Source organism: Micromonospora sp. WMMA1923, assembly GCF_049179195.1.
GTDB lineage: Bacteria > Actinomycetota > Actinomycetes > Mycobacteriales > Micromonosporaceae > Micromonospora > Micromonospora yangpuensis.
Map to the genome: position 1 here is coordinate 1 of NZ_JBMHLZ010000001.1, position 115,343 is coordinate 115,343.

104 protein-coding genes, 1 tRNA gene and 4 pseudogenes (1 of these 109 running past the window's edge) are annotated in these 115,343 nt (G+C 69.2%); 65 read left to right on the forward strand and 44 right to left on the reverse strand.

What is annotated here, in order from left to right; genetic code table 11:
* The 3 genes from ACN28G_RS00005 to ACN28G_RS00015 all read left to right on the forward strand — a co-directional run.
* The coding region (locus ACN28G_RS00005) for a lantibiotic dehydratase (RefSeq protein WP_421478031.1) at positions 1-669 on the forward strand (669 nt) is incomplete at its 5' end.
* The gene (locus tag ACN28G_RS00010) at positions 666-1,724 is read left to right on the forward strand and encodes a thiopeptide-type bacteriocin biosynthesis protein (protein WP_421478032.1); all 1,059 of its coding nucleotides are present in this window, start codon (positions 666-668) and stop codon (positions 1,722-1,724) included. The genes ACN28G_RS00005 and ACN28G_RS00010, both read left to right, overlap by 4 nt.
* Positions 1,721-2,818 carry a thiopeptide maturation pyridine synthase gene (locus ACN28G_RS00015; protein WP_421478033.1) on the forward strand — a complete coding sequence of 366 codons (1,098 nt, stop codon included), beginning with the start codon at positions 1,721-1,723 and terminating at the stop codon, positions 2,816-2,818. Before ACN28G_RS00010 ends, ACN28G_RS00015 begins: the two co-directional genes overlap by 4 nt.
* A 21-nt stretch (positions 2,819-2,839) precedes the next feature.
* Here ACN28G_RS00015 and ACN28G_RS00020 read toward each other — a convergent pair whose 3' ends face one another.
* Positions 2,840-3,262, reverse strand: coding sequence for a winged helix-turn-helix transcriptional regulator (locus tag ACN28G_RS00020; protein WP_091433996.1), 423 nt, complete (start codon positions 3,260-3,262; stop codon positions 2,840-2,842).
* Between the two features lie 115 nt (positions 3,263-3,377).
* Here ACN28G_RS00020 and ACN28G_RS00025 point away from each other — a divergent pair, with 115 nt between their 5' ends.
* A complete protein-coding gene (locus tag ACN28G_RS00025) occupies positions 3,378-4,292 on the forward strand; it encodes an aldo/keto reductase family oxidoreductase (RefSeq protein WP_421478034.1) in 915 nt (304 codons plus the stop codon).
* Here the strand turns inward: ACN28G_RS00025 and ACN28G_RS00030 are convergent.
* Positions 4,261-4,764 carry a protein-tyrosine phosphatase family protein gene (locus tag ACN28G_RS00030; protein ID WP_421478035.1) on the reverse strand — a complete coding sequence of 168 codons (504 nt, stop codon included), beginning with the start codon at positions 4,762-4,764 and terminating at the stop codon, positions 4,261-4,263. The genes ACN28G_RS00025 and ACN28G_RS00030 overlap by 32 nt on opposite strands.
* A 1,355-nt stretch (positions 4,765-6,119) precedes the next feature.
* Here ACN28G_RS00030 and ACN28G_RS00035 point away from each other — a divergent pair.
* Positions 6,120-7,013, forward strand: coding sequence for a hypothetical protein (locus tag ACN28G_RS00035; RefSeq protein ID WP_421478036.1), 894 nt, complete (start codon positions 6,120-6,122; stop codon positions 7,011-7,013).
* A 295-nt stretch (positions 7,014-7,308) separates the two neighbouring features.
* Here the strand turns inward: ACN28G_RS00035 and ACN28G_RS00040 are convergent, their stop codons facing one another.
* Both ACN28G_RS00040 and ACN28G_RS00045 read right to left on the reverse strand, forming a co-directional pair.
* Complete coding sequence (locus ACN28G_RS00040) at positions 7,309-7,971, reverse strand: YdcF family protein (RefSeq protein ID WP_421478037.1); 663 nt, start codon at positions 7,969-7,971, stop codon at positions 7,309-7,311.
* Positions 7,972-7,981: 10 nt separating this feature from the next.
* A complete protein-coding gene (locus tag ACN28G_RS00045) occupies positions 7,982-8,746 on the reverse strand; it encodes a GntR family transcriptional regulator (RefSeq protein ID WP_421478038.1) in 765 nt (254 codons plus the stop codon).
* A gap of 354 nt (positions 8,747-9,100) precedes the next feature.
* On the opposite strand from ACN28G_RS00045, the gene ACN28G_RS00050 reads away from it, so the two are divergent.
* Genes ACN28G_RS00050 through ACN28G_RS00060 form a run of 3 tightly spaced genes read left to right on the forward strand, consistent with a single transcriptional unit; the run spans position 9,101 to position 9,856 of the window.
* Positions 9,101-9,376, forward strand: a complete 276-nt coding sequence (locus ACN28G_RS00050; protein WP_421478039.1) for a hypothetical protein — start codon at positions 9,101-9,103, stop codon at positions 9,374-9,376.
* Positions 9,369-9,611, forward strand: coding sequence for a hypothetical protein (locus ACN28G_RS00055; RefSeq protein WP_421478040.1), 243 nt, complete (start codon positions 9,369-9,371; stop codon positions 9,609-9,611). Before ACN28G_RS00050 ends, ACN28G_RS00055 begins: the two co-directional genes overlap by 8 nt.
* Complete coding sequence (locus ACN28G_RS00060; protein WP_421478041.1) at positions 9,608-9,856, forward strand: hypothetical protein; 249 nt, start codon at positions 9,608-9,610, stop codon at positions 9,854-9,856. The genes ACN28G_RS00055 and ACN28G_RS00060 overlap by 4 nt, the downstream gene beginning before the upstream one ends.
* A 146-nt stretch (positions 9,857-10,002) precedes the next feature.
* On the opposite strand, the gene ACN28G_RS00065 is transcribed toward ACN28G_RS00060, so the two are convergent.
* The 11 genes from ACN28G_RS00065 to ACN28G_RS00115 form a co-directional block, all read right to left on the reverse strand.
* Positions 10,003-10,075, reverse strand: a tRNA-Arg gene (locus ACN28G_RS00065).
* 301 nt (positions 10,076-10,376) lie between these two features.
* The gene (locus ACN28G_RS00070; RefSeq protein WP_421478042.1) at positions 10,377-11,021 is read right to left on the reverse strand and encodes an RNA polymerase sigma factor; all 645 of its coding nucleotides are present in this window, start codon (positions 11,019-11,021) and stop codon (positions 10,377-10,379) included.
* Positions 11,018-11,197: a hypothetical protein gene (locus ACN28G_RS00075; RefSeq protein WP_421478043.1), complete on the reverse strand. Its 180-nt coding sequence runs from the start codon at positions 11,195-11,197 to the stop codon at positions 11,018-11,020. Before ACN28G_RS00075 ends, ACN28G_RS00070 begins: the two co-directional genes overlap by 4 nt.
* Positions 11,194-12,291: a CPBP family intramembrane glutamic endopeptidase gene (locus ACN28G_RS00080; RefSeq protein ID WP_421478044.1), complete on the reverse strand. Its 1,098-nt coding sequence runs from the start codon at positions 12,289-12,291 to the stop codon at positions 11,194-11,196. The genes ACN28G_RS00075 and ACN28G_RS00080 overlap by 4 nt, the downstream gene beginning before the upstream one ends.
* Positions 12,292-12,372: 81 nt before the next feature.
* Complete coding sequence (locus ACN28G_RS00085; protein WP_421478045.1) at positions 12,373-12,972, reverse strand: GNAT family N-acetyltransferase; 600 nt, start codon at positions 12,970-12,972, stop codon at positions 12,373-12,375.
* Positions 12,969-13,643 (reverse strand): GNAT family N-acetyltransferase, encoded by a 675-nt coding sequence (locus ACN28G_RS00090; protein WP_421478046.1) that lies wholly within the window; start codon positions 13,641-13,643, stop codon positions 12,969-12,971. Before ACN28G_RS00090 ends, ACN28G_RS00085 begins: the two co-directional genes overlap by 4 nt.
* A gap of 12 nt (positions 13,644-13,655) precedes the next feature.
* Entirely contained in the window at positions 13,656-15,149 is a 1,494-nt protein-coding gene (locus ACN28G_RS00095) for an APC family permease (RefSeq protein WP_421478047.1), read from the reverse strand.
* 56 nt (positions 15,150-15,205) lie between these two features.
* Positions 15,206-15,823, reverse strand: a complete 618-nt coding sequence (locus tag ACN28G_RS00100; protein ID WP_421478048.1) for a GOLPH3/VPS74 family protein — start codon at positions 15,821-15,823, stop codon at positions 15,206-15,208.
* A gap of 77 nt (positions 15,824-15,900) precedes the next feature.
* Entirely contained in the window at positions 15,901-16,140 is a 240-nt protein-coding gene (locus tag ACN28G_RS00105; protein ID WP_421478049.1) for a hypothetical protein, read from the reverse strand.
* Entirely contained in the window at positions 16,137-17,090 is a 954-nt protein-coding gene (locus ACN28G_RS00110; RefSeq protein ID WP_421478050.1) for a hypothetical protein, read from the reverse strand. Before ACN28G_RS00110 ends, ACN28G_RS00105 begins: the two co-directional genes overlap by 4 nt.
* A 2,102-nt stretch (positions 17,091-19,192) precedes the next feature.
* Positions 19,193-19,906: an HAD family hydrolase gene (locus tag ACN28G_RS00115; RefSeq protein WP_421478051.1), complete on the reverse strand. Its 714-nt coding sequence runs from the start codon at positions 19,904-19,906 to the stop codon at positions 19,193-19,195.
* A gap of 505 nt (positions 19,907-20,411) precedes the next feature.
* Between ACN28G_RS00115 and fxlM the strand changes: the two genes are divergently transcribed.
* The 7 genes from fxlM (at position 20,412) to ACN28G_RS00150 (ending at position 28,288) form a co-directional block, all read left to right on the forward strand.
* Entirely contained in the window at positions 20,412-21,635 is a 1,224-nt protein-coding gene (gene fxlM, locus ACN28G_RS00120) for a methyltransferase, FxLD system (protein ID WP_421478052.1), read from the forward strand.
* 61 nt (positions 21,636-21,696) lie between these two features.
* Positions 21,697-21,855: an FxLD family lanthipeptide gene (locus ACN28G_RS00125; RefSeq protein ID WP_421478053.1), complete on the forward strand. Its 159-nt coding sequence runs from the start codon at positions 21,697-21,699 to the stop codon at positions 21,853-21,855.
* 80 nt (positions 21,856-21,935) lie between these two features.
* Positions 21,936-25,013, forward strand: a complete 3,078-nt coding sequence (locus ACN28G_RS00130; RefSeq protein WP_421478054.1) for a lantibiotic dehydratase — start codon at positions 21,936-21,938, stop codon at positions 25,011-25,013.
* Positions 25,010-26,224 (forward strand): lanthionine synthetase C family protein, encoded by a 1,215-nt coding sequence (locus ACN28G_RS00135; protein WP_421478055.1) that lies wholly within the window; start codon positions 25,010-25,012, stop codon positions 26,222-26,224. Before ACN28G_RS00130 ends, ACN28G_RS00135 begins: the two co-directional genes overlap by 4 nt.
* Before the next feature lie 19 nt (positions 26,225-26,243).
* Complete coding sequence (locus ACN28G_RS00140) at positions 26,244-27,200, forward strand: thiopeptide-type bacteriocin biosynthesis protein (RefSeq protein ID WP_421478056.1); 957 nt, start codon at positions 26,244-26,246, stop codon at positions 27,198-27,200.
* 10 nt (positions 27,201-27,210) lie between these two features.
* On the forward strand, positions 27,211-27,816 hold the full coding sequence (locus ACN28G_RS00145; protein WP_421478057.1) for an AAA family ATPase: 606 nt from the start codon (positions 27,211-27,213) through the stop codon (positions 27,814-27,816).
* Between the two features lie 94 nt (positions 27,817-27,910).
* The gene (locus ACN28G_RS00150; RefSeq protein ID WP_421478058.1) at positions 27,911-28,288 is read left to right on the forward strand and encodes a hypothetical protein; all 378 of its coding nucleotides are present in this window, start codon (positions 27,911-27,913) and stop codon (positions 28,286-28,288) included.
* A gap of 57 nt (positions 28,289-28,345) precedes the next feature.
* Here the strand turns inward: ACN28G_RS00150 and ACN28G_RS00155 are convergent, their stop codons facing one another.
* The gene (locus ACN28G_RS00155) at positions 28,346-28,828 is read right to left on the reverse strand and encodes an NUDIX domain-containing protein (RefSeq protein WP_421478059.1); all 483 of its coding nucleotides are present in this window, start codon (positions 28,826-28,828) and stop codon (positions 28,346-28,348) included.
* Between the two features lie 143 nt (positions 28,829-28,971).
* Positions 28,972-29,562 (reverse strand): class IV adenylate cyclase, encoded by a 591-nt coding sequence (cyaB, locus tag ACN28G_RS00160; RefSeq protein WP_421478060.1) that lies wholly within the window; start codon positions 29,560-29,562, stop codon positions 28,972-28,974.
* Positions 29,563-29,718: 156 nt separating this feature from the next.
* Here cyaB and ACN28G_RS00165 point away from each other — a divergent pair.
* Positions 29,719-29,916: pseudogene (locus ACN28G_RS00165) on the forward strand (DUF4291 family protein); the annotation flags it as partial.
* On the opposite strand, the gene ACN28G_RS00170 reads toward ACN28G_RS00165, so the two are convergent.
* Positions 29,909-30,823 (reverse strand): IS5 family transposase, encoded by a 915-nt coding sequence (locus ACN28G_RS00170; RefSeq protein WP_421478061.1) that lies wholly within the window; start codon positions 30,821-30,823, stop codon positions 29,909-29,911. The pseudogene ACN28G_RS00165 and the gene ACN28G_RS00170 sit on opposite strands and share 8 nt — an antisense overlap.
* Before the next feature lie 110 nt (positions 30,824-30,933).
* Here ACN28G_RS00170 and ACN28G_RS00175 point away from each other — a divergent pair.
* A pseudogene (locus tag ACN28G_RS00175) lies at positions 30,934-31,341 on the forward strand (DUF4291 family protein); the annotation flags it as partial.
* Between the two features lie 243 nt (positions 31,342-31,584).
* Here ACN28G_RS00175 and ACN28G_RS00180 read toward each other — a convergent pair.
* The 6 genes from ACN28G_RS00180 to ACN28G_RS00205 form a co-directional block, all read right to left on the reverse strand.
* Complete coding sequence (locus tag ACN28G_RS00180; RefSeq protein ID WP_421478062.1) at positions 31,585-33,045, reverse strand: tyrosine-type recombinase/integrase; 1,461 nt, start codon at positions 33,043-33,045, stop codon at positions 31,585-31,587.
* Positions 33,046-33,121: 76 nt separating this feature from the next.
* A complete protein-coding gene (locus ACN28G_RS00185; protein WP_421478063.1) occupies positions 33,122-33,430 on the reverse strand; it encodes a helix-turn-helix domain-containing protein in 309 nt (102 codons plus the stop codon).
* Positions 33,431-33,531: 101 nt separating this feature from the next.
* On the reverse strand, positions 33,532-34,032 hold the full coding sequence (locus ACN28G_RS00190) for a hypothetical protein (RefSeq protein ID WP_421478064.1): 501 nt from the start codon (positions 34,030-34,032) through the stop codon (positions 33,532-33,534).
* A 202-nt stretch (positions 34,033-34,234) separates the two neighbouring features.
* Positions 34,235-34,783 carry a DNA cytosine methyltransferase gene (locus ACN28G_RS00195; RefSeq protein ID WP_421478065.1) on the reverse strand — a complete coding sequence of 183 codons (549 nt, stop codon included), beginning with the start codon at positions 34,781-34,783 and terminating at the stop codon, positions 34,235-34,237.
* A complete protein-coding gene (locus ACN28G_RS00200; RefSeq protein WP_421478066.1) occupies positions 34,780-35,754 on the reverse strand; it encodes a TRM11 family SAM-dependent methyltransferase in 975 nt (324 codons plus the stop codon). The genes ACN28G_RS00195 and ACN28G_RS00200 overlap by 4 nt, the downstream gene beginning before the upstream one ends.
* Positions 35,705-36,553, reverse strand: a complete 849-nt coding sequence (locus ACN28G_RS00205) for a hypothetical protein (protein ID WP_421478067.1) — start codon at positions 36,551-36,553, stop codon at positions 35,705-35,707. Before ACN28G_RS00205 ends, ACN28G_RS00200 begins: the two co-directional genes overlap by 50 nt.
* A gap of 658 nt (positions 36,554-37,211) precedes the next feature.
* On the opposite strand from ACN28G_RS00205, the gene ACN28G_RS00210 reads away from it, so the two are divergent.
* From ACN28G_RS00210 to ACN28G_RS00235, 6 genes are all read left to right on the forward strand, one after another.
* Positions 37,212-38,093, forward strand: a complete 882-nt coding sequence (locus tag ACN28G_RS00210) for a hypothetical protein (protein WP_421478068.1) — start codon at positions 37,212-37,214, stop codon at positions 38,091-38,093.
* Between the two features lie 252 nt (positions 38,094-38,345).
* Positions 38,346-39,815 carry a serine/threonine protein kinase gene (locus ACN28G_RS00215; RefSeq protein WP_421478069.1) on the forward strand — a complete coding sequence of 490 codons (1,470 nt, stop codon included), beginning with the start codon at positions 38,346-38,348 and terminating at the stop codon, positions 39,813-39,815.
* A 661-nt stretch (positions 39,816-40,476) separates the two neighbouring features.
* Positions 40,477-40,857 carry a pilin gene (locus tag ACN28G_RS00220; RefSeq protein WP_421478070.1) on the forward strand — a complete coding sequence of 127 codons (381 nt, stop codon included), beginning with the start codon at positions 40,477-40,479 and terminating at the stop codon, positions 40,855-40,857.
* A complete protein-coding gene (locus ACN28G_RS00225; RefSeq protein WP_421478071.1) occupies positions 40,854-41,777 on the forward strand; it encodes a hypothetical protein in 924 nt (307 codons plus the stop codon). The genes ACN28G_RS00220 and ACN28G_RS00225 overlap by 4 nt, the downstream gene beginning before the upstream one ends.
* Positions 41,777-42,724 carry a PrgI family protein gene (locus ACN28G_RS00230; protein ID WP_421480834.1) on the forward strand — a complete coding sequence of 316 codons (948 nt, stop codon included), beginning with the start codon at positions 41,777-41,779 and terminating at the stop codon, positions 42,722-42,724. Before ACN28G_RS00225 ends, ACN28G_RS00230 begins: the two co-directional genes overlap by 1 nt.
* 10 nt (positions 42,725-42,734) lie before the next feature.
* Entirely contained in the window at positions 42,735-44,516 is a 1,782-nt protein-coding gene (locus ACN28G_RS00235) for a VirB4 family type IV secretion system protein (RefSeq protein ID WP_421478072.1), read from the forward strand.
* A gap of 171 nt (positions 44,517-44,687) precedes the next feature.
* Here the strand turns inward: ACN28G_RS00235 and ACN28G_RS00240 are convergent, their stop codons facing one another.
* The 3 genes from ACN28G_RS00240 to ACN28G_RS00250 all read right to left on the reverse strand — a co-directional run bounded on the left by ACN28G_RS00240 (position 44,688) and on the right by ACN28G_RS00250 (position 46,447).
* Positions 44,688-45,392, reverse strand: a complete 705-nt coding sequence (locus ACN28G_RS00240) for a cation transporter (protein WP_421478073.1) — start codon at positions 45,390-45,392, stop codon at positions 44,688-44,690.
* The gene (locus ACN28G_RS00245; RefSeq protein WP_421478074.1) at positions 45,392-45,721 is read right to left on the reverse strand and encodes an ArsR/SmtB family transcription factor; all 330 of its coding nucleotides are present in this window, start codon (positions 45,719-45,721) and stop codon (positions 45,392-45,394) included. Before ACN28G_RS00245 ends, ACN28G_RS00240 begins: the two co-directional genes overlap by 1 nt.
* A gap of 135 nt (positions 45,722-45,856) precedes the next feature.
* Complete coding sequence (locus ACN28G_RS00250) at positions 45,857-46,447, reverse strand: hypothetical protein (RefSeq protein ID WP_421478075.1); 591 nt, start codon at positions 46,445-46,447, stop codon at positions 45,857-45,859.
* A 214-nt stretch (positions 46,448-46,661) separates the two neighbouring features.
* Between ACN28G_RS00250 and ACN28G_RS00255 the strand changes: the two genes are divergently transcribed.
* The 28 genes and pseudogenes from ACN28G_RS00255 to ACN28G_RS00390 all read left to right on the forward strand — a co-directional run bounded on the left by ACN28G_RS00255 (position 46,662) and on the right by ACN28G_RS00390 (position 71,860).
* Complete coding sequence (locus ACN28G_RS00255) at positions 46,662-49,142, forward strand: type IV secretory system conjugative DNA transfer family protein (RefSeq protein ID WP_421478076.1); 2,481 nt, start codon at positions 46,662-46,664, stop codon at positions 49,140-49,142.
* A gap of 78 nt (positions 49,143-49,220) precedes the next feature.
* Complete coding sequence (locus ACN28G_RS00260) at positions 49,221-49,820, forward strand: DUF4839 domain-containing protein (protein ID WP_421478077.1); 600 nt, start codon at positions 49,221-49,223, stop codon at positions 49,818-49,820.
* Between the two features lie 67 nt (positions 49,821-49,887).
* Positions 49,888-50,748: a hypothetical protein gene (locus ACN28G_RS00265; protein ID WP_421478078.1), complete on the forward strand. Its 861-nt coding sequence runs from the start codon at positions 49,888-49,890 to the stop codon at positions 50,746-50,748.
* A 367-nt stretch (positions 50,749-51,115) separates the two neighbouring features.
* Entirely contained in the window at positions 51,116-52,030 is a 915-nt protein-coding gene (locus ACN28G_RS00270) for a replication-relaxation family protein (protein WP_421478079.1), read from the forward strand.
* Between the two features lie 399 nt (positions 52,031-52,429).
* Positions 52,430-53,164, forward strand: a complete 735-nt coding sequence (locus tag ACN28G_RS00275; RefSeq protein ID WP_421478080.1) for a hypothetical protein — start codon at positions 52,430-52,432, stop codon at positions 53,162-53,164.
* A gap of 117 nt (positions 53,165-53,281) precedes the next feature.
* Complete coding sequence (locus tag ACN28G_RS00280) at positions 53,282-53,788, forward strand: hypothetical protein (protein WP_421478081.1); 507 nt, start codon at positions 53,282-53,284, stop codon at positions 53,786-53,788.
* Between the two features lie 243 nt (positions 53,789-54,031).
* Entirely contained in the window at positions 54,032-55,183 is a 1,152-nt protein-coding gene (locus ACN28G_RS00285; RefSeq protein ID WP_421478082.1) for an FAD-dependent monooxygenase, read from the forward strand.
* Positions 55,184-55,320: 137 nt separating this feature from the next.
* Complete coding sequence (locus ACN28G_RS00290) at positions 55,321-55,656, forward strand: histone-like nucleoid-structuring protein Lsr2 (RefSeq protein WP_421478083.1); 336 nt, start codon at positions 55,321-55,323, stop codon at positions 55,654-55,656.
* Between the two features lie 108 nt (positions 55,657-55,764).
* Entirely contained in the window at positions 55,765-56,679 is a 915-nt protein-coding gene (locus ACN28G_RS00295) for an IS5 family transposase (RefSeq protein WP_421478084.1), read from the forward strand.
* A 173-nt stretch (positions 56,680-56,852) separates the two neighbouring features.
* Positions 56,853-57,941 (forward strand): MarR family transcriptional regulator, encoded by a 1,089-nt coding sequence (locus ACN28G_RS00300; RefSeq protein ID WP_421478085.1) that lies wholly within the window; start codon positions 56,853-56,855, stop codon positions 57,939-57,941.
* A 103-nt stretch (positions 57,942-58,044) separates the two neighbouring features.
* Positions 58,045-58,782: a GGDEF domain-containing protein gene (locus ACN28G_RS00305; RefSeq protein WP_421478086.1), complete on the forward strand. Its 738-nt coding sequence runs from the start codon at positions 58,045-58,047 to the stop codon at positions 58,780-58,782.
* Positions 58,783-58,818: 36 nt separating this feature from the next.
* A complete protein-coding gene (locus ACN28G_RS00310) occupies positions 58,819-59,226 on the forward strand; it encodes a hypothetical protein (protein ID WP_421478087.1) in 408 nt (135 codons plus the stop codon).
* Positions 59,223-60,302 (forward strand): M23 family metallopeptidase, encoded by a 1,080-nt coding sequence (locus ACN28G_RS00315; protein WP_421478088.1) that lies wholly within the window; start codon positions 59,223-59,225, stop codon positions 60,300-60,302. Before ACN28G_RS00310 ends, ACN28G_RS00315 begins: the two co-directional genes overlap by 4 nt.
* Positions 60,303-60,380: 78 nt before the next feature.
* Entirely contained in the window at positions 60,381-61,199 is an 819-nt protein-coding gene (locus ACN28G_RS00320; RefSeq protein WP_421478089.1) for a hypothetical protein, read from the forward strand.
* Positions 61,200-61,363: 164 nt separating this feature from the next.
* A complete protein-coding gene (locus ACN28G_RS00325; protein WP_421478090.1) occupies positions 61,364-61,753 on the forward strand; it encodes a hypothetical protein in 390 nt (129 codons plus the stop codon).
* A 229-nt stretch (positions 61,754-61,982) separates the two neighbouring features.
* Positions 61,983-62,351: a hypothetical protein gene (locus ACN28G_RS00330; RefSeq protein ID WP_421478091.1), complete on the forward strand. Its 369-nt coding sequence runs from the start codon at positions 61,983-61,985 to the stop codon at positions 62,349-62,351.
* A 33-nt stretch (positions 62,352-62,384) separates the two neighbouring features.
* The gene (locus ACN28G_RS00335) at positions 62,385-62,840 is read left to right on the forward strand and encodes a DUF4262 domain-containing protein (protein WP_421478092.1); all 456 of its coding nucleotides are present in this window, start codon (positions 62,385-62,387) and stop codon (positions 62,838-62,840) included.
* Positions 62,841-62,846: 6 nt separating this feature from the next.
* A complete protein-coding gene (locus tag ACN28G_RS00340; protein WP_421478093.1) occupies positions 62,847-63,200 on the forward strand; it encodes a hypothetical protein in 354 nt (117 codons plus the stop codon).
* A gap of 23 nt (positions 63,201-63,223) precedes the next feature.
* Positions 63,224-63,940 carry a hypothetical protein gene (locus ACN28G_RS00345; RefSeq protein ID WP_421478094.1) on the forward strand — a complete coding sequence of 239 codons (717 nt, stop codon included), beginning with the start codon at positions 63,224-63,226 and terminating at the stop codon, positions 63,938-63,940.
* Positions 63,937-64,356, forward strand: a complete 420-nt coding sequence (locus ACN28G_RS00350) for a hypothetical protein (protein WP_421478095.1) — start codon at positions 63,937-63,939, stop codon at positions 64,354-64,356. The genes ACN28G_RS00345 and ACN28G_RS00350 overlap by 4 nt, the downstream gene beginning before the upstream one ends.
* Positions 64,357-64,480: 124 nt before the next feature.
* Positions 64,481-64,957: a hypothetical protein gene (locus ACN28G_RS00355; protein ID WP_421478096.1), complete on the forward strand. Its 477-nt coding sequence runs from the start codon at positions 64,481-64,483 to the stop codon at positions 64,955-64,957.
* 400 nt (positions 64,958-65,357) lie between these two features.
* Positions 65,358-66,635, forward strand: a complete 1,278-nt coding sequence (locus ACN28G_RS00360; RefSeq protein WP_421478097.1) for an AAA family ATPase — start codon at positions 65,358-65,360, stop codon at positions 66,633-66,635.
* 21 nt (positions 66,636-66,656) lie between these two features.
* Positions 66,657-68,426: a hypothetical protein gene (locus tag ACN28G_RS00365; RefSeq protein ID WP_421478098.1), complete on the forward strand. Its 1,770-nt coding sequence runs from the start codon at positions 66,657-66,659 to the stop codon at positions 68,424-68,426.
* Between the two features lie 102 nt (positions 68,427-68,528).
* The gene (locus tag ACN28G_RS00370; protein WP_421478099.1) at positions 68,529-69,056 is read left to right on the forward strand and encodes a DUF6244 family protein; all 528 of its coding nucleotides are present in this window, start codon (positions 68,529-68,531) and stop codon (positions 69,054-69,056) included.
* Positions 69,057-69,211: 155 nt separating this feature from the next.
* Positions 69,212-69,648 (forward strand): annotated as a pseudogene (locus tag ACN28G_RS00375) (hypothetical protein).
* A complete protein-coding gene (locus ACN28G_RS00380; protein ID WP_421478100.1) occupies positions 69,648-70,100 on the forward strand; it encodes a SitI3 family protein in 453 nt (150 codons plus the stop codon). The pseudogene ACN28G_RS00375 and the gene ACN28G_RS00380 overlap by 1 nt, the downstream one beginning before the upstream one ends.
* An 83-nt stretch (positions 70,101-70,183) precedes the next feature.
* Positions 70,184-70,633 (forward strand): SitI3 family protein, encoded by a 450-nt coding sequence (locus ACN28G_RS00385; protein ID WP_421478101.1) that lies wholly within the window; start codon positions 70,184-70,186, stop codon positions 70,631-70,633.
* Between the two features lie 660 nt (positions 70,634-71,293).
* The gene (locus ACN28G_RS00390) at positions 71,294-71,860 is read left to right on the forward strand and encodes a hypothetical protein (protein ID WP_421478102.1); all 567 of its coding nucleotides are present in this window, start codon (positions 71,294-71,296) and stop codon (positions 71,858-71,860) included.
* A 35-nt stretch (positions 71,861-71,895) separates the two neighbouring features.
* Here ACN28G_RS00390 and ACN28G_RS00395 read toward each other — a convergent pair whose 3' ends face one another.
* Positions 71,896-73,278: a hypothetical protein gene (locus tag ACN28G_RS00395; RefSeq protein WP_421478103.1), complete on the reverse strand. Its 1,383-nt coding sequence runs from the start codon at positions 73,276-73,278 to the stop codon at positions 71,896-71,898.
* Complete coding sequence (locus ACN28G_RS00400) at positions 73,275-75,578, reverse strand: BTAD domain-containing putative transcriptional regulator (protein WP_421478104.1); 2,304 nt, start codon at positions 75,576-75,578, stop codon at positions 73,275-73,277. Before ACN28G_RS00400 ends, ACN28G_RS00395 begins: the two co-directional genes overlap by 4 nt.
* 803 nt (positions 75,579-76,381) lie before the next feature.
* Here ACN28G_RS00400 and ACN28G_RS00405 point away from each other — a divergent pair.
* Positions 76,382-76,777 (forward strand): hypothetical protein, encoded by a 396-nt coding sequence (locus tag ACN28G_RS00405; RefSeq protein ID WP_421478105.1) that lies wholly within the window; start codon positions 76,382-76,384, stop codon positions 76,775-76,777.
* 30 nt (positions 76,778-76,807) lie between these two features.
* Here the strand turns inward: ACN28G_RS00405 and ACN28G_RS00410 are convergent, their stop codons facing one another.
* A complete protein-coding gene (locus ACN28G_RS00410) occupies positions 76,808-77,107 on the reverse strand; it encodes a hypothetical protein (RefSeq protein ID WP_421478106.1) in 300 nt (99 codons plus the stop codon).
* Positions 77,108-77,212: 105 nt separating this feature from the next.
* On the opposite strand from ACN28G_RS00410, the gene ACN28G_RS00415 reads away from it, so the two are divergent.
* Complete coding sequence (locus tag ACN28G_RS00415) at positions 77,213-79,057, forward strand: Hsp70 family protein (RefSeq protein WP_421478107.1); 1,845 nt, start codon at positions 77,213-77,215, stop codon at positions 79,055-79,057.
* Between the two features lie 30 nt (positions 79,058-79,087).
* Entirely contained in the window at positions 79,088-80,983 is a 1,896-nt protein-coding gene (locus tag ACN28G_RS00420) for an AfsR/SARP family transcriptional regulator (RefSeq protein ID WP_421478108.1), read from the forward strand.
* Positions 80,984-82,183: 1,200 nt separating this feature from the next.
* Here the strand turns inward: ACN28G_RS00420 and lexA are convergent.
* Positions 82,184-82,834 carry a transcriptional repressor LexA gene (lexA, locus tag ACN28G_RS00425; RefSeq protein ID WP_421478109.1) on the reverse strand — a complete coding sequence of 217 codons (651 nt, stop codon included), beginning with the start codon at positions 82,832-82,834 and terminating at the stop codon, positions 82,184-82,186.
* A 194-nt stretch (positions 82,835-83,028) separates the two neighbouring features.
* Between lexA and ACN28G_RS00430 the strand changes: the two genes are divergently transcribed.
* On the forward strand, positions 83,029-83,544 hold the full coding sequence (locus ACN28G_RS00430; protein WP_421478110.1) for a PIN-like domain-containing protein: 516 nt from the start codon (positions 83,029-83,031) through the stop codon (positions 83,542-83,544).
* 73 nt (positions 83,545-83,617) lie between these two features.
* On the opposite strand, the gene istB is transcribed toward ACN28G_RS00430, so the two are convergent.
* Together istB and istA are read right to left on the reverse strand one after the other, a co-directional pair.
* Positions 83,618-84,409, reverse strand: coding sequence for an IS21-like element helper ATPase IstB (gene istB, locus ACN28G_RS00435; protein ID WP_421478111.1), 792 nt, complete (start codon positions 84,407-84,409; stop codon positions 83,618-83,620).
* On the reverse strand, positions 84,406-85,905 hold the full coding sequence (gene istA / locus ACN28G_RS00440) for an IS21 family transposase (protein ID WP_421478112.1): 1,500 nt from the start codon (positions 85,903-85,905) through the stop codon (positions 84,406-84,408). Before istA ends, istB begins: the two co-directional genes overlap by 4 nt.
* 141 nt (positions 85,906-86,046) lie before the next feature.
* Here istA and ACN28G_RS00445 point away from each other — a divergent pair, with 141 nt between their 5' ends.
* Positions 86,047-86,853 carry a PIN-like domain-containing protein gene (locus ACN28G_RS00445; RefSeq protein ID WP_421478113.1) on the forward strand — a complete coding sequence of 269 codons (807 nt, stop codon included), beginning with the start codon at positions 86,047-86,049 and terminating at the stop codon, positions 86,851-86,853.
* A gap of 80 nt (positions 86,854-86,933) precedes the next feature.
* On the opposite strand, the gene ACN28G_RS00450 is transcribed toward ACN28G_RS00445, so the two are convergent.
* From ACN28G_RS00450 to ACN28G_RS00465, 4 genes are read right to left on the reverse strand one after another with little or no spacing between them, the layout of a single operon-like run.
* Entirely contained in the window at positions 86,934-88,694 is a 1,761-nt protein-coding gene (locus ACN28G_RS00450; protein WP_421478114.1) for an AIPR family protein, read from the reverse strand.
* Positions 88,691-89,689, reverse strand: coding sequence for a PD-(D/E)XK motif protein (locus ACN28G_RS00455; protein ID WP_421478115.1), 999 nt, complete (start codon positions 89,687-89,689; stop codon positions 88,691-88,693). Before ACN28G_RS00455 ends, ACN28G_RS00450 begins: the two co-directional genes overlap by 4 nt.
* On the reverse strand, positions 89,686-92,481 hold the full coding sequence (locus tag ACN28G_RS00460) for a Z1 domain-containing protein (RefSeq protein WP_421478116.1): 2,796 nt from the start codon (positions 92,479-92,481) through the stop codon (positions 89,686-89,688). The genes ACN28G_RS00455 and ACN28G_RS00460 overlap by 4 nt, the downstream gene beginning before the upstream one ends.
* Positions 92,478-93,956, reverse strand: coding sequence for an ATP-binding protein (locus ACN28G_RS00465; protein WP_421478117.1), 1,479 nt, complete (start codon positions 93,954-93,956; stop codon positions 92,478-92,480). Before ACN28G_RS00465 ends, ACN28G_RS00460 begins: the two co-directional genes overlap by 4 nt.
* A gap of 293 nt (positions 93,957-94,249) precedes the next feature.
* On the opposite strand from ACN28G_RS00465, the gene ACN28G_RS00470 reads away from it, so the two are divergent.
* Positions 94,250-96,148 (forward strand): DNA cytosine methyltransferase, encoded by a 1,899-nt coding sequence (locus ACN28G_RS00470; RefSeq protein WP_421478118.1) that lies wholly within the window; start codon positions 94,250-94,252, stop codon positions 96,146-96,148.
* 17 nt (positions 96,149-96,165) lie between these two features.
* Here ACN28G_RS00470 and ACN28G_RS00475 read toward each other — a convergent pair.
* From ACN28G_RS00475 to ACN28G_RS00490, 4 genes and pseudogenes are all read right to left on the reverse strand, one after another.
* Positions 96,166-96,516: pseudogene (locus tag ACN28G_RS00475) on the reverse strand (very short patch repair endonuclease); the annotation flags it as partial.
* Positions 96,513-97,325, reverse strand: a complete 813-nt coding sequence (locus ACN28G_RS00480; protein WP_421478119.1) for a hypothetical protein — start codon at positions 97,323-97,325, stop codon at positions 96,513-96,515. The pseudogene ACN28G_RS00475 and the gene ACN28G_RS00480, both read right to left, overlap by 4 nt.
* Before the next feature lie 173 nt (positions 97,326-97,498).
* Positions 97,499-98,749, reverse strand: coding sequence for an XRE family transcriptional regulator (locus tag ACN28G_RS00485; RefSeq protein WP_421478120.1), 1,251 nt, complete (start codon positions 98,747-98,749; stop codon positions 97,499-97,501).
* Positions 98,736-99,524: a hypothetical protein gene (locus ACN28G_RS00490; RefSeq protein ID WP_421478121.1), complete on the reverse strand. Its 789-nt coding sequence runs from the start codon at positions 99,522-99,524 to the stop codon at positions 98,736-98,738. The genes ACN28G_RS00485 and ACN28G_RS00490 overlap by 14 nt, the downstream gene beginning before the upstream one ends.
* A gap of 90 nt (positions 99,525-99,614) precedes the next feature.
* Between ACN28G_RS00490 and ACN28G_RS00495 the strand changes: the two genes are divergently transcribed.
* Positions 99,615-100,934, forward strand: coding sequence for a hypothetical protein (locus ACN28G_RS00495; protein ID WP_421478122.1), 1,320 nt, complete (start codon positions 99,615-99,617; stop codon positions 100,932-100,934).
* Positions 100,931-102,655, forward strand: a complete 1,725-nt coding sequence (locus tag ACN28G_RS00500) for a hypothetical protein (protein ID WP_421478123.1) — start codon at positions 100,931-100,933, stop codon at positions 102,653-102,655. Before ACN28G_RS00495 ends, ACN28G_RS00500 begins: the two co-directional genes overlap by 4 nt.
* Before the next feature lie 25 nt (positions 102,656-102,680).
* Here the strand turns inward: ACN28G_RS00500 and ACN28G_RS00505 are convergent, their stop codons facing one another.
* Positions 102,681-102,962 carry a hypothetical protein gene (locus ACN28G_RS00505; RefSeq protein ID WP_421478124.1) on the reverse strand — a complete coding sequence of 94 codons (282 nt, stop codon included), beginning with the start codon at positions 102,960-102,962 and terminating at the stop codon, positions 102,681-102,683.
* Positions 102,963-103,034: 72 nt separating this feature from the next.
* On the opposite strand from ACN28G_RS00505, the gene ACN28G_RS00510 reads away from it, so the two are divergent.
* From ACN28G_RS00510 to ACN28G_RS00525, 4 genes are all read left to right on the forward strand, one after another.
* The gene (locus tag ACN28G_RS00510; RefSeq protein ID WP_421478125.1) at positions 103,035-104,306 is read left to right on the forward strand and encodes a hypothetical protein; all 1,272 of its coding nucleotides are present in this window, start codon (positions 103,035-103,037) and stop codon (positions 104,304-104,306) included.
* The gene (locus ACN28G_RS00515; protein ID WP_421478126.1) at positions 104,306-106,714 is read left to right on the forward strand and encodes an RNaseH domain-containing protein; all 2,409 of its coding nucleotides are present in this window, start codon (positions 104,306-104,308) and stop codon (positions 106,712-106,714) included. Before ACN28G_RS00510 ends, ACN28G_RS00515 begins: the two co-directional genes overlap by 1 nt.
* A gap of 435 nt (positions 106,715-107,149) precedes the next feature.
* On the forward strand, positions 107,150-107,422 hold the full coding sequence (locus ACN28G_RS00520) for a GIY-YIG nuclease family protein (protein WP_421478127.1): 273 nt from the start codon (positions 107,150-107,152) through the stop codon (positions 107,420-107,422).
* 560 nt (positions 107,423-107,982) lie between these two features.
* The gene (locus ACN28G_RS00525) at positions 107,983-108,963 is read left to right on the forward strand and encodes a hypothetical protein (RefSeq protein ID WP_421478128.1); all 981 of its coding nucleotides are present in this window, start codon (positions 107,983-107,985) and stop codon (positions 108,961-108,963) included.
* A gap of 126 nt (positions 108,964-109,089) precedes the next feature.
* Here ACN28G_RS00525 and ACN28G_RS00530 read toward each other — a convergent pair whose 3' ends face one another.
* Positions 109,090-109,362, reverse strand: coding sequence for a hypothetical protein (locus ACN28G_RS00530; RefSeq protein WP_421478129.1), 273 nt, complete (start codon positions 109,360-109,362; stop codon positions 109,090-109,092).
* Between the two features lie 113 nt (positions 109,363-109,475).
* Positions 109,476-109,976, reverse strand: a complete 501-nt coding sequence (locus ACN28G_RS00535) for a hypothetical protein (protein ID WP_421478130.1) — start codon at positions 109,974-109,976, stop codon at positions 109,476-109,478.
* A gap of 1,344 nt (positions 109,977-111,320) precedes the next feature.
* Here ACN28G_RS00535 and ACN28G_RS00540 point away from each other — a divergent pair.
* Entirely contained in the window at positions 111,321-112,004 is a 684-nt protein-coding gene (locus ACN28G_RS00540) for a hypothetical protein (protein ID WP_421478131.1), read from the forward strand.
* 430 nt (positions 112,005-112,434) lie between these two features.
* On the forward strand, positions 112,435-115,343 hold the 5' portion of the coding sequence (locus ACN28G_RS00545) for a DEAD/DEAH box helicase (protein WP_421478132.1). The gene runs 376 nt beyond the window's last position; only the first 2,909 of its 3,285 coding nucleotides appear in the window; its start codon is at positions 112,435-112,437; its stop codon lies beyond the right edge, outside the window.

The following is a 115,343-nucleotide window of genomic DNA, read 5'->3' on the forward strand; positions in this document are numbered from 1 at the left end:
TCCCCGGCGGTGGGCTTCGAGATCTGCCACCCCGGGATGGTCAGCGCCCGCCCGCCGCAGCAACGGATCCCCCTCGACGACCTGGTCGTGACGCCCGACGCGGCGACCCCGGGTCTGCGCCTGCGGCGGCGCAGCGACGACGGTGCGGTCCGCATCGCGTGCACCGGCATGATGGCCGGGGCCCGGCTGCCCCGACTCGCCCGTTTCCTGGTCCACCTCTTCGGCGACGTGCCCAACGCCGCCGCCCCGACCGCCCAGATCTTCACCGGGACCCCGGAACACCCGACCGGCACGGTACGGCGACGACCCCGGCTGTCGATCGGCCGGGTCACCGTGTCCCGGGCCTCCTGGCGGGTCCGCGCCGATCTCGTGCCGGGCCGTGCCAAGGGCGTCGACGACGCCGGCTACCTGCTGACCCTGGCCACCTGGTTCGCCGAACACCGGATCCCCCAGCGCTCGTACGTCACGGCGAGCCGACCGGCCCCGGTCAAGCCGGTCTACCTCGACCTGGCAAACGTGCCGCTCGTACGCCTCTTCGAACGCCTGCTGCGCGACCCGGGCGCGGTGCTCACCTTCCAGGAGGCCCTGCCGCAGCTCGCCGACGCCCCGAGCTACGGCACCGAGGGCCGGCACGTGACCGAGTACGTCGTCGAGATCGGCCCCTCGTGACCCCGCCGCCCTGGCTGTCGCTGCACGCCTTCCACCGCGGCGACCACGACCGGCTGCTCACCGGGGCGGTCGCCCCACTGGTCGCCTCGTTGCGGGCCACCGGCGTACTCGACCAGTTCTTCTTCATCAGGTACTGGGAGGGCGGGCCGCACCTCCGGCTCCGCCTGCTGCCGACCCGGCCCGACCTCGCCGCCGACGTCGCGGCCTGCACCCGGTCCACCCTGGAGGCGCACCTGGCCCGGTTCCCCTCCCCGCCCCCGGGGCCCGCCGAGCGGTACGCGGCCCTCGCCGAGCGGTACGCCCGCCTGGAGGGCCGGGCCGACCACGACCGACGGATCCGCCCGCCCGACGTGGTGGAGGTCCAGCCCTACCAGCCCGAGTACCCGATCTACGGTGGCCGGGCGGCGACCCGGGCCGTTGAAGGCCACTTCACCGACTCCAGTTGGCTGGCCCTGTCGACGTTGGCCCGCCCGGCGGCTGCGGATCACCGCTCGCGGCTGGCGGTGCTCGCGTTGGCCTCGGCGCTCGCCGCCTGGCAACCCGACCGGCACCGCCTGGCCCACCTGCTTACCCGGTCCCGGTCCCACTGGGATCCGGCCGACGGCCACCGGGCACGGTGGGAGAGCTACCTGCGGCAGCGCACCGCACTGCGGCGGCTGGTGTCCAGCTGCTGGACGGCGGCGCAGTCGACGCGACCAGGGGCTGATCCGGACCCCTTCGTCGCCGCCTGGTCCGCCTCCATCCACCGGCTCCGAGCCGAGCTGACCGACCTGCACCGGGTCGGGGACTTCCACCCCGACCTGCGGTCGGTGCCGACCCGCTTCACCGCCGACGCCGGCCCGTCCCGCTTCACCGAGGCCGGCCCGACCCGCCTCGCCGACGCCGGGCCGACCCGTGCGGAGCAGGCGTTGCTCGTCGTCCTGCTGCGCTGTGTGCACCTGCTCTGCAACCGGCTGGGTCTCGGTGTCGACCAGGAGACCCAGCTGCACTACCTGGTCTGCGCCGCCTGCGTCGACCTCGGAGAACCCGCGCGCGAACAGGAGGACTTCCGATGACGCCCACCCCGCCGCCGGAGGAACCCGGCTGGTACAGCATCCAGGTCCGGTACCACGCCCAGGAGAAGGACGACCTGATCCTGGACGGCGTACGCCCCCTGCTGACCGCGCTCGCCGACGTCGTCGACCAACCACATCTCATCCGCCACTGGCGCCGTGGCCCCCACCTGCGGATCAACCTGCGGACCACCCCGCAACTCTGGGCCGCGACGGTACGCCCCACCGCGCGGCGCAGCCTCTCCGACTACCTGCGCGACCACCCCTCGACGGCCGCCCTGCGCGAGGCCGACCACCTGGCGGCACACCGGCGGCTCGCCGTCCGCGAGGCAGACCCCGGCCCGCTCACCCCCTGGTACCCCGACAACACCGTCCAGTTCGAACCGTACGAGGACCGCCGGCACGTCCTGGGCAGCCCGCAACTGGCGAACCTGCTGGCCGGGGCGTACGCCCGCAGCACCGCCCTGACCTTCGACACCCTGGCCGCGATCCGCAGCGGTGCGGTGGACCGGATCGGACACGCCCTGGACCTGCTGTTCGCCTTCGGTCACCTCAGCGTCCCACCGATCTCCCGGGGCTACCTGTCGTTCCGGTCGCACGTCGAGTCCTTCCTGGCGTACACCGCCGACCCCGACGCCGTCCGCGCCACGTTCGACGAGCGGTACCGGCGGCACCGCCCGGCGCTGCGCGATCGGCTCCACGCCACCCTGGCCACGGTGCGGGGCGGTCGCCCGGATCCGCTGGTCGAGACCTGGCTGGGGATCGTCCGGGACCAGAAGGCGCGGGCCGAGCCGCTGTTCACCAGCGGCGAGATCGACCTCGACCACCTCGACCAGCAGGGCATGGAGCTACGACACCCGATCGCCTTCCACGACATCCTCAGCGAGACACCGGCCCACCGGAGCGAGGTGCTGTCGCAGGTCTGGTTCCGCTGTCACCGGCTGGCCATCAACCAGCTCTACTCCCACCTGGGCCGACTCGGCATCGTGCCGACCCAGCGCTACCTGCTCTGTCACCTGGTGGCCCGCACGGTCGAGGAGGAGTACGACATCTCACCGGCCGCCCTGGCCCGACAGTTCGTGGACGCCCTGCGGTGAACCGCCGGGCCGCAGGCCCGGTCAGGAGGCGTCGTGGGCGTCGCGGTGGGCGAGGACCTCACCCATGTGGTCCTGCGCCCAGTACCTGATCTCCCGGGTCATCCGGTGCAGCGACAGACCGAGGTCGGTCAGCTCGTAGCAGACGGTGACCGGGACGGTCGGCGTCACCGTCCGGGTGAGCAGACCGTCGCGTTCCAGTGAACGCAGGGTCTGGGTGAGCATCTTCTGACTGACCCCGGCCAGCAGCCGGGCCAGCTCGGAGTAGCGCAGCGCCCTCGGCGCGTCCGGTCGCGGGCCGGCGTCACCGCCCAACGCGCACAGCACCAGCACCACCCACTTGTCGGAGATCCGGTCGAGCAGCTGACGGCTGGGGCAGACCGCGAGGAACGCGTCGTAGTCCGCCTTGGCCCGGGCCCGCTGCTGCGCTGCTCTCGTTGTGGCCACCGGGCTCCCCTCTCCCTGCTGGGTGGTTACGCACTTTCAAGTGCCTACTTCCCGATGGAGAGTAAAGCTCCCATGCTGGAACGCGCCACCCTCTCCCGACAACGAAAGTGACCCGATGAGCACCTCTCCCACCGCCCTGCCCGGCGGCACCTGGACGCTCGGCGACCACACCGTCACCCGCTTCGGCTACGGCGCCATGCAACTCGCCGGACCGTGGGTGCTGGGGCCACCCGCCGACCGCGACGGCGCGCTGGCCGTTCTGCGCGAAGCGGTCGACCGGGGCATCACCCACATCGACACCAGCGACGCCTACGGGCCGCGGATCACCAACGAACTGATCCGCGAAGCGCTGCACCCGTACCCGGAATCGTTGTTGATCGCCACCAAGGTGGGGGCGAACCGCGACGCGCAGGGCGGTTGGCCGACCGCCCGCCGCCCCGCGGACCTGCGCCAGCAGGTCCACGACAACCTGCGGTCCCTCGGGGTCGACACCCTCGACCTGGTCAACATGCGGATGGGTGACGCCCAGGGGCCTCAGCCCGGCCCGATCACCGAGGCGTTCGAGACCCTCGTCGAACTCCACCGCGACGGCCTGATCCGCCACCTGGGGGTCAGCAACGTCACCGCCGAGCAGGTCGCCGAGGCCCGCACCGTCGCCCCCGTCGTGTGCGTGCAGAACATGTACAACCTCGCCCACCGCCACGACGACCAGCTCATCGAGCAACTGGCCGTCGACGGCGTCGCCTACGTGCCGTACTTTCCGCTCGGTGGTTTCTCACCGGTGCGCTCCGCGGCGCTCTCGGCCGTCGCCGCCCGGACGGGGGCGACGCCGAAGTCCGTCGCCCTCGCCTGGCTCCTGCGGCGCTCGCCGAACGTCCTGCTGATTCCCGGTACGTCGAAGGTGGCCCACCTGCGCGAGAACATCGTCGGCGCCGGCCTCGCCCTGTCCGACCAGGACCTCGCCGAGCTGGACCGCGAGGACCGGGCCCCGGTCGTCGCTAACGATCCGTCGGATCCACTGCGGCACTGAAGGCGTGGCGCAGGAACCTGCGCTGCCAGCGGACCTCGACGGCGCGCCTGTGGTAGTGCCGGCGCACCCAGTTGACGGCCTCGTCGGGGGCCATGCCCTCGAAGACGCACAAGGTCGCCAGGCCGGTGCCGGTACGCCCGATACCACCCCCGCAGGCGATCTCCACCCGGTCGGATTCGGCTCGATCGTAGGCCTGCCGGAGCGCTCGCAGCGCTTCGTCGGGGTCGGCCGGCAACCAGAAGTCCCGCCACCGCACCCAGACCCGTTCCCACTGGGGTTCCGCGGTCGGCTTGTCCGTCAGATGGACCGCGAACGTCGGCGTCGGGCCGTCCGGCGAGTCGTATCTGAGGCCCCGCCCCCGGAAGCGGCGCCCGGACGGCAGCTCGATCACACCCGGAGCATCGACACTCCACTGTTCCGTCATGGAGACTCCCAACTCGTCTTCGGTACGGAGATCGTGTTTCTCGACCATCGCTGCCACTCCTGTGGGAATCTGCGGGACGATCTGTTGGCGTGGAAAACGAGTGCGAGGGCAAGTCCCTCAACGGGGCCGAGCGTGCCGGTGGCGTCGCCTCGAAGATACCAACCTGGGCCGGTTCGGACTGACCTCGGCGAGCGCGGGTGGCCGAGGGCGAGACGGGTTCGAGCGGGGCGCGTCGGGTAGCCGGCGACGCAACCGGGGCCCGAGGTGGAGCGGTCGGGGGACGGAGAGTTTCAGCAGGCCAGGATGGCGTTCAGGTTGATCTTCGAGGTGCCCCCGGCAGGATTCGAACCTGCGACACACGGTTTAGGAAGGCGACAGCGGCATAGTGGCCACTGTGCTCGTGACCTGGGCGGGCTGGCCACTCAGCGGTTCCGCAAGCCAAAAGATCATTGCCCGTACTCTGCATGGGGCGCTGAGGCCGCCCGCAGGGCGGGCCGCGAGCCCGTGCCTCCCGTCTTGCAAGATCAAGACTATTGCCAGCTGTCATCGGTGGCCTGCTCGCCGTGTCGTCCACTCCAGCCCAGGACCGCACCCATCGGCCATCTTGACTGCGCATGCGGCTGTACAGTCATGCCGTTGGCGGGGATTCGAACCCTTACACCCACCGCGGGGACCGAACGTCATCAAATCAACCGGATTGACGCTCCAGCCAGGGCGGAACCTGCCGACGCTTGCCGCCCCTGGCCGCACTCAAGTGTCGTAAATCTGACCGAATGATCTTCGAGCCCGCCCTCGACGACGCATAGCGGCCACGGTGGTCAATTTATGCGCCTTTACAGTCCGGCCACCGACCTTGGACGCCACCACAAAGCCTTCCGTTGGCTGCAAGCCATTCATCGGCTACTGTGCGTGTATGGGCGTTCAGGAAGCCGCCGGGTGGGGGCTGGCCGGCGGCTTGGTCGCCAGCCTTCTTGGCCTGTCGGCCTCGGTCGTGGCGGCCGGCTACCGGTGGCCTTGGCGATACTCCCAAGACGGTATCTGGCCACATCTTTTTGTCGCCCTCGCTAGCCTTGCGGTCGGCGGCATGGTAGCGGCGGCGGCTCACGCTCAGATGACCGGAGCATGGCCAGCATTGATCATGGGAGCGTGCGCGCCTTCCGTAGTTCGTGGCGTCCTGAGTAGAGTTGAAATCACCGAGCAGAAGCCGAATTCAGCCAGTTTGCCACCTACAGATGCCTTGGAAGGCAGTGAGGTCGTGGCGGATGGTACGCGCTGATACCCTACTGGGCCGGATCGCTCGTGTATCTCGGCCTGACGAGCCCTGGTTGCGCATCACGACGTCGCCTTGGTGGGCCAGCGTCCTTGTCGCCGCCGGGGCGAGGCGGTCTTCCATGCCCGACAGGATGAGCGCCGTTCACAACCGCAGTGAAAGCGTTCAGGATCAAGCGCCAGCGGAGCGCAGCGCCGTATTCAGACGGTTGGAATCGGCATCGCCAGAAGTTCGTCTGGCACTTCGCAGCCATCCTGCGCTTATCGCAATGACGCTCCTTCTGAGTCTCGTTGACGATGTCAGGAAATGGCTGTCTATTCGCCGTATCATCATCGACATATTTGGCTCGCACGACGACATTCCTGGATTGACCAGTTCCCTTGAGGAGAATATTTCCACAGCCAGCAGAATTGCGAGGTTCATGGTTTACGCAAGTGATTCTGAATTTGAGCAGGCCCGTCCGGTTGCCACCACGCTCGCCCGCACTATCGGCGATATGCTGCGCTTTGGACCAAGCCTTGAATCTCGTTTGGCGCGCACCTTCGGCATCCCGGGCCGCAGCAGCCTCAGTCCGCTGCGAGACAGCGTTCGGGAGCTTGAGCAAGACTTGGTTCGAAACGCCGATCTCGCCCACAGTCTTGCCGTCAGCCTTCGAGGCGGAAGTGCTCTCGCGTTAGCTCGTACGGCTTCCCATGACCTCGACCTCGAGCCCGCGTTGGCCGCAGACCTTTACCTAGCCGTTGCCCTCGCCTTCGATATAGCGGTCGATGTCAAACAGGGCTTCGCGAATGCGCTGGCGCAAAGCTTTGACCAGCTTCGGTCGGATTTCGCCGGAGCCGACCTCCGCAATTTTTCCCTATTGAGTTCGGTGAACCTGGGGGGCGTGCGTTGGTCTTCCACAACTAAATGGCCGCCCGAATGGGCGGACTATCTTCGCCTCAACTCGGTACTCATTGGCCCTGATCTGTTCGAGGTGCAATCCGGCAATGCGGACATGGCCAGTGATGCTGGTCTAATTCGTCATTAGCCCTGAGGCTCGCCACAACAATCGAAACCTTTTGATCACTGCCATCTTTGCCTCCAGTCATCCCGGAGAGCCCGAGGGGCCCGCCGGAGGCACTGCTGCCCGTGCTCCAAAGCCCTGGACCTGCGGATGATCATGGCACTGCGACACGGGGTAGGCGCATGCCGGTCAGATGTACGCGGACGGCACGGCGGTCGATTCGGTGCTGAATGAGTTCATCGAGGCGGCGCAGTCGGGGACTCGGGGCCGCCGGTCGAAGACGGTCGCGGTGTCGCCTGAGGCTGGCCGACGGGCCGACCTACACGAGGCGGCTCGTGAAGCCGGCGTCGAGCAGGCGGGTGTAGGCGGCGCGTACCTGGTCGGGGATGTGTTGCGGGATGGCGTAGCCGAGTTCGGCGTACCTGTCGATGCGCTGGGTGTCGCCGACGAGCATGTCCATGACCTTCTTGGTGTCGCCGATGCTGGCCACGTAGCCGTCGAGTGAGAGCTGGTGGGACGCGCAGATCACGTCGACTTCGGGCCAGAGCTTCTTGCAGGTGGCGTACGCGCGGCGCTGTTGGTAGGGGCGGGACATGAGGATCACCGATCGGGCCGGGACCTGGTGCTCGGCAAGGAGTGCGCGGGCGTACTTGATGTTCTGGCCGGTGTTGGTGGCCTGGGTGTCGATGAGGATCGCGGCGGTTGGTACGCCATGGGTTATGGCGTACTCGCGGTAGTGGACGGCTTCGCCTCGCGGGAAGGCCTCGTTGGTGGTCGGGGCGTTGGCACCGGTGAAGACCAGGGTCGGGTACGTCCCTCGGTGGTAGAGGTCGGTGGCCACCTTGGCGACTCCGAGGTCATGGCTGCCGAGGCCGATGCCCACATCAACGGGCAGGATCTCGTGGTGCATGTGGTGGTAGTCCCACAGGCATTCGACGTCCGCGCGGTGTTCGGCGGGGATGGTCGGGGGAGTCGTCGTCATCGTGGGTGCCTCAGTCGGGAATCTTGAAGGTGTACGACCAGGTGAAGCGGGATGCGGCGTGCACTCCGCGCGCGAACTCGACGGGGCGGCCGTCTCGGGTGAGCGTCGTGCGGTGCAGAACCATGACCGGCTCGCCAGCGGGAAGCTGGAGAATCTGGGCTTCCTCGGGTGTGGGCATTCGGGCGCGGACGGCCTCGGTGATCGTGTCGGGTTCGAGTCCTTGGCTGGTGAGGATGCCGAAGCCGCCGCCTTGTCCGGCGGGGCCGGGGGTTGGGTCGACCAGGGAGGTTCCCTCGACGTCTTCAGGGCGGTAGTAGCTGGTCAGGGTGTGAGTGGGGATGTCGGCCTCTTTGACCAGGCGGGCGCGTTCGTAGACCGGTGCACCGGGATTCAGCCCGAGGGCTTCGGCGGTCTCGGCGTCCGCTTCGGTCAGGCGTACCTCGTTGGTCTGATCGCCGGGGGCCCAGGGACGGCCGGTTGCCTCGCGGTCGGCGGCGAAGGCGACGAGTCCTGACTTCCACTTGCTCTTGGCGTAGCGGTCGATGCCGAGTCGTCTCATGGCGACCCGTGGCCGGACGACGGTGCCGCGTCTGCGGACGGGCGTGACGAGTCCTTCGGCTTCGAGGACCCGGACGGCCTGGCGGACGGTGTTGATGTTGACGCCGTGTTCGGTGGCGATCTCGTCCTGCTTGGGCAGGGTGCTGCCCTCGGGGTAGTCGCCGCGTTGGATGGCCTCGCGCAGGAGCGCGGCGAGATCCCGGTACCCGATACCCATTGGCTCCTCCTGGCCGGTGCGCTGTGTCGAGGTATCTCTACCCAGCAAGTGTGCCCACCCGTTCAACATTAGAGCTAGTTCTATTGACAGCACCATGGTCGATCGGGTCACATAGAGCTAGTTCTAATGCCTGGCTGGTGGGAGAGCGTGATGCGTGGCCCTGCGGAAGTTCCGAACGTCTCCAGATCATCCTCGATCCCACCCGGGGGCACCGCCCAGGCCATCGTGCCCGGTGCGTGTTGAGGCTGGCCCGGGGTGGGTGCTGGCGTGGGATCTCGACCCGAACGACATCCCCGGAATGGCCCGCCCACCTCGGTGCCGCCCCGGCCGAAGCCGGTAACGGTGCTGCCGCCGATGCCCGGGGACCTGGTGTTCCTCGGCCGGCGGGCGTCGGTGCAGTTCGGCGGGGACCGGGGGTTGTGGCTGCGGGTGATGTCGGTGTGCGACAAGCCGACGTACCACGGCTGGGTGTGGTTGACGGGTTATGTGATCGACCGGGCCACCGGTGAGGCCACCGGGCGGCGGGAGGTCTTCGTTCAGCTCGCCGGCCTGCACGTCGAGCTGCTTGCCATGGGTAGCCGGACCCGGCGACCCGATGTCTCACGGGGGACGGTGAACCGGCGTGTTTGACGTGCGCGTACAGCTCGGAGCGGTGCTGCGGATCGCGGCGGACGACCGGTTCCGGCCGGCGGACGGGCCGGTGACGGTGTGGGTGACCGGGGTGCGGCTGGTGAGCAACCGGCCGGAGTGCGACGAGTGGGTCTGGGTCGAGGGCTTCAAGCTCGACGCCACCGGCCGCCGTGGGCCGCAGACCCAGATCCTGGTACGCGCCGCGCTGCTGCCGGCCGGGGTGGCGGAGCGGTGACCACGTACCTGTCGGCGACCGTCGCACAGCAGTTGCGCGCGGCACAGGCGCGGTTGGACCGGCACACGCCGTCGAGCGCCGACGGGCGCTGCTCCGGCTGCGCCGAGGTCGGCCCGTGCCCGCAGCGGCGGGCGGCGTTGCGGGTCTTCGGCCGGTACGGGCGGCTACCGCGCCGGTGGCCGGGGGCGACCCGGCCGGAACGGATCAACCGTGCGTCGTCCTGGTCGTGGCTGCGCCCGCAGTGAGCGCCGGACGGTCGTGCCTCTGCACAAGGGCCTGCTTGCCGGGTACGCCGTATCGTCGGTCGTAGCCGAGTGCCCGCCTCGTCACGGCGCCACGATGGGGTTCGAGCATATCCGCAGGTCAAGGAGTTCTTCGCTGATCTTCGAGGTGCCCCCGGCAGGATTCGAACCTGCGACACACGGTTTAGGAAACCGATGCTCTATCCCCTGAGCTACGGGGGCGCGAGTGGCCAGTCTAGCGACCTGCGGGTTTACCCCGGGTGGCAGGGAGTGACCCGCGTTGACCCGGGCTGTCCGGGCTGGTTCCGGCCGGTATTTGGCCAGGTCGGAGCGCCTCGGATCACATCAACCCCGGATTTCGACCCTGATCTTGGCCGGGGTTGACCCGGGCTGGCCGGGGTTGTCCGGGGGTGGCTTCCGCTGAAGAGCACACGTCGCACACATCAGCCAAGATCGAAGTGGCCGGTTTTGTCGGTCGGATGCCGCGCCAAGTCGGGCTCGCCGCCGCCGCTTCGGGTGTGGTTCACCGTCGCTGGTGGTGGCCGGGGTGCCAGTGCGGTAGGGGGATGTCTGCCGTGCGGTATTGGGCGAGGGCGGCGGTGGCGGTTGCTTCGAGGTGTCGGACGGTGGCGATGGTGGTGTGGAGGGCCATGGTGGTCTGGGGGACGGTGAGGCCTCGCCAGTGGCGGAGGTGAAGGCAGGTGCGGTGTCGGGTGTCGAGGTGTTGGTATGCGGTGAGGGCTTGTTGGAGTTCGTACTTGCGGATGACGGCTGATTCGGCGCTGGTGGTGTCCTGGGGTTCTGTGGCGTGGTAGTCGTCGGTAAGGCCGGCGGGGTGCTCCGGTCGGGTGCGGCGGGCTCTGGCGTGGTCGAGGACGAGGCGGTGGGCAATGGTGTGTAGCCAGGCGATGATCGGTCGGCGGGGTTGGGTGTACTGGTGAAGGTTTTTCCAGGCCCGTAGGAACGTCTCGGCGGTGATGTCTTCGGCCAGGTGTCGTTGGTGGCTGCCGACGCGGGTGGTGACGTGGCCGAGGACGTGGCTGTGGTGGTGTTGGTAGATCTGGCCGAAGGCGTCGCGGTCGCCGTGTTGGGCGCGGCGTACGAGGTCCCATTCCGGCGGACGGTCGTCGTGTTCCTCTTGGCGGGGGTTTCCGGGGGGTGTGGTCATGGGGTCGTCCGGTGGGCGTAGTTGGTCGCGAGGATGATGATCACGAGCAGGATGAGGGTGGTGAGGGGGCGTGCCAGGCGTAGGCGTAGCAGGATCCAGAGGGTGTTCGACAGGCTGCCTTTGGCCAGTGCGAGGGCCAGGATGAGTACGCCGATCAGGGCGAGTAGGTCCTTCATGGCGTGCTCCGGGCCGGGGTCTGTGGCTGGTCGGATGGGTGCCGCTGCGCGTCGTGGTGGTGGGCTGCGGCGGCTGACGCTTGCTGGTGGGCGGTTACTGCCTTTGTGCGGGGTGCGAGTAGGCGCAGGAGGGGGGTCTTGGTGGCGAGGAGGCCCACGATCGTGGCGTAGACGGCGACGGTGAGTCCTTGGGTGGCGGCGGTCTGCCAGCCGACGCCGGCGGCGTTGGCGGTCGGATCGGCCAGGCGCGGCATCGCGGCCGTCAGCAACAGAAGCGGAAAATTGACGGCCAGGTGAAACGCGATACCGGCTTCGATGCCGCCGGTGACGACGGCGAGCCAGCCGAGTGCGACGCCCATGGTCAGGACCAGCAGGACACCCCAGACGGTGCCGGGCCCGTGCAGGGCGGCGAAGACGACCGCCTGCCCGCCGATGGCCGGCCACGGAGAACGGAAGAACCGGCCGACGCTCTGGAGGATGACGCCGCGGCTGATGTACTCCTCGGCGGTGACCTGCCCGATCAGGAACACGGCCACGATCGTCACGGTGGTGAGGTACGGGCCGAACCCCGGCCACCCGGACGGCTGCGTCGGGGCGGGTTCGACGTCACTGGTGTGGGTCAGCACCTCGATCACGAAGCCGGAGATCATGCCGGTCAGGACTGTCGGCGCCGCGACGGCAAGGCAGACCGCCAGCCAGCGGCGGCGGATGCGGCCGGCGATGCTCAGGACGCTGCCGGCGGGCCGCCGTTCGATGGTCTTGACGGTGAGCATGGCGATCGGTAGTGCGACGGCCACTCCGGCGATGGTGTACGCCATGAGGGTGTAGTCGCCCAGCAGCGGCAGTCGGGGCTGGAAGTTCAGGGCGACGGCGGCGGTCATCAGGCTGGCCAGGACCCCGAGGAACACCACCAGCACGGCGGCCACCGTGCGCCACCATCGGGGCGTTAACTCCCGGGACATCCGGTGGAACGCCACCGGCTCGTCCGCCATGCCCGCGGCGGGCAGGCCGATCGGAGTCGGCAGACCGGACGGCCCGGCCGGGTCGGGCGCGGTGGTGGGTGGCGTCGGCAGGGGTGGGGGTTGGTTGTGCAACGGAGAGAACCCTTTTCTCGCAGGTGGATAGACCAGGTCGCGTCGTTCGCGGGCGACCCGGGTGGACGTGGGCAGGCGTGGTCAGGTCACGGGAGGGGGGTCGCGGTGTAGTGGCCAGAGTCGGGGGCCGCTGGGTAGGTGCAGGGGTGTGTGGGGGTGGTAGCCGTAGGCGGTGAGGGTGTCGCGGGCGCCGGTGGTGGTGACGACCGTGTCGACCGGCAGAGCGCGGTGGTCGGCGTGGTGGCGGTGGTCGAGGAGGTGCCGGCCGAGACCCCGGCTGCGGTGGCTGGGGCGGACCCACAGCCAGGACAGCCAGTCGTGTGCGGTCGTCGGCCGGTAGCTGTCCAGGGCTTGCAGGAGCTGCTGGAAACGGACGGCGGCGCGGCCGGCGGCAGCTCCGAGGTCGTGGCGGGTCGGCGCGGCCCACGGCCTGGTTTCCGGGTACGGGTGCCAGACGGCGATGGCGGTCATGTGGCCGAGGATGGTGACGTCGCCGCGTTCGACGGCGTGGTCGACCTGGACGGCGATCAGCCGTTGCAGCACGTTGCGGCGTTGCCGCAGGTCCGGTAGCAGCCACTCGGTGACCGGGTCGAACATGGCCACGGCGGCGAGGAGCATGGTGATGGTCGGGACGTCGTCCGGCCGTGCCGTCCACGCCTTCTGGTCCAGCTGTCCGGTCACTGCGCCGCACCTTCGGCCGGAACGGCACCCACCGCTGTCGGGGCCGTGTCGAAGAAGCCGGGCGGGAAGGTGGGGCCGGGTCGCCACATGCGCCAGATCGTCGGCCCGCTCGGGATGTGGATCGGTGTGCCGGCCCGGTAGCCGAGCCGGTGGTAGAGGGCCTGGTTGCGCAGGTTCGTGGCCTCCAGGTACGCGGGCAGCCCTTCGGCGTCGAGGCGGCGGTGGTGGCCGGTGAGCAGCGCGGCCCCGATCCCACTGTTCTGCCGGCCGGGTGCGACGGCGAGGTAGGCGAGGTGGTGGTGCGGTGCGGCGGGGTGGTGGGTTTCGAAGAGTGTGTCGAGGAGGGCGAACACGGGCGCGTAGCGGCCGGTGGCCTGCTCCAGGGCTGCGAGGTGCTCGGGGCTGGGTGAGGTCGGGGGGTGGAGGCGGGGGTACCAGATCGCCACCCCGGTCTGGTCGTCGGTGGTGTGCACGGTCCCGTGTTCCAGGCTGTGGCGCAGCATGGCCGCGAAGTAGGCGCGGTAGACGAGGCGTCGTTCGGCGGGGTCGGGGACGAGCCAGTCGGCTACCGGCCCGGTGAAGAACGCGTCGGCCAGGACCGGGATCAGGGTGGCGGTGTCGGCGGGTGTCGCCGGGCGGACCGTGACGGTGGGGATGGTAGGGATGGTCATCTCGGCAGGTCCTTACACGTGGTGGGGTGCGGTGGTGGGGGTGCGCCAGGCGACGGTCGCGGTGTGCGCGCCGAGTCCGATCGCCTGGTACACGTCCGGGTGGGCCCGTCGCAGGATGAGCGCCCACATGGCGCCGAGTAGAGCGGTGGCGGCGTAGGCGGTGGGGAACATCCATCGCAGCGGGGAGTTCGCTTCGACGCCGAGGAGGGTGTCGAACTCGACCAGGGTGGCAGCGAGAATGCCCGTGAGGGCGAGGGTGGCGAGCACGGGTGCGACCGTGCTGCGCCAGCGTCCTTCGCCGTGCGGGGTGTGGTGGAAGAAGCCGACCACGGCGGCGGAGGTGACGGTCATGAGGATGAGGACGCCGAGTCCGCCGGTGACGGTGATCCAGAAGAACAGGTGCACGATCGGATCCGCCCCCACCACCGCATACCCCACCAACACCGCCACGGCGACAGCGCTCTGCAGGAGCGAGCCGATCTTTGGGGCGCCGGTGCGGCGGCTGGTGCGTCCCAGCACGGCGGGTAGGACGTGTTCGCGGCCGAGGGCGAACAGGTACCGGGCCACGGTGTGGTGGAAGCTGAGGAGTGCGGCGAAGAGGCTGGTGACGAACAGGACCTGCGCGAGGGTGATCACGGTGGTCGGGAGATACGGGCCGGTCAGGTCGAAGATCAGCTCCGTGCCCGAGGCACGGGCGGCTTGCACGATGTGTTCGGGGCCGGTGGCCACCGACATCGCCCACGCCGACCCGGCGTAGAGCACGCCGGTCAACGCGACGGCGATGAAGGTGGCTCGGGCGATGGTGCGTCGGGGGTCGCGGGTCTCTTCGGCGAAGACGGTGGTGGCTTCGAAGCCGACGAATCCGGTGATCGCGGTGACCAACGCCGCCCCGATACCCGCACTCACCACCAGCCCGGGGTGCAGCGTGCCCAGGCCGATACCGCCGGAGGCGGGCCGGCTGAGCATGACCGCGTCGAAGACCACCACCACAGCGCACTCAGCCACCAGCATGACCGCGAGGATCCGCCCGTTGAGGTCGATGCGCAGCAGCCCGAGGACCGCCACCACCGCCCACGCCGCCAGGGCGCACAGCCACCAGGTGATGCTCCAGCCGTAGCGGGTGTGGAGGAAGTCGGCGAGTACGGCGCCGAAGCCGCCGTACAGGCCGATCTGCATCGCGTTGTACGCCACCACCGCCACGGCGGCTGCGGCGACGCCGGCTGGGCGGCCGAGACCGTGACGGACGTAGGTGTAGAACGCGCCGGCGTTCACGACGTGCCTGCTCATCGCCACGTAGCCGACGGCGAACAGGCCGAGGACGGCGGCGACCAGAAGGTACGCGATCGGGATACCGGTCACGCCCGTGACCGCGTAGCCGGTGGTCGCACCACCGGCGACGACGGTCAGCGGGGCGGCGGCGGCCATCACGAAGAACACCACATGCGCGACGCCGAGACGGCCACGCGCCAACGTCACCGACACCGCACCAGGCACAGAACGAGACATGCAGAATCACCTTTCGCGGAAGAAGAGCAGATAAGGAGCGGGGAGCGTGGGGTGGTTCAGGTGCGGTGGGACAGGACGGCGTTGCCGACAGCGGCGGCGAGGTCACCGAACAACTCACGCACCGGCGGCTGCACCCCATCGACGGCCTCCCGCAGATACAGACGGGCGGACAACGGCGCACCGTCGAGCAGGCTGGAGCCCAGTTGGGTGTGCAGGACCAGGCCGGCCAGGACCCGGTCGGAGTCACCGAGAGTCCGACGACCGCGGATCCGCTGTGACAGACGCGCCCCGGGCCACGCGGCGTCGTTGATGTCCACGGGCCGATAGACGGTGCGCTGCCGCCACAGACGGCCCACCTGCTGCGGGACCAGGAGGCCGGCGTGCCACATGCGCCGCGCCACCTGCGCGTAGGCGGTATCGGCGATGTAGGCCAGCCACGTCCGGGTCGGACACTCGGGCTCCGCTGCAAGCCGGTCCAGGATCAGGTGTTGGAGGGGGTCCGCCGGCGGATGGACGTCGCGGACCCGCACGCGGCCGTCGGCGAACGTGACCCGGCCATTCAGGTGCAACTCGGCCAGCAACGCGGCGGCCAGGCCGTAGCCGAGGGCGGAGCCGAACAACCGCTGATGCCCGTAGTCGTCGTGGGCGACGAAGAAGAACTCGTCCGCCAACATCGGCGGCCCCACAGCCGAGGCTGGGGTACGTCTCGACGATAGATAGCGGGGATCATGCCGCCCGACCTCAGGACGTGTCACCACGACCGACCTTCCTCACTCGAACACGGATGCGTACCGGAAAGCGGGATGCGCGCCTGGGCCAACAACGGCCGGCCGCCGGGATGCTGCGACAGTTCCTCGACCGCCCACCGCAGCTGCTCACAGCCTTCGGGCCGGCAGTGGAGGCAGCCGCCGGTATTCCTGTGCGCTTGTAGCGTCAGGCGGGCGGCGTCGAACCGATCCACCGGACCCGCCGCCTCATCCAGACGGGTCACCGGCCGACGACAGCGCCGACCTCACCGGAGGACGACAGAGCGGTGGGGTCGATGTCGACCACCACCGGCAGGTGATCAGACGCCGACCGGGTCACCTCGTCATCCACCACCCGGAAACCACCCACCGCCGGCAGCAGTGAGGCGGTGGCGTGGATCGTGTCGATCCGCCGCCGCACACCCCGCACCGCGAACGGCGACGACGGCCAATGCCCTGTTGTCGCCTTCCACGGACCGCCCGTCACCGCGGCGACGTCGCGTAGACCGCCGGCTTCCCACACCTCCGCCGGCCGCCGGTCCGCACGGTGACTCGTCCCCGGATGGGTGACCTCCCGACACTGGTGCACCAACTCCGGAAACCACGGCTGACCGGTGTACGGGTCACGGTCGTAGTAGTCCCCACCCACCCGGGCCGCTCCGATCGAGTTGAAGTCGGACCCCACCACGGCGGCGAGGCTCGGACCGGTGACGGCGGCCAGGGCCATCTCCGCCTGATCGATCCGCCGATGCCGACCGAACGCCGGCGCGTGATACGACGCGAACAGGATCGGACGACCCTGGACCTGGAACGCCAACCGGACCAGGGACCCGAACCCGACGCCCCGCCAGCCGTGACGGTGGTCGACGGCCGGACCGAACGTCCGGAACGTTTCCGGCAACGGCACGAGCCCCTCACGCCACAGCAGGGCCACGTGCACCGTGTTGTCACCCACGCCGACCGCCGGCACGTCCCGACCATCCACGCTGCCGACCGTGGCGGTCAGGCCGGTCCGCGCGGCCAGCTCCGCTACCACCACACCGACGTGCCCCGGCGAACCCTTCACCTCCTGCACCGCGATGACATCCGGATCGATCGCCCGGATCGTCTGGACCACCCGACGCTGCCGCTCAGCCTCCCGCCCACCCGCCGGATACGACGTCCAGTCGAGAAGGTTGTAAGTGGCAAAACGCATTGGCGTCTCCAGTAGGTGGTCGGGGTGCCGATGAGGCAGATGGCCCCACAGCTCGGTCACCAAACAATCACTCATAGGCCGGATCTTGGGGAATCCCGACCTGCGGTCCGACCTGCCTTGCCTGATCCGGGCGCGTTATTGGGATCTTGATCCGACCAAGGAATCGTTTAGGTCGGTGACTGTGCCACTTTGAACAGGTCGGACCGCAGGTCGGTATTCCGAACCTGACTTCCCTACGGTTAACTACCAGCGAATCGTGAACCGATGGAGGCGGCTGGTGACTGGCCCGAGCCCGCTTGTCCGACGCCGGTGGCTCGGCCAGGCGATCAAGGCCGCCGCCGGTGACGGCTCAGCTGCCGGGTGGTGGACCGACGACGCCGCTCGCATGGGACAGCGCCAGGCCCACTACGCCGACTCGAACGCGGCACCCGGTCGATCAGGGAGTACGCCCCGTCGCTCGTGCCGGGACTACTCCAGACCGCCGTTCGTCGTCTCTGTCCTAGCGAATCCACCGATCCCCGGGGGGTCCAGAATCTCGGTCATCAGGTCCAGCAGTTGGCAATACCACCGATTCGTGAAGCGACGTACACATCGCAGGACCCGAACTTGGAAGTGTGGAATGCCAATCAACGCCGATGTTTCGCCACGGGAGGCGACTGTGGCAGATGGTTTTGTTCGACAGCTCCTGATGTAGAATCCGTCGAAACTGAGCCCCACAGCATTATGAAATAATTGGAGGGTCGGTGGCCCGTCATCCTGAGACAGAGGCGAATCAGCAGCCCAACGAACTACTCATCAAGGCTCGCGCCCGCCTTGAGTCGCCCTATCACGCAGGGCGCCTGATGTCTCGCGCCGAGATGGCTGACGCCGTCAACGCTGAGCTCGACAAGTTGTACCCAGACCGCAACCTCGGTAGTTTCTACGTGGATTCGCGCTGGATCGGGAAACTGGAACGTGGGGAACACCGCTGGGCAAGTAGCGAGCGCCGAGCAGCTTTGCGGCGAGTCACTGGTGTGTCCAGCGATCATGATTTGGGCTTGCAGAAGCCCCGCCCATCGGAACGGGGCAAAGTAGCTCAGATTGTCAGGAAACAGTACTCGCTTCCTCGGGCTCCATCAACCAACCGCCCACCGGAGATGCCATCTCTAGAATCTCCCACCGGCGGGAACAAAGTCGCAACACTTGGCGACGGCGAGTGGAGCAGCTTCGCGCGTGTCACTGACATGTTGGCTCAACAGCGACAAGCGGTGGCACCTGACGTTCTTCTGAGCCTGGTGGAGGCTCACCGAGACAGCATCTCCACTTTGTTTAGAAAGGCTTTTTCGGATCCCTTGCGAGCTGATATAGGATCGATGCTTGGCGAAGCGTCAATTGTTGCCAGCCGGCTGTGGAGCGCACAAGGGAATCACAGTATGGCGCTTGCTCACTGCACCTACGCGAGGCAGTTGGCCGATCGACTAGGAGATGCCAGACTGAGTGCTACCGCCCGAATTTTCGAAAGCAACCTCCGCTCGGGTGCTGCCACGCTGGTCCAAGCGGACGGAGATGTCATGATTGGCCTCCGGCTGCTCCACGAGGCTGAGTCAGCATCCGATCACCTTAGTCCTGCAGCGCGAGCGAGGATCGCTGCGGAACAGGCTCAAGCCTACGCCTCTCTCCGCATGGCGAAGGAAACTCAACTAGCGCTGGAGCGCGCAGGTCGGGCAGCGGCTGAGATTACCGTGCTGGACCGCGCGGGACTGTACAGCGACTGGAACTCTTCTCGCTTGCGCGTGTACGAAGGAACCTGTCACATCCTGCTCGGTTCCCCGACTACGGCCGTCCATGTTCTTCAGGGCGCGTTGGTCGAGATGGCAAACGATCATGAAAACACGAACGTCATGCTCGCTGCACGGGTGGACCTGTCCAGGGCACATGCACTCGCGGGGCAGCTCGAAGAATCCTGCGCAGTGCTCGCTGATTCTTACGGGCAGTTGGTGGAGGTCGGCAACCTTCGTGGTATCTCTCGCGCACGACGAGCGAGGCAGGATCTGGTGCAATGGGATTCCGAGCGTCCGGTTCGAGAGCTAGACGCCAGCATGAGGTCGCATCACTCCGCTCGCTCATCTCTCCATCAAGGATTTGACAGCAGAAGTTAACAGCTCCGGCTGAAGTCCATCGAGAATCACGTCTGGATCATGTTTCGAAAGTTCCTCCCGGCTGGCGCGGTGCGTCACCACCGCAACCCAAAAGCCAGCATGCCTGGCACAAGCGATGTCGTTGGGAGCATCACCGATAACCACCGTTCTATGCGAGACGAGTGGCTGTCCATAGGCTTCCACAAAGCGTCGGGCCACCACACCGGGGAGCTTGAGTCGGTCACGATCATCGGAACCGAAACCACCGATTTCGAGATCCAATCTGGACGCCAGGCCGAGAGTTTCTAGCTTGATTTCCGCAGCGCGCCGAAGGTTGCCCGTCAATACAGTCTGCACGAAGCCCTGTCGCTGAAGATCGGCGATACTCTGGACCGCTCCTTCGTAGGGCGACTGCACCTGTCGGAGTTCGCCGCGCCCCTCGGTGAGAACCTCGACAAGGGCCTCGCCGAATTGCGGAACCCTACGTTCGGCTTCTGCAGCCGACACGCCCGAGGCAATCGCAGCGTCGACGGCTATCGACTCATCGGTGTAGCCGTGAACCTTCTTGTGAGGAAAGGACACTTCCGCCTCGTCGAGCCCGTAAGTCCTGGCGATCGCGCGACGCAACCAGCGGAGGTCGGCCGGGATCAGGGTGCCATCTACGTCCCAAATGACAAGGCCAGCTTCTGGAGATTCCACCACGCCATGGTGTCACACACGACTCGCGCCGATCATCGCCGCGAGTGATCGCGTCAGCGGATCCCCTGATCGCCACGGCGTGGAGACAAGCGAGGCAGGAGCAGAACCAGTTGGCGTGCACCTCGGGCTGACTTTCCGCAGCGCTTGGCCAACGTCGAAGGCTCCTGGTGGCAAGCATGCTCACCCTCGTCGTCTCGGTCCGGCGTTCCGACCGCCAGTGCCGAGACGGTACGCGAGGTCGGACCGCAGGTCGGGCTTCCCTCGATGACGGTCACGGGTGATCGTGGTGGTGCCACCTGGTGATGGTCACTTGCCGTCGTCTCCGAGCGTCTGCCGCGGGTGCCTGCTGGCAGGGCCAGGTGCCGCGTTCGATGCGGGGTGGTCGTTCGACGGGCAGGAAGGATGCTGTCCGATGCTCCAGGACACCCGGCTACCCGGACCCTGGGGCGACAGTGGGCCGTTCATTTTGGGAGACATGGGGGTGCGCGTAGTGACGACTCCGGATGTGACTGTCAGCAGCGACCGGGAGGCCGGTGGTCTTCGTGCCGCGTTGGTGGACAAGCTGGTCGCGGAGGGGATCATCCGCACCGGGTCGGTGGAGGCTGCTCTGCGCGTCGTGCCCCGGCACCTCTTTGCCCCCGAGGCCACGCTGGAGCAGGCGTACGCGGACGACACGGTGATCACGAAGTACGACGCGCAGGGGCTGGCCACCAGTTCGGTGTCCGCGCCGCAGATCATCGCGATGATGCTGGAGCTGCTCGACGTCCGCCCGGGTCATCGGGTGCTGGAGATCGGTTCCGGCGGCTACAACGCCGCGCTGCTCAGCGAGCTGGTCGGTGACTCGGGGCAGGTCACGACGATCGACATCGACTCCGACGTGGTGGCGCGAGCCGAGCGGTTCCTGCCCGACGCCGGTTATCCTGCGGTGCGTGTGCGCCGGGCCGACGGCGAGTACGGGGTGCCGGAGGGTGCACCGTACGACCGGATCATCGTGACCGTCGGCGCGCCGGACATCGCCCCGGCCTGGGTGGCGCAGCTGGCGGTCGACGGCCGGCTCGTCGTACCGCTGCGATTGCGTAACCTAACGCGTGCGGTGGCCTTCGACCGCGTCGACCAGCGGCTCGTCGGGGCAGGCTACGGGGTCTGTGGTTTCGTCTACCTGCAGGGTGCCGGTGAGAACCGCGAGCAGCTCGTCCTGCTCGCCGGCCGCGAGGTCGGCCTCCGGTTCGACGGCCCCACCCCCACCCCCACTCCTGTTGACGTCGACGGCTTGCGGGAGGCCCTGCGGCAGCCCGCAGTCCAGGTGTGGTCCGGGGTGACCGTCGGCGAACAGGAACCGTTCGACGACCTCGACCTGTACCAGATGACGGTGACGCCCGGCTTCTGCATGCTCGCCGCCGAACGGTCGGCATTCGACCATGGCCTGGTCAACGCATCGTGGCGGGTCCCCAGCCCTGCGGTCGTCGACGGCGACACCTTCGCCTACCGGATGCGACCCCGACCACTGGACGACAGCGGTACCCGCTACGAGTTGGGCGTCCGCGCCCACGGCCGCTACGCCGAACGCCTCGCCCACGAGTTCGCGGACCAGATCCGGGACTGGGACCGGGAACGCCGAGGCCAACACGCGCACATCGAGGTGTACCCGGCGGGCACACCGGATCAGCAGCTGCCCGGCGGGCTTGTCATCGACAAGGCCCGTACCCGGGTCATCGTCTCCTGGCCCTGACGATCGGGCCCGGTCAGGACCAGGCCATGAAGGCACCACCCATCCGAGAAGGGATTCCACGATGACACTCGACCAGCTCGCCCCTCCCGGTCTCGACGATGACGACCTCGACCTGGACGTCACCATCGTCGCCTCTGCCGCCGTCGTGCCGGGGTTGATGCGCTCCACCGACGACAACTGCGGCTCCACCTGCGCCAGCGCCTGCACCAGCTGCAAGTAGCCGTCACCGCCAGCCCCGACACCCGACACACCGCGCGGGTCGTCGGGGCTGGCGGCCCCTTCGCCCCTCCCGGTGAGCCGATGTACCAGCACCTTGACGCCGCCCTCCTACGAGCAGCCGTCCTCCCGACCGACTCGATCTGCCAGTGGCCCGACCTGGACGGGGGCAGTCCGGAGCAGTTGTGCGCGTGGCGGTTCTGGCTGGAAACCGTCTGGACTCCGCAGGTCGCGGCTGCCGTACACCTCGCCAGCCCTGTCCTTGCCGCCAGGATCACTGCCTTCCGCGACGGCGCCCCCACCGAGGTACGGCAGGCGCGGGGCGCGATGGAGTCCCTGGTTCGGTACCTGTTGCGCATGACGATGCGGGCGACCCCGTTCGGACTGTTCGCCGGCATCGCCCCCGTCGAGGTGGGCGGACCGGCGGTCAAGGTCTGCCGGCACGGGCGCACTGAGGCAGTCGCCCGCCCGGACGCGGGCTGGTTGGCAGCCGTGGTGGCGTGGCTCGAAGATGTCCCCACGGTGCAGGACCGCCTGACGGTCGTCACCAACAACCTGTGTTTCGTGCGCGGCGACCGGCTGGTGGTGCCCTGCCAGCCGCACCGGGACGACGCCCCGGCAGAGGTGTCGGTGCGGCACACCTCCGCCGTCGCGGCCACGGTCCAACTCGCCGCACAGGGATGCCGGTTCGTGGACCTTCTCGCCACGCTGACCGTGGACCGCCCCGACCGTGCCACCGCGCTACGCGCCATGGTCGTGGCGTTGCTGCGTCGTGGCGTGCTGACCAGTGACGTGCGGGTGCCGTTGACCGTGGCGGATCCGCTCGGGCACCTCCTGACGCTGCTGCGGCGCTTGGGCGCCGAGAGCATCCCCGAGGTGACACCCGTGGTCGGCGCCCTCCGCGAGCTGCATGCGGACCTTCACCGACACCGCAGGGCACCGGACGCGAGTAGCCGCAGCACCGTCGGCCAGGTCGCGGTCACCAGGATGGCCGCTCTCACTGATGTCGACGTCGCGCGGCTGGCGGTGGACCTGCGCCTGGACTGTTCGGTGACGGTGCCGGATATGGTCACGCGTCGAGCCGAGGCCGCTGCGGGGCTCCTCACCCGCCTTGACCCCATGCCGCTCGGCGAGCCCGCATGGCGCGATTTCCACGGCCGGTTCCTGGAACGGTACGGGCCCGGCGCGGTCATCGCCGTGCGTGAGCTGGTCAGCGATGCCGGCCTCGGTTACCCCGCCGGTTACCGGGGCACCCGCTACGAGCCTCCCCCGTCCACGCTGACTGACCGTGACCACCGACTGCTGGCGATGGCCCAGACCGCAGCGATGACCGGCGACGTCGAGGTCATTCTCGACGAGACGACGGTCACCGGCCTGGAGGTCTCTGACCCGGGCGCTGTTCGGATTGCGCCGCACACCGAGCTGGGCTTCCAGGTCCACGCCCGAAGCCGGGACGCGGTCGACACCGGCGACTTCGACCTGGTCGTCACTGCGGCGTTCCGCGCCGCTGGCGTGACCGCCGGACGATTCCTGCACCTGCTCAAACCGGCCGAACGTGACCGCTTCGTCGACGCCCTGCGAGGCCTGCCGACGCTCGACGACGACGGTGAGCTGGTGCAGCTGTCCTGCCCGCCCGTGCTGCCGCGCGCCCAGAACCTGGCCAGCGCGCCAGCGGTGCTGGCCCGGCAGATGGCGCTCGGGGAACCCCCCTCACCCCGCCCACACGACATCAGTGTCGAAGATCTGGCGGTGACCGCCGACACGACCCGCTTCCAGCTTCTCTCGCGGAGCACCGGACGGCCCGTAGAGGTCACCGTGTTGAACGCGGTGGAGTTCAACAACGCCACCCACCCGTTGGCCCGGCTGCTGTGCGAGATCAGCCGCAGCCGTGCGGCATCCTGCCGCCCCTTCTCCTGGGGTGCGGCGGCGAAGCTGCCATTCGTGCCCCGGCTCCGGTACGGCCGCATCGTGCTGTCTCTCGCCCGCTGGCACCTCACCCCCACCGACGTGCCCACCAGGAACATCCCGTGGTTCCGGTGGGACGACACCTTCGCCGTGTGGTCCCGGAAGGTGCGCCTACCGGCGGCGGTCTACGTCGGCGGCGACGACCAGCGGCTACACCTTGACCTGAGCGAGCCCACCCACCGACGGTTGCTCCGAGCTCACCTGGAGCGGCACGGCCATGCGACCCTTCGGGAGGCACCCGATCCGGCCGAGGCGTTCGGCTGGCTCAACGGCCACGCCCACGAGATCATCGTGCCGATGGCGTCCACCACCCCGCCGACCCCGGCCGTGTCGCGGGCTCGGACAGCGCAGACACAGGTCGTCGACCGGGACCACGGTGAACTGCCCGGCCACGCCACCTGGCTACACGCCAAGCTCTACGGACATCCCGACCGACAACCCGAGATCCTGACCCGTCACCTCGCCCCGCTGCTCGCCCGCTGGCCCGTCCCACCCGAGTGGTGGTACCTGCGCTACCGGGACCCCGAACCGCACCTGCGGTTACGGATCCGGCTACCCCACACCGACGCGTACGGGACAGCCGCCGCCCGAGTCGGCAGGTGGGCCACCACCCTGCGCCACGACGGACTGATCAGCCACCTCATCCTCGACAGCTACCAGCCCGAGACCGGCCGATACGGCAGCGGCCCCGCCCTGGCCGCCGCCGAGCGGACCTTCGCCGCCGACTCCACAGCCGCCGTGGCCGAGTTGGCCGCCCACCGGCACGTAACGATCGACGCCCTCAGCGCGGCCAGCCTGACCGACCTCGCGGCCGGCTGGACCGGCAGCATCGATGAGGGCATGCGCTGGCTCGTCGACAACGTCGCCGTACCCTCGCGCGTACCCCTGCCACGCGACACACGCCGGGAAACCGTCCGCCTCGCCGACCCCGCCGACGACTGGGCGGCGCTGCGGGGGGCGCCGGCCGGACCAGACATCTGGCACGCCTGGTCGACCCGGCGGGCAGCCCTCACGGCCTACCGCGCGCACCTGAGCACCAGCGCCGATGTCGACCCGGACCAGGTGCTGGCGTCCCTGCTGCACCTGCACCACATCCGGGTGTCCGGTATCGACCGCGACACCGAGCAGACCGTGCACCGCCTCGCTCGCGCCGCCGCCCTGGCCTGGACGGCCCGAACCAGAAGGACCCCGCGATGACCCCTGCCGCCCACCCACCGGTCACGTTGTCCACCCTGCTGACCGATCCGTTGTCCCACCCACCCGCCGTCGAGCCGGCGCCGGGTTGGAACCAGTCCCTGGCAAAGGGCGCCGTCGGTATCGCGCTTCTCCACAACGAGCGGGCCCACGCCGGCTTGGCCGACTGGGCCACCGCCCGGGCCTGGCTTAGCACGGCCGTCCGCAGCGGCCTGTCGGCCGGACCGGAAGCTGGTCTGTTCTTCGGTGCCCCGGCGGTCGCGTTCGCTCTCCACACGGCCACCGCCAGCGAACCCGGCCGCTACCAGCGGGCCCAGTCCACCGTCAACGACGCGGTCGCCGTGCTAGCCCGCGACCGACTCCACCGGGCACACGTCCGCATCGACCGCCGACAGCCGCCCGCCACCACCGAGTTCGACCTCATCTCCGGCCTGACCGGAATCGGTGCCCTCCTGCTGCAACAGGACCCGCACGGCGCACTGATCCGGAACATCCTGGAGTACCTCGTCCGACTCACCGAACCCCTTCCACCACAGGGCCTGCCCGGCTGGTGGACCCACCTCGACCCGAGCAACCAGGTCACCCCCGACTTCCCCGACGGCCACGGCAACCTCGGCATGGCCCACGGCATCACCGGTCCACTCGCTCTGCTCAGCCTGGCGAACCGCGCCGGGGCGCTCGTCGACGGACAGGCCACCGCCATCCGACGCATCTGCACGTTCCTCACCGCGTGGCGGCAACCGGCCGACGACGGACCCTGGTGGCCGCAATGGCTCACCCTCGACCACACCGGCCAGCCCCACACCACCCAACAGGGCCCCGGCCGCCCCTCATGGTGCTACGGCACACCCGGCATCGCCCGAGCCCTCCAACTGGCCGGCATCGCCCTCCATGACGCCAGCCTCCTCACCGGCGCCGAGGAAGCCATGGCCGCCTGCCTCACACCTCGCAGCCGACTCGCCCTCATCGACAACAGCATCTGCCACGGCAACGCCGGACTCCTCCAGGTCGCCAGCCGCTTCGCCCACGACGCCCCCGACTCCACCGTCGCCGACCACCTGCCGAAACTGGCCGAACCACTCCTCACCGACCACCTCGCTCCCGAGCCCACCGGTCTACTCGAAGGCAGCGCAGGCGGGGCGCTCGCCCTGCACACCGCCGCTGGCCAAACCGCCCCCGTTACCAACTGGGACGCCTGCCTGCTGATCGCATAAGAGGCGAAAGGAACCGGCCATGCACCTCGCCCCCGGCACCTGGCGGCAGCTCAACCTCCGGCTCAGCCAAGACCCCGCAGCGGAAGCGGTGGTAGCTGCCGAGTTGGGTCAGCAACTCCGCCAAGCCGAGACCGCCGGCACGACCGCCGCCTGGTTCTTCATCCGCAAGCAGGGCTGGTGGCGTCTGCGCTACCAACCCGGCCCCGGCGTATCCGACGACGAAGCGACCACCGCCATCACCGCGCCCTTGACGGACCTGAGAAACCGAGGCAGCGTACGGGAGTGGGTGCAGGCCATCTACGAACCCGAGGTACCCGCGTTCGGCGGAACCGACGGCATGCGGATTGCACACCAACTCTTCCACCACGACAGCCGATCCGCTCTCGCCTACCAGCAGGAAACCGCCGCCGGCCAGCCCGACCACCGGCGCGAACTCTCGCTGCTGCTGACCACCGCACTCCTGCGCGCCGCGGGTCAGGAGTGGACCGAACAGGGCGACGTGTGGGCCCGGGTCCTGGCCACCCGTCCCCTCCACGGGCCACCCACCACCCGACCGGCCGCGCTCCACACCGCCGTCGCCCGCCTCCTCGCCGTCGACACCTCCCCAGACACGCCGCTACTCACCTCCGGGCCACTGGCCCGCGTCGCTCACTGGATGGCAGGCTTCCGCACAGCCGGCACCGACCTCGGCGCACTCGCCCACACGGGTCGCCTGACTCGCGGACTACGCGCCGTCTTGGCCTACCACGTGCTCTTCGCGTGGAACCGCATCGGCCTTCGATACCAAGACCAGCACACCCTGGCGGCCACCGCCCGAGGCGTCATTCTCGACGACGAACTTGACCAACAGATTGCTGATACGCACGGCAACTGTATCAATACCCGTCTGGGCAGTGGCTATTCCGGCGGCGGCGCTGATTTCGATGATGATGAGCTTGTCGATGTGAGGTTCCCCCTCGCCGAGGGCCCCAGATGAGAGGACCAGCATGGGCCTGTCCAGCGCCATCACACCAACGTTGGTGATCATCCGGGGTAACTCGGGCAGCGGGAAGACCACCACCGCCCGCGAGGTACGCCGCCGCTATGGCCGGGGCGCCGCCCTCCTCGAACAGGACTACCTGCGCCGGATCATCCTGCGGGAACACGACAGCACCCACATCGACCCGGTCGCCCCCACCTTCATCACCACGACCGCCCGCACCGCCCTCGACCTCGGCTACCACGTCATCCTCGAAGGCATCCTGCACACCGAACGCTACGCACCCGCCCTCCACCACCCCATCGACCACCACCCGGGCCCCACCGCCGTCTACTACCTCGACGTCTCCTACGACGAAACCCTCCGCCGACACGCCACCCGCGACGAACCCATCCCCGTCACCCCCGACCAGATGCGCCACTGGTACACCCACCTCGACCTACTCGGCACCCCCGACGAGATCACCATCCCCGAACACCACACCCTCGACCAGACCGTCACCACGATCCTGCACACCAGCGGCCTCACCACCACCCCCGCCCACGCACCCTGCCCACGACGCTGCCCGCACTGCACCACCACCGACCATGCGGACAGCACCCCCACACCGTGAGACCAACTACCGGCCCCGTCCGTGCGGCCTGCACCCGGCCGGGCCTACGGGACGGGCACCACCCCGCTGCCCACTCACCGCCGGCACGCCCGAAATGCAGCCCACCGGCCACTCCAGGCCGCAAGACGCCGAGATCACCGCCGGCCTACTGGCCGCGCTCACCACCAGCCGCTTGGCGGCCGATGCCCACCCGCACGCCGAATTCGCCGCACGGGTCGGCAAGGCGGCCGGCGTCGATGTCGCCGTGCGCGCAGTGGCAGACCTCGCGCCGCTGATCGGCGCGACCGGGTTTCAGCGGGCGCACCCAGTCGCCAAGGCCCGCGCGGACCTAGCCGGGCTACCGTACGCCGATGGCATCCACGACAGCCTCTACCGCTCCGGTGGCGTCACCCTCCTGGCCGATCCGGTCGCCCGCGTCGCGCAAAGCCGACCGGGCATCGCGGCTGCCGACCGCCACGACCAGGCGGCCTGAAACAGTCAGGCGGCGCGCTCCCTCCACCCGCCGAAGAAGCGCGCCGCCAACTACACGTCAGTGCGTGTAGAAGCCGTCCTCCAAGTCGAACATCGTGCCCTCAGCCTTGGCCCGCAGCGCAGCGACGACCCGGCGTGCCAGAAGTTCCGACATCCGCTCTCGGATCTGCTCCTCGGAGCACCACGCCCACCTGCTCAGCTCGTCCGGCGGCAGATGGATGTCGGCCGTACCCACCTCATCGAGGACGCCGCCATCATAGACGAACATCATGCCCTCGGTGCGGCCCGACCGCGGCGGCACCCAGTCGGTAACCAGCAGTCGGTCGGGCACGATCGACTTGCCCAACTCCTCCTTCACCTCCCGGACCGCAGCCTGCCGAGGGGACTCGTCCGCCTCGACACATCCGCCAACGATCTCCCAGTAGTCCTTATAGACGGGCTCGACCAGCAGAGCCTTCCCAGCAGCGTCGGTGAACAGGACTGCCGAGCCCATACGCTTGCGTGGAAGCGTTGCCGTGTAGTCGCCGGATGGTGTGCTCACCTCCGCAGGTTACCCGCGACAGCGACCCCGGCATGGCACCTTGAGCGGTCTCGGACGGCTGACGATTCGCCGACAGCTGTCGCAGGAAGTCGCATGCTTTCCGTAACAGCCAGCCTTCGGTGGTGGAGCCGGCGCCCTCTTGTCTACACCCCGGCCTGGGCCGTCCTGATCAGTGAGTCGTAGGTGTCGGTGGTGCGTTCCAGGGACACGCCCAGCGTGGCGGCGAACCGGTCGAGTTCGGCCTGAACCCGCTCGCCGCGCTCGCCGTCGGCGACGATCTGCTCGATCTCCAGGAACGCTCCGAGGTCGTCCACCTCGTCGAGGCACAACGACATCGGTCCGGCCGCAGCGGTGCGGCGGGTCTTGCGGATGCGTACGGTCGGGTAGAAGCCCAGCTGCCGGAGCGCGGCGTCCATCTGCTGCCGGTCGGCCACCTCGGTCTCGTGTTCGACACACGACAGTTCGTTGGCCACCGGCGTCTTCACCGTCAGCAGGTGCCGTCCTCGCTCGGTACGCAGCCGGGCGAACGGCACTCCGATCTTCGACTGGCCGTACTCCCAGCCGAGGCGGGCGTATGCCTGATCGTCCTGCACGACTGGCGCCGACAGAACCACACCAGATGCCACGAGAGCCGCCTCCACCGCGGTGAGGTCACCGACCCGGTACTTGACCTCCACCTCGTGCGCGGCCGGACCGCTCGTGGCTGCCGTCGTGAGTGCGTCGATACCCGTCACGTCGTCGCACACTACGCCCTAGATCCACCAGCCGAGCGTCACCACGCCCACCACCGCGCACGACGTAGCCGTGCCCGCCCGCCAGCCCGCCCCGGACCCGCGGGAGACGCGCAATCTGACTGGATCGGTCCGGTGTTGGTCGGTGAGGATCGGGTGGTGTCTGTTCCCGTGCGTCAGATCCGTGCCCGCTACTCGGCCGACTCCATCACCGTCTACCAGGCGTACCCGCCGCAGATCGCGGTGCCGGCGGTGGCGGCAGGGCGGTTCGTGGCCCCGTTCAAGCGGGAGCGGATGACCTGGATCAAGCCGTCGTTCCTGTGGATGATGTACCGCTGCGGCTGGGCCACTAGGCCGTGTTTCGTAGTGCGCGGAGCCATTGGTTGATGGCGGCGATGGTGAGGGTGGCTTCGTAGCGCACGGCGAGTTTGTCGTATCTGGTGGCCATGGCGCGGTGGTGTTTGAGCTGGTTGATGCCGCACTCCACGGCGTGACGCAGGCGGTAGACCTCGGGGTCGAAGGCGGGTGGGCGTCCGCCTTTGGATCCTTTGGCCTTGCGGTGGGCGTCCTGGTCGGCCTTGCTCGGGATGCACGCTCGGATGCTCCGGGATCGTAGGTGGGCTCGGTTGGCTTTGGACGTGTACGCCTTGTCGGCCAGCACCATGTCGGGGCGGGTCCGGGGCCGGCCGCCACCGGCGCGGGGGACACGTAGTTTGGCCAGTACGGGGATGAACTGTGGGCTGTCGCCGTGTTGTCCGGCGGTCACCACCATGGCCATCAGTTTGCGGCCCTGCTCGCAGGCCAGATGGGTCTTGGTGGTCCAGCCGCCCCTTGACCGGCCGAGGCCGTGATCTGCCGGCTCGGTCTGTACACCACCGGGTGGCTCCTTCTGCGCCTGCCCGTCACGGCGGGCTCCGGCGGCGTGCTGGTGGGCGCGGCTGATGGTCGAGTCCACGCTCACCGTCCAGCCGATCAACCCCGCCGCGTCCGCCATGGCCTGCAACGAGGTGAGGATCTGCGCCCAGACGCCGTCGCGCTGCCAGCGCCGGAACCACCGGTACAAGGTCTGCCACGGCGGGTAGGACGCGGGCACGTCCCGCCATGGTGATCCGGTCCGGACCCGCCACCGGATCCCGTCGATGATCACTCTCATGGTCCATCTGCGCGGCCGAGCATGACCCGTTCCCGCAGGCAGCAACGGCTCGAGGACCGCCCACTGCACGTCGGTCAGGTCATGTCGCCTCGCTGCCGCTACGCTCGGCACGAGGTCTCCGGTGTGAAGTTCCAGCTTGGTCGCTGAACCAACTACCGGAGACCTCTCCCATTAGCGACCACCGCCACGCCCCAACAACGCCGCCCTACGAAACACGGCCTAAGCCCGGCCAGGAACACGTCCTGGCCGTGGAGATCACCCGGGAAGGCTTCGAGTGGGCACTGAACCACGCCTGCCTGAGCCACTACGACCCGCGCCTGCACGACGACCGGACAACCTGGTCCCGACAGCTGAAGACCAGCCCGGTACGGGTGCAGTGGGACCCGGAACGGTCCCTGCGCCTGGGCGCGTTGCCGTACCGGTCACTGCAGGTCGGCCTGGCCGGTGAGGCCGTCGCCCGGTACGTCGACGACTGGACCATCACCGTCACCGACATCACCCCCACCGTCCACCGGATCCGACACCTGCTGAACCACGGCGAAACCTCGGCAGCGGCGGCGCTCCTTCCCACCGAGGACGTCTACCCGCTCCCGACGCCGATCGCCGCCGGCATCGGCGCCACCCCGGACCCGGCCACGCCGACATCCTGCGCGAACAACACGGCGCGATCATCGGCCTGACCCGCGCCAGCACCAACATCCCCGACGGCTACGACTGGCCGGCATACGTCACCAAGCTGACGACGCTGGCCGACCAGTTCGGGAATCCACCAGCAGGCTGTAGGCCCGCGTGCCGATCGCTCGGGCAGGTGTCGTCGGTGGGGGACTGGTGACCTCGCCCCGGCCGCGGGGGCTGGGGCGAGGTCGTGTTGGTCAGGCGGTGGGTCGGCGGCGGTTTCTGATCATTGCGGCGACGGCGTCGGCGGCTTCGTGGCGCATGGCTTTGCTGACGCTCTGGTAGGTGTCGCGGGTGAGGGTGGTGGTGGAGTGGCCGAGTTGTTCGGAGAGGACCTTGATGTCGACGCCGGCGTGGAGGGCGAAGGTGGCGGCGCTGTGGCGTAGGTCGTGGAGGCGGATGGGTGGTAGTCCGGTCTTGTGGATGAGGCGGCGGAAGCGTTGGGTGACTCCGGTGGGGTGCCAGGGTCGTCCGTCGGGGCGGACGAAGAACAGTCCGGTGTCGGGCCAGGTGGGTCCGGCGGCGAGTCGCCATTGGGCGCGGCGGGCCTTGTAGGTGGCGAGGACTTTGACGGTGTCGTCGTCGAGGGCGATGTCGCGGGTGCCGGCTCTGCTTTTCGGTGGTTTCTGGACGAGGGTGTAGCCGTGGGTGGCGATCTGGTTGTTGATGGTGGTTTCCCGGCGGTCGAGGCGTACCTCGCTGTCGCGTAGGCCGCAGGCCTCGCCGCGGCGGGGGCCGCGGTAGGCCATGTAGTGCCACAGGGGGTGCAGGTCGGGGTCGAGGGTGGCGGCGTGGTCGAGGAAGTCGGCGACCTGGGTGTCGGTCCACACCATGATTGGTCCGGGGACCTCGCCGGTGGTGCGCCAGTGGCGGACGCGTTCGTCTTCCCAGACGATGGGTAGGGGTCGGGTGCCGGGGACCTTGACCAGGGCGGCGGGGTTGGAACCGACGATGAGTTCGTCGGCGAGGGCGTCGTTGATGGCCTTGCGGAGGCAGGCGCGGATGCGTTGGCGGGTGCTGGCGCCGGTGGTGCGGATGCCGCGTACGGCCCAGCGGGCGGTGGGGTCGGGGCTGGTGCGGGCGGCGAGGATTTCGGCGTTGCGGCGTTCGATGGCGGTGAACATCTGCCGGACGTGGCTGGTGCGGAGTTTGTCGAGGGGTACCTCACCCAGGTGGGGGATGAGGTGGACGCGGGTGATGGATTCGTAGCCGCGTCGGGTGTTGGTGTCGACCTTGAGGTGGGTGAGCCAGTCGGTGAGGTACTCGGCGACGGTGGCGGCCTCGGCGAGGGGGCCGTCGCCGCGTAGCCGTTGGCGGAGCCGGTCGACGTCGGGTAGGGGCCGTCTGGCGCGTACGACGTCCTGGAGGACGTCGGCGAGTTCGGTGCGGCGGCGTCGGTCGCCGCGGGTGAGGGCCAGCAGGGCGCGGGCGTGGTCGAGTTCGTCGGCGGCGGCCCGTCGGGTGGGCAGGCCGGCGCGGCGCAGGATACGGCGGTGGCCTTCGGCGGTGCGGGGGAGTTCGATCTGGTAGGCCCAGCCGCCGTGGTCGGAGCTCCAGGCGCCGTTGGTGCGGCGGAGTTTCGGGCAGTCGTTGCCGTAGGGCTTGTGGGTCAGCGGGTGGCGGCAGCCGCAGCGTTTGAAGATGCTTCCGTCGGGCATCGCGGGTGGTGCTCCTTCGTCGGGGTGGGGTGCGTCGGTTTCGTCGATCACATCCACGCGTGACGCGTGGATGTGATCAAGTCGCCGGTGGGTGACCGTCCGGGGCGGTGGTCGGGGGTGCGGGTTCGAGGAGGTGCAGGGCGGCCAGCAGTGGCGCGGTGGGGATGCGGTACTGGGCGCCGACGCGCAGGTGCGGCACGGGGAAGGCGTCGCGGCGGATCAGTTTGTACGCGGCGCTGCGGGAGATGCCGAGCATGGCCGCCGCGGTGGCCAGGTCGGTGCTGGTCCCCAGGGCGCGGACCTGCTCGGCGGTCCACGCCTGCGTGGCGTCGGGTTCGGTGGTCGCGGGTGTCGGTGTGCGGCGGGTACGTCCGGTGGATCGCATGGGTCGGTCTCCTCGACAAGGGTTGCGGGCGTCAGTGGCGGGGTGGGGGCCGGTGCCACGGGGTGGACGCCGGCCCCCACCAGTGGGATCGGAGGGGAAATTCAGTCGCGACCGGGCGTGGCCTGCCGGTGTGCGCAGAGCAGGAGCCGCAGGGCGGCCACCGCCTGGTGGGGCACGACACCGTTGCCGAGGACCCGCAGCGCGGCGGTGCGCGGCACCCCGAGCCTCGGGTCGGTGACGTGTCCCTGGCCGAGGCCCATCAGCCACTCCACGAACGGTGGCGCCAGGACCGGCCGGCCGTGCCGGCCCGGCTGGGTCGGCTCCGGTACGGGCCGGCCCAGCAGCACCTCCCACCGGGCGACGGCGCTGGCGTAGACACCCCACCGGTCGGTGTCGGGCCGACCCGACTCGACGACGGCCGTATGCGGGTTCGCCCCGCCGTCGCCGTGGCGGACGGCCCCGCGCGCGTCGGACGCCCGTGGAGTAGTGGGCAGGCCCGGTGTCCGCACCGCCGCGGAGGGCAGGGTGAGGTCACCGCGTGAGCCCCGTTGCCCGGGACTGCCCTTCGTGCCGTCGGTGGCCTTCGGGGTGGGTAGCAACACCTGTGACAGCGGCGGCCGGAACCCGGCACCGGCCCGCCGCCCCGCAGTGCCGGTGTCACTGGCCCTCGGGGTGGGCAGCAACCGGGTCGGCCCCGCCGCGAACCGCCCCTGAGCGTCGGCTTCTGCGGGCGCCCGGACATGGACTGAACCGCCGGGCTCGATCAGGTCGGGTAGACCGTGCTGGTGGCCGGGGCCTTTGCCGTCACGGGCACACGGTGTCGGAAGCGTCCGTACCTCCTTCCCCCGGGCGGTTGGGTGTGGCCAGCAGGAACAATCGGTCGCGTCGGTGGGCGGCACCGACGTCGGACGCGCGTAGGCATAGCCAGCTCGTGTCGTACCCGATCGTGGCCAGGTCGGCGTGGACGACGTCGAACCCCCGCCGCCGGAGCGCGGCGACGTTCTCCACGAACACGACCGGGGGTCGAAGGACCCGAACGGCGTCGGCGACACTTGTCCACAGGCCGCTGTGGACACCGTGGATACCGGCGCGTCTGCCGGCATCGGAGATGTCCTGGCAGGGGAAACCGGCCGTGAGGACGTCGACGGGCTCGACCCGGGTCCAGTCAACGGTGCGGATGTCACCGAGGTTCGCCACGCCTGGCCAGTGGCGGGCCAGGACGGCGCAGGCGTGCCGGTCGGTTTCGGCGTACCAGGCGAGCCGGCCGCCGAGCACCAGCTCGACGGCCATGTCGAGCCCGCCATAGCCGGTGCACAGCGACCCGACCCGGGGCGCGGCGGGCAGTCCAGTCACCCCACCCCCCGACCCGGACCCGACCCCTCGGGTTCGCCGGAACCCACGGGAATCGGGGGCTTGCCGAGGACCAGGACGTCCTCGTGGACGATCAGATGCATCGGCACACCGCTGGCCCTGGCCTTACGGACCTGCTGCAGCTGGAAGAACGACGGCCGGGCGACCAGCCGCCCGTCGCGCACGGCGGCGAGGGAGGCCACGCACCGTTCCAGGGGTACGAGGCCGGCGGCGGTGCCGGCGGCCAGGACCGCCGAGGGCAGATCGACCAGGTCACCGCGTTTACGCCACGGCCGGGCGGTCACCACGACCACCCCACCCGGACGCAGCAGGGTGTGACAGCCGCGCAGGATGTCGGTGAACCCGTCGACCAGGCCGTCCAGGGACGACCGGTAGGCAAGGTTGCCCTTGTCGTCGCCGTACCGGTTGTCGGACTTGGCCACCCCGTCGATGCCGGGGCGGGCGAGGCCGTGCACGGTCGGCCCGTACGGCGGTGAGGTCACCACCAGGGCCACCCGCTCGGCCAGAACCGCCGGCACCAGCGCGGCCAGACGGGTCGCGTCGCCCCGGATCACCGAGCCACGTCCGCTGGCACCCTGCCGGTGGGCGTGGGCGATGTTCAGGTCGGCGATGTCGGACCAGCGGGACTCGTACTCCACCCCGAGGCCGTCCCGGCCGGCGTGGATGGCCTCCACGACGGTGGTGCCGATCCCACACATCGGGTCGAACACCAGATCCCCGGGGCGGGTGTAGGCGTGCACCGCGTGGGCGGCGATCGCCGGGAGCATCCGAGCGGGGTGCCTCACGGACTGCGGCACGTACCGGCCACGCCGCTGCACCGGCCCGGTCGACTGGGCCGTCGCCCACACCGACAGACCCTGCGGCCACCCCGCCGGCGAGCCGGCGGGCTGATTCCTCCGAGCATCAGCCACGCTGCTCACCACCCCTGCGGGTGAACACGAGCAGGTCGGCATGGACCCTGAGATGGAGCAGGAACTCGTCCGCTCCGGTGGCCCTGGCCAGCGACAACAACTCCTCGTCGGTGGCGTGGTAGGTGAACCGGTCCCCGTCGGTCTCCGCAGCGACCGCGACGATGTGCTGCAGGTAACCGAGCCCCACACCGGCGGCGGCGTCGACCACCGGCGTGAAGTCCTCCGGCGTAGCGACCGCACCGGCCGGAACCCCAACCACCAGCACCAGACACCCACCCGGACGCAGCAACCGGGTGCACGCGGCCAGCAGGCGCCCCAGCCGGGCACGGTTGGCCGCCCCGTCGGCGTCGAGGGGCCAGGTCGCCACCACCAGACTGGTACGACCCTCCGGATCACCGCCGTCACCCGACCACACGGACGGGGCGTCGTCGGGGAGCGGATCGGGATCGGTCAGGTCGTCGCCGAACCAGTCCCGCACATCATGCGGACCATCGTCACCGCCGCCGTCGTGTCCGGCCGGCCGCTCGGGCGTGCGCCGGCCAATGACCAACGCCGAGGCCGTGGTGAACCACGCCGGATGATGACCACGCCCACCTCGCAGGCAGGCCGAGTCCAGGACATGGCCGTCGGTCAGGTCGACGACCGTGTCACCCGGCCGGCTGTACGCGGCCACCAGCCGGTACGCCAACCGACCGGACACGGCCGCATGCTGGTCACCGCCACTGCGGGCGGTACGCCAGACGGTGATCGGCACCGGCGGATCGCCGGGAACCAGATCCATCGAAGGAACAGGGGACGTGCCGCCCCGAGGGGCAGGCCGCGACGAGGAGTGCTCGCTCATGTGATGTCGGCTCCACGCCGCGCCGTGATGCGCTGACATCCCCCCAACCGGCGATTGTCAGACCAGGCGAACATCCGACGATCTGACAACGACACCGGCCCGTCTGACAGCCGACTCACGCGGTGATGTCACCGCCCGCCGCAGGTCTGTCAGCGGCGGATGTCCACCTGTCCGGACGTCGACCCGACGTCCGACATCCGTTGGACACGCTCCGGTGGCGGTGACCGGCGCCTGCGGACACGGCACGGCGACCAACCGACGATGTCGGCACGCTCCGGACAGCCGAGGCGACGGACACTCCCGCCGCGTCTCACCGCGTCAGGGGGAGAGGCCACGATGGACACGCTCGGCCTGACAGACGTACGGAGCGGATCTGTCAGTACCGTCCGGATCTGACAACAGCCGCCAGGCCATCGACCTCGACCACGATCGGAATCGTCGAGGTCACCAGGGTGGCAGATCGCGTCTGTCACCGGCTGACAGCGCAGCTCAACGACCGTTTGACAGAGGAACGACCGGACCACCGGGCGAGGCCACCGCCGGGCCCCGGGGCTCCGTTGTGAGAGGCGTGTCAGACCGACGTGTCCTACTGCCGGCGTACCCGAACCCGCTGGTCGCCCGGCGATCCGCGCCCCTTCACGTCATCTGGAGTCCTGACATGTCGATGTCCGACATCCCGACCTCGCCCACCTCGCACCTACTCGCCGCGGACGCGGCGTTCGTCGCCCTGACCACCGGGCCGGCACCGCTCTGCCTCGACTGCGACACCCTGCCCGACGACACCAACGCCGGCCCCGACCGGCCGTCCGGCCTCGTGGCCCTGCCGGTACTGCGCCACTGGCTGCTGACCCACCCCACCGCCTACACGACCCGGGACGCCGTATGGCGGGACGTCGTCCTCCGCGCCCGACTCCACGGCAAGGAATGGACCATCGCCGCGGTCGGCATGGCCATGCCCGCCCTGGTACGTCTCGCCAGACACCTGTCCACCGGCTACCGGGGCGACCCCGCCGACATCGACAACGAGATCCTCACCGGATTCCTCGAAGCCCTCCGCGACCACACCGACCTGACCCGCCCAGCCGTGTACGCCTCCCTCACCAAAGCCGCCTGGCGGGCGGGACGACAGCTACGACTGGCCGACGACCAGGCGGTACCGGTCGAGGAACTCGACCATGTCACGGCCGGACCACGCACGCCGAGAACGCCCTACGGACACCCCGACCTGCTGGTCCGCCGCGCCGGCTCACTGGGAATCATCGCCGACACCGATGTCGAACCATGGATCGACGTACGACTGGGCCGCCGCTCACCGGAACCCATCGCCGCCCGCCTCGGCATCACCGTCGACGCACTACGGATGCGCCTCACCCGCGCTGACGCCCTCCTCGCCGACGCAATCACCCACGGCCACCTCTCCTGGGCCGCCACCCCGGACATGCACAACACCAAAACGGCCAAGCGTCGCGCAGGCATCCGCGCGGCCAAGGCCGCCACCCGCGCCGCGAGCCCGCGCTACAGCGTCGCCACGGCTGCGTGATCAGCGGTGGTGGCGGCGAGTGAAGATCTGACTGGTCGTTGACGCGGCGGAGACCGGGAGACTCGATCGATTGACTCGGGGGCAGTTCCAAGGCTTCAGATCCTTCAGTGCCGCTCACCTGCTCACGATCTTGTAGTCGCCTTAAAATTTCTGCTTGCGTGCGACGGTGTAACGAACCCGGGCGTTCTCTCGGCGCTCCTCCAGGCATGATGTGTCGAGGTGCAAAGTGATGAGTTGGCAGGAGCTACAGAGATGGCGTTGCCTAAGCCATGGCGGCTGGATGGGACTCAGACCGAGGGCGGACAAGCCTACGTGCATAGGGTTGTCCGTCCGAATGATCCAGAAAAGTACGCTCTTAAGCGACTTAAGAACCCGGCGCGTGCGAATCGCTTTTCGCGCGAGGTTGAAGCCATGGAAGTTCTTTTCCGGGCTGGCGTTACCGTTCCTCCCGTGTTGTATTCGGACCTGAATTCAGATAAGCCTTGGTTTGTTATGCCATGGTATCGAAGAGGCTCCCTTGATAGTGTTTTGTCGCGGAGTCACCCATTGCCTATAGAGAGGGCTAGGACGCTCCTTGTTGGAGTAGCTGAAATTCTTTCATTAATTCACGGGAATGGTATGGCCCATCGTGACATCAAGCCGGGAAACGTCTTGATTGATGACGATGGACAGCCCGTAATAGCGGATTTTGGTTTGTGTCTCGCACTTGGTGACGAGCGCTGGACGGATCAGCATGAAGCGGTAGGCCCCAGAAACTACATCGCTCCGGAGAACGCCGACGGGATAAACGACGAGTACGACCAGCGGCCGGCGGATTGCTATGCCTTCGCGAAGCTGTGCTGGTCTTGCATCACAGGAAGAAATGCGCTTTCCCGCGAGAATCAGCTCTCTGAAAAGAATCGCCTCTCGCGCGTGATGGAAACCTCGGGCCTCGAACCACTTGATTTGCTATTTGAGGCGATGCTGAATCCTGACCCACGCGCTCGCTTCACCGACTGGAATTATATAATTCCTGCCCTTCGAGGAGACTCGATCGGCGTGGCAATGAACACGGTGGGGGCTGAAGTTGAGCCGGTCGAAGCTTCCGCTAGGCGAGAAAGAGTGCTTGCGGTGTCGCGGCAGCTTGGCGCTAGCGCACGCATTCCTGAGGCTAGAGCACGGGAGCAGGCTGCTGCTGGCCACGCGCTCCGCCGGAGTCGCGCCGGCGAGGAGTTGTCAACCGCTTTCTGTGGCGCGCTATCAGAGTTCTTAAACGATGTGAATGTCAGCCTAAACGGGTATGCCAGCCTTCGAGCTTCCTCGTTTTCGAAACACTTGGAAGACATGTTCGAGATCAATGAGGTGTTTGGTCGCCTGGGTTCTCCTGCGGTGAATCATGCCAGCTCGGGCTCAAATTATGGTGCTTTGCTGTCGATGCGTCCTGAAGTATCTGACACCTACAGGACACTTTATCTGATCGTTTTCCTCTTGGAGGAGGAGGGTAAATGTGTGCGTCTCTATAGGGTTCCCGTTCGAACTCCTGAAGAGGGTGGGCGGGGGCACTTCGACCTCCGGTATAAAGAAATTGCCTTAATGAGTGGTCCAATTAATTTGGCGATACCCGGCGCTCTCGAGTCAATCAACCGTTTTGCGCTAGAGGCGGCGCGTGTTGGGGAAGCGATGGTGCAGGACTTCCTGGAGGATTTGGCAGCAGGTCGATTCGGTCAAGAAGTGCGGCAGTAACCCATCCTCGCCGCAATTCATTTCCTGGCCCCCAACTCGGGTTGTCATCGTCGTGTACGGCTTCCCGCCTGAGCAGGCTGCCTGGAGCGCCGTGTCCGGAATCAGCTCCATGCCGACGACCGTCGAGGTTGTTCCGCTCATCACCTTCGATGTGGGTCGCACTGACCACCACCAATTGACCAACGACGGACGGGTCGCACCGGAGCATCCATTGCAGGTGGGTATAACGGTGTTTGGCTCCTCGTTGCAGCCCGACGCCAGGGACCCCATCGTACGGGAGGAGCAATGAGCCACGCGTTGCCTCGGGACAGGTACAGCCACCTGGTCGCTCGTTGTCAGAGCGCTGTCAGATCTTCGGGTGTTCGTCTGATCTGACAGGTGCCGTTTGGAGGGTGCGGGACCAGCAAGGACAACCCGGTCGGGCTAGCCCGGTGGTCCCGTCCGCCGTCGAGCGTGGGGTGACGTGGTCGTGTCGCCCCCGGGTGCCGCGCCTTCGTATGCGCTGACACCTCATCGATGACCGCAACCACCCAGTTAGGGAGGACGAGCTCCTCCCGGGGTCGGCTCGGCATGTTCACCTCGCGCCCGGCGGTGGCTCTCCCGGTCCGTCTCTGGTTCGCTCCGTCCTCCGTCTGGTGGGCGGGGCGGGAGGTGAACGCTGATGCTCTCCGTCCGTACCTTCGTTTCTGTCCGGTCGCCCGTGCTCCGCCGCGTTGTCCGCGTCGGCGTGGGTGCGGTCGTCGTCGTGTTGGTGTTGGCCGTGCCGGGTGTGGCCCAGGCCGACCCGGCTGGTGTCGTTGTCCTGGCGGCGAACAGTCTGCCGGTGGTCATCGCGAATCTCCGTAACCTGCTCATGGGGTTGTTGGCTGGGATCGCGACCCTGTTCCTCGTGCTCGCGGGCGTCTACTGGGCGACCGCCGGTGGTGATCCGAGTCAGGTCGAGCGGGCCAAGAGCGCGTTGCGTAACGCGCTGGTCGGCTACGGCCTGGCGGTGCTGGCCCCGGTCCTGCTGCAGCTGTTGCAGGGGGTCGTCGGCGGATGAACGGCGTGTTCGCGGTGCTGTTCCTCGACCGGGTGCTCGACTGGCTGATCGAGGCGGTCCTGGGGTGCCTCGACGCGGTCTTCGCGCTGATCACCGGGGTGCTGCTCACCTCGCCGCAGGTCACCGCCCTGCCGCAGGTGCAGGTGTTGACCGGCCGGTCGATCTGGATCGTCGACTCCGTGTTCGTGTTGGTGTTCGTGGCCGCCGGGGTGATGGTGATGGTCTCCGGCGGCGACGAGCGGTCCCGGTACACGGTCAAGGAACTCGTGCCGCGCATGGTGGTCGGGTTCGTCGCCGCGCACTTCTCGCAGCTGCTCTGCCGGGAGCTGATCAATGTGGCGAACGCGGTCACGGGCGCGGTCAGCGACGGCGGCTACGACGAGGACAACGCCCTGGCCGCGGTACGCCGGCACGTCGAGACCGGCCGTGATCCGATCGCTCCGCTGTTGTTCCTCGTGCTCGTGCTGGTCATCACGGTGCTGGTGGTGGTGACCGCGTTCCAGGTGGTGGGCCGGTTCGTCGCCCTGCTGGTCATGACCGCGCTCGCCCCGCTGCCGCTGGCCTGCCACGCCGTGCCCGCCCTGGAGGGCGTGGCCCGGATGTGGTGGCGGGCCTACCTCGGCTGCCTGGCCGTGCCGGTCGGGCAGGCGTTCACGTTGACGACCGGGCAGTGGCTGCTGCTGGACCCGACGAATCTGCTGCCCACCCTGGGCCTGTCCGGCGATCCGGGCGGCCTGCTGAACCTGCTCATCGTGATCGTGGTGCTGTGGACGACCGCGCGGATCCCCGGGCTGGTCGGCCGGTGGGCCGGACAGCGCAGCGGCGGCACCGTGCTCGGCGCGGTCGTGCGGGTGGCCGTGGTCGACCAGCTGGCCCGCGCCGTTCCCGGAATCCGTACCGCGAGGAAGGTGCTCCGATGATGCACAACGATGCCGATGACGTGGTGGAACGGACCCGGATACCCGCCGACGTCGACGCCCCCGACCGGGTCGCCTACGGGTTGACGTGGCGGCAGTTGGCGATCCTGGCCGTGGCCGGGCTGCTGCTCTACACCGCCTGGCACGGTCTGCGTGGCGTGGTGCCGCCGCAGGTCGTCGCGTTCGGCGCGGTGGTGGTCGGCGGCCTGGTGTTCGGGCTCGTGGTGGGACGCCGTGACGGGCTGCCGTTGGACGGTTGGCTGCTGCACGCGGTCCGCCACGCCCGCGCCCCGAAGGCCCTGTCCACCTCGGCGGCCCCGGCCGTCCCGGCACCGGACTGGGTCGTGCCGCCGGCCGGTCGGATGCCGCTGCCGGCGCCGTTGAGGCTGCCCGCCGACGCGATCGCCGACGACGGGGAGATCAGCCTCGACGGCGGCCGGGCGGCGGTCGTGGCGGCCACCACCGTCAACCTGACCCTGCGGACCGCCGCCGAGCAGACCGCCCTGGTCGAGGCGTATGGGCGGTGGTTGAACTCCCTGGCCACACCGACGCAGGTCGTGGTCTGCGCCCAGCCGGTCGACCTGGCCGGCCACGCCCGCCGGGTCGCCGAGGCCTGCCGCCGCCAACCCCACCCGGCGTTGGAGGCGGCCTGCGCCGACCACGCCGCGTTCCTCGCCGACCTGGCCGAGCGGCGGGATCCGCTGCGCCGGCAGGTCCTCGTGGTCACCCGCACCGGCCCCGACGACCACGGCGCGCACACCGCCCGGCGACGCGCCGACGACACCGCCCGCGTCCTCTCCGGCCTCGGGGTCACCGCCCGCGCCCTGGACGGCACCGCCGTCACCGCAGCGCTCGCCGCCGCAGCCGACCCCTACCGGACGGCCCGTCCCGGTGGCCTGGCCACCCCGGACACCGTCATCACCGCCACCCCCACCCGCGCGACGAGCTGAGGAGACCGCAGTGTTCACCCACCGCCGCACCACCGACCACCCCACGACCGGCCGGCCGCCGTCGGGCCTGGCCACCACCGTCGCGCCGGCCCCGGTGGAGGTGACCCCCCGCTGGCTGCGGGTCGGTGACGGCTACACCGCCACCCTCGCCGTCACCGGATACCCCGCCGAGGTCGGACCCGCCTGGCTGGAACCACTGCTGTCGCACCCCGGCCGGGTCGACGTCAGCCTGCACATCGACCCGCTGCCCACCCCGGTCGCCGCCGCCCACCTACGCAGGCAACGGGCCCGCCTGGAGTCCACCCGGCGGGTCGACGCGCAGCGCGGCAGGCTCACCGACCCCCACACCGACGCCGCCGCCGCGGACGCGACCGACCTGGCCGACCGGCTCGCCCGAGGCGCGGCGAAGCTGTTCCGCGTCGGCCTCTACGTCACCGTGCACGCCCGCTCCGAGGCCGACCTGCGGCAGGCCTGCGACCAGGTCAGGGCCGCCGCCGCGTCGAGCATGCTGGAGGTCCAGCCGGCCACCTGGCGTCACCTCGCCGGCTGGACCACCACCCTGCCCCTGGCCGCCGACGGGCTACGCATGCCCCGCACCATGGACACCCAGGCCCTCGCCGCCGCGTTCCCCCTCGCCTCACCCGACCTGCCGGCACCCCTGCCCGGCGAGCCGGCCGAGCACACCGGCGTGCTCTACGGCACCAACCCGGCCGGCACCGGCGTCGTCTGGTGGGACCGCTTCGCCCAGGACAACTACAACAGCGTCGTCCTGGCCCGCAGCGGAGCCGGCAAGTCGTACCTGGTCAAACTGGAAACCCTGCGTCACCTCTACCACGGCGTGCAGGTCGCCATCATCGACCCCGAGGACGAGTACCTGCGCCTGGCCGACGCCGTCGGCGGCACGATCATGCGCCTCGGCGCGGCAGGCGTACGGATCAACCCCCTCGACCTGCCCACCACCGACCCCCGCCCCGACACCCTCACCCGCCGCGGCCTGTTCCTGCACACCCTCGTCAGCGTCCTGGCCGGCGAACTGCCGCCCCCGGCCGAACGGGCCGCCCTGGACCGGGCCATCCTCGCCGTCTACCGCGCCGCCGGCATCACCGCCGACCCCCGCACCCACCGCCGGCCCGCCCCACTGCTCCGAGACCTTACCGCCACCCTCACCGCCGATGCCGACCCGGCCGCCGGCCACCTCGCCGCCCGCCTCGCCCCCTGGACGCACGGCTCGTTCAAGGACCTGTTCGACGGGCCCAGCACCACCCGCGGCGACGGCCACCTCGTCGTCTGGTCCCTGCGGCACCTGCCCGACGAACTACGCGGCGTCGGCACCCTGATCGCTCTCGACACCATCTGGCGGCAGGTCGACACCCCACCCACCGGCGGCCCGCCGCCACGGCGTCTCGTCGTGGTCGACGAGGCGTGGCTGCTCATGCGCGACCGCGAGGGCGCGAAGTTCCTGTACCGGCTGTCCAAGGCGGGCCGTAAACGCCACACCGGCCTGACCGTGGTCACCCAGGACGCCGCCGACATTCTGGGCACCGACCTCGGCCAGGCCGTCGTGGCCAACGCCGCCACCCAGATCCTGCTCCGACAGGCACCCCAGGCCATCGACGCCGTCGGTGACGCCTTCGGCCTGACCGCCGGCGAACGCCGACTCCTGCTCGCCGCCCACCGGGGCCACGGCCTGCTGATCAGCGGCACCCACCGCACCGCGTTCGAGGCGATCGCCAGCGACACCGAACACCACCTGGCCACCACAGGCTTCGAGTTGGAGGAATCTGATCGGTGATCCCGACCGAACTCTGGGGTCCTCTGCTCCGGTTCCGAAGGGGGGATCCCAGAGTTTAGGGAACATCGGATTACCTGGTCCTGCGTGTCGACACATTCGAGGTGCCTTGACCATCCTCGGTGCCTGGAGGTCTTTTGCCGAGGCCAGGGGTTTCGGTCTGCCGGCGGTTGGTCAGGTGGTCTGATTCGCGGGGGTGCAGCACCGGCCGGTGCAGGCCGAGGCTTCGCCGGCGGGTGCCGGGGCGCAGCAGGTTTCTCCGCGCCAGGCGTCTCGGCCTTCTTTGAGGGCGACGGCGGCAATGACCAGGGCAGCGATCGGGTCGGCCCAGCTCCAGCCCAAGACGCTGTTGAGACCGAGGCCGACGAGCAGGACGGCGGATAGGTAGGTGCACAGCAGTGTCTGTTTGGAGTCGGCGACGGCGGTGCGGGAGCCGAGCTCGCCGCCAGCCCGTCTTTGTGCGTAGGACAGGCCGGGCATGATCGCGAGGGAGAGTGCGGCGAGCATGAGGCCGATGGTGGAGTGCGCTGCCTCGCTGCCGCCGAGCAGCGCGCGGGCGGATTCGACGGAGACGTAGGCGGCGAGCGCGAAGAAGGAGAGCGCGATGATCCGCAGGGCGGTTTTCTCCCGGGCTTCGGGGTCGTGGCCGGCGAACTGCCAGGCGACCGCCGCAGCGGAAGAGACCTCAATGATCGAGTCCAGTCCGAACCCGATCAGCGCAGTAGAGTCCGCGGCGGCACCGGCGCTGATGGCGACGACGGCCTCGATCAGGTTGTAGCCGATGGTGGCGGCGACCAGCAGCCGAATTCGGCGGGCCAGGACGGTGCGACGCGCCGAGTTTGGCCTCGCGGGCGTGACGGGCAGCAGCGGAAGGCTCATCAGCAGCAGTCCTTGTCAGCGGCATCGGGGCAGACTGCGGGGTCGACTGCGAGGACGAGGCCGAGTAGGTCGTCGAGGGCGTGGCGGATGCGGGTATCGGCGAGTTCGTAGCGGGCGCGGCGACCTTCGGGGACGGCAACGACCAGGCCGCAGCCGCGCAGGCAAGCCAGATGATTGGACAGGTTCTGCCGGGTCACCCCAAGCAGATCGGCAAGGTCAGCCGGGTAGCCAGGCGCGTCGCGCAGGGCGAGTAGCAGTCGGGCCCGGGTCGCGTCCGACAGCGCGTGGCCGAAGCGTGCGAGGGCTTGGCCATGGGTTACGGTCTCCACTCCAGAAACAGTACATCAGGCAGTGTATTCAGCGGGAAGTGAACTGATAGTCGTGTGATCTGCGCCCCGTGCACCGCCGACACCTGCGGGGTTTCGTGTTCGGACGCGGGCGAGGCGAGGACTGATCGAGGCGTGTCAGATGTGGTAGGTGACCCTGCGGTCGGGGCTGTTGACGGTCTCGATGTAGCGCATGGCTCCGGCGGTGGACAGCCCGAACAGTTCGCAGAGCATGCGTAGGTCGCCGCTGGTGGCGTGGGCCTCGTCGAGGATGCGGTCTTGGCGGATGAGCTGACCGGACATGCCGAGCTGTTCGCGGATCCACCAGGGGGTGACGGGTCGGTCGTGCATCCAGCTGCGGCGGTGGATGAACAGGTAGTCTCGCGCGGCCGGCAGGAACTTGCGCGCCGACGGCAGCCACTGCCGCCACTGGGAGAACAGCAACTCGACGTCGTCCTCGCCCGGCGGCACTCGCGCCGCCCCATAGTCGGCGTTCACCGGCCGGTTGAACTCGTCAATGACCTGGTCGACGACGTAGCCGGTCAGCTCATGGATATCGCCCTGATGTCGGGCGGCCAGGTAAGTGAAGAACTCTCCGACGCTCCACGCCTTCTTCTGCACCGTCAAAGCCGTTCGACCCTCACGGCGCTGCGCAGCGAGGAAGCGGTCGGCGTCAGCCGGCTTCGCGGTCCACACCGGTCGCCCCAGGAAGCGGATGAACTCGAACAACGTCGACCGATCACCGGCGACGTGAGATCCAAGTACTGGCCACCAACCCAACCCGCCACCAGCAGCATCGATGTCGATCAACTATTGGTAGTTCCGGCAACCGACCCGGCCGACCTGGACGCCGCGCACACCGTGTGAACGCCACCCCACCGCACCCCGCCACCGCATCCCCGCGCAGCCCGGCACCACACAGCCCGGTCACCAGGAGTACGCCATGACCCCGATCCCACCCCCCACCCCGGCGGCCCCCACCGGACCCGAGCCGACGATCCCACCACCCCCGCTGACCGACACGGTCCTGCGGGCGGCGGACTGGGCCACCGACCGGCCATGGCTGCTCGCCGTCGCCGCCGCCCTCCTCGCCGCCGGGACCGCCGCCCGGAACCTCACCGCCCTACGCCGCCACCGACACCACGCCACCGACGCGCGGCTGGTCACCATCGCCCCACCACCCGAGGTCGACCCACACGGCGCCGCCGCCCTGTGGGCGAACCTCGCCGGCATCCTCACCCCCGCACCCCACCGGCGGCTGCGCCACGGCACCCCCCACGTCACCTGGCAGTACACCTGGACCGGCCGGCAACTCCTCATCTCCCTCTGGGTACCCGGCACCGTCCCCCACGGCGCCGTCGAGGCCGCCGTCCGCGCCGCCTGGCCCGGCACCGCCACCACCACCCACCAGCCCGCACCCGACCCGATCCCCACCACCACACCCGCCGCCGCCGGCGGACACCTGCTGCCCACCGCCGCCGAATGGCTGCCCTTCCACACCGACCACGACAACGACCCGCTACGCGCCCTGATGGCCGCCGGCTCCCAACTCCACGACGGCGAACACGCCTGCGTGCAGATCCTCGCCCGACCCGCCACACCCCACCGCACCCGCCGGGCCCGCCGCGCCGCCGGCCGACTACGCCACGGCACGACCGCCGTACCGTCGATCAACCCCGCCCGACCGGTCACCGCGCTGCTCGACATCCTCCTGCCCGGCCCCACCCACACCACCGCCACGACCGCTACCGGCCGCCGCGACCCGACCATCGAACGCGACGTCCGCGCCATCCTCGACAAGACCTCCCACCAGCTGTGGGAAACCGGCATCCGGTACGCGGTCGCCTCCCGCCCACTACGCGACGGCACCCTGCCCCACCGCCGGATACGCGGCATCGCCGATGCCATCGCCTCCGCGTTCGCCGTCCACGCCGGACGCAACCGCCTCGCCCACCGCACCCGGATGCCCCGGCCCGCCGCCGTCCTCGCCGCACGACGCCTCGGCCCCGGCTTTCTCACCAGTACCCCGGAACTCGCCGCCATGGCCGCCCTGCCCCGCGACCTCGCCGTACCCGGACTCGACCGGGCCCGCGCCAAGTCCATGCCCGTCCCCGTCGCCGTGACCGGCGGCGGACGCCACCGCAAAACCCTCGGCGACGCCGAGGTCGGCGGCCACACCGTCGCCCTGGCCGTCCCCGACGCCCGCTACCACACCCACATGGTCGGCCAGACCGGATCCGGCAAGACCACCCTGCTGGCCAACCTGATCGTCGCCGACATCAAGGCCGGCCGCGGCACCATCGTCATCGACCCCCACGGCGACCTCGTCCTCGACGTCCTCGACCGCATCCCCGCCACCGCCGCCCACCGCGTCGTCCTGTTCGACCCCGCCCAACCCAACCCGCCCGCCATGAACCCCCTCGAAGGCCACGACCACGACCTCGTCGTCGACAACCTCGTCAGCATCTTCGGGTCGATCTTCACCAAGGCCTGGGGACCACGGATGGACGACGTGATGCGGGTGTCCTGCCTGACCCTGCTGCGCCACGCCAACGTCACCCTCCAACACATCCCACCCCTGCTCAACAGCGCCCAGTTCCGCTCCGCCATGACCGTCGACCTCGACGACCCCGACGGCCTGCACGGCTTCTGGCAGTGGTACGACGATCTGTCCCCGGCCCTGCGCTCCCAGATCATCGGCCCCGTCCTCGCCCGCCTACGCGCCTTCCTCCTGCGTGACTTCGTCCGCCAGACCATGCGCTACCCCAGATCCAGCTTCGACATGAGCAAGGTCCTCGACGGCGGGATACTCCTGGTCCGCATCCCCAAGGGCGAACTCGGCGAGGACACCAGCCGACTACTCGGCTCCCTCATCCTCGCCCGCGTCTGGCAGGCCGCCACCGCCCGCGCCCGAACCCCCGCCGACCAGCGCAGAGACGCCTCCATCTACCTCGACGAGGCGCAGAACTTCCTCACCCTCGCCGCCAGCCTCGACACGATGCTCGCCGAAGCCCGCAAGTACCGCCTCGCGATGACCCTCGCCCACCAGGACCTCGCCCAGTTCCCCCGCGAACTCCTCGCCGCCGTCTCCGCCAACGCCCGCAACAAGATCTACTTCAGCGTCGCCCCCGAGGACGCCCGCATCCTCGCCCGCCACACCCTGCCCGAACTCGACGAACACGACCTCACCCACCTCGACGCCTACACCGCCGCCGCCCGCCTCGTCGTCAACGGCCGCCAGACCCCCGCCTTCACCCTGCGCACCCGCCCACCACAGCCGGTCGTCGGGGAGGCCACCGCCATCCGCCACACCGTCGCCCAAGCCACCCCGGCCCAGGACCCGTCCGCCATCGACGCCCTGGTCAAGCAGTACAGCCAGCGGCCAGAGACACGACGCCGCCGAGACGCCGATCCGCCATCCTGAACTGATGACGACGTAGACGCCCGAAGTCGGGACCGTACAGCGGGTCCCGACCCCATTCGGGCTACCTATGATCCGCATATGAAGAAGCAGGGGCCACCGGTGCGGAAATGGCAGATCGCCGCGATGGGAGCCGTGGGCGTTCTGGTCGCCATCATCGTGACCGTGGGTGCTATCAACGAGAACACATCGCCGGGCACACCGACTGCCGGCACTTCACCGAGCCCGCTTGCACCAGGGCCGGTAACAACGTCCGGAGCTGAACCCGAGACGGCGGACCCAAGGCCCGAGAAGGCTCTGACGGCCCAGAGCAACAAGGACCTCGCCGCGCTCCTCGCCGCTGTGGATGATCATGGACTGTACGAGAAGTTCGCGTCCAGCTACGAGGGTAGGACCATCAAATTCGATGGAATCATCGCCGCCATGAACCAGCATGGCGAGGCCACGACGCGATACGACATCCTCATTTTCGCTGGTGAAAGCACCGGGGCTGGGGTGACAGGGCCGAACTTCCAGTTCAGAGACGTCAACCTCACCAATGACCTGAACCTCACCGGCGCGAACATCCCCGACACCCTGGACGTCGGACAGAAGCTCCGCATAAGCGCCAAAGTGGAACGCTACATCGAAACCTCGGACCTCTTCCTGCTGGACCCCGTGGCAACGACGGTCAGACCATGATCTTCCACCCGGCCGATCGTCGGGCCTACCTGCGCACCTGCGAAAATGGCGAGCCTGGTGCGGAGGGTTGAGTTTGATCGGCTGGCTTGGGGATGCGTGGTCGCGGTCACGCGTCGTGCGGGTCGTCGAAGGCGGCGAAGACGCTGGCCCGCTGCCCGGACGTATGGTCCTGGCCGAGCTGCGGGGCTCCTCGATCGCCACGCTACGAAGCTTGACTACGAATGGGCGTTTCACCGGCGACGTCTGTCGGTGCCCCGGCGGGCCGACCATCCTGCTGCACGACGACCTCGGCGAGGTGGTCGCCGGTGCGAGCATTCACGGCTTTGGCCACGTCAGTTGGAACCGGCCACGGTTCCACAATGATCTGATCGTGGCGGATCCGGCCGGACTGGACCTGCTCTTGGCCGCCCACGGAGTGCCGGACCAGGTTCCACTTTTTCTGGGACCGCTGACCGACCTGCTGGGCCTGCACGAGGGACACCCTCAGTTCCGGCCCGCCGGGCCGGCCGGCCGACGAGACCTGGCCGAGCGGGGAGTCCCGGAGACGCTGCACCCGGTCCTGCTGTCCCATACCGGCCAGCAGTCCGCCGAGACCTCGGTTCAGCAGCTCGATGACCTGAACAGCAGACTCATGACAGTCACCCCGTCACCGGTCGACCGCGCAGTGATCCTCCTGTCCTGGCTCGGTCGGCTCCCCGTCCCCGCCGAGGCGTACTGGGGCGAAGGGGCACTGGTCCGGCGCCTGCTCGCGGGCATCACCCGGGCCGACATCGCCACAGCCGCCGGCAACACACGCACCGGGCACACCGCCATGGGTGTGATGAACCTGCTTCTGCACACCAGAGACGACCACACCCTCGTCACGGCGATCAGCCCCACGCTGCGGCTACTGTTCGCTCCCAACCCGACCACCGCAGACGCCGGGTGAACAGCAGACGACCTCTGGCGTTCCCCGTTCGGTACCGACTCCATCCGTCCGGATAGCCGAGGCTCTCCCGATCGAAGTTACAGCCCCGGATGCCGGCGGCGCCTGGTCGACTCCTGTCAAGTTCCAGGCTCTGCACTCGCCCTTCGGGAGCCGCCACCATGAGCTGTCGCAACGACGCCACCGGCTTCCATGACGCGATCCGTACAGGGATCCGCCGGCCCTTCCAGCCCCATCTCATGCGTTGGCTGACAGTCCGCCACGTGCTCCTGTTCGTGCCGCACTGCGGCGTGTCATCCGATGCCGTCGTCGGCCTCCACTCAGACACCCTCCGAACGGAGGGACCCCTCTTCCCCTGGGAGTACCTGCCGTGTCCGGTCGTCTTCCGCCCCGCCCGACCTCCGCCGACCCCTACCTGCAGACCCGTCGTCTGACCTCGCGTGACCGGTTGCTGTTGTCCTGGCTCGCCGAGCACTACCTGCTGTCCACCGCCCAGGTCACCCGGGCGCTGTTCCCGTCGGGTCGCAGTGCCCGCCTCCGGTTGACCCTGCTGCACCGCATCCACGCCGTGGACCGGTTCGTCGACACCACCGCCGCCGGTTCGACCCAGTACCTGTACGCCCTCGGCCCACTCGGCCTCCGGCTCAACCGCGACGCCTACCACGACCCGGACAATCCGACGGCGAGGCCGCCGCGTAGCAGTCGTGACCGGGCCGATCGGATCGTCGGCAGCCGTAAGTTGCGGCACCTGCTCGGTGTCAACGACTTTTTCACCGACCTGCTCGCCCACGCGCGCACGGATCCCGGGGTGCGGTTGGAGAGGTGGTGGTCCGAGCAGCACGCCACCGACGCCTATGGCGGTGCGGGGATCCAGCCCGACGGGCACGGCGTGTGGACCGTCGGTCAGGCCACGGTGGGGTTCTTCCTCGAACACGACAACGGCACCGAGCCGCTGGGCCGGGTCCTGGCGAAGCTGCGCGGCTACGAGCGGGTGACTTACTTCGGTCCCCGTTACCCGGTCCTGTTCCGGGTACCTGGCCCCGGCCGTGAGCGCAACCTGCTGGAGGCGCTCACCGGCGTGGCGTCCGTGCTGCCGGTGGCCACCGCCGTGCACGACGCCGACCCCGCCGGGCCGGTCTGGGCCCTGGCCGGCGACCCCACCCGGCGGCTACGGCTGCACGAGCTTCCCAGCGACCACGGCCCGTACGCGGCGACGAACCCGAACCGGTTCATCCACCGCGACCCCGAGACGCCGGACGCACGCGGCGACGCCGAGCCCGCCTGACGGCGGCTGCCGGCGGCCTGTCAGACGCCGCATTTCTGTCACGGGACGGCGACGAGTGCTCCCGGATCGGGGTTGTCGTCTGACAGTGCAGCTCAGAGCCGTTTTACCCGGTTCTTCGGGAGTTCCGGCGGTGACAGATCGGGCCGCTACGGTTCACGGCATCACCATCACCCTCATATATCTCCACCCCGGCGGTCCCGCCCTCGGACCGTTCGCCGTATCCGGCAGCTGACGCCCACCCGCCCTCACCGGCCAGGTCGGCCCCGCAGCCCACGACGAACCCCGACAGCCGCACCCGCCATCGGCACCAACCCCACCCCTACCGGCCGGAGCCCACGCACCCAGTGGACCGGTCATCTCCGCGTGCCCACGCACGCCCACCCCGGAAGGAAGAAACCTATGGCAAAGAAGCCAGCCCCGGTGGCCACCCCGGCCCCCGCGCCCAGCCCCGAGGCGGTCATCCGCACCATGATCGTCTGCGTCTCCGAGGACCTGTCGGCGGTGCTCGACAGCAGCCGGCACCTCGAACGCCACCTCGGCGTGGCCGGTGTCAGCTGCCCCCGGTACTGGGCCTCACCGGCCCTGCGCCTGTGGCAGCACCGTCAGCTCATCGGCCTGCGCAAGGCCACGGCCGGTCCCCGGTACTGCGCGGGCGGACCGATCCGGCTGCTCGACCTGGCCGGTATGCGCCACGGCGCGCACGTCGGCGCCAGCGTGCGCCACGCGAACTGGGCCGGTGTCGTCGCGGGCACGAGGTCGGCCACCGCCTGGTCGGTGTTCCGGCAGCGGCACCTGGCCGACCCGACCGGGTACCCGATGGACACCGCGGTCGCGGAGTTCCACCGGCAGCCACGGGTGCAGGCCATGCGGATCCACAACGCCGCACTCCACGGCCCGGGACGCCTCGACCTCGACGAACTGGAGATGTTCCAGGCGGGCTCGCACGCCTACGCCACCTACCACGCCCTGTGGGCCGTGTGCACCGACGCCTTCCTCACCACGAACGGCGACCGGATGCAACCGGCCAGCGGGTTCTTCACCGACCGCATCACCTACCTGGACCGGGCGGCCCGCTACCTGGACTCCCTGGACGACTCCCAACGGTTGTTCGCCGTCAACCTGCACCAGCCGTGACCGGATGACCGGCCGGGCCAGCCACGACACCCCTCGCACCCGGAGGGACACCCGTGCGCTGCCCGGCCGGCTCCATCCCCGGCCCTGTCCCACCCACCTCCGGAAGGACGACCGCACATGCCCGTACGACTCTGGTTCGACCTGGCGACGGTGCTGCACCTGGCAGAGACCGCCACCACCGCCCACCGGCGGGTCGACATCGACGGCACCGTCGTGACCCACGCGCCGCCCGCGCTGCACCTCATGCGCGACCACGGCGACGGCCTCGACGACCACCTCTACATCGACGGCAACGTCCACCCCAGCCTGTCCGCGGACAACATCAACACGGCACCGTTCCGCAGCACCCACCGGGGGCGCCGCTACGGCCACGGCATCACCTGGACCGAGTGGCTCGGCCATCCGCCCCGGCACCGCAATCCGGTCCAGGCCGTGATGCCCCTGGCAGACGGCAGGCTGCTCGACCTGATCCGCGCCGGCCACGCCGCCGGCTTCGACCTGTTCACCGTCGACATCGACGGCGACGGCGGGATGCGACCGTCCGTGGCCCGGCGCCGTGTCCGCCCGCCACGCGCCTGCCGAGTGCCCCAGGCCGGGGCATCCGGGCCCGCCGGACCCGCGTAAGGGCCGCCCTACACCTCTTCCAGACGACAATCGCCCGCTACCTCGCCGCCACGACCCGGCAGGTCGAGCGCCAGCGGCCCCGCCGCCCCAACCACGGACCACACCCGGATAGCGGCTGACAACAACCCGCCAACCTCCACCTTCCACTCGCACGACCTGGCCCTGCCCGGCCAATCCACGTATCCCGGGCACGGCCGTACGGCCGTGCCCGGGTTCCCACCCATCTCCAGAAAGAGGGAACCCATGGACCTCACCCCGGCCATCCGCCCGACACTGCCCGACACCCGGCCGCCGCGCGTCGCCGTGATCGGCGGCAGCCTGACCGGGCCCGTCGCGGCCCTGCTGTTGCTGCGGGCCGGCCTCGACGTCACTGTCCACGAGGCCGCTCCGGCGTCCGCCCCGCTCGGTGGCGGCCTCATCGGCCTGGAACACACGGCACTCGACGTACTCGACCGTCTCGGCATCGACCAGCGGGAGTTCATCGTCTCCGACTCCGAGACGATCCTGCAGGTCGAGGTCCGCGACCGCCGGCCGGCACGGACCGTACGGCGCACCTACCCCGGCCGCAACACCACCTGGACGCTGCTGCACCGGGCCCTCGCCGCCCGGATCCCGACCGGTGTCCTGCGACAGGGCAACCGGGTGACCGGACTGGAACAGCACGCCGGCCGACCGGTGCTGCGCCTCGCCGACGACACCGTCCAACCCGCCGACCTGGTCGTGTTCGCCGACGGCCGCTCCTCGACCGGCCGTCGTCTCCTGGACCCCGACCGCCGGCTGCGCTACGCCGGCTACGTCGCCCACCGCGGCACCGCCGCCCACACCCCGCGTCCCGGCCTGCGGGACTTCGTCCGCCTGGAGCCGTGCCCCGGTGCCCAGTTCACCGTCGCGCCGGTGCCGGGCGGCTGCGACTGGACGTTCTACCTCGACTGCACCGCCGACGAGTACCGGCAGCGCTTCGGCGCCCCGCCCACCCGACGGGTCTTCGCCCTGCCCCGGCACGTCAGCCCGGCCGCCCGCCAGCACGTCGACGAGCACGCCGACCAGCTGCTGCCGCCCGAGCACACCCGGGTGGTGCGGGACACCACCGTGCGGATGGCCGTGCCGGTGCTGGACATCGACCCACCCACCCGCATGGTGTGGCCCGTCGGCGGCGGCCACGCCGTCCTGCTCGGCGACGCCCTCGCCCCGGTCCGCCCGCACACCGCCCGGGGCGCCAACAACGGCATCGAACAGGCCGCCGGCCTGGCCGTCGCGCTGACCCAACACCGCCGGTACGGCGCCGACCTGACCGCCGCCCTGCACGGCTGGCAACGCCGGCACCTGCCCGCCGCCGTCGCCGCCGTACGGCAGGGGCCCGCCATCGGCGACCGCCTCGGCCTCGGCACCCGATAACCCCGCCGCCTGCCGTGGCCAGAGCCCCACCGCCTCGACCCCCGCGACCCGCGGACCAGCCCGTGAACCCTGCCCCCGTCGCTGCTCCGGCGTCCGGGGGCTCTTTCGGCATTTCCCCAGAACGGAAGGACACCACAGTGGCCACCAGGACAACGAGCGTCGTCATCGACGACCTCGACGGATCCACCGACGACGTCGGCACGTACCGGTTCGCCTTCAACGGGGTGCGGTACGAGATCGACCTGTCCCGTCCCAACTTCGACCGGATGGCGGCGGCCTTCCAGCCCTTCCTCGCCGCCGCCCGTCGCCTGCCCAAGCCGACGGCCGGGCCGACCGCAGCCGACCGTCAGGCCCTCAACGGGCGCATCCGCACGTGGTGGGCCGCGCACTGGCAGGAACAGAACCTGCCCGCGCCCCGGTCCCGGGGAACGATCCCGGCGGCCGTGCGCGACGCCTACGACGCCGCCCACTAGGCCGTGTTTCGTAGGGCGGCGTTGTTGGGGCGTGGCGGTGGTCGCTAATGGGAGAGGTCTCCGGTAGTTGGTTCAGCGACCAAGCTGGAACTTCACACCGGAGACCTCGTGCCGAGCGTAGCGGCAGCGAGGCGACATGACCTGACCGACGTGCAGTGGGCGGTCCTCGAGCCGTTGCTGCCTGCGGGAACGGGTCATGCTCGGCCGCGCAGATGGACCATGAGAGTGATCATCGACGGGATCCGGTGGCGGGTCCGGACCGGATCACCATGGCGGGACGTGCCCGCGTCCTACCCGCCGTGGCAGACCTTGTACCGGTGGTTCCGGCGCTGGCAGCGCGACGGCGTCTGGGCGCAGATCCTCACCTCGTTGCAGGCCATGGCGGACGCGGCGGGGTTGATCGGCTGGACGGTGAGCGTGGACTCGACCATCAGCCGTGCCCACCAGCACGCCGCTGGGGCCCGCCGTGACGGGCAGGCGCAGAAGGAGCCACCCGGTGGTGTGCAGACCGAGCCGGCAGATCACGGCCTCGGCCGGTCAAGGGGCGGCTGGACCACCAAGACCCATCTGGCCTGCGAGCAGGGCCGCAAACTGATGGCCATGGTGGTGACCGCCGGACAACACGGCGACAGCCCACAGTTCATCCCCGTACTGGCCAAACTACGTGTCCCCCGCGCCGGTGGCGGCCGGCCCCGGACCCGCCCCGACATGGTGCTGGCCGACAAGGCGTACACGTCCAAAGCCAACCGAGCCCACCTACGATCCCGGGGCATCCGAGCGTGCATCCCGAGCAAGGCCGACCAGGACGCGCACCGCAAGGCCAAAGGGTCCAAAGGCGGACGTCCACCCGCCTTCGACCCCGAGGTCTACCGCCTGCGTCACGCCGTGGAGTGCGGCATCAACCAGCTCAAACACCACCGCGCCATGGCCACCAGATACGACAAACTCGCCGTGCGCTACGAAGCCACCCTCACCATCGCCGCCATCAACCAATGGCTCCGCGCACTACGAAACACAGCCTAACCCTCGGGCCGGACTGACGGGCGGGCCGCGACACCCACACCGGTCAACCGACCGCAGTCGCGGCCCGCCGCCGGCGACGGATCGTGCCGCCAACGACTTGAACACCGCCCCAGTCGAAGCGTGCATGGAGTGCACGCCCGACGGCCTCCCCACGGGGAGAGAGGAACGATCACATGAACGACACCACCAGGGCGTCCTCGACGCTGCACCGGGTGCTGGCCGCACTCGCCGAGCGGGGACCCATCACCGCCGGACACCTCGCCGAGTCGCTCGGCATCGCCTACCCCACGGCCACGCCGAAGCTGCGGGAACTGGAGAGCGCCGGTTACGCCGAACGGATCCGCACCGACAGCCGCACGACCCTGTGGCAACCCACCGAGACCGGCCGCCACCAGCTCGGCTCGGCCACCGGCGACACCACCGGCTCGGACACCCCACCGAAGCCCGCCCCGAAGAAGGACCGCCCCGCCCCGACGAAGGCCGAGCAGAACCCCGGGCTCTCGCCCGAGGCCGAACCAGAGCCGGCGACGGACCAGCCGGAAGAACCGACCGACGTCGCACTGGCAGACGCGCCCGCCGCCGGGACGCCGCCGGAGCCGACGGCGGAGACCGGTGACACCGCCCCAGCTCCGACGGAACCCGGCACGGACGAACAGGACGCCGAGCCAGGCCCGGACCAGCTAGCCGATCCCGACCCGGAGCCCGCCCCACAGCCCGAACCCGCACTCGACCCGGAACCTGCCCCGCAGCCCGATCCCGAACTCGACCCGGAGCCGGAGCCCGCTCCGCAACTCAAGCCAGAGCCGGAGCCGGAACCGGAGCCAGAGCCGGAGTCCGGGCAGGGAGCCGAGCCGGGGTCCGAGTCCGAGCCTGTTGTCGAAGCCGGGCCGGAGCAGTCACACGAGGGACCGGCTGACGAGGCCGCCGCCGAGGACACCACGGACCCGGCAACCGGAGGGGACCCGACGGCAGCACCCTCCCGCGAGCAGGCCGAGACGCAGGAGAGCGACAGCCCCGGTACGCCGACCCCGCCACGACGCCGCAAGGGGCAGCTCCGCGAGGAGGTGCTGGCGCTGCTGCGGGGCAACCCGGCAACCGCGTACAAGGTCGGCGAGATCTGCAAGCTGATCAACCAGACCCACGAGGGCACCCCGGTCAACAAGGCCAGCGCGGGTGCCGTGGCGAACGCCCTGGACAAGCTGATCGTCGCCGGCTCCGTTACCCGACTCGACGCCAAGGTCGCGACCTACCAGGCCGCGTAGCAGCCCGCCCATTCCATCCCGGGGTAGCCCGGGGGCGGGTGTACGACGTTGGCGCGATCCACACCCGCCCCCGGTGCTCCTTCATGCACAAGGAGCGACACCAGTGTCCCAGACGACGAACTCTTTTCTCACCGCCGCGGGCGGGCTTCTCGCCGGGCTCACCGCCGCCGGCCTGTGGGCGCTACGCCTACGGGTCCTGCTGGCCCGGACCCGCCACCACCTACAGGCACACGACGTCCTTATCCGTGCCGCACACGCGCTCGTGGTGGACCTGCGGGCCGAGCGGGACACCTACCACCGGCAGGCGACCCGCGACGACACCACCGGCCTGCCCAACCGGCGCGCCGCGATCACCCAGCTGACCCGATCCATCGAGGAGCAGACAGAGGTCGGCGTCGTCGTGGTCGACCTCGTCCGGTTCAAGCTGGTCAACGACCGGCTCGGGCACCGGGCCGGCAACACCCTGCTCGCCCAGGTCGCCGAACGTCTCCGGCGGCTGAGCCGCCCCGACGTGTTCGCCGCCCGTCTCTCCGGCGACGAGTTCACCCTCATCGTGTCCGGTGACCCGGCCAGAACCCGGACCGTGGCCGAGCGGGTCCGGCTGCACATCAGCGAGGTGCCGTTCCTGCTCGACGGCAAGCAGGTCAACGTCCTGGCCAGCGTCGGCTACGCCACGACCGGCCAGGCCGGTGGCGACCCCGAGACACTGCTGCACCTGGCCGACATCGCCATGTACTGGTCCAAGACCCACGGCGGCGCGGTACGCGGCTACGCCGAGTCCATGGGCGACACCCCCGCCACCGGACGCCCCCGCGACTGGTCATCCCCGTCGGACCGCTGAACCCCGCCCCACCACCCTTCCCACCTGGAGCGATCCATGACATTCGACCAGGTCGTCGTGCGGACTCTCGCCCGCCTCGACCACGCCGAACCCGACCCCGACGAGTTCCCCATCGCCGTCGCCCGCGACACCGCCGACGTCGTCGACTTCGTCACCACCGGCTGCGCCCTCGTCGCGGCCAACCTTCAAGAGTCCCTGCTCACCGATGCCGCACACCTGCTCCGGCAGTTGCAAGGCGGCGACACCAACCACCAGGAGACCGACACCGTCGGCGAACGGCTGCGGGCGGTCCGCGCCGCACTTGCCGGGACACGGGCAGAGCGTGACCGGGCGAGGGCACGGTTCCGCCGAGCGTGCGCCGCGCTCCGCCGCACCGGGGCGCTCGTCGACGTCACCACGGCGTCGGGCCCCGGTACGTCGGCGGAGCCTGGGGACACCCGATGACGATCCGTCGTCTGGTGTCGATCACCATCGCCGTCGCCACCGCGTTCGTACTCTGCGCGGGCGGTCTCGGCGGGCTCCTCGGCGACGGCGGCCTGCCCGCAGCGTGCCGTCCCGGCACCGCCACGCCGGCTACCGGGACGGCCGCCGTCGCGTCGGGCACGCCCCGCACGTGGCCCGCGACCGACCGGTGGGACGGCGAACAGGTCAGCCACGCGGTCACGATCGTCACCACCGGCGCCGACCTCGGGATACCGGCGCGCGGGTGGGTCGTCGCGGTCGCCACCGCCATGCAGGAGAGCACCCTGCGCAACCTCACCGGAGGAGACCGGGACTCCGTCGGGCTGTTCCAACAACGTCCCAGCCAGGGCTGGGGCACCCCGGCGCAGCTACGGGACCCCGTCCACGCGGCGACCGCCTTCTACACCGCGCTGCTCACCGTCAACGGCTGGGAGACCATGCCACTGACCGACGCCGCACAGGCCGTGCAGATCAGCGCCCACCCCGACGCGTACGCCAGGTGGGAAGGCCCCGCCACGGCCCTGGTCACCACGATCGCCGAGAACGCCGGCCTGCCGGCGGCCGGCCTGGCCGGTTGTGGCGTGACCGGCCCGTGGACCCCACCGGTGCTCGCCCCGGTCGGATCGGCGTTCCGCAGCAGGGACCGCCCCGGCCACGACGGCGTCGACCTCAGCGTCCCGCGCGGCACGGTCATCCGCGCCGCGTCCACCGGCACCGTCCGCACGGTCCGCTGCGACGCCGTCCACGCCGGCACGGGAGCGCCCTGGGGATGCGACCGCGACGGCGACCCCGACCTCACCGCCGGCTGCGGCTGGTACGTCGACATCGACCACCCCGGCCAGGTGACGACCCGCTACTGCCACCTCGACCAGCCACCGATGGTGACCGTCGGGCAGCGGGTGACGGTCGGACAGCCCCTCGGCGTCGTCGGGTCCACCGGCCGCTCCAGCGGCCCGCACCTGCACTTCGAGGTGCACACCCACCACGTCGGACCGATCGACCCGGTGCCGTTCATGGCCGCCCGGGGCGCCCCACTCGGCCAACGCCACCACCGGTGACCCAGTCCCACTGCCCACAGACCAGCCCTCCGCCGCACCAGAAGCGCGGCCGGCCCCTGACCACGAAGGAGACCTTCCGTGTCCTCGACGTCCCGCAACACCCTGGCGTACTTCCTGCTCGACCTCGACGAGGAGATCGACGCCGCCGGTTGGGGAGAACCGGTGACGTTGCTGCTCATCCACACCCGACCCCGCGACACCGGGAACACGGCCCTGGCCTGTGTCGAATTCCCCCTGCACCCGCACGACCGGGGCACCAGCCCCGCCGGGCTGCCCCGGTTGCTGCGGCGGATCACCGCCGACCTCACCGACCCGACCGGAGCAACCGCCCACCAGATGACACTCGCCGCCATTCTTGACGGGCTTCTCGGTCACGATCCCGCCGCGATGATCCTGGCCTGGGCCGTAGTTCACCATGACCGGTACCAGATCAACGGACAACCTCGCACGGCCCGCCGGATCACCGCCGTCGACACGGGGGGACGGCTGTTCAGCCTCACCCAACCCGAGGGCAGCGGCCCATGGCTGCGCGTCAGTCCCGGCCTGCCGGAACCCACCGACGAGGACACCGTGTCCACGGGTCTGGCAGCCCTGGTCACCGCCGCCTCCCGCCACACCCGACAGCCCGCCGCACCGCCGGTGGGGGACGACGACCCCCGTGCGCCGATCTTCGTCCTCGGCCCCGACGACAGGTCGCTGGCGTGCCGGGTGTGCGGCGCACTGGAGGGAATCACCTGCGGCGAGACGCCCTCCATGGCCGGCTACGGCCGCGACACCCACACCCGGTGCGGGCGCTGCGGCTCCATCGAGACCACCGATCCCATCTTCGGAATCCACACCACCCGCGCCCCCTGGCCGGCCCCACCGGCGACCACCGACGGCGACGCCACCCCGTGAACCCCCACTCCGTGGTACGTCGCGCGCCCCCTCCTACCGCCGCGAGGTGTCCTCCGGCGTGTGGGCCGCCCCCAGCGCAGGTAGGCCCCACACCGGCCAGGCGGTCCACCACCGGACCGGACCTCCCGAACAACAGACACCGCCACACCCACGAGGAGCGGACCATGCCCGAAACCCACCTTGCCCTCAAGTACTGCGGCGTACGGATCGACGCCCGGACGCTCACCGACGCCGCCGGCACCGGCACCGACCGGCCGACGGTGGCTGCGGAACTGCGCGCCGTGCTCTACGCGCTCACCACCACCGAGGCACTCATCGCCGCACTCCTGCCCACCATCGACCAGGGCCTACGCGACGTGGAGCAGGTCCTCGTCGCTGTCGCCGACGACCCTGTCCCGCCCATCGACACCACCGGAGTCGTCCAGGCCCGCGGACCCCGCCTCGACGCCCTCCTCGGCCGACGGGCCGCACAGATCGAACACCTACGGTCCGTGACCCGACTCTGGACGGCACAACACCCCGAACCCGACCCGACCGTCCCGGCACACGACTGACCGCACCCCGCCACGGCGGCCACCCGTTCCGCGTCCCACGCGGCCGGGTGGCCGCCTTCGGTGTCGGCACGAGCACCTGCCCGACGCGAACGACTTGATCCGTGGACAGAGTCGAGCGTCGATCGGTGCGGTCACCGCCGCGCCGAGGCCGACAGCGCGCACGAACAGCCCGCACCAGGCCCTGCCGGTGGCGACCGCACCGAATCGCCCGCCGAGAGGACCTGACCCGATGCGACCCACCACATCCACCGAGGTACCCGACTCCGCCGAGGTGCCCGACGACGTCACCGACGTCCTGCTCTGGCGCATGGCCGTGCGCGTCACCGCCGACCACCGACCCGACCCACGCCATCCCGGACGGTGCGCCAACCTGCGCTGCGCCCACGAACAGGCGTACCCGTGTCCGCCGCTGCGTGACGCCCAGCGGGCGCGACGGGCCGCGACGCGCCCACTGCGGTTCACGCCCGGACGGGCCCGCGTACCCGCCGTCACCAGCCTTGCCCAACGGTTCGCCGGCTGGTTCCGCCCCACCCGCCCCGCGCCGCCGGCGCCGCTGCCCCGCCGCCAACCCATGGCCGCCCTGCGTCTCGCGGGCTGACCACCACACCCGCCCCCAACCGGAAGGACGGACATGCCGTCGCCCGACGAGATCCTCGACATCCAACGCAGACACATCACCGAGACCGGCTGGGCGGTGACGGCCGTGCTGCCGACCCCGGGAACCACCGACACCCCATTCGCGTACACCGTCGGTCTCACCGAACACCACCTGCCCGAACTGGTCATCGCCGGCCTGGATCCCCGTATCGCCCAGACACTGCTGAACGACCTGGCCGGTCGCGTCCACACCGGTGCCGCCCGACTCACCCACGGCCACCGGGTTGACGACCTGATCGTCGGCTACCCGGCGGTGATCGTCGAGGGCCCGGCGACCGAAGCACTGTGGCCCGGAACGGCCTACGCCCGCTACGGCAGGGACCAGGTACACCTGCAACAGATCGTGTGGCCCGACAGGCACGGCCGATTCCCCTGGCACGACGGGTACGAGTACCCCGGGCACGTACAGCCCCTCCTCGGGCACCCGTAACAGCCCATGGCCGGGATCACCGACGCGGTCGACGCCCTCGCCGCCCACCTCGGTCTCCGCGTCGACTGGACACGGTTGCACCACCACCTGAACACCGCACCGGTGGCGGCGCTCCTCAGCGCCGCCACCGGTGCCGAGTTCCACCGCCACGCCCTGGACCGCCACCAACGGGACATCAACGATCTGCTCGACCATCCGGGCGACGAGACGACCGCCGGCCACGAGAACAGACATCTCCTCGTCGCCGCGCTCGCGGACCTGACCTTCACCTCGTACGAGCAGCGGCAGGCGGCCATCGACCAGGCGCACGACCTCGTCGACGCGCTCACCGACCTCGGCGTCCTGACACCCACCGCCTGACCGCAGCCACTGGAAGGACTGTGATGACACACCAGAGGAAAGCACCACGGACCCCGCTGCCCACCCACTCCCGGGCGACGACCAGGGAGTACACGTCGCACACCCCCGACGGCGTGCCGCGCTGCGTGGACCTGTCCGGCTGCGACCGGGCACTGGTGATGGACCCGGGACACCCGCACGGTGACGACCGGGACCTGTCCCACCTCCACCCCGACCGGGTGCGCCTCGGCGGGCCCGGGGTGTTCGCGGGGGACTGGGCGTGGATCCCCGGTCCCGACGGGAGGATGCGGATCCCGACCGGGTACGTCGGCGTCCTGGTCGATGACTGGAACGGCTGGGCGGTGTTCACCTGCACCCGTCAGGTGGCGCGGGCCATCGTCGACGACCACGACCGGACCCGCGACGACCACCGCCGGCAGCTCACCGCACAGGGCGTCGGGGCGGCCCAGCGGGAGCGGCGGGTCGACGAGGCGCTGGCCCGGCTGTGGTTCGACGGCGAGGTCCTCGTCGCCGACCACCGCGCCGTCAGCGACGACCCCGACGCCATCGCACGCCACCGGCCCGACCCGGCCGGCCGGTACACACCGATGGGCCGGTCCTGGACCTGGATCCCCGTCGACCCCGACGACTGCGACCGCATCGTCGGCGACATCCCCCACCTGCACGACGGAGGACACCGCCCCCGAGGCGAGGTCACCTTCGACCCACCCCGCCCGTCCGACCTGGAGGACCAGTCATGACCCCGCACCTCATCACCCTGCTCCACAACACCGAGAGCCGGTTCTTCCCGTACGAGCCCGGCCACGCGCTCACCCAGGTGTTCTCCCACTGGCGGCACCTGACCGCCCCCACCACCGCCGAGCAGTGCGCCGACTGGGCCTACCACGTGTGCAACTCCGACCTCGACCGGCTGGAGACCGCCCGGACGACACCCGGGGGAGAGGTGGACTTCCTCGTCGCCTGCGCCTACCGGCTCCTGCGGCTGCGTTCGCTGTCCGTCGGCGACGTCGTGGCCGTCACGACCGACGGTCACACCACGTGGCTGGCCTGCGAGTTCACCGGCTGGCGGCACGTCGACGCCCCGACCGGGCGTACCGGACGGGCGCTGACGGCCGAGGCGGTCTACCGGCACCTGCGGGTAGGGCACGATGGGTGACCATCCGTGCCACCGGCACCGGCTTGGCCGCCACACCGAAACGTGTCTGAACGGAGCGTGTGGGTTCTGCGGCACCGATCTGTCGACCGTCGCCTCCGGTGAGTGCCGGTCCTGTCTGCGCCTGGTGTGCGAGGCCTGCGACGGCGGGTACGAGCCGGACCTCGGCCCGATCTGCGGCCCCTGCGCACCCGCCGGCAGCCCCGACGGCGCGGACCTCGTGAGCGCTGCGGGTCGGACGCTCGACCGGTTGTGCGTGTTCGAGTTGGCGCTGTCCTGCGGTCACCGCGTCACCATGGCCGTGACCGGCTGGTACCCGGTCTCGGTGGCCTGCTGCGACCGGCTCGGTGGCACCGTCCTGCGCGGCCGGTACGTGTCCTACTTCTCGCAGGTCGACTACGTGCGGCTGCGCTCGGAGCGCTACCGGTACCGGTCCAAGGGGGTTCCCCGCCGGTCTGGACGGCTCCTCGACCGGCAACCCCGCACCGACGAACCCCGCCCGTCACCGCGTCCGGGTGACTGGGCGAGCAGCGGGCGGTTCCCGGCCCGCGTCGGTGCGACCTGGAGCCTCGACGGATCCGCCCCGTCACCTCCACCTCGCTGACGCAGAACGTCACCCTCGGGTGACGCGCACAGTGAACCGGCCCGCCTCGAGCGGGCCGTCGTCGTACCAGGGGCGGGTTCGTGGTCTGCCTGCCCTGGACCCCGCGCGGCCCGCCGCTTGCGACGCGAACCGCACCGGCCGCCATGGCACGGCCACCGATGTCGACGACCTGCCCGCCCCGCACCAGCCGGCAGGCCCATGGCACCAACACCCCCTTTGGTCCGTCGGGAGGTGGCCACGCCGTCGGTGTGGCCACCTCCCGACCCCACCTGTCAGGAGGAGACGGATGCGCCCTCGTCACGCACCAGAGCCCACCACCCCGGACCACGACTTGAACACCAGCGCAGGCGGCGGTAGTCGTGTCCCCGCACCCTCGATCGGCGACATCAGGAGACCAGCGATGGCGACACCACCGGTGGGCCCGCCCACCACCGCTTCCGGCCCCGCCGGTGGCGTCAACGCGGTCAGCAGACTGCCGAAGCTCCGCGCCGGTGAACTCCAGGCGCAGGTCCTCGCCGTCCTCGCCACCGCCGGTGTCTCCCTGGACGTGGGGGACATCGCCGAGATCCTCGTCGGCCGGTCCTCCGGCGCGATCGGTCAGGCCTGCGACCGGCTCACCGGACGGGGCCACGCCGTGCTGCTGCCCGGCTCACCGAAGACGTACCGCATCACCCCGGCCGGCCGGGACGCCCACCAGGCCAACCCGACACCCGTACCGACCGCTTCCCCGCCCGCCGCCCGCGCGTCAACCGCCGGCCGCCCGGCGCCCTCGGCCCCACGCCCGGCCGCTACGCCCACCACCGGCGCTGCCGGCCGGCCGGCAGCCCCAGCCCCACGGCCGGTCACCACCACGCCACCCGAACCCCGCAAGCCCACCACATGGCCGGTACGGCGGCCGAACGGGCAGCTGTACTACCCGCGGCTGCTGGCCAAACGCCCCGACGTCGATGTCGTGCGGGACCTGCGCGCCGCCGACGTGCCCGTCCTGCTGTACGGGCCACCCGGCACCGGCAAGACCTCCCTGATCGAAGCCGCCTTCGGCACCGACCTGCACACCGTGCCCGGAGACGGCGACACCACCGTCGGGGACCTCGTCGGCGACTACGTGCCCACCGACGGCGGCGGCTACGAGTTCGTCCCCGGCCCCCTGCCCCGTGCGATGGAAGCCGGCGGGGTGCTGTTCATCGACGACGCCACCCTCATCCCACCGAAGGTCCTCGCCGTGGTCTACCCGGCCATGGACGGCCGCCGGCAGGTCATCCTCAAGGCCGCCGCCGGCCGGGTCGTCACCGCCGCGCCCGGCTTCTACGTCGTCGCCGGCCACAACCCCGGCGTCCACGGAGCCGTCCTCACCGAGGCCCTCGCGTCCCGGTTCGCCACCCACATCCGGGTCTCCTCCGACTACGACCTCGCCGTCGCGCTCGGCGTCGACTCCCGGATGGTCCGCGCCGCCCGCAACCTCGCCACCCGCTACGACAACGGCGAGATCGGCTGGGCACCCCAACTGCGGGAACTGCTCGCCTTCAAACGGATCACCGACGTCCTCGGCATCGATACCGCCATCGCCAACCTGATCGGGCTGGCCCCCGTCGAGGACCGCGAGGTCGTCCACAAGGCCGCCAGCCAGGCCTTCGGCCACGCCAGGATCCTCCCCCTCGCCCTCGGCAACCAGCTGTAACCCCGAAAGGAGGCACCACCCGTGGCCCTGTCCACACACCTGAACACCGACCCGGACGCCACTGCCACCGCCCTGCCCGACGACCACTGGTGGCGGACCATGTCCGCCGCCCTCAGCGCCCACGTCCCACCCATCGCCGGCCGCGAGGACCTGCTCGTCGTCATCGCACCCGGCGCCGGCGGCGGCGCACCCGCCTGCTTCGTCCGCGAACACGCCACCATCGAGATCGACGGCACCCACCTCGGCGTCGACCCCCGCACCGTCGACCCCCACGATCCCGACGCCCGCGAGGAGTACCCCGTGGCATGGGGCCTGCTCGTGCACGAGGCCGCCCACGCCCACCACACCCGCTGGGCCTTCGGCACCGGCCCCGCCCGGATCGCCGAAGCCGCCGCGCTGCTGGAGGAGTCCCGCATCGAGGCCGCCCACCTACGCCGCAGACCCGGCGACCGCCGCTGGATCCGCGCCGCCGTCATTCGGATCGTCCTCGGCGACATCCCCACCACCGACGACCGGTGGTCCGCCGCCGCCAGCGCCGCGCTCGTACTCGCCCGCGTCGACGCCGGGGTCCTCGACCCCGACGAGACCGACCCATTGCACCGGGTGGTCACCCGGATCCTGCGCCCCGCCCTGCTCGCCGACCTCACCGCCATCTGGCGCGACGCCCACCAGGTGGCCGACGACGACACCGACGCCATGCACGCCCTCGCCCGACGCTGGTGCCACACCCTGGGCGTCGACCCCGACACCCCACCACCCGCCCCCACCGGCGACCCCAACGGCACCCCCGGCACCACGGCGGACCCCGGCGGACAGGGGGCACTGCACCGCGCGGCCACCTCCACCATCGGCACCGTGGCCCGGCACGACGCCGAAGCCGCCAAGGCCGCCACCGAGGCGGCAGCCCGCGCCCGCAGCCAGGCCCGGCAACGCCAGGCCGAGGCCGACCAGCAACAACGATCACGGGACGCCGCCGACACGGTGTTCGGCGGCGCTGCGGGCAGCGGCGGCGGCGCGAGCACCCACGGCTCACCGCTGGTCCGCAGACGCCCGCCCCCGCACCAGACCCGGCAACCCACCGACGCCGAACGCACCGCAGCCCGGCAACTCGCCCGCACGCTGCGCCAGGCCGCCTACCGGGAACCGACCAGCACGATCACCACCTCGGTCACACCACCGGGCCGCCTGGTCACCCGCGCCGCCCTGGCCGCCGACGCCCAACGCGCCGCCGGCCAGATCCCCACCAGCGAACCCTGGCGACGCACCGAACGCCGCCGCGTACCCCACCCCCCGATCCACGTCGGCATCGTCGCCGACGTCTCCCCGTCCGTGTCATCCTTCGCCGGCCCGATCGCCTCCGCCGCCTGGATCACCGCCCAGGCCACCGCCTGGGCCAGCGGCACCAGCGCCACCATCACCTTCGGCCGCTACGTCACCCCCGTGACCCGCCCCCGACAGCCACCCGACCAGGTCCGCCTCTTCCCCCGGGAAGAGGACACCCAGGGTTTCCCCCTCGCCGTCGACGCCCTCGACGCCGCCCTCGACCTGGCCGACCCCCGCGGCGGCGCGCGACTGCTCGTCGTGGTCAGCGACGGCAAACTCACCCCCGCCGAGACCCGCGACGGACAGACCCGCCTCGACCGTCTCGCCCGCACCGGCTGCGCCCTGCTCTGGCTCGGCCCACCCAACTCCCGACCCCTGACCGGCGCACACACCACCGCCCTCGGCGGCCCTGACGACGCCGGACGCCTCATCGCCCACGCCGCCGCCACCGCCCTCCGCCGCACCTGAACCGGCACCGCCGGCGCCGCCCCGGGGCAGGATCACCGGGAGCCGACGGGCGCGGGTAGGTTGCAGGCGTCGGAATCCGTTCTCGGTCAGGGTGGCCCGCACGTGTCGAGCATCGAAGAGATCACCGGTGAACTACGCACCCTGAGCACGGGAGTCGAGCGGGCACAGAGCCTCACGGCCGCAGCCGACAACCAGGCCCAGGAGATCGCCGCCCGCGCCGCCGGCACCGGCTTCACGGCGGTCGCCGCCGGCATGGCCCGGGTCCGCGCCGCGATCTCCACCATCCAGGCAGGGCTGGGCGGCCTTGCGGGCACCGTCGGTGAGGCCACCACCGCCACCGCGAACGTCCCCCGGGAGGCCACCCCACAGGAGAGCATCGCCGCCCTGGCCCCGGTCGGGCAGGGCATCGTCGCCGCCCGCGAAGCCGCCACCGCGACGATCGGGCACGTCGACCAGGCCCGTCAGCTCGTCGGCGCGGTCCTGCAGGGCGGGCAACCCGGCCCGCTCCTGCAGGCCCTCGACAGCATCAAACAGGTCCTGGTGCTCCTGGTGCAACGCGGCACCGCCGCCCAGCAGGTTGTCGAAGCGGCGATCAGCCAGGCCCGACAGTTGGGGTCGGTGGGAAACTGAGCGGGGCTGACCGTCGGGTGGCGGTCAGCCCTTCACCCACCACCAGCGGCGAACCGTCTCGGCAGGTGTCGGGACAGGACGCTCAGCCGTTTCCACCCTGGGGCAGGACACCGACGGGGGTCGACAACGGCAGGCCGACCGGACCGCGCACCAGAATCGGACCCCTCAACGACGAGAGCACGAGGCGAGCCCTCGAGTTGGAGAACGAGTGCGCCGACACCGTGGCCGACAAGGGCTACCGGGTACACCAGAACCCCACGCCACAGGAAGTCGGCACCGCCAGGGAGCGCACCGGTGACAGCGGCAACCCGGACAAGGACCCCGACTATCTCATCGAAGGCCACGTCTTCGACTGCTACTCCCCGCAGGCCACCACATCGGTGCGCAACATCTGGACCAGGTCCAGGAGAAGATCGACGACGGGCAGACCCAACGCGTGACGCTGAACCTCACCGACTGGCGAGGCGACCCGGCGGCCCTGCGCCGCCAGTTCGACAACTGGCCCATCGACGGGCTGAAAGAACTGGTCGCCATGAAGCGCGACGGTACGATCCTCCAGATCATTCGGCGAGACCGAGAAGGGAAATCCTGATGGCCGTGGAGTTCCGCCTGGTCCTGGCCGGTGATCCTCCCATCAACGAGATAGCCGCGCTGACCGCCGCCGAACCGGCCGAGACGCCACAACCGGCGTTCAAGCCGGGCGTGTACACCGCCCGACTGTACGACCAACGCGGCTACGCCATCGCCGTCCGCGCCGGCAGCAACGGCTACTACGAAGCCGAGACCGACGGCGACGCCCGCTGGGAATGGGAACCGGATACCTACGTCAACGTCACCTTCTCCATGCGCGCCGACGACCTCGTCGACAAGGGAATCCCCAACATGGTGACGGCGGTAGCCAGGGTCCTGGCCGGAGGCGATGAGGACGCCGCCCTGATCCAGGACGGCAACTACCTCTACCTGACCCGTACCGACGGCGTCATCCGCAAACACCACCCCAACTGGTGGAACCACTACCACCTCGACCACCTCATCACCGGCTGACCGCACCCCGGCCACGGACGCGGCGAACCGGTGAGCCACACACCGAGGCGGCCACCGAACCGCCAGGATCGGGAGGCCACGACATGGGTATCGCCTACCAGCTGACCCTGGCCACCGACGTGCCCCTGCAGCAGGTGGCGGGACTCGTCGCATCGGATGGGTTCGAGGAGTCGACTGAGCCGGGTTACCCGGCCCTGCTCAGCGCTGACCTCACCACGCAGTGGGGATTCTGCGTCAGCATTCTCGGCGGCGTCGACGGCTACGTCGACGCCGAGGACGACGGCACCCAGTGGGAGTGGAAACCCGACAGGTACGTCACGGTCATCTTCGACATGGCCAGGAACGGCCCCTCGGAGACCGCGACCGCCGACATGGTGGCCGCCACAGGTCGTGTCCTGGCCGGCATGCCGCAGGACGCCGCACTGGTGCTCAACAACAACTGGCTCCTGCTTACCCGCGCCGCCGGAAGAGTACGTCAGCACCGACGTTCGTGGTGGCACGCCTACGGCCTCGTCGAGGCGCTCACCACATAACGGTCGATCCCGGCACTCCGCCGGTGCCGCCACGTCATCCGGTACCACTGCGGACGCACCGAACCGGCCGTTCGACGTTGAACAACCACAGGGCGTCAAGGCCGCGCAGGGACTCGGCCGCCGGCAGCCGGAACGTCCCCGGCCCGGCCGAGGACACCGGGGCCTCACCCCCGGCGATCACCCCGCCCGGCGCACCGCCTGACACCAGGGGCGGCTACCTATCCGCGTGCTCCGTCACCCGGTGGTGTCTCACGTGCCGGTTGCCCGAACGACTTGATCCAGTCGCGGTGGCACGCGTTGATCGTTAGCGACGGCCACCGGGCAACTGGTGCCCCGGCCGACAGTCCAGGCCCTTGATGAACGGAGCCCAATGACGCCCACCCGCACACGTCGTGGCGTACGACCCGCCGAGCGACGTCCTCCGTGAGGAAAACCGCATGAACACCACGAAACACGACATCGATCGAATCATCATGCCGCTGCGCCCCGCAGCCACCGACGACAAGTAACAACGGCCTGCGCGGGGTGGGGTCGGGCACCGGCCTGGTGCCCGGCCCCACGGCCACGGGGGATTCCCTGCGCCATCGCCCGCACCGTCCCGGACCCGTCCCTGGGCGACGCCACGCCATCAACCGTTCATTCTCACGTGGGGAGCACACCATGCCAACCATCGGAGTCGACCATGAAGTGTTCGCCTGGTTGGGGCAACGACGTGACCCGGACTGCACCTACAACGACGTCATCCGCGGCCAACTCGGACTGCCCCCGCTACCACCGCTGCCCCCGTCCCTACATGTGGTCCCGCCACGGCCCTGGAGCCCGCCCCTGCTTCCCCTGATCCAGGCCGGGCTCCTGCAGCCAGGACAAGTCCTCACCTGGCACCGACCACGACGTCGCAAGCTGTTCACCGTGACCGTCAGCGATCAGGGATCCCTCGTCACCGCTGACGGCCTGCATTGCAAAACACCGAATGTCGCCGCCCGAGTCGTCGCCGGCTACTCCGCCAAGGGCTGGCTGCTGTGGCAGACCGCCGACGGAACATCACTGGAGGAACTGCGTAACCGGCTACAAGGCATGACCCACCCCAACCCCGCGGCCGGCGAGTCCTCCACGCATGGTCCGACCAGCGTAGACACTCACCCTCCGCGCGAGCCACAGCCCGAAACCTCCCCGGCTGCCTCACTGTCGCCCGACCCGGACTCCGCGCGCGAAGCACCCCCGACCTGACCACCTTCAACCCTTCGGGTGGAACCCCGGCGACGTCACGACCGGGTGTGTACACCCGGCCGGCGGAAGCCGGCCGGGAGGTTCCGGCGCACGGTGCGCTCCGTGCGGCCGACTCGTCGTGCGATCTCCTGGTACGGCATGGTCGGGTCGACCGCGAGCCAATAGGCGACGGCGGCGGCGGTTCCGCCCGGGCCGGGCGCGGGATCACGAGGTTCCCAGGCAGGCGGTTCGCCGCCGTCGTGGTGGTCCGCGCGGACGGCCGGGCTGTCCTGTGCCACGGCTTCGGCCAGGCCAGCCCCGGAAGGCCTCTCACCTGGTCCGGGAGTTTGGTGGACGGCGGTCTCGTCCACGACGGATGCGACCGGCGGGTCGGCGGGGAAGGTGGGCCGGTGGGTGCCGGGGCTGCCCTGTGGGTCCTCGGCGGCCGGTGGTGGCCCGCTGGCCTCCGGAGGGTCCGTCGGTTCGTCGCCGGAAGGTCCGGTGGGTCCACCCGCGCCAGGCATCCGGGACCGCGTACGCCGCAGGCGCAGGCGTCGCCGTTGTCGTCGGCTGCCGGTGGCGATGCGGGTCGGGGTGAGGTCGGCGGCGATGAGGTTGGTGAGACCGTCGTAGTCGGCGGTGGCGGCCAGCCGGGCGGCGATCTCGTCGAGGTCGTAGACGTGTACGGCGATCGTGGCGGTCCTCGGGTCGACCGCTGTCCTGATCTTGCGGCGCAGCACCGTGGCGATCGCCCGGTCGCGGCGTTCCCGGCGCAGCTGGGTGCGAGCGGCGTCGATGGAGTCGTAGAGGCCGAGCTGTGGGTCGGCTCTGGCCAGGGACCGGGCGCGGCGGGTGATCCGGGGGTGGCGCAGCCAGTGGCCGAGGATCTCGTACGCGGGGGTGGTCGCGGGCAGTGCGCCGATAGTCCGGAGGCGGTCGCGTCGCAGGTTCTCCACGTGCGTCAGCCAGACCAGGTAGCCCAGGGCGGACATGCCGGCGAAGAAGCCGCCGACCAGGGGGTTGTCGTGGGACAGCCAGTTGAACGCCACCGCCGCGGCGGCGACGGCGGCGGACAGGATCCGGGAGGCGAGGGCGCGTTCGCCGAGACGTCGCCGGACGTCGGCGTTGGCCATCACCACGACGCCGCCGAGTTCCAGGGTCGCGACGGCGGGGATCGCGACGAGCAGATGGATGTCGAGTTTCTGGATCGCGCCGGTGACCTGCCCGGCCAGGGCCACCAACAGGACAACGACGTAGAACACGGCCCGCATGCGCGCGGTCCGGGTCACGGCCTGCCGTAGCAGGGTGTCGAGCCCACCTGCCGCCGACGGGACCGGGCTCCGGTCGGGGGCCGCCTCCGGCGTGGACGCTCCCGCCGGTGGGGGAGGGGCTCCGTCGGAGCCGGCGCGACTGCCGTCGCCGGCGTCGATGCCGTTCACCGGTTCGCCTTCCCGTTGCCGTCGTGGTCCGGTGGCGGCTGGTCGAGCAGGGAACTGGCCAGGGTCGTGGTGTCGTCGCTGATCTCGGTGTCGATCTCGGCGAGGGCCAGGCCGAGCCGGTCGCGCAGGTCCCGGATAGCCGTGGCGTCACCCCGGGCGGCGTGGGCGCGCATCGCGGCCTGGTACAACGGTTCGGCGTACGGGTGGTGGTCGATGGCCGTGGTGAGCACGGCGAGTGTCTCGTCGGGGTCGTCGAGGGCCTCGGCCAGGGCCAGGGCGGCGTCGAGGGCCTGGCGGCGGATCGCCTCCCGGTACGCCTCGATCCACTCGTAGTCCTTCCCGCCGGCCAGGGGTCCCTGGTAGGCGTCGAGGGCGCGGCGTAGGGCGGTGATCCGTTCGGTGGGGTCGGTGGCGTGTTCGGCCTGGTCGAGGGCGTCGGTCATCCGCCACAGGTCCACGTCCACCAGGTCGCGGTGCAGGACGTACTGCCGGCCGGGGTGGGACAGGTAGGTGCCCGGTCCGGCGGTGTGTTTCAGGACGCGACGCAGGTTGTAGACGTAGGTGTGCAGCCGGTGCGGTGCCTTGCGGGCCGTCGCCTCGGGCAGCAGGTCCTCCAGGATGGCGTCCTGGCTGGCGGTACCGCCACGCGCGGCGAGGTAGACCAGCAGTTCCAGGGACTTGCTCCGCAGCGGCTGGGTCGTGTCGACGTCGACGACGCGGGCGTCACCGAGTACCCGCACCACCACCCGGCCCTCGGCGGCCTCCCGTAGCGGTACGCCACCGTCCTCGCGGCCGTGTTCCGCGGCCGTCCCGATCTGCCGGGGGTCGTGGCTGTCTCCCGTCGGAGGTCGGTGGCGCGCCGGGTGCTGCGGCTGCTCGACGAAGGGGTCCTCGGCAGGCGCAGGGTCGGGTCGGTGGTCGGGCATGGCCGCTCCGCGCACGAGGAGGGCCTTTTTCTCGTGGGAGGGGCTGTCTCCTGGGTCCGGTGGTTCGTCGCCCCGGCGGGCGTCGGCGTGCGGGTCGGGGGAGGCGGCGGTGGTTGTCGGTGGCGGGCCGGTGTGGGCTTCGGCCAAGACGCGCAGTAGTTCGTCGGTGTCGGCCGGGTCGATGACGGTGAGCCGGCCGACGTCGACGGTGTGGCGACTGTGTCGTCGGGCCTCGTCGGCGGCGGGGCTGGTGGTGCCGTCGGCGGCGACGGCGACGCTGTCCCCGTCGGGCCAGGCGCCGAGCAGGACGCCGTGGATGTCGAGTCGCTGTCCCTGGGTGAGCAACGCGGCGACCCGGGCGCGTTCGTGCGCGGCGGTGGCGTCGGCGATGAGCACCATCGGGGGCAGGGGTTCGACCGTCGGGGCCGCGTCGCGTAGAGCGGCGACGGTGTCGACCTCGTGGTCGAAGCAGATCCGGGTACGGTGCAGGATCTGTTCCTCCAGAAACGCCAGGGCCTGGGTCAGTCCGTCGGCGACGGTCAGCCGGGGCGTGACGACGGTGGTGCCGGTCAGGGTGGTGAGGACGGCTGCGGGAATGACGACGTGGCCACGCCGGTGGGCGTGTTCCGGGCTGTCGGCGGCGAGGGTGGAAACCAGGATGCCGCGAGCGGCGGCCCGCGCTCCCGGTCCGGTCAGGCCCAGACCTGCCGGCGGCCAGAGGTCGATCGTCGGGCTGGCCAGCGCTGGCGTGACCAGGGAGCCGACCGGCTGCGGTACGGCGTCGACGGCGGGTTGGTCCGCGTTGTCGGCGACCACGGGTGCGGGTGCTGTCCGTGGGGGCAGGGCACGGCGGATGCGGGCCACGACCGGTGCCACGGCGGCCTGGTCCACGCCGGGGCGGTTCGGGGCCGGGGTGTGGGTGTGACGGCGGCGGGTCCAGGCGAGCGTCGCGGCGGTCAGCACCGCGGCGGCCAACGCCGCGTCCATCCAGCCCCGATCGTCCAGGGACACGCCGGGCCGGCCGCAGTCCGCCGACGCGTCACGCTCCGGCGCGACGGGTACTCCGGTGGTGGCGTCGGGCTCGGGAGACGGACCGGTGGCGTCGTCGTCCGGCGGCGGGGCCGGCGGGTCGACGTGGTGGCCGGGGTCGGGTCCGCCGGGTGCGGGCGGGGCCGGAGCGGGCGGAGGCGGGGGCATGTCCGCCGACACGGGTAGGCGCAGTCGCCAGCCGGGGCGGATGAGGTCGGGGTCGGTGAGCGCGCCGGTGGCGAAGCGGGTGCCCCGGTTGAGGGTGTAGATGTCGCGCCACCGGTCGGCGTCGTCGAGCCTCCGTTCGGCGATGCCGGAGAGGGTGTCGCCCCGCCGTACCGTCACGCTGCGACGTGTGGCGGCGCTGTCGTCCGGCCGTGTCGCCGTACCGGCGGTATCGGCCGGCCGGCCGGCCGGCGTCGGCGGGTGGTGGGGCGGGCTGGTCCGTGGTGTCGGTGGCCGTGGCGGCCAGCGCGGCGGGAGCGGTTCCTGCGGCGGCGGTGGTGACGGCGGTGGCCCCGAGCAGCGTGGCGGCCAGCCCCTGCAACGGCCCCGGTAGCCGCACCCGGGCGACGCCCCGTAGGCGGCGGGCGGCGCGGTCGTGCAGGCCGGTGAGCACGGTGGTGGCCAGCAGCGCCCACAGCGCCCACCCGGCGGTGACCGCCAGGACGGTGAGGAAACCGGGTGTCATCGGCTGCGCGATCCACGCCCTGACCTCGTCGCCGGTCGGCCACCGCGGGCCGGGGCGACCGAGCGCCCACAGCAGTACCGCGGGAGCGCCGACCACGGCCAGCGCGGTCACGGTCCTGCCGACGTGAGCTGTAGTCCGGATGCCCATGACGTCCCCTCCTGCCGACCGGGTGTGGTGTGCCGGGAACGCTAGGCCCGGACCGGCAGCGGGAGACGGCTTTGACAGTTCACAGAACCTCACAGCACCTCACACGACCTTACAAACGCAGGTCAGACCCTTGATGGGTTGCTCAGCCACCCTGCTTGCCCCACCGCGTCACGGACGGGCAGGGTGGCGGTACCGGCACCGGAGACGTCGATGTCCTGCCGGATCCGGCCGTGGGTGTGGGGCGCACGTCAGGGGCGGCACGACGTGGCAGGGTGAGTTCGCCGGCATCGGAGAGAGAGGACTTCCGTCGATGACGCTGTGGCTCTGCGACTACCACGGCCACCCCTACGCCCTGTCCGATCCGGAGGAAGCCGGTCGGCGGTTCGACGAGCAGGTTCGGGCGGTCATGCCCCACGGCGGTCGCGGGCAGACCCTCACAGTAGGTCCGGCCGTTCAGCCGGTCCTGCGTGTCGATGTCGACATCGACGCCGACAGAGCCGCCGTGCGGTGGCTGCCCGACAACTCCTACGCCACCACTCCGGAGCCGGACACCGGTATCACCGTCTACGAGTCGGCCGACGCCGGCCTCGTCGAGATTCCCACCGCCCTCGTCGGCCTGGACACGGCCACGGCGCGCGGACTGGTCATGGAGTACGTCGCCACCGCCCAGCGTCCGGCCGGCCTGTCCTGGATCCGGCAGGCGTGATCCGCTCCCGCTGCGCTTCCGAATGCTCGGTCAGCGTGCGCGGTAGTGGTAGACGCAGAGGACCTCGTCCGTGGCGCTATCGATGATCGCCGCCTGCCGGGTGTTCTCCGGCCTGTTCATGGTGGTGAACCTCACCCACTCGGGAGGCCGGTCGCAGCCCTCGGCGGAGTCCTGCGGGGTGGGGCGGGGCGGTTCGCCGGGTAGGACACCCAGGGCGGCCACGGTGAGAGCGAGCACCGCGGCGTACCGACGGGGTCGGCGCGGTGGCGGTCGTGACGGGTCGGCCGGTCGGGCGTCGAGGTCGATGACCGGGGTGTCCTGCGCGGGCATGCCCGGACCTACGTGACGATCGACGCCGATCCGTGCCCCTCGCCGGCGGACACGGTGCGTATTCATGGGTGACGTGAATGTGATCCTCATGTTTGACTGATCTCTATGTCAGGGCGGGTACGGCTGGCGATCGACTACGGCGGCACCGCCACGCAGGCGGTCGTGGCGTGGCCGGACGGCCGCTGGACACCGGTGACCGTGGACGGATCCGTGGTGCTGTCGAGCGCGGTCCTGGTGGCCGCCGACGCCAGCCTGTGGACAGGGGAGCAGGCGTGGCGGGCCGCGGTCGGGGAACCGGACCGGTTCGTGCCGGCACCGCGCCGGTCGGCGGAGCAGGACATCGAGGTGGACGGCCGGCGGGTCCCGGCGGCGGACCTGGTGGCGGCGACCCTGCGCCGGGTCGCCGGGCAGGCGCAGGCGTTGACGGGCGGACCGGTGGAGGACGTGCGGCTGGTCGTGCCGGCCGGTTGGGGGCCTCGCAGACGGACGTGGATGCGACACGCGGCGCACCGCGCCGGGTTGGGCCAGGCCCGCCTGGTGGAGGCCCCGGTCGCGGTCGCCGACCATCTCCTCGCCGGTGGCGCGCAGCTGCCGGTGGGCGCGTACCTGTTGGTGGTGGATGTCGGGGGTGGGGCGGAGGTGACGGTACTGCGCCGTGGCCCGGCCGGGTTCGAGGTCCTCGCGACCCTGGCCGACCCGGCCGCCGGCGGGGACGCCATCGACCACGCCCTGGCCGCGGCCCTGCCCGGCGAGGACGGCGGATGGGGGTGGGTGGCGAGTGTGCGGACGGCGAAGGAGAACCTGGCCTGGCACACGGCCATCACCGTGCCGCAGCCCGGTGGCACGGCGGTGGTCGCCACCGCCGTACTTCTGGAGGAGGCGGCGCGGCCGGTGCTGGAGCGGGTCGGACAGCTCACCGTGGATACGATCGTCGCCGCCGAACTGACGCCCGCAGACCTGGCGGGGGTGTGCCTGGTCGGCGGCACCACCCGGCTGCCGCTCGCCGCTGCGGTCGTCGCGCGACGCACCGGCCTCACCCCACACGTGGTCGACGATCCGGTGTTCGCCGCGGCCCGGGGCGCCGCCGACGCCACCGCCACCGCCGATGACGGGGGTGGGGCGGGGGAGGAGCCGGTGCTGCCGCCGGCCCGGCGGGCCTGGTCGGTGGCGGCGCCCGGGTTCCTGTCGTTGGCGATGATCGTGCAGATGCTGCTCACCGTCTACCGGGGTGGGATCTACCCGAACTCGTGGGCGGAGCCGTCCTGGGGGCAGCTGTCGATGGCCTCGGTGTTCGCGGTCATCGCCTGCCTGTCCGCCGGCACCCTCCTCGGATCCCTCGCCGCCACCCACGCCGCACCGGCCGGACATGCCGCACCGACCGGCCGGGCCCCGGCGGTCAGTCTCGGCATCCTGTCGGCGGTGTCCCTGGGCACCGCGATCGCCGCCCTGTACGCGGTGGTCGCCGCCCAGTACCTGCAGATGCAGATCGGACCGTTCCTGCGCTGGGCCCTGCTGCCCGTCACGCCGGTCGCATGCCTTGCCCTGGTCGCGGCGGTGGTCGCCGCCCGGCAGTGGCGTACCCCGCCCGGCGGCTGGTCGGCCCTGCTGACCTTCCCCACCGCATCGGTCATCGCCGCCGGTACCGGCATGGCCCTGGTCCAGTACTCCGCGACCGCCCTCCGGTGGCCCGACATGATCCTGTTCATCGACATCACCGGCCGCGTCGGTGGTCTCCTGGTCGGCGTCGGCACCATCACCGCACTGATCCGCCCCTGGATGCTGCGCCTGGTCATGGGCGCACCCCTCGCGGTGATCACCGCCGCGATCGCCTCCCCGAACACCATCGGCATCCTCGCCGGCATCTACGCCACCGCCGTCACCGCCTGGTGGCTCTACCGGCTCTGGACCCGCCTCGTCCGCACTCCCGCACCCCATGCCCCACAACCCTGACCCGCAACCCGCCGAGTGGGGGTGGCCGCGGTGAGATGGCCCCGACAGGTCGCCTCGGCGACGGGCGTCCTCGCCATCCTGACCGGCCCACCCGCCGTCCTGGCCTACGGCATCGGGTGGCCGTTGCCCGCCCGCCCCGACCGGCAGCAGTGGAAACAGTGGATCAGCCAACCGCTGACCGAGGACACCCTGATGGCCGGCCTGGTCCTCCTGGCCTGGGCCCTGTGGCTGCTCACCGCCACCATCGCCCTCCACACCACCGCCGTACGGGTCAAAGCTGCGGTCCGGCGGCTGCGGCGGATGCCGCTGCCCACCCCGATGCAGGCCACCGCCACCGGCATGGCCGGAGCCGCCGCCCTCTGGACCCCCACCACCACCGTCACCGTCGACGAACCCGCCGCATCCACCACCAGCACCGGCGACCACCACCACGCGAACCGGATGGTCCAGTCAGGCATCGACGTACCGGGCGGGTGGATCCCCACCCACACCGCTGACCAGATCGCCGCCGCCGGTGCCCTGGTCTGGCTCCGCCGCCGCCGCGCCTACCAACCCCCACCCGCACCCCGCGACGACCACGACCTGACGCCACTGCCACCCACCGTCACCGCCGTCCAAGCCACCCTCGCCACCAACCCCCCACCACCGGACCACGAACCGGCGCTGGAGTTCCCCCTCGGCGGGATCGGACTCGACGGACCCGGAGCCGCCGACGCCGCACGCGGCATCCTCATCACCACCCTGCTCCAGGCACTGCGCCCCACCGGACGCCCCACCACCGTGCTCGTCACCAGCCGACCCGACCTGACCACCCTCCTCGGCGACCAGCCCCTGACCCTGGACGGCCTGCCCGGACTACACATCACCGATACCCCCGACCAAGCCGTTACCGCCCTCGGTCGGCCGGACCAGTTGCCCGGACCGCTGACGCTGCTCACCCACACACCTACCGATCCCACCACCGCAGCCCGGCTTCACACCACTCTCACCGGGGCCAGCGCAGTCCTCATCGGAACGTGGGGGCACGGCACCGGCTGGCGGGTCGATCCCGACGGACACACCGAGCGCGGCCGACTCTGCGTGCTCACCACCACCGCCGCCCGGGATCTCCTCACCGTCCTCACCCCAACCCCCGCAGCGTCACCACCGGTGGCCGTGCCCCGGCAACGACCTCCTCAGGCGCCCCCGCCGCGACCACCGGCGGGGAGACCGCTCAGGCTGCGGGTCCTCGGCGACATCACCCTTCACGCCGACAACGAGCCGGTACCGATCCGCCGCAGCGCCGCCCTCCAGATCCTCGTCGCCCTCGCCGTCCACCCCGACGGCCTCACCGCACGCGACCTCGCCACCACCATCTGGCCCGGCCTACCCCCACACACCGTCACCCGCCGCCTCTACACCACCCTCAGCGACCTGCGCACCACCATCACCGCCACCGGACGACCCGACCCCATCGCCCACACCAACGACCGCTACCACCTGCACCACCAGCACACCGACGTCGACCTGTGGCACCTCAACGCGGCGATCACCCACGTCGCCACCGCACTCACCAACCAGGACCACGCCCACCAGGCCGTCATCGACCACTACACCGGCGACCTCGCCACCGGACACAACTGGCCCTGGCTCGACCCCACCCGCGAAACCCTCCGCCGCCACCTCATCGACGCCCACACCACCCTCGCCCAGCACGCGCCCGACCCCCAGGCCCGACTACGGCGACTCCAGGACGCCATCCGCCTCGACCCCTACAACGAACATCTCCACCACCTCGCCGCCAACACCCTCACCACCCTCGGCGACCACCACACCGCAACCGCGCTTCTCACCCGCTACCAGCAACGACTCGCCGACGCCGGCCTCGTGCCCAGCCGCCTCAGCATCTCACCGGGGCGGCCGGGCTGGGCAGCCGGCAACGGGTAGACGCCGGACCGGCCATCGGTCCCACGCACAGCGAAGTGTGCTGACCAATAGAGACACCGAGAATCCATGTCCGGAGCAGCCGACCGCTTCAGCAGGACCTTCAGGCCCGCCTACCAGCTCTTCATCCTCAACGACATCGACTGCCACCACCTCCACGAGGACCCAGCGTCCCGATCACCGCAGCGGTACCCCACATCGCCGCCACCAACGCATGCCGGGTCATCGTCAAGGCCATCCAGGACCTCGTACCCGTCACCGTCACCATCGAGACGTGGCACGACGATCCTGACCTGACAGCGACCGACGCTTTTCCGAGCCTCTCCGCGGACGTGACCCTGCTGATCAGGTGGCGCATCACCCGTGGCCGACGGTCGAGGCCCAAACGTCGACTGTGGAACCATCGTGACAACACCGGCCAGTCAGGCCGCGTGACTACACCTGTCACCTGCCGTCCAGCAGACCCGAGGTCGTTGTCGGCGAACTGGCTCAAATGCCGAGGGCCCGGTCGATGTGCTCGAAGCCGTGCAACTTGGCCAGAGCGACGGCTTCGGCCATCTTGCGGCGGCCCCCCCCGTGGATGTCGGCGGCCAAGCAGATCCGGACCGAGTTCCGTCTCGCAGCTGGGCCGCAGCGAGTGGTGATGCCGACCGAGGCCGCGGTCGTGGCCTGTTTGGACGCCACCCTGCGGCGGTTGGGTGGGTGGGCACACGTGCTGACATCTGCGGCCAGCTACCGCTCTACCAGGCGCAACGAGGCTGGCAGCCCTCGCACCGGGAGGCCGGGGCGAGCAGCATCCTGGTGCGACCACAGCGGTAAGGGGTTGTCCCCTGCTGCCGGCGTGCGGCAGAGATCGCGTCGCGCATACTTCTCGAATGTCTTGTTCGGAGTGTGACGTGACCGATTGGCCCGAGGCTGTCGCGAACCTGCATGGCAGTACCATTACCGGACGAGGGTGACGTGCGGCGGGCCTACGAGGCGATGACCAACGTGTGGTCGGCTTACGGCTACCAGGACGCGCCGACCGAGGTCCTGAGGATGCTTGTCGACGCCACCGAAGTTGGATACAGGGTCGCCCTGAACGACCTCTGCAGCGGTGGCATCGATGAAGGGATCACGATGTGGCGCCCGGGCCTAGCTGAGCAGTAAGCACAGACGAGCGGCCGTGCTGCCGACGGTAGGTCGTGGCAGTGATGGTCGGGATCATGGGCGGTGCATGACGCAGATGACCTTGCCGAGGATCGTCGCGTGATCGCCGGGCAGTACCGGGTAGTGAGAGTTGCGGGGGACGAGTTCGACGCGGCCGTCGCGGGTTCGGTACTGCTTGACGGTGGCTTCCCCGTCGAGCATGGCGGCGACGATGTCGCCGTTGTCGGCGACCGCCTGCTGACGAACCACGATGATGTCGCCGTCGCCGATGGCCGCTTCGATCATGGAGTCGCCTCGTACCTGCAGTGCGAACAGCGCGCCCCTGCCGACCAGTTCGGCGGGCAGGGACAGCACCTCCTCGACGTGCTCCTCGGCGAGGATCGGTGTTCCGGCGGCGATGGCTCCTAGCAGAGGCACAGCGGTTCCGCGCGGGGCTTCCGACGTCACGGGCGGGTCTTGGCCGAGCAGGGGGCGGGCGTCGACCGCTCGCGGCCCGCGAGGGGCCCGTCGGATCAGGCCGTGGTGGGTGAGGGCCTTCAGGTGATGCGCCACCGAGGAGGGGGAACCGAGCCCGACGGCCGCCCCGATCTCCCGCACCGTCGGCGGGTAGCCGTGCCGCTGAACCCAGCCACGGATCACGTCGAGGATCTGCCGCTGCCGGGCAGTCAACGACACCGGATCGGATGACACGTCAGGGGCGGTCACCCCAGGACGGTACCACCAACTTCGTACGAATGTGCTAAACAGGTGCGTTGGGTGCGGTCTGATAGGTACTTATCCTAAGAAGGCGGCTTCTGTGGGCCGATCCAGCTGCGCTCAGGATGGCGGACCGGCTCGCCCCCGCCTGTGTCAACCGGTGGCCGTAGGCTTGTGCCCGTGTTTCGAGGATGGGGGATCTCTTGATCGGCTTGTTCGAGGGTTTCGAGGGGTTTCGTGTTCTTGCCAGTACCGACATCGATCATGCGTTGAGGTCGGCGGTTGTCGCAGTTGACGCGAATGTTTTGCTCAATCTCTATCGTTACAACGCGAGGACTGCCCAGGACCTGTTGGCGGTCCTCGAGAGCTTCGGTGATCGCCTTGTCGTTCCCCACCAGGCGATCCGCGAGTTTCATCGGAACCGCCTGACGGCGGTGGGAAACCCCGAAGGGGTCGCGGCGGACGCCCGCAGCGCTCTGAGTAAGAACAGCAAGTCCACCGTTGATGCCCTGGAGCGTTGGGCGAAGCAGGTCGCGTTGGACGATGGCGAGCTTACCCGCTTGCGGACGGCGGTTGAGGTCCTCTTCAGCGACCTCGGCAAGGCGATCGCGGGCGCAGAGCCAGGTCGGATCCATGCGGAGACGCCGGCTGCGAACGACCAGATCCTGAGTCGGCTGTCTGTCAACGGCCAATCGGATTTCCCCGTAGGTGGCCAGTAGTTTTCCCCGCTGGCGGCCTTGGTTTCTCCCCAGCGGCGGCCAGATAGTTTCCCGCCGTGGGGTGGTGCTGGGGTCAGTGCAAGGTTTTGACGCCTTGTCCGGCGGTGGCTTGGTTGAACCGGTAGCTGTCACCCTGGGTCACGACGACGTGGGCGTGGTGCAGGAGTCGGTCGACGGTGGCGGTGGCGAGGGTTTTGGGCATGATCTCGTCGAAGCCGGAGGGGTGCAGGTTCGAGCTGACCGCGAGGCTGCGGCGTTCGTAGGCGGCGTCGACGAGGCGGTAGAACCCTTCGGCGGCGTCCGGGGAGACTGGTAGCAGGCCGATGTCGTCGATGATGATCAGGTCGGTGCGGATCAGTCGGGTCATGGCTCGGGTGACGGAGTCGTCGGGGCGGTGCCGGCGGACCATGACGCCGAGGTCTTCGATGGTGAACCAGGCGACGGTCATACCGGCTTCGACGGCGGCTTGGCCGAGGGCTTCGCAGAAGTGGCTCTTGCCGGTGCCCGACGGGCCACAGATGGACAGATTCTCCTTGCGGTGCACCCATTCCAGACTGCGCAGCGCGTCCTGGGTCGGCCGTGGGATCGACGAGGCTGTCTCGTCCCAGTCGCCGAAGGTCTTGCCGGCGGGGAACGCGGCGCGTTTGCGGCGGGTGCGCAGGTTGGCCTGGTCCCGGCCGGCGGCTTCCTCGGCGAGGAGTACTCGCACGACCTCGGCGGGGTCCCAGCGTTGGGCTTTCGCGGTGGGGATGAGGTCGGCCATGGCTCGGCGCAGGTGCGGCAGTTTCAGGCGGCGGGTGAGCTCGATCGCTTCGGTCAGCGGGTCACCGGCCGTGCCGGTGACCCGCAACGGGGTGATGGTCACTGTTCTCCAGTCGTGCCGAAGGTTGACCAGGCGGAGGTGCCTGGTTGCAGGCTGTGGGTTTCGCTGGCCCGGGTGGGTGGGGTGTCGTCGTCGCGTTGGTGGGCGAGGATGCGGATCAGGTCGTTGTCGGTGAACCGGCCCGCCAAAGCGGCGGTGCCGAGGGCCCGGTCGACGTGGTCGACGCCGTGCAGCTTGGCCAGGGCGACGGCTTCGGCCATCTTGCGTCGGACTCCGCGGATGCCGGCGGCTGCGGCTTCGACCAGCCACGCGGCGGCGCCGGGGCCGAGGGCGAGGAACGCGGCTTCGTCGGCGGTGCGGGCCCGCGGCACCCGCTGCGCGGTGTCGGACTGGCGTGATCGGGGCGGGTAGTGCTCATCTCGGATCGACGGGCGGCCGGGCTGGGCCCGCTGGTGGCGGGCGACCTCGGCCGGACCGTCCTCGCTGACGGCGGTGACGATCAGTTCGTCGCCGTGGAACCGGGCCCAGACCCGGGTGTCGACCAGGTGGTGTGGGACCGAGTAGCGGACTCCGTCGACGGAGATGGTGCAGTCCCAGTTCACTCGGCGGGTGGTGCCGAACGCGACGGTGAACGCCCTTGCCGGCAACGGGTGCAGCCGTGTCCGTTCCTCCAGCAGGGCTTCGGCCGGGCGGCGGCGGGTGTCGCGGTGTAGACGGGCGTTGACCTCGTCGGTGAAGTCGCGGCAGGCCGCTTCGAGCTCTGCGAATGTGCGGTACTGGCCGAGCAGGTTCGCGTTGGTCGGGACCAGGTCCGCCTTGGCGATCTTCACCGTGTTCTCGGCGCCGCCCTTGGACTGCGGGTCCGCCGGCACGCAGGTGCGGATCGTCATCCCGTAATGCCGGGCCACCTGCACGATCTCCGGATTCCTGACCGCGATGTCCGCGACGTGCTCCACCGTGATCGTCTTCTCGTTGTCGGTCAACACATAAGCCGGCACCCCACCCAGGCGCCGCAGGGTGGCGTCCAGGCAGGCCACAACCGTCGGCAGGGTCTTGTCCAGCACCGGGATCACGACCCGGAACCTCGACCAGGGCAGCCACGCGCACCACAACGTGGTCCGCCGGCCGCCGATGCGTGGGCCTTCGCCCCAGTCGAACTGCAGCCACAAACCGGGCTCGGGGATCCACGGGCGGAACACCCGTCGCTGCCCTACCTGCCAGGACTTCTTCACCGCCGCGACCGCCCGGCGGGTGGTGCGTTCCCCGCCGGCGAAGCCCATCGTGGTGATCCGCCGGTGCACCACATCGGCGCGGACCCGGCCACCCGAGCGGGCCACCAACTCCTCGATCTTGTCCATGAACTCGTCGATCGGCCGAGCCCGCTGGGTCCGCTCCTCGGGACTGCGCCCCTCGGCCCGCAACTTCACATACCGGGCCACCGTGTGGTGATCACACCCGGCCAACTCAGCCGCCGCACGGTAACTACCCGTGAGGTCGTACGCCTCCAAGATTTCCACGATCTCCCTGCCGCGTTTCACGCCGCCGACCCTCGCCGACCAGCGTCTCGTCATGATCAGCGGGGAGGTATCTGGCCGTCCACGGGGAGAACCCTGGCCATCAGCGGGGCGGTAAATGGCCGCCTATGGGGATCTTTCACTGGCCGCGCACAGCTGTCAGGGATGCTCGAGGGCAGAGTGATGCCCCGGCCGCCCGAGGACACCTGGAGCGCGTGGATCGTCGAAGGTCAGCGACGGGTGGACGAGCAGTTGCCACCCGGATATCTCGATGCCGACAAGACCGATCGACTGCCAGAGGGAGCGGCCGGCGACTTCCTCGTCTGGGTCCAAGCGTGTGAGGCAGCCCGGGAACGAGGCCTCGACCTGGTGATCGTGACCGGTGACGAGAAGGAGGACTGGTGGTGGAGGTACCGGAATGCAGTGCTCGGGCCGCGGCCGGAGCTGACGCAGGAGTTCTTTGACGTCAGCGAGGGCAGGCGCCTCTATCTCCTCCGGCCCCGCGACCTCCTACAGCGCTCCGAGGCACTGAACGTCGAAGTCAGTCCCGACTCGCTTGCCGACGCTGATCGAACACGCGAGGACCTGGATCCGGTGGCGCACTGGACCGTGGACGCCGTACGGGAGCTGCTTCGCCGTTTGGACCGGGAGGGCCAAGTCCAAGCGGAGGTGATCCGGGTGGCTGCGGAGGCCGGTGGCGTCATCGGCCGCGACGATGTGTACGAGCTGTGCGGTTATGACGACGAACGAATGCTCCGTGGGTTCACTCGACCGACCAATCGGATCACTACAGACCTACAGCGGGCGGGACTTCTGCCAGAGAACGTCGCTCCTATGCTCAAACCCCTATTTCCCACAGGCGTCCGTGCTTCGGCGTTTCGGATACCGTCGGAGGTCGTCGAGATTCTCGCGTCCACGGTGGATCCGCTTGCCACTCCTGATGACCGCTCCGAGTCCGGCCCGAAGGCGTGATGTGCCCGCCGTTCCGCTACGGTGAGGAGTAGTGCGCCGCCACGTCCCGGCGATCTACCAGCCAAGCCCTGTCGACGAATCTATCCCGTCGAGCGGCCGATCATGAGCAGGTCGGCAGGCGGCGACCAATCGACCCTGCGCACGCGGTTCCAGCAGTCCTCCTTCTTGCACCACTCCGTGACGTTGGCCGATCCTGGCGGGTTGATGATCACCTCGCGCACAACCTGGGTCACGTGTGGCACGACGGCGTCCAGCTGCTCCGGTACCTGTTGTAGCCGCCACACCAGGTCCAGGTTCAGGTCTCCGCCGAGCCGTTCCACGACGAGCGCCATCACATAGGCGGCCGTCTGGCCCGGGTAGCCGCCCAGTCGCAGTCTCAGTACACGCGTTCTGATGCCCTGGAAGAGGATGCCCTTAGCGACGAGGTGCCGGAAGTATGCAACGCTGGGGGAGTCCTTCTCCTCGAGTTTGCACTCGATGGTCCACTCCTGGAAGCACTTCTCGGCGCCGAGGCTCACCGTATGCGGGCGCATGAGGTAGGCCATCTCGTACTTGGCAGCGTCCGTTTTGCTGAACCGTTGCTGTGGTGGACACTCGGCCTCAAATCGTCTTCTACGTGCGGCGGTGGGTTGGCGACTCCGCTCGACCTGGTACTGCCCCCTCACGCGCTCGTAGTACCAGCGGGTTTCCCTTGAGGAGTTGCCCTGTGCCGGTGCCCACGCTGTCCGCGACACTTGCTCCAGGCCAATGTGGAACTGTCCGTTGGCCTCGAAGTCAGCCGGTCGGATGGCGTTCTGGGAATTGGCGTACCGAGAGATGCGCGGCACCAAGTCCTTGAGGGTGTCCTTCGGAACCACGGTGATCTTGGCCATAACGTAGACACCGTTCAGGCTGTGGTTTGTCGACGCGTGATGCAGGGACGCTGTGGTCTGACCGCCGTTGACGATCTGCAGGTCGTGCAGACGTTGCAGGATGACGGTGCCCTCGCGGGTGTACGTACCGACGTCCGTGGCGGTGGCGGAGATCCCGTTGTTGTAGGCAAGGAATCGGCCGGGGTGATCGCGGATCGTAGCGTGTATGTCCCTGTTGACCTTGCCGCGTGCCTGCAGGTAGGCCCTGACATTGCGCTGCAGGATGCGGCCGTGGTGTTGCTCGTAGAGGTCGGCGAGGAGTTGACCCGGGATGACGGCAAGGAGGCAGCGGTAGCCGTCCGACTGCTCGGGCGACTCGAGGACCGGGATCGAGTGACCCATGTCCTCCAGGTTGATGACGATCTCCTCCTGCGCCTGGCCGGAGGAGGCGAGACGGTGCAGGCGCGCAATGTCCCATACCTGGTAAGAGACAGGGAGTCCGACTACGGTGGAATCCTCGATGCGATCCCGTGTGGCGCGGCCGTCGGTCAGCAGGAAGACCCGGATCTTTCTCAGTTCCGTCCATTCGGCATGGATGCGCTGCGCCATGTCGTAGACCGGGGCGGATTCCTCCTTGAGCTTGTGGAGGCCTTCGTGGCAGGCTTCCGCGAAAGCGGTCGCTCGTCGGAAGAGTGCCGTCACCCTTGCCTTGCTGATGGTCCCCCCGGACTTCTCGGTTTCCCTGGTGACCAGGTCCAGGATCGTTCCATCCGAACTGATGTTGTATCCGGACACCTCGAGGGCTGGCCGTCCCTGCTGCCGCAGGTAGCAGACGTCGATGTCCTCAAGGGAGCCGTCGGCTATCAGTCGTTCCGCGACGACCCTGACGAACATGTCCCCGACCATCATCTCGGGTTCGGCCGAGAGACGCTGGTTGACCTCGACACGCAGGTCTTCGGCGAAAGCGGCGAGATCGACACTGGCGGTCACTGGAGTGCTCCAAGATTTGCCGTCATGGCTAGGCGCTGCACGACGTCAGTCTGCGGGACGAGGAAGGGGGCGCATTCGTCGAGGTCGACTGAGTAGGCCACGGCGTGCACTCCGTCCGGGATGTGCTGCCTGGTGATGCGGGGAAACCCGTCGATCACCCGGTAGCAGCGACGGGTGACGAGTGCGTACCGCTCGCGTTCGTACTGCTGCCGGTGCAGGTCGAGCCATCCGGCGTGCAGGAGCCGGTCCTCGAACGACGCGGGGTCCGCAGCAATCGTGGGTTCGGCGCGAACTGCGTCGATGATCTCGGGCAGACTCACTCCGGCCGTGGTGGTCGTCCGCACGGCTTGGTGGATCAGGGCGAGGTACTCGACGTTGTTCGTGTCGAGTTGCGCCTCGTTGCTGATCCTGCAGCGTTGTGCATCCCGGAGAGCCGCACACTTGACTTCCACGGCGACTCCCGCTCGTTGAAAGTCCTGGTCGGCCCCGGTTGGGCCGACCCATGCCGAAACCGTGGTGGGTCCCCAAACCGGCAGCACGAGCTCTCGCAGAACCAACAACTCGCCGTAGAGACCGAGCTGCGCCTGCGCCGACAGGCCGGTGCGCAGGCCCGCCGCCAGCATCCGTTGCCAGGACGTCAACCGCTGGACCAGAGCCCAGCCGGGGCGGTGTGGAGCCGTCGACAGATGGTGCACGAGGTCGGCGACCAGGGTGTGAAACATCTCCGCCTCTACGGCTGTGCCGGCGGCGACCCGAACGGTGTGGTCGTCGAAGCTGCACCGAAGCCCGGCGGTGTCGGGCAGCCGTGAGGCGTCCGGCACGTCGGGGGCACGGACGGCGAGAGCCAGAACACGGTCGGGGAACTCCACCTCGAGATACACCTGCGCGTGGGTGGCGTCAGTCCGTAGACGACGGCGCAGCGTTCCGGGTGTATGCGTCGACGTGCTCTGCATCTCCTTGAACAGCTCGGCGACCTGCTCAACCGTGTTTGTCACTCGGAGTCGTCCTCGGGCAGGCCGAGCTCCTGTGCGCGCAGGCTCTTGGCAAGGTTCTCGATGAACACGTTGTTCGCCTTGTACCGCAGCTTCTTGGCGTTGTCAGTCTGTGGGAACGAGATCGCGAAACCGATGACGAGCTCGTCGGCCTTCCCGCTGCCCGGATCCACCCGGTACAGCACCAGTAGTCCGTCCTGCGGTGATCGTTCCCGCCTCAGTGCCCGACCACTGGGTCGCCGGACCGCCTTGTCCTCGGCAGCGTCGGCACGGGTCCGGGCGGTGGCGTTGTCGAACCGGTCCTTGGTCAGGCCGATGGCCTCGTCGGCCGGGTTGACCAGAACACCGACCTCGTAGTCCTGGCCCGCCACGTAGGGCGTGCTGCTGGTGTTGCGGCGCGTCACCCTGCGTACCTGCACGCCAGCGATGGTGTCGGTGGTCTGTGCCTTGCCCGCCACGACGGCCACGGTCCAGCTGACCAGTTCACCCTTGGCCTGTTGCGCCTCGATGTACTCCACCAGGAAGCGAGGCGCTGCCTGGACGTTGCGAGGCGACGCCCTGAACGCGCCGAGGAATGTCTTTACCGGTTCGGGTGGGACGTTGGTGCGGACGAAGCCGTTTGCACTGGTGACACGATCCTCGGATAACTCGTCACAGTCCGCGACTGCCTCGACGAGGTTCTCGAGAAGCTCGAGGTTGTTCTTGGACGACACCGGGTCCGTCAGCATCACCAGCGTCTCGGGACGCTCACCGGAGAACGTGAAGGTAAGGGTCGTCGCGGCGCGCCGCTTGACGGCGGCGGTGACCTGTAGTTGTCCGATCCCGTCCTCGATCTTGAGACCGACATCGCGCGGTGTGGCGTTGTTCTCGGCTACCGTCGTCACCACGTCCATGAGTTCACGGTTGGCGCGGGTGATGTGGACGTAGTAGTCGGTGAGCTCCCTGGTCGTGTACAGACGTGTGACGTCGAGGTAGCCGGTGCGGAATCCGAACCAGCGGCCCATCTGCAGCAGCGTGTCGTACGCCCGGGAGGCGCGAAGGTAGTACGAGACAGTGAGGCCCTCGAGGGTCAGCCCCCGCGAGAGCTTGTCACCTCCGACGGCGACGACCGTGACGGGGGTGGAGCGGTAGTCCAGAACGTCCTGGGCGGTGCCGTTGATGGCCTTGACGTTGTCGGCGGCCTCGGCGAGGACCTCCGGAACGGCACCCAGCGCCTCGGACATGGTGACCGGGTCACCGGTGGCCTCGCCGAGGTCGTCACGGGCGGCGAGGTCGCGGTGGACCGGCACGAAGTCGTTACGCCACAGCTTGCTCAGGCGTCTGCGCAGGGCGTTGCCTGCCGCGCCGCGTTCGCCCCAGGTGTCGCGCATCGTGGTCAGGTGCTGGCGGACCTGGCTCACGACCGCCGACTGCGTCTCGGTGAACCGCGTGACGTGGATCAGCATCGAGTTGTGGCTGGCCCGCCCGCCCGGGCGGCCTGCCCGGACCTTGCGTACTGCGGTGGCCAGGACGAACGCGTCGATGGCCTCGACGAGTGAGGGCGGCATCGGTAGTGCTGGCCGATGGCCGTTCTTGTGCCCGTCGGGCATCCAGGCGGAGTGGTCGTCGATCTGCTTGATGATCGGCAGCGGCTGACGGACCTCGTCGGACGACAGGTCCTCGAATCCGAAGACCCGCTCCGGACCGCAGTAGTTGGACGGCGGTTTGAGGGCGAGGATGAAGCTGTTGGGAAACAGGTCCGGTCCCAGCTGTGGATGGTCCGTGGTGTGAGGAATGAAGATGTTACCGAACGGAGTGGCGGTGTAGGCGACGTAGGCACGACGGTCGAACATCGCGAGCAGTTGCCGGATGCTCTTGTTGATCGCGGTCGGGTCATGCTCCGGATCGCTGGGGGTCTTTTTGTCGGGCGCCTTTCTGGTGTCGATGGAGGCGTCGTCGGCCTCGTCGTCGATGAGCAGCAGCGGCAGGTCGGCCAAGGCGTGGTCTTTGGTGAAGTTCTCCAGCCATGCGGCCAGGTTCTCCAGGATGCTCTTGTACTTCTTGACCACGATGAGCACGCGGTTCTTGCGCAGGTCGACCGCCGTGGTGAGAGCGACGTTGCGCTTGAAGTCGGACTCCGTCGTAGTCAGGGGGAACACCTGTACCGGCGGGTGCAGGCCGAGCAGCCCCACGCCGATGTCACCGAGACCGGCACCGTCCGCGCGGTGACGGGTCACCCTGGTGTTGAAGCCGAGGAACTCAAGGTCCAGTCGTGCCTGCGTCTGGTTACGCAGGCTCTCGTTGCGTCCCGCCAGGACGATCACCACGTGGTAGCCGGCGTCGACGGCCTTGCAGATGACGCCGGTGTAGTTGGCGGTCTTACCCGACTGGACCTGGCCGTAGACGAGTCCATAGGTCGACCACGACCCGGGACGTTCCGGGTCCTCCAGTCTGTCCATGACAAGGTCGGTCGCCTCGTGTAGCGCCTCTACGGGCTGCGGCTTCCACCCTGCCCGGGTGGCGAGCCACTTACGGTACCGCTCCCAGTAGTCGAAGCCGATCTTGTCTCGGCGTGCCGCGTACCACGGCTCGTGCTCGTCCCCGGACAGGACGGCCACGGGTCGCGGTACCCACACGTCGAAGCGTTCCTCCAGGCGTGTGACAAGCTCGTCAACGTCGACAGGTCCGACGCTGTCGGCGACGCCTGCGGCGAAGGCCGCTACCTGCCGCACCTTGTCCGCCGTACGTTCGGTGCGTGGGGTGCTGAGCAGGGCGTTCTCGCTGATGCCCAGCGCCATGTCGAAAGCGTCGATCACTTGCCTTCCGCCCCTTCGCCGTCGAGTACCTCTGCGAGCACGTCCGGGAACCGGTTGAAGGGCTCCGACGACCTGAGCGCCTGCCGGAACGCCTCCCGGGACCCCGGGTCGTTGGGCAGCCTGGTCATGGCGGCTTGCAGCATCCGAACCACCTCGTCGCTGTCCTCGGCCTCCAGCGGCGCCTGCGGCGTCCGTTCCGGCGCACTGTTGCTCTCGGCCGCTATCAGACCGACGGGCACCGTCTCCTCCAGCAGACGTAGAAGCGGACCGACAGTGTCCGCGGCCCCCGACAGGGCGGCGGCCACCACCGGATGCAGTCGGTTGATCCGATAGCCGACCTTGCCGCGCCGGCTATGCTGCTGCCACACGAAGACGAGTTGACCCCTCCCGCCGCTGCGCTGGTCGCTGGACGATCCCCGGTGGCGGAAGACCTGCTCGGACCGGGTCCGGGCAAGGGCAGCGATGTCAGCGAGGCGGTCGCGTAGCTGTACCGGCGGGATGACTGTCGCCTTCCTGACATCGACCTGCCAGGACTGGTCGTCATCCGTGCTGACGTCGACGGAGATCCGGGCCAGTTGGGTCGGTTGGTTGGGACGCAGACCGGACAGCCCGAGCCAGCCGCCGAGGGTGAGGAGCCGGTCCCGGCGATAGACGTAGAAGCCTTGGTGCCGCATCCAGCCCGATGGCCCGGCGGCGTTTCTGCTCTCACCTTCGACGATCCTTGAAGGGTGCGGAAGAACGTAGGGCGTGACGGTGACGACCGTGCCGGCGTTGTGAATCGGCTCGGTTCCGAGGTCCTGGGTGGCCGGGTGCTGGCGTAGGAAGGGATCCCATGCCTTGACTGGCTGTCCGCCCACCCGAAGGTGCAGGGAACCGCGACCGATGTGCCGGCCGAAGACGGCCCCCAGATGGGTGCGCACCTTGGCCATCTGGTTGATCAGGACCTTCCCGGTCCCGCATCGGTCGAGCCCTCTCCAAAGCACGACGGTGCCGTGCCCACGAAAGCCCAGCTCACGAACGATGGACGCGGCCTCGTCGTCCAGAGTGTCGAGCAGGTACCAACCGTTACGTCGACGGACATGATCCATGTTCCACTCGCGGCTGGCGAGACGGCCGTCCTGCGTGCAGCTGACGACGGTGAGGCGACGGGCCTGCGAGAACGATGCTGTCTTGAGGCCGAGGCCGAACCGGCCGAGGTCGGCTGGATGGCGATGTATCCACGGACCGTCTGTGCCAAGGTGCATCGCTCGGTGCAGCCACTCCTCGCTCATACCCTTGCCGTCATCGACGACGGCGACCCAGCCGCCGGCCGGGTCGGCGTTGTACTCGATACTGGTTGTCACAGCCTCGGCCGTAACGCTGTTGTCAACGATGTCGGCCAGTGCGTCCGGAAGGTTGTAGCCCAAGGCTCGCAGTGACTCGATCAAGGCTGCAGCCTGTGGTGGCGCGTGCAGGTCGCTCGGCTCCCCGGTCATCGGCAACCTCTCACTCGTTTACGGTGAGACAGCATACGACCTCGATGAGGATCGAGCTGATCCGATGAACGGTGGGTCTAGGACCGCTCCGGGGAGGCCGGCCGGCCCGCCGAGCGGAGCCCGGTGTCCGTGACAAGATGCCGATAGGATGCCGATTGACTTGAACTTGTACACCCTGCGTGGTGACTATCAGTCCCGACAACCCGTACAGTACCGTTGTAATGATCCAGTAGAACAGGTGTACACGACCCGCCCGTGCGGTGGGTGTGTTCGCGAGGGGGGACGACGGCCGGGTGTCCACCTACGGCGTTAAGCTGCAGCGTAGCGATGATCTACGGCTCGCCCCACACCCTGAGGGCTGCACAACCGACACGTTCGTCGACTGGTGTGCCGGCGAAGTCAGCCGTGGACGTCCTCTCGCTGTCGACCTCTTCTCCGGTGCCGGTGGTTTGAGTCTCGGACTGACGAACGCCGGATGGACGGTCGCTGCTGCGGTCGACCACGACGCTAAGGCTCTCGCCACCCACCGGGCGAACTTCCCCGGGCTTGCCTTGGACGTCGACCTGGGAGACGCCGTCGCCCGGCGGGGACTCATCAAACTGCTCCGCAAGGTCAAGGTCGACTTGGTGGCCGGCGGCCCACCGTGCCAACCGTTCAGCCGGGCCGGCCGCAGCAAGATCCGCAGTCTGGTCCAAGCCGGGGTTCGCGAGGAACTTGACCACCGTAAGGATCTTTGGCGATCGTTCGTCGAGGTCGTCCTGCGTGTCCGACCCCGCGCGGTGCTGATGGAGAACGTCCCCGACATGGCGCTGGGCGACGAGCTGTTCGTCGTACGCACGATTGTGGACATGCTGGAGAAGCACGGGTACCGCACTCAGGTCAGGCTGGTAGAGGCGTGGCGGTTCGGCGTTCCGCAACACCGGCAACGCCTCATCCTGCTCGCGCGCCTCGACGGCGGAGCCTTCAACTGGCCGCAGGAGTGCGACACTCCCACGAAGCTGCGCGAGGCCATCTCCGACCTCCCGCAGCTGGGCCTGGGAACCGGCCACCGAGTCATGGACTACACGGGCCCGACGAGCGACTACGCGACCGCAATGCGAGCCGGCGCTCCCGTGGGGCTCGTACACGACCACATGACCCGCCCGGTGCGGGACGACGACCGTGTCGTGTTCGCGCTCATGAACTCCAAAACCCTCTACTCCCAGATCGATCCCGAGCTGCGGCGCTACAAGGCCGACACGTTCGACGACAAGTACAAGCGGCTCGGCTCGGAGGACCTCAGCCGGTCGATCACCGCGCACATCGCCAAGGACGGCTACTGGTACATCCACCCGGAGGAACACCGCACTCTGACAGTCCGTGAGGCTGCTCGTATCCAAACGTTCCCTGATCGGTTTCGCTTCGCCGGCACACGCAGCGACGCCTTCCGCCAGATCGGGAACGCCGTCCCGCCGATGCTGGGTGAAGCCGCCGCGACGGCGGTCAGGCCACGCGAGGACCTCCCGCTACCCAGCGCCGATCGAAACATGATTGTTATGCGTAAGCGGATCGCGCAGTGGGCAGCCCAACAACGCAAGGGCGAACACTGGTACCTGTTCCCGTCGGATCTCATGTCCCCAACCCTCGCCGCGCTCGTCGCAATGTGCCGCGGCCAGACGGGACTGGCATCCGCCCTCGAAACAGTGCGAGGACTGCCCAGCCTCAAGCCAAGCCACCTCGACGAACTCTCGCGTCATCGCCACGCCACGCCACGACTACGCAAGGCGGCCCAGAGGCTCATGGTCGTGACCAGCGAGCTGGACGACGGCGATGACCCGATGGAAATCGCCGAAAAGGCCAGCTTCCAGGCAGCGGAGATGGAACTCTTCCGTCTCCTTCTTGGCGAGGACAGACTGCTCCCGAACCAGACCACCGTTAGGGTGGCGGCACGCGTCCTGAGCACAGAATCTAGTGAGTCGAACCTGCGCACCGAGGGCCGTCTTGATCTCGCCCTGATGGTGGGTTCCGGTCCACACGCGCCAGGGCGGATGGCAGCCATCAGACTTGTCGGCGCTGCCTACTGCAAGCCTGATCAGTCCGCCTCGGACTGTGACAGGTGTCCCCTAAGTAAGTTGTGCGACGCGCGGGCAGTGCCACCGGAACCGCCGCGACAGAATCGCGCCACACGCTCGGCGGCGGTGCGGACGTCCTGACGTACCTCGCATTCCCAGACTCTGACCACCACCCACCCGTCGTCACGCAGCGCCTCGCCGTTGCGGCGATCACGGGCGACGTTGGCCTGTAGCTTGGCCCGCCAACGCTCGGCGTTTGGCCCCTTGAACATCCGGGGACCATGTTGAGGACAGTCGTGCCAGAAGCACCCGTCGACGAAAACTGCCACGCGGCTACCGGGTAGGACGAAGTCCGGCCGACATCCGGCGATGCGTCGCTTCAGACGGAACCTAAGGCCAAGAGCATGTACCGCCCGCCGAAGCGACATCTCGGGAGCGGTGTCCTGTGTCCTGCGCCCCCGCAGATGAGATCCCTTCTCGGTGGACACCCATCCCAGCCGGTCGTTCACGATTGTTGATTACTCGGTGGGAGGCAGCGCTCTAGCTCTGCTGTCCGCCTCATCGGGCCGCTTCGGTCTTCAGAGCGGACTTCAGTACTCGTCGGCATGGAAGTGCTCTCCCTCATCCCCAGCCCCGAGATCGACGGCTCGGGCCAGATCCGCAGGCCGCCGACCGCCGCCTCGGCCAGGATGCGCTCAGCGAGCCCCATGGTTCGCGAGATGGACGGGGCGACGATGCAGAGAAGCTCCGGACGTTCATCGTCCCACTCGAAACTGCTTCTGGCCGCCTCTACGAGTGGTTGCAGCCAGTCAGCATGCTCGCGGTCGGCGGCCGCCATGACGATGGGATAGACGGGCCAGGCAGTGGGAACGCGGTGGCCCCGACAACTCGCAGCGGGAACGGTCCCCACCTTCCCCAAAGCCATGACGAGCCCTGCCACACCAAGATCCAACCCTTCCAGGTTGCCTACCTCGCCGGAAAAGCACCCCCGAAGCTCGTTCTCGATGCTCCTTAACTCGGGTTCGACATCATCGGCGTCCGGATTAAAGAACTCGATCGCTGCCGCGACATGCTCGAAGTCGGCGGCACCAACTGCGAGCCGATCCGCCAACGCGACCAGTCGACGTCCGATCGGGAATGGTTTAACGGCCCTCGCTTCCACCACGCCAACCGAACGAGCGAGGTCAGGGGCAACGTTCACGATCGACCGTGTGCCGTGGAAGTGGGCTAGCGATTCGCCGACACGACTCGGTACCGAGAACGTAGTCGCGTCCGGCAGGCGCGGATCGACTCCGACCGATGCAACGAAGAGTATCAACTTCCTTGGTTCGCCTCTCGAGCGTGTTGGCGCAGACCATACTCGACCCGTTCCGCACGCCTCCTGACCCTACGGTCCCCGACTCGTCAGGCACTTAGAGAACTGTCGGATCACGTCCAGCCAGAATTTCCGCAGGTGCTGACACTGATGGGTCAGCCGTCCAACGGAGGTCGTTACGTTTTCTCCGTAACGACGGCCTTCAGGTGACGGACTCGATCGGTCATCGGTCTCATGGGTTCCGTAGCATGGCCGCCGGCTATGAGGTTGAGCGTTGGGCGGTCATTGACGGCACCGAGTAGCTGCCGGACGCGTTCCACCGGCCAGCGCAGTTCCTGTGCTAGCGCGGTGATGGTCAGCCCATGATCGGTGGCTAGTTCGAAGGCCTTTCTGAGGAGGGTCGGCTGTTCGCCGGGAAAGCCGTCGATGGGTTCCAGGGCTGGTTTGGACTGGTTGAGGCGTTGGTAGGCCCGTGTCGCAGTGGTGTCGGTGTAGAGGCCCACTTCTCGGCAGCGGTAGATGAGGCTCTGGATCGACGTACCCCATGTTCGCTGGAGTTCAGCGAACGCCGCGAAGTTCACTCTCGCGGGTAGGAGGGGGATGATGCTGTCGCGTGGGGTGAGGAACTCTGCAGCGAAGGTGTCGGCGTCTCGTTCGTGGCGGGTGTCGCCGGGAAGGGCGTCGGCGTGGAGTACGAGGTGGGCGAGTTCGTGTGCGGCGGTGAAGCGCTGCCGGTATACGTCCTGGGATCGATCGCGGCTGATGACGATGAACGGCCGCGGTAGCCGGGAGGTCGAGAAGGCGTCCACGGTACGGAAGTCGCCGTCGGCTGGCGCGTGGACGACGACGATGCCGTGGACCTCAAGGGTGCGCACGAGGTGTGGAATGGGCGCAGTGCCGAGATTCCAGTGCTGACGAAGAGCTCGGGCAGCTTGGACTGGATCGGTGGGAAGGCTCGCGCCGGGATGGATCTCGCCGCCGGCGAACCCGGGAAGGTCTACGTGGGGCAGGAAAACGCGCCGTTCGAGGGCGTAGATGAGTTCCCAGACCTGCTCGGTGAAGGAGACAGCCTTGGCGCGCTGGTAGGAACGTGTCTCACGGAGATGGCGGAAGTGCGCTGCGGAGGAGTCGAGGCGGGCGTAGGGACGCCCGACCTGGAAGAAGCCGACGGGGTAGCCGAGGTGATCGGCGAGGGCGATCAGAATCTCGGGGCGTGGCCGCGCCCCTGATTCGTACTGGCCGATGGCTGCGGCGCTGACCCCGACCCGGTCGGAGAGGTCCCTCTTGGTCAGCCCGGCGAGCTGGCGAGCTTGTGTCAGACGTGCCGAGTCGAACTGCCTGGCGACAGCACTGGCTGACCCCGAGGGCGACGCCACGGGGAGGCCGCCGGCAGAGAACAGGTCATCGGGCTCGTCAGTTCTGGGCATCGCTTCGCTGTTGGTGGTCGCTGTGTTCGGCTACTGGGCTGACGGTGGCCTGCTCGGCGGTGGTACGGGCGCGCAGCGTCGGGGTGGCGAGCTCCGCCTGGTCGAATCGCGGCGACGCGGTCGAGGCCGACGGCTGGGTTACCAGGCAAAGCCCGGGAATCGGGTCTGCGGATGGGACGAGCAGGGGTTGTGCGGCTACCCAGCTCGCTGTGTCGGTCTGGCTCACGCTGATCTGGCCCCATCCGATGTTGAGCAGCCCGTGCCGCTCGTGCGCGGCGTAGTAGATGATCACGATACCGTCTGGTTCCAGCCCGCGCAGGAGGTCGGTGGAGTGGGCGTCCGACTCGGACTCCATTCCTTCGAAGGCCGGCTGTTCATGATCGGGTTTGGGGCCGAAGAGCCGCGCCAGCTCCAGCGTCGTCTTGTTGATCTTCTTCAGGGCGCGAGGGCTGTCGTAGGCGGTCGCGAGGTCCTTCGCGTACTCCACCGGCAGCACGGCGACGTTGTTGATGACGACGATGCGGTAGCTCTTGCCCAGGGGGCGCACCGTTTGGGCGTCGGGGACCTCACTGAGGTGGTTGACCAGTTCCTCGTAACGCGCCGGCCAGCCTCCGCCGAAGGCGTGGCGCGATGTCAGGCGGACCGCGTGGTGGCCGTCCATCTGCCGTCCGACGGCGGCCTGGATGGCCGACGGGATGGCCTCGGTCAGCGTGGTTGCCACGTCGCGGCCGAACAGGGAAGCCGCCCACGCTGCCGGCCGGATCTTCTTCGACACGATTCTCTCCTCATGCTTTACCTGCGTGCAGAAGGTTAGCATCTGTGCTTTAGTTTTGAGCGCGACGACGCCACTTCGGCGACGCTGAGTGTGTTCCCGCAGATCACGCCGCCTTCGGTGTGGCGTGATCTGTTGTGCGCTGCGATCGCGGCGGACGTCGATCAGGCCACACACGGTGTCCGGCTGCAAAGTTGCGGGTCGCTCAGGATGAGCGGCCGGGGAGGAAGGTGCCGCATGACGGCGGATCTGACCAGGTTCGGCCGGGACACAGTCGTGACCACGGTGACGCAGGCCGCCAGTGTCTGGATGTCGCCGGGGACGCCTGGCGAGCGCTGGCGGCAGGTGGCTGAGCTGCATGGGCGGGTCGCGTTGGCGCACCTGGCGCACGGTGAGCCTCTGCTGCCACTGGTGGCCTTCACCGACCTTTTGACCGGCCCGCTGTCCGGGCTTCTGCCGGACGTGCTGAAGGAAGCGTGTGACGAGGTCTTGTTGGTGGAGGACGGGCATCTCAGTGCTGCTGCCGCTGACCTGCTGATGGAGAACCTCGCGCCGTCGATGACGGCCTCCGACGTCGTCGGTTGGTCGGTGCCGCGTCTGAGCGCGGAGAAGGTGCAGGGCTGGCTCTACGGACAGATGCTGGCGACGGGCACGGAGGAGGGGTACCGGCGGGCGCGACGGACCGTCATCGAACACGCGGCGGGTGAGATGTCGGAGGTGATCGACGCGATCAAGGCCGCAGGGCTGCCCCGCGAGGGCCTGGTCGAGGAGATCCCCGCCTGGGCGTGGGTGGCGCACGAGGGGGAGCGCTACTGGTTCGGGTGCCCCGTGTGCCGGTACCCGATGCGGTACCAACTCGGTCGGCTTGCCTGCGCCTACCCGCCGCACACGAAGGCCCTCGGCGGTTCGATCACGGTGAAGTTGGCCAAGGGCCGTGCACCGTTGGCTGGCGCCTGGAACGTCGAACGTGCCGCGCAGTTGGGCGGACCACAGGTCACCACTGCGGCTCCGGTCGCCGGACAGGTGTGCCTCACCCGACCGGCTTGGCGGTACTCGACTATCCCCGGTTGTGAGGAGGTCCGCCTGTACCGCGAACTCGAGATGATGCCAGGCGTCACCGCGAGACTGTGGCCGTACGTCGACCGGTACGACCTGCACGTGACAGCACCACGACGCCGACGCCCCTGGCGGGTCGACGTCAAGGACTACACCGACCCCGCGCGGCTGGCCAACGAGCTGCTGCGTCGGGGCAGCATCGGCGAAACTGACCTGTTGATCGTCGTCCCCGACTACCGGGCGGGCCATGTGGCGGTCCTCAACGAACGGCTGCGCCTTGCCACCGGATCAAGGCGCCGGTTCGCCACGACGTCTCACCGATTCCTCACCGAGGTGAAGAGGGCCGCAGCCGGATGAGCAACCGTTCGCGTTTCTACAGGACCGCCAACCGGTTCCTGATCGGGCCGTCGCTGCGTCTGGCGCTCGGCCTGGCCGAACAGCTCTTCCCCAACGAGACCTGGGAAGGCGCGCCAGCGGTGGACCCCCGCGACGCGCGGTTCCTCCTCTCCGGCCAGCTCGGGGTGTGGAGCCTCTGGCGCGGCGGCCTCACCGCCACGCAACGACATGCGATCGACCGCCTCATCCATCTGCGCCCTCGCCGTCTGGCCACAGAAGGTGGCCTGCGCGTCAGCCTCGGCGAGCACCTGCGCAACAACCGGTCGCCCCGCTACCTGGAGGCTGGAGACTTCCTGCAGGTGATCGACGGTGTGCCGGTCGGTGATCTGATCACCGCCGCGCTGCAGGAGCTGGAGGATGCCTCAACCCCGCTGCGCGTCCCCCCAGAGGCGCTGGCCGAGAGGCGCTACAGCTCGTCGGTCTTCCTCGCCGGCCCCAGCCGCGACGAGTTCCGACGCAACACCTACCTCATCCCCCGGGCGCCGATGCCCTACCCGCCTGTCCCGGTTCTGGACGCCCCCGCGCCAGCCGAGGTGGTGGCCGACCTCGCGGACATGCACGCCACCGCCGAACTGATCGACAAGAAGCGAGGTGACGATGCCTTCCGCCTGGCGGAGGTCCTTGACGGATTCTCACGGAAGCTGCGGACTCCACAGGGCCAACCCGTCGACCGGCTGAAGCTCGCGGCAGGGCCCCTCCAGCTCATGATCGCTCCCACTGGTTCCGGCAAGAGCGTCTGGATGCGCGTCGCCGCCACCCACCTCGCCAGCCACAGAGGAGGCCGCCGCACCGTCGTCCTGCTCACCCCTGATGTCGAGAGCACGCTGAATCTTGTCGCGGCCATCCGCAGTGACCTCGCGGCGCTGAGCCTCGACATCCCCGTCGTCGCACTCATGTCCCACCGACGGCTCATCGAGGTGGCCGTCCAGCGCACCAACGACGCACCGGAGGATCCGGCCGGTGCCAGGTGGACCTGGCAGGAGCTCGGCTACTCCTGCATGCTGAGCGACGAAGAAGGCGCCGCATGGCAGCCCGGCCAGGAACCCTGCACGGATCTGCACGAGCCTGGCGTCGAAGGCCGCCACCGATGCCCCCTGATCGGAGCCTGCGAGAAGTGGGCACCATGGCGGCAGGCCGCAGGCCCAGCCAAGATCATCGTCACCAACCACGCCTACTTCCAGCAGGGCTCGGTGCCGTTCCCTGTCATCACGAACGGCACACTCCACGGACGGATGAGCGCGCAGGAGCTGCTGCTGCGGCGCGCCGACATCCTCCTTGTCGACGAGGTCGACGCCTTCCAGGGACATGCGGTCACTCAGTCCGGCCGCACCCTCGTCCTGGCCCGTCGTGACACGCAGAAGCTGCTCTTGGAGAGGCTCGACGACCAGCGCAAGGAACAGGTCGAATCCGACAACGTGCCGGGCGAACTCGAACTCGCCTTCCAGCGGGCCATCCACCGGGTCGAGTTCCTCTCCGAGCGCTACCTGGCCGCCGTCGTCAACGGGTTCATCGACCCGCAGGACCCACTCGGCCCCAAACAGGCCAGGCTGCACCTGCCACGCCGATGGGACAACCTCATCGCCTGCCGCCTTTTCGGCCTCAACGAACTCGTAGACCGCCCCAGCGACGACCAACTCGACAGGTTCAAATCCCTGTTCACCCCAGAACGAACCCGACCCTGATGCGCTACCCGCCGGCTGGGCGGACCTACGCAAGGAACTGCGCCTCGTCGTCGCCGACGAACCGGAATCCGACCTGATTCACAAAAGAAGCCAAGGCATCGTCAGCGCGATCCAAACGATCACAGCGCCCACCACCACCGACGAGGGCGAACCGGACGCCGAGTTCGACCTGGACGCCGACGTCGAACCGGACGCCGACCTGGAGGCCGACGTCGACCTGGAGGAAACGGACTGCGGCCGTCAGACCGGGAAGGACGACGATCGAGCAGAACCCACCGCTTCGGCGTGGCAGCTCCAGACCGCCCACCTTCTCCTACGCAGGGCGTTCCTCGGCGAACTCCAGCAAGGGCTCGCCGAACTGGAAGCCCTACTACCGCTGATGCGCGACAGCGGAATGCGGCTCGCCGACGACGTCGAGGCCGCGTTGGACCGAGCTCCCTCCTGGCAGGCAACCCCCGAAGGACCGATCGGCCGAGCGGTCTTCGGATTCGCCGTCACCGGCGACCCGGAGAGCCGCTCCGACCGGCAGTTCACCGCAGAGATCCTCTCCGGCGACCCGCACGCCTACACCGCAGACCTCGGAATCACCACGGCTCCCGCGCTCACGGGCGCGCCCAGAGTCATCGTCGGACTCTCCGCGACCGCCTACCTACCCGGTTCCCCCACCAACCACGTCCATGCCGACGTCGCCTGCTACTACCCCGACAACGCCGGCACTGGCACTGGCAGGCTGACCGTCAGCAACGCGTCCGTCAACGACCACACGACCAACCGCGGGATCGTCATCTCCGGGGCAGCCCGCAACCGCAAGGCCCAACTACTCGAAGGCATCGGATCCGGCCTCTGGGACCAGATCCTCGAACAGAGACTGCGGGACCTGCACGACCACCGGGACGCCGAACGCCGTGCCCGTGCCCGGGTCCTGCTCGTCACGAACTCCTACGACCAGATGCTCGCCCTCTGCCGCGGCCTGATCGCCGGGGGAGCCCACCGCACCCGCATCGCCGTCGCCGTTCCCGCCGGTGACCGCCGCGGCCTGCAAATCCCCGACGACGTACTCGCCATCCCCGCCAGCCGGCTGCGGACCTTCCCGAGCACGGGCAGGGACGTGCTGATCTCACCTTTCGCACGGGTTGCCCGCGGGCTCAACATCGTCGTCGGCCACCGGTCCGCGCTCGACTCCATCTGGGTATGCGTCCGACCCATCAAGCTCATCGACGAACCATCCGCACTGGTTGCCCACACCGGTGCCCACGCCCGCCGCAACCGGCACCCCGGTGAGGACCCGCGCAGGGAACTCGACGAACGCCACCGCATCGCCGCCAAACATCTGGAGCTCATCAACAGGTCCAACCCCGCCTTCGGGCGCCTGCCCCCCGACGTGCGAACCGCGATCTTCGCCGACGTCCTGGCCGACCTGATCCAACTCGCCGGACGCGCGAGGCGTGGCGGCACCAACACCACTCTTCACCTGGTCGACAACGCCTTCCACCGAGGAGGCGCCGCACCGGGCAGCGACTTCGCCTCCCTTATCCGCAACCTCCACCGGCGATGGCGCGACGACAACCACCTGGACCAGGTCCGTTCTATCTACGGCACCACCATCGACGCGTTCTTCACGTTCGCCGGCATCAACGACAGGAACCCCTGATGCGCACCCTGGCCTTTCCCTATACCGAAGCGATGGCGGAGAAGATCCACGGCTACACCCTCGGCAGCGAGGTCAACGACACCTGGCAGGACCTGAACCGCCGATACACCCGTCACCCGAAGAACCTGCCGTACAGGGATCTGAGCCTCGGCCTGCGCTACGTGTCCAGCGACTACGCCACCATCTGCAAGGACCCCGACGGCCCCGGCACGCTACTCCTGATGCGCAAGAAGATCGACACCGCCATCATCAGCCGGCTCTTCGCCGCCTTCGAACGAGACCTCGCGGCCCGGCACGGCGCGCCCTTCGAAGACCTCCTCGGCCCACTGCTACGCCGAACCAAGCCACGCACGATTCACATCGCCAAGTACCTCCAAGCGGGCACGGTGGCGCACGCCGATATCCCGAACTGGGTCTTCGACGTCGCCACCTGGCGCACCATCGAACTCCTCCGAGGCGCGCTCAAGCTCCCCGACGGTACGGACCTGCTTCTCCGTCCCGACATCGACGGCAACCTCGTCGCCTTCGACCGCCCGCTTCCCGAGACGCACCCCAGGGCCGAACAAGGCATCCACTACATCAGTCTCGAACCCATCACTGTCCCCGGCTACCCCGGCATCCTGCTCAACCTCGACGCCCACATCAGCGCCACCACCGGCTTCCCCGGCAACGCCAAGAGCCTCTGGATCGCCACCGACGACACCGGCATGCTGCTCACCGCCAGACACCGCTACGACCGCCCCACCAACCGAAACGTGATCACCGGGCTCCTTCCCCAACTCGTCGACTCCTTCAGCATCCGCGGCGTGCCCGCCAACTTCACTGCAGATGACCTGCTCGCGACCCACCCCCGCATCCGCGCCCGGCACGCCACCACACCCGACAGGCACCCCATCGGCTCCGGACCGGGCCGCCGATTCCTCGACTGCCTGCTCGAGCACGCCACCGCCAGGCTCAACACGGAGTCGCTCGTCCTGGAAACCGCACCCATACGCAACATCGACGCCCCCGGCGACCCCGGCCGGCACGCGAAACTCGCCTCGGCCGTGAACGCGGCAGCACGGCCGATCCACATCAGCGTCGTCTACCAGGACGACCTGCAGCGCCACCGATCCGCGCAGGCGCTCACCGGAGTGCTCAACCTCCCCGAGAACAGCCTCACAACCGCGGAGAGCACCTTCCTCGACGGCGCGCTCACCATCACCTTTGACAGAGCCAAGACCGACATCCTGGTCGCTCCCGGGCCTACGCACCTCCGGGACACCCTCGCCGAGCAGATCGTCTCCACTAGGACCCAGGACGCCCTGCACCTCGTACTCGCCGAGAGCAACAAAGAACTCGCCGCAGCCAAGCCCGCCGAAGACCCCAAGCCACAGCTTCGCCGCGCCCTGGCCGCCCACGGCACCGTCAGCCAGTTCATCGATCCAGCGTCAACGCCCAAGCCCGACGCCGTCGACCACCCCGCCAATGCCGCCGTACAAGACCTCCTCCGGGCAGCGGGACTCACCGCCACCACACCAACCCGGGTGTTCTCGCGCCCCCTGCAGTCGCAGCCATGCGTCATCGTCGGTCTCTACACCCGCGAACAGAACCAACCCGCCACTCGCATGATCAGCCTCTCCGCCCTCATCAGCGACGGAACCGACACACCCTGGAGCATGCTCGGCTACCATCCCGACGCCCACGGCTGGAACAGCCTCCCCACCGCCATCGCCGCACATCACGCCACCGACCTAAGCCAGTTCAACGACCCGAACCCCGCCACCCGCACATCACTGGCGCGGGCCTACACAGAACGGGCCCTGCACCAGCTCCGCACCCGCTACGACGACATCCCGATGATCATCTACATCGATGGCTCCAACCGGTACCCACTTTGGTCCGGCACGACCAACAAGAACCTGGTTAGCAGGCAGCTCGACGTGCTGCCTCACCTCGGAATGATCAATCCGGCCGACATCTCACTGGTCAGGGTCAACACAGCATCAGACGGCAAGCTGCCACAACCTGCCAGGGCAACCGGAAAGCGGGCGAAGGCCGACGACGGTGCAGTCCCAGCCACCGAACGGCTCCACCACCTTCCCGGAGCGCACCAGGACACCTACTACCTGATCAACCGATCGCGCAGCGACAAGGCGTTCCAGTCCGGCGTCAGAGCCGGCCATCGTCAGACGCGATTCGACCTCGCGCAAGCAAGAGAGCTCCGGACGCCCTGGCACGCGATGACCTGCACGGAGTTTCTGCTCCTCAAACATGGCGTCTTCGAACGCCAACACCTCGCGGCGCTCAGCGCGCGGCTGTGCGGGCATTCTCTGGCTTGGGACGGGCGGACAGCCCGACCCGCGCCCGTACACCTTGCTCGACAGATCCTCGAGGATCATCCAGGGCGTAAGACGGCTGCACGTTGAGGTGTTCTGATGGCCGGGGCAGGAAGTCGTCCGTGGCAGCACGAGTGCCCCGATGAGACTGAACGTCTTGCCAAGAAAATCGGTAATTCGCTGCGTTCGGTTGATCGATACCTGCCACCGGATTACCCCCAGAGCCGAAGCAAAGTTAGTTGATCTTGGTTGTTTCTGACGAGCGTGGGGTCCCCGACATGCGGACGCGGCCTCCTCAGTGGACGACCGCCAACGGCGCCGGCCCAGTCAGCACCTACTCCCGCCGGGGCGGTGACCGATGACCGCCTACCGCGAATACCAGGCCCGAAAGCGGCTGACCGCCCGATACCGACAAGAGATCCGCAGCTACGGCACCCACGGCGACCCGAAAGAAGCCATGATCGAAGCCGAGCTAACCGTCTTCGACTGCTTCGGCGCCCCGGCCTGCCGCACCGCTACGCGGGCGTGTACTTCATCCCCAGCGGCTCGTCCATCGAGATCGGCGAGGCCGCCGACCCGTACGAGCGGATGCGCGACTTCCACACCGGCAACCGCCATGGCCTGGAGCTGCTGCACGTCATCGCCGAAGGCGGCAGATACGCCCGCCAACGGCTGGAGGGCCAGCTCCACCGGCGCTTCGACCACCTGCGCCTGCCCGACCATCGCGAATGGTTTCAGAACCATCCCGAGCTGACGGAGTTCATCGGCTTCATCCGCTCCGAGGAGTGCCACCCCTGACCGACGACCAACGGTGCCACCACGCTGCTGAACGGCCGGCTTCGACGGCGTACCGTGCTCGTCGCTGGTTCTCGGACACTGACTGGTGATCAGCCGCCGGGGTCTCCCGGGTGGCACCAACTGCCCCCCAGCGACGCCGGCGAGCGGGCCGGCGTCGTCGGTAAGCCGTCCGTGGAGCCTGTGGGATTTGAGCCGATGCTCGGCGTGTCGAGGCGCGTCTGCTAGCGGGTTGCGACTAGTGTTCGAGTGGGCCATCACGCTGGCCCGCTCTGAGCGATCGCCTGGCGCCCACGTTGCCTCTGGATCGCGACGAGGACAAGCCGTCTTCGACGCAGCGTGAGACCGCCGTGATCTCGCGGGGGACGTGGGGCTCCGCTGGAGAATTCACGATGGGCCATTCCAGTGACAACCGCCGAGCTCGCACCCGGGCTATCCGTGCCCGGATGGCAGCGACCAGCGAGCCGTACTCGGTCGCCGCGCGCCGCGTCGCGACCGAGCAGACCTCTCATCAGGCCGGGGAGGTTCCCCCGGCTGTCCCCACCTCACTGACAAGGATTGTCATGGACGACACCGTGGCGACGCGGGACGCGTTGCTCGACTGGGCCTATGACCAGGCTGGCGGCGACACCACGAACGCTGTTCCGGTCATGCCGTTCGCCGAGGAACGCGGTCTTGATCTCGACGCCGGCTTCACGCTGGTGGACATGTGCACGGCCAGCGGCCTGGCCCAGTCCGTGTCCACGTTCGGGAACCCAAGCATCCTGCTGACTCCGGACGGGCTGGCTCACGTGCAGGGACGCCGCCGGCGCCGGGATGACCCGGCGCTGCGCGCTGGCGCGGCCCGTAACGGATTGCTGCGGTGGATGTACCGCCAGCACATTGCCAGGGTGCACATGCCCCTCCCGGGCCAGTTCGCTTCGGCTCCCGAGGCGGCCTTCGAGGGCAGCGCGTTCACCGAGGTGGAGATCGCACTGGCTGCCGAGTACCTCGCGAAGCGGGAACTGATCAAAGGCCCCGGCGCGTTTGGTCACACCGGCCCGGTGCGGGCCGACATCACTCCGGACGGCATGGACTGCGTTGTCGATTGGAGCGCCAACGTGTCCGCCTACCTGCGCCGTCAGGAACTCACGGTCTCGACCTCAACGTCCACATACAACGGTCCCGTGTTCAACGGCGGCAGTGCCGACGGGGCGCAGTTGGCCTGGAACAACCAGTCGGTGACCCAGAACAACACCCGGGTCGAACAGATCGCCCCGGGATACGAGGCGCTCGCCAAGGCGTTGACCGAGATGCTGCGACAGGTCCCGGCCATGGGCCTGTCCGAGGAGGCCCGGGAAGACATCGATGCGGCCAGCAGCGAGATCCTCGCCGAGATTGTCCGGGACGGGCCGCGGCCCGGGCCGATCCGGCGGGCCGCGACGGTCCTTCGCACCTGGCTCACCCCGATCGCCGCCGCCGGCAGAGCCGGAGTCGGCCAGGGTGTAAGCGACGGCGCGCAGGCAGCAGCGCGCACCGCCATCGAGCTGATCTCACCCTTCTAGCCGCTCTTGCTGGGCTCCACGTACGGCGCGCCGTACGTGGAGCCCAGCAAAAGCCTCGTACGTTTCCGCCGAACTGGCGACCACCGTCGCATTGGGCCCACCCGCGGCGGACTATCGAGTTCACCGTCAACGAGATGTAAGCGCCCCGGCCGCGACGCCGCGAAGCTCATCGGCCTCGCTGGCCACCTTGTCGCGCACGGCCCGGTCCTGGAGATGCTCGCCGGCCCGCTGCCGGGCATCTACCACTCCACCGGTCTGGCCCGGATCCTGTTCGCGTTCTTCACCGCGCTTGCCGAGACCGAGCGCGACCTTTTCGCCGGCCTCGATCAGCCAGCAGGAGCCCTCGGACACGGAGGGAGATTTGATCTTCAACCAGCCGGTGGCCAGCGTTGTGAGCATGTCGGCAGCGACTTGGGTCGACTGCCGGGCCAACTCCTCAAGGAAGCCTCCACCCAGGTGCCCTGCGATCTGGCCAGGAGTGCACCATGGGATGGCCGGTGGGCAATCGGTCACTACCGTGGCCCCCATGTGACGACACCGGTGAGGTCATCGGTTCTGCGGTTGACCGAAAGCCATGACCCTCCTGGTGGCGCCTGCATCCGCCAGTCGCCGTCTCGCCAGAGCAGGGTCAGTGAGAGGACGTGGTACTGCGGGGCTCCAGCGGAAGGCGCGCGGAGGACAAGTCCGATCACGGCGGTGTCGGGTGAGTAGGACTGGTACATGAAACCGTCGATCTGGCTGAAAGCGCCTGGGTCGACTTGGTTGGCGTCCAACGTGCGTAGCTCGGCCAGCAGCCGATCCCGGTCGGCACTCGGCGCGAACTGCCGCTCGGTCGTGGGTTCCCAATACTCCTTGCCGAGCGAGTAGGTGGACCGCACCATGATCTGAGCGGCGGCGATCAACGCGCCCTCGGGGGTGTGCGCGAAACCGGCAGCCGTTGTCGCCGTGACCTGCGTCGGCCCGGATGAGGCGCTGACCGGGGTAGCCAGCGGGCCGACCAACTCCCATGTCACGTCATCCGGCGCGGTCGTCGGTACCTCGGTGGGCAGGGCCTCAGGGGGTGACCCGAGGTCCGGGTTTCCGCCGGTCCGGGTGGGCCCGGCTGGTTGCGGAGCGGTGCTGGGCTCCTGATCGTGGCCGCCTAGGACGGCGATGAGTAAACCCCCAGCGATGACGCAGGCCATGAGCGCGGCGGCGGCGATGAAGCCGGGCCGGGTCCATGGCGGACGGTTGGCGAACTCCGGGGAGGGCGGTGTCGTGGTCATGGTTGCCGCCTATGCGATGAGGACGCTGACACAGCAGCATCCTTCCAGCCCGCCACCAGGGCAAGCCATCTCAGATGTCACCTATCGGTGCAGCAGACCCGTCGTCCTGCGCAGCAACGACTTCTACGGACCGGAACGCCGGAGCCCTTCGAAAGCGGTTCCCGCCTGTTGTACGTGGTGCTAACCCGCGCCCGCCACAAGACCATCGTGCTGCTCTTCGGTGACGACCCGAAGCCGCTCGTGGCACCACTGGTCAAGCTGGCCCGCTGAGCCGCGTCCACGCAACCGATCGAGTGATGCCGGTCCGGCTGCCTTGCCGGACCATACTGTCCCGAAGAGTGGGCTGGCCTCACTCGTCTCCCGAGGTGCTCACCCGCCCAGGTATCGGACCCCTGTCCCGCTACAGCTGGCTCGCTTCTGTCGTCCATCTGACATCGCCGATGAACCGCTGGCTCACGTAGGCTTCTGCACCGTCGATTGCCGGCGGAAGCGCGGAGGACCACCTGTGACAACAGAAGAGTTGCGCGATATGGAGCGCATCCTTCGACGCCTGCTGAGAGCACACGACATGTCCTGGGTGTTGGAGAGTGTCGATCGGGCTCTCGTCGAGGGTGTGTTGCAGGAGCGGCCCGTGGAACGGGTCCGCCGAGCTCGGCCGGATCAAGCGCAAGAAGACCTGCACGTCGCGTGGGAGCCGGGAAGTGCGGTGGACCTGGAGGATGTTGTCGTAGCGGGAGGACGAAGGGCTTCCGTCTCGTATCCGAGCACGACAGGCAACACGGGTGTGACCGTACGGACCTACACCTCGTTTGAACGCGTACTCTTGATCATCGACTCGATGCAGCGCGTGTTAGTGGAACTGCCAGAGGCCGTCACCCAAACGTACGCGCGCTTGGCCGAGGCAGCAGCTGGAGAATCAGCGCCGATCGACCTGGAATTTGCGAGCGACATAGGGGAACCCCTAGCGGAGGAGGCCGTCTCGCCATCCGGCCAAAGGCGCAGGCCGTCCGGTAGGCACGAGTTAGAGCAGGACCGGGAACGGCGAGATCAGCTCGACTGGCTTCTAGATAGGCTGAAGCAGGAGGCGCAGTCATGACGTCGAAGGACGGTCTGATAGCTGCCATCCGTACAATACTGGCCACCAGCGGCACCCCCTATGCGAGCACTTTCGAGGCGCACGACGCCTACGAGGGTTACGTGTTCTCACTCGTCGTGTCGGTTGCACGTAAATGTGGCGCGACCGTCGACTATGTAGCCGTCACCGGCGAGTCCACGCGGAAGCTCCTCTTCCGCACTGCTCCTGGGATGCTCTACTCGACGACACATCCGTACACGCACGCAGAACTTCAGTTTCCTGGAGCCGGAGTTCCAGCACTCGAGGTGCATCTAGGGGTACGTGTCCAGGGTGGTTCACGTGTACTACACGAGTGTGACGTGTTGGTGCTTCCGAAAGACGAGGCCGATCGAAGTCGCATGGGCCAGGTCGCGCCACGTGGCAACAAAGCGGTGCTTGCGATCGAATGCAAGTTCTACGCTGCCCACCTGCAACTGAACGTGGCACGCGGATTCGAGGGACTGCACGCCGACCTCGGCTTGCGTCACACACTATTCGTCTCGAACCTTCCAGGTCCCCGTGTCGCCACCTACCTGAGCCACCGTAGGCGCTCTTGGGAGCAGCAGGTCCGGCCCGGGTCGCCACAGGTGAACCACCTGGAAACGTTAGTTCGCGAGGCCTTCAAAAATTACTGCGCCAAACACGGGTTCGTTTTGCCGTGACCCGGGTGAACAACCATCTCGTATCACGGGATCCCCCTCCTGTCCCCTCGCCTAACCGGCACGGCGAACTCGGCGGGTCCCAGGAATCAGCGAGGTTCGGACTGGGAAGTGGCCGGACGGCGACTGCGCCGGACCTAGGGCCCGCGGGCGCGAACTACTCCTAGGCTCTCGACCGCGTTCACCGGGGCGCTTCGATCCGGCTTCATGACCGCAGCCAGCGGGGGCGACGTGGATCCTGGACCGTGGGGTCTCGCCTGCCGACCTCCTTGTTCAGAGGAGAACGCGTGACAGCGTTGCCGCAAGGAGGGCCGGGCCACGAGACAGTCTAGGTCGACCACGGAGGATGACAGTGCACAGGCTCGGCGAAGCAAGCCGACGGATCTTTCCCGATCCGGGGGTCCTCGTGGTCACACATGGTTATCACCCGCTGGTGACGGATGCGACCGCCATGCTCGCGACCGGGCTTTTCACTGACGTGCTGACTCTCGGTGTCGATCTGCCCGACCCGGCTGGGGTGGTCGAGCGGGTGCGGCAGGTCGTCGATCCGCCGGTCAGTCTGCCTGAGGGGGTGTACTGGTTCGGGGGACTTGATCCGGCTCCGCTGCTCGTGGTCACCTCGGGCGCGGTGCCTTCTATGGGGATGCACGAGCCGGTTGACGACGTGGCCGAGGAGTCGCCCGTGGCCTCCGCGCTGGGCTGGTTCGACCACCTCTGGGACGGCGCGCGCGAGGTGCCGCTGCCCCGGTTCGCGGTCACCGATGAGGTGATCACCCGGGCCGGGCAGGACGGCATGGTGAAGTCCCGTAGGTTCGTGCAGGGTCGTTGGATCTACCAAATCTTCGCCGGCAGCCGCGTCCAGCGTGTCGACGAGGAGGCCCTGTCGCCCAGGCCGACGGTCGACTCCCCCGACGCGTGGGTGTGCACGGAGCCGGCCCCCGCTGAACGCCTCGCCGCCACGCTGACCAGGGCGAAGCTGGAGAAACAGTTCACCGACACGGTCTTCTCGTTCCGCGCGACGCGCACCATCTTCCGGCCTTACCAGTTCAAGCCAGTGATGAAGTTGCTGAGCACGGGGTCGCTCCGGTTGCTCATCGCGGACGAGGTCGGTCTCGGCAAGACCATCGAGGCGGGGCTGTTGTGGACCGAACTCGATGCCCGCAGGCACGCGAACCGGGTGCTCGTCGTGTGTCCCTCCGTACTGCTGGCCAAGTGGCAGCACGAGATGCGCGAGCGGTTCGGTTTCGAGTTGACCGAGCTCACCGGTGCGGGGTTGACCGACCTCAAGGACCGGCTCGAGTCGGATCGCCTGCCCAGGCGGATGGCCTGGATCTGCTCGGTCGAGCGGCTACGGGCGTGGAAGGGGCTGGCCGACGTCGAGGAGCTGGGTCTCCAACTGGACCTGGTGATCGTGGACGAGGCCCACATCTTCCGTAACTCGAACACGAAGAGCCACGCGTTGGGTGAGCTGCTGTCCCGCTGGGCGGATGCGTATGTCTTCCTCTCCGCGACCCCGGTGAACCTGCGCAACGATGATCTGTACAACCTCCTGGAACTGCTGGTGCCCGGCGAGTTCCAGGGCCTGGCGGACCTGCAGGAGCGGATCGAGCCCAACCGTGTCCTGAACCGGATCACGGGTTCGCTGCTCGACGCCTCGGTCAGCAACGCCACACGTAGGCGGTGGTTGTCGGGCCTGTCCGACAGCTCGTTCGGTCGGGTCATCACCATGCGGCCCGATTTCCTGCTGCTGTGCGGGCTCCTGGAACGGCCCCACCTGTCTCCGAGCGACGTGGTCCAGGTGAAGCGGATCTGCAGCGAGTTGGGCGGGCTCTCGGCCCAGGTCACGCGCACCCGCAAAATCGAGGTCCAGGAGGACAAGGCGGTGCGGGAGCCGCGCCCTGTACAGGTGCGCTGGACCCAGCGTGAGCAGGACTTCTATCAGGCTTACCTGCAGTGGTGCGTCGAGCGGGCGAAGGTCAGGGACACACCGCTGCACTTCGGCATGCAGATGCCTCTGCGCCTAGCGGGCAGCTGCCTGCCTGAGGCCGCGGCACTCGTGCTGGATACCGGACAGACTGCGGGCGTACAGGATGAGGTCAACGCCACGGCGACGGCGGCTGTGTCCGGTCCGGATGTGCCGCCGTCACCGCGGTTGCGGGAGCTGGCAGCCAGCATCGACGTGGACACGAAACTCGACCAACTGCTGGGCGTTGTCGACGATCTGGTCAGCCAGGGCAAGCAGGGACTCGTCTTCACGTTCTCCCGCAGGACGTTGGCCTACCTTGAGCGGCACCTGCGGAACCGGTGCAGGACCGCGGTACTGCACGGTGGTGTGGGCAGGGACGACCGGGCCAGGATCATGGCCGAGTTCCGGGCAGGCGGGTACGACATCGTCGTGGCCACCAAGGTCGCGAGTGAGGGTCTGGACTTCGAGTTCTGCTCCGTCCTGGTCAACTACGACCTGCCCTGGAACCCGATGGAGATCGAGCAGCGTATCGGTCGGATCGACCGGATCGGCCAGACCGAGAAGAAGATCATGATCATCAACTTCACGACCCCCGGGACGATCGAGACCGACATCCTCGAGCGGGTACTCACCCGGATCGGGATCTTCGAACACGCCATCGGCGCCCTGGAACCAATCATCGAGAGCATGTGGCCCGAAGTCGAGTCCTGCCTGCTCGATTTCGCCCTGACCCCCGCCCAGCGGGTGCAGCGCACCCAGGAGTTCCTGGCGGCGGTCGCGGAACAGCAAAGGGCCGCCCATGAGATCGAGGCAGCGGCACCCCACCTCATATCGAGCGACGGCGTCGACATCGAGGGCCTCGAACCCGATCTTCTCGCATCCGGCCGGTACGTCGGGCAACAGGAACTGGCCCTGCTGGTAGGCGACTGGGTGGGCAGCTACGGCGGACACTGCCGGATCCACGGCGACCACGTGACCGTGATCGGCAACAGCGAGCTCGCCGGTCACGTCCGTGACCTCACACGCCGCGGTGACAAGACGAGATCCGAGGTCGACCAGATCCTCAGCGACCTGACACACCAACTGCCGATCCAACTGTCGCTGGACCAGGAGGAGTCCCGAACCACCGGGGCGCCGCTCCTGACGGCCAACCACCCGTTGGTGAGGGCGGCGTTGGACGTACCGGGGCACCGGCAAACGAGGTTCTCCGCGGTCGCGATGTCGGCACGGGAGGCCAGGGTGGCCCCGGGCATCTACCTCGTGCATCTTTGCATCGCCACCTGGAACGGCCTGAGGCCGCTGCACGAGGTGTGGACCGTCACCGTTGACGCCCGGACCCTGGAGGTCGCCCCGGACCTGGGTGACCGGTTGATGGC

Coding starts and splice junctions, on each gene's coding strand:
- ACN28G_RS00325 (WP_421478090.1), top strand. CDS start 61,364: ATGCCCGAAACCCACCTTGCCCTCAAGTACTGCGGCGTACGGATCGAC.
- ACN28G_RS00015 (WP_421478033.1), top strand. CDS start 1,721: ATGACGCCCACCCCGCCGCCGGAGGAACCCGGCTGGTACAGCATCCAG.
- ACN28G_RS00390 (WP_421478102.1), top strand. CDS start 71,294: ATGCCAACCATCGGAGTCGACCATGAAGTGTTCGCCTGGTTGGGGCAA.
- ACN28G_RS00140 (WP_421478056.1), top strand. CDS start 26,244: ATGCACCTCGCCCCCGGCACCTGGCGGCAGCTCAACCTCCGGCTCAGC.
- ACN28G_RS00135 (WP_421478055.1), top strand. CDS start 25,010: ATGACCCCTGCCGCCCACCCACCGGTCACGTTGTCCACCCTGCTGACC.
- ACN28G_RS00240 (WP_421478073.1), bottom strand. CDS start 45,392: ATGAGCCTTCCGCTGCTGCCCGTCACGCCCGCGAGGCCAAACTCGGCG.
- ACN28G_RS00205 (WP_421478067.1), bottom strand. CDS start 36,553: ATGAGCGAGCACTCCTCGTCGCGGCCTGCCCCTCGGGGCGGCACGTCC.
- ACN28G_RS00255 (WP_421478076.1), top strand. CDS start 46,662: ATGACCCCGATCCCACCCCCCACCCCGGCGGCCCCCACCGGACCCGAG.
- ACN28G_RS00090 (WP_421478046.1), bottom strand. CDS start 13,643: ATGACCATCCCTACCATCCCCACCGTCACGGTCCGCCCGGCGACACCC.
- ACN28G_RS00260 (WP_421478077.1), top strand. CDS start 49,221: ATGAAGAAGCAGGGGCCACCGGTGCGGAAATGGCAGATCGCCGCGATG.
- ACN28G_RS00410 (WP_421478106.1), bottom strand. CDS start 77,107: ATGCCCGCGCAGGACACCCCGGTCATCGACCTCGACGCCCGACCGGCC.
- ACN28G_RS00445 (WP_421478113.1), top strand. CDS start 86,047: ATGCTCGAGGGCAGAGTGATGCCCCGGCCGCCCGAGGACACCTGGAGC.
- ACN28G_RS00215 (WP_421478069.1), top strand. CDS start 38,346: ATGGCGTTGCCTAAGCCATGGCGGCTGGATGGGACTCAGACCGAGGGC.
- ACN28G_RS00150 (WP_421478058.1), top strand. CDS start 27,911: ATGCAGCCCACCGGCCACTCCAGGCCGCAAGACGCCGAGATCACCGCC.
- ACN28G_RS00465 (WP_421478117.1), bottom strand. CDS start 93,956: ATGACCGGGGAGCCGAGCGACCTGCACGCGCCACCACAGGCTGCAGCC.
- ACN28G_RS00360 (WP_421478097.1), top strand. CDS start 65,358: ATGGCGACACCACCGGTGGGCCCGCCCACCACCGCTTCCGGCCCCGCC.
- ACN28G_RS00225 (WP_421478071.1), top strand. CDS start 40,854: ATGAACGGCGTGTTCGCGGTGCTGTTCCTCGACCGGGTGCTCGACTGG.
- ACN28G_RS00275 (WP_421478080.1), top strand. CDS start 52,430: ATGGCAAAGAAGCCAGCCCCGGTGGCCACCCCGGCCCCCGCGCCCAGC.
- ACN28G_RS00045 (WP_421478038.1), bottom strand. CDS start 8,746: ATGGGTATCGGGTACCGGGATCTCGCCGCGCTCCTGCGCGAGGCCATC.
- ACN28G_RS00530 (WP_421478129.1), bottom strand. CDS start 109,362: ATGCTCACAACGCTGGCCACCGGCTGGTTGAAGATCAAATCTCCCTCC.
- ACN28G_RS00415 (WP_421478107.1), top strand. CDS start 77,213: ATGTCAGGGCGGGTACGGCTGGCGATCGACTACGGCGGCACCGCCACG.
- ACN28G_RS00200 (WP_421478066.1), bottom strand. CDS start 35,754: ATGCCGACCTGCTCGTGTTCACCCGCAGGGGTGGTGAGCAGCGTGGCT.
- ACN28G_RS00485 (WP_421478120.1), bottom strand. CDS start 98,749: ATGCCCAGAACTGACGAGCCCGATGACCTGTTCTCTGCCGGCGGCCTC.
- ACN28G_RS00310 (WP_421478087.1), top strand. CDS start 58,819: ATGACATTCGACCAGGTCGTCGTGCGGACTCTCGCCCGCCTCGACCAC.
- ACN28G_RS00280 (WP_421478081.1), top strand. CDS start 53,282: ATGCCCGTACGACTCTGGTTCGACCTGGCGACGGTGCTGCACCTGGCA.
- ACN28G_RS00095 (WP_421478047.1), bottom strand. CDS start 15,149: ATGTCTCGTTCTGTGCCTGGTGCGGTGTCGGTGACGTTGGCGCGTGGC.
- ACN28G_RS00525 (WP_421478128.1), top strand. CDS start 107,983: ATGGACGACACCGTGGCGACGCGGGACGCGTTGCTCGACTGGGCCTAT.
- ACN28G_RS00180 (WP_421478062.1), bottom strand. CDS start 33,045: ATGCCCGACGGAAGCATCTTCAAACGCTGCGGCTGCCGCCACCCGCTG.
- ACN28G_RS00540 (WP_421478131.1), top strand. CDS start 111,321: ATGACGTCGAAGGACGGTCTGATAGCTGCCATCCGTACAATACTGGCC.
- ACN28G_RS00025 (WP_421478034.1), top strand. CDS start 3,378: ATGAGCACCTCTCCCACCGCCCTGCCCGGCGGCACCTGGACGCTCGGC.
- ACN28G_RS00300 (WP_421478085.1), top strand. CDS start 56,853: ATGAACGACACCACCAGGGCGTCCTCGACGCTGCACCGGGTGCTGGCC.
- ACN28G_RS00315 (WP_421478088.1), top strand. CDS start 59,223: ATGACGATCCGTCGTCTGGTGTCGATCACCATCGCCGTCGCCACCGCG.
- ACN28G_RS00130 (WP_421478054.1), top strand. CDS start 21,936: ATGTACCAGCACCTTGACGCCGCCCTCCTACGAGCAGCCGTCCTCCCG.
- ACN28G_RS00125 (WP_421478053.1), top strand. CDS start 21,697: ATGACACTCGACCAGCTCGCCCCTCCCGGTCTCGACGATGACGACCTC.
- ACN28G_RS00330 (WP_421478091.1), top strand. CDS start 61,983: ATGCGACCCACCACATCCACCGAGGTACCCGACTCCGCCGAGGTGCCC.
- ACN28G_RS00350 (WP_421478095.1), top strand. CDS start 63,937: ATGACCCCGCACCTCATCACCCTGCTCCACAACACCGAGAGCCGGTTC.
- ACN28G_RS00110 (WP_421478050.1), bottom strand. CDS start 17,090: ATGCGTTTTGCCACTTACAACCTTCTCGACTGGACGTCGTATCCGGCG.
- ACN28G_RS00230 (WP_421480834.1), top strand. CDS start 41,777: ATGCACAACGATGCCGATGACGTGGTGGAACGGACCCGGATACCCGCC.
- ACN28G_RS00210 (WP_421478068.1), top strand. CDS start 37,212: ATGTCGATGTCCGACATCCCGACCTCGCCCACCTCGCACCTACTCGCC.
- ACN28G_RS00340 (WP_421478093.1), top strand. CDS start 62,847: ATGGCCGGGATCACCGACGCGGTCGACGCCCTCGCCGCCCACCTCGGT.
- ACN28G_RS00385 (WP_421478101.1), top strand. CDS start 70,184: ATGGGTATCGCCTACCAGCTGACCCTGGCCACCGACGTGCCCCTGCAG.
- ACN28G_RS00035 (WP_421478036.1), top strand. CDS start 6,120: ATGAGCGCCGTTCACAACCGCAGTGAAAGCGTTCAGGATCAAGCGCCA.
- ACN28G_RS00030 (WP_421478035.1), bottom strand. CDS start 4,764: ATGGTCGAGAAACACGATCTCCGTACCGAAGACGAGTTGGGAGTCTCC.
- ACN28G_RS00345 (WP_421478094.1), top strand. CDS start 63,224: ATGACACACCAGAGGAAAGCACCACGGACCCCGCTGCCCACCCACTCC.
- ACN28G_RS00335 (WP_421478092.1), top strand. CDS start 62,385: ATGCCGTCGCCCGACGAGATCCTCGACATCCAACGCAGACACATCACC.
- ACN28G_RS00220 (WP_421478070.1), top strand. CDS start 40,477: ATGCTCTCCGTCCGTACCTTCGTTTCTGTCCGGTCGCCCGTGCTCCGC.
- ACN28G_RS00075 (WP_421478043.1), bottom strand. CDS start 11,197: ATGAAGGACCTACTCGCCCTGATCGGCGTACTCATCCTGGCCCTCGCA.
- ACN28G_RS00100 (WP_421478048.1), bottom strand. CDS start 15,823: ATGTTGGCGGACGAGTTCTTCTTCGTCGCCCACGACGACTACGGGCAT.
- ACN28G_RS00285 (WP_421478082.1), top strand. CDS start 54,032: ATGGACCTCACCCCGGCCATCCGCCCGACACTGCCCGACACCCGGCCG.
- ACN28G_RS00405 (WP_421478105.1), top strand. CDS start 76,382: ATGACGCTGTGGCTCTGCGACTACCACGGCCACCCCTACGCCCTGTCC.
- ACN28G_RS00040 (WP_421478037.1), bottom strand. CDS start 7,971: ATGACGACGACTCCCCCGACCATCCCCGCCGAACACCGCGCGGACGTC.
- ACN28G_RS00380 (WP_421478100.1), top strand. CDS start 69,648: ATGGCCGTGGAGTTCCGCCTGGTCCTGGCCGGTGATCCTCCCATCAAC.
- ACN28G_RS00050 (WP_421478039.1), top strand. CDS start 9,101: ATGCCCGGGGACCTGGTGTTCCTCGGCCGGCGGGCGTCGGTGCAGTTC.
- ACN28G_RS00145 (WP_421478057.1), top strand. CDS start 27,211: ATGGGCCTGTCCAGCGCCATCACACCAACGTTGGTGATCATCCGGGGT.
- ACN28G_RS00515 (WP_421478126.1), top strand. CDS start 104,306: ATGCGCACCCTGGCCTTTCCCTATACCGAAGCGATGGCGGAGAAGATC.
- ACN28G_RS00500 (WP_421478123.1), top strand. CDS start 100,931: ATGAGCAACCGTTCGCGTTTCTACAGGACCGCCAACCGGTTCCTGATC.
- ACN28G_RS00070 (WP_421478042.1), bottom strand. CDS start 11,021: ATGACCACACCCCCCGGAAACCCCCGCCAAGAGGAACACGACGACCGT.
- ACN28G_RS00510 (WP_421478125.1), top strand. CDS start 103,035: ATGCGCGACAGCGGAATGCGGCTCGCCGACGACGTCGAGGCCGCGTTG.
- ACN28G_RS00185 (WP_421478063.1), bottom strand. CDS start 33,430: ATGCGATCCACCGGACGTACCCGCCGCACACCGACACCCGCGACCACC.